Consider the following 115,343-nt stretch of genomic DNA (forward strand, 5'->3'; position numbering starts at 1 on the left):
CAACGCGGTCCCCGGCGTGGTCGTCACCGCCGACGCCGCCAAGCTGCGCGAAGTCGCGAAGCGGGCGGACGTCGTCGCGGTCCGCACCGTCGTGCCGAAGACCCGCACCAACGCCAGCGCCGCGCAGCTGACCAACACGCTCGCGGCGTGGCAGCAGACCGGCAAGTTCGGCGACGGCGTCCGCGTCGGCGTGATCGACGACGGCATCGACTACACCCACGCCGACTTCGGCGGCCCCGGCACGCAGGCCGCGTACAAGAGCGTCGACAGCACCAAGCCGACCCCGCTGTTCCCCAGCGCCAAGGTCGTCGGCGGCACGGACCTCGTCGGCGACGACTACGACGCCGCGACCGCGGGCAAGACCACCCCGAAGCCGGACCCGAACCCGCTCGCCTGCGGGGAGCACGGCACGCACGTCGCCGGCACCATCGGCGGCTTCGGCGTCACCGCCGACGGCAAGACCTTCAAGGGCGACTACAAGAAGCTGGACGCCAAGAAGGTCGACGCGATGCAGATCGGCCCGGGTACGGCGCCGAAGTCGCTCCTCTACGCCATCAAGGTGTTCGGCTGCGCGGGCTCGACCAACGTCACCTCGCAGGCGCTGGACTGGGCACTCGACCCGGACGGCGACGGCGACTTCACCGACCACCTCGACGTCGTCAACCTCTCGCTGGGCTCCGACTTCGGCGCCCCGGACGACCCGGACTCGCTGTTCGTGCGCAAGCTAGCCGCGAACAACGTCCTCCCGGTGATCTCGGCGGGCAACGGCGGCGACATCAACGACATCGCCGGTTCGCCGGGCAACACCCCGGAGGCGCTCACCGTCGCCAGCACGCGCGACGCGGGCATCCTGCGCGACGCCGCGGAAGTCAAGGCGCCCTCGACCGCCGCGGGCCAGAAGACCGGGCAGTACAGCCAGAACTACACCGGTTACGACACCCTCGACCTGACCGCCCCGGTCGTCGCGCTCTCGGCGGCGAACGCGGCGGGCTGCGCGCCGTACTCCGCCGAGGACAAGGCGAAGGCGGCGGGCAAGTTCGTCTTCCTGGAGTGGGACGACAACGACTCGACCCGTGCCTGCGGTTCGGCGGCCCGGGCGAACAACGCCCAGGCGGCCGGGGCGAAGGGCGCGCTGCTGTCGTCCACTTTGGAGCACTTCAGCGCCGGCATCGCGGGCAACGCGGCGATCCCGATGTTCCAGTTCACCGGGTCCGCGACCAAGACGCTGCGCGCGGCGCTGACCGCGGGCACGCTGCAGGTCCGGCTCTACGGCACGGGTCGCGCGTCGATCCAGACCTCCGACAAGACCATCGTGGACACCCCGAGCTCGTTCACCTCGCGCGGCACCCGCGGCCCGGCCGTCAAGCCGGACGTCGCCGCACCGGGTGACACGATCACCTCGGCGTTCCGCGGCAGCGGAAACGGCCGGACCGTGCTTTCGGGTACCTCGATGGCGGCCCCGCACACCGCGGGCATCACCGCGCTGGTCCGCCAGTCCCACCCGGACTGGTCGGTCGAGGAGGTCAAGGCGTCGGTCATCGACACCGCCGGCCACGACGTCTCCGACGGCGCCGGCCACACCTACGCGCCGCAGCGCGTCGGCAGCGGCCGCATCGACGCCAAGGCGGCGCTGGACAACCAGGTCCTCGCCTACGTCCAGGACGACCCGGGTGCGGTCAGCGTCAGCTTCGGCACGGTCGAGGCGTCCGGTCCGGTGACGCTGTCGAAGACGATCAAGCTGGTCAACAAGGGCGTCACGCCCGCCGAGTACTCGGTGGCCTACCAGGCGGTCAACGCGCTGCCCGGCGTCGAGTACACAGTGGACAAGCAGACGGTGAAGCTGACCCCGCGCGGCACCGCCAAGGTCAAGGTGACGCTGAAGATCACCGACCCGAAGGCGCTGCGCAAGGTCATGGACCCGACCATGCAGGCCACCCAGGCCGGCCTGGCCCGGCAGTTCGTCGCCGACGCCTCCGGCCGCGTCGCCTTCACGCCGAAGAGCGGTGCCAAGGTGCCGCTGCGGGTTTCGGTCTACGCCGCGCCGAAGCCGGTGTCGACGATTTCGACGCCGCAGTCGGTGAAGTTCGGCGCGGACGCGACCCAGGCCGTGCTGAACCTGACCGGCAAGGGCGTCGACCAGGGGGCAGGCGCGCAGCGCTACCGCTCGCTGATCAGCGTCCTGGAACTGCAGGCGGAGTCCCCGCAGCTGCCCGAGTGCGACGCGGACGTCGTCACCGACTGCACGCTGAACAAGACGGCCAAGGGCGGCGACCTCCGCTACATCGGCGCGGCTTCCACCGCTCCGCTGGCGAAGGCGCAGGGCGAGCCGGAGAACGCGGTGCTCGCGTTCGGCCTCTCCACGTGGGGCGACTGGGCGAACATCGGCAGCAACACCTCGCCGTTCGTCGACATCGACACCACCGGGGACGGGCAGCCGGACTTCGAGACCTACGTGACCAAGGCGACGTCCACGGACGTGCTGCTGGCCGTCACGGTCGCGCTGACCGCGGGCTTCCCGACCGTCGACGTCCAGGCGGTCAACGGCCAGCTCGGCGACGTCGACACCAACGTGTTCGACACGAACGTGATCACGCTGCCGGTTTCGCTGGCCGCGCTGGGCATCGACGTGAACGCCGACAGCCACCGCATTTCCTACACGGTGGGCACCAGCGGCTTCTACGTCGCGCCGGGCACGACGAACGGGCTGATCGACTACGCCGGCACGCCGCTTTCGTTCGACGCCCTCGCGCCGGGCTACTCGGTGCAGGGTGGCGGCGACGCCGCGCTGGGCTACGTCGCGAAGCCGGGCACGGCGCTGGTCGTCACCCGGAACGCGGCCTCGGCCGCGGCGGACAACGCGCTCGGGCTGCTCGCCATCGAGCACCACAACGCCGCGGGGAACCGGGCGAACGTGGTCAAGGTGGACGCGGCCCAGGGGGCGGGTGGCCGTCAGCCGATCGGGGCTGGTCGCCGCTAGTCCGTGGCAAGATCGATCTGTGCAGGAACAGGGGCGTCTCCGGCGGGTTCCCGCCGGGGGCGTCCCTGTCCGTATTCACCCGATTGGGTGTCTCACCCTGCGGGAGGATGCGGCATAAGGGTGGTGCGGCTACGGCCGTTTGTCTACGGCCGGTAACCTTCCGGCTGCTGGCGTTTTGTTGCGGTGGGCCATCGGTGCGGCCGGTGGTCCGGTCGACGGAGGTGTGTGGATGCGGCTCGCGGTGATCCCAGGAGACGGGATCGGGCCCGAGGTGGTCTCCGAGGCGCTGAAGGTGCTCGGCGAGGTAGTACCGACGGCGGAGATCACGAACTACGACCTCGGCGCGGCGCGATGGCACTCGACCGGTGAGCTGCTCCCGGAGTCGGTCCTCGGCGAGCTCCGCCAGCACGACGCGATCCTGCTGGGCGCGGTCGGCGACCCGACGGTGCCGAGCGGCATCCTCGAGCGCGGCCTGCTGCTGCGCCTGCGGTTCGAGATGGACCACCACGTCAACCTGCGCCCGGCGCGGCTGTACCCGGGCGTCCGTGGCCCGCTGGCCGACGCGGGCGACGTCGACATGGTGGTCGTGCGCGAAGGCACCGAAGGCCCGTACGCGGGAACCGGTGGCCTGCTGCGCAAGGACACCGAGCACGAGATCGCGACGGAGGTCAGCGTCAACACGGCGTTCGGCATCCGCCGCGTGGTCGCGGACGCGTTCAACCGCGCCGAGGCCCGGCCGCGCAAGCACCTGACGCTGGTGCACAAGACCAACGTGCTCGAGTACGCGGGCTCGCTGTGGTCGCGCATCGTCGAAGAGGTCTCGCTGGAGCACCCGGAGGTGACGGTCGCGTACTCCCACGTGGACGCGGCGACCATCCACCTGGTGACCGACCCGTCCCGGTTCGACGTGATCGTGACGGACAACCTGTTCGGCGACATCATCACGGACCTGGCGGCCGCGGTGACCGGCGGCATCGGTCTGGCGGCGAGCGGCAACCTGGACATCACGCGCCGGAACCCGAGCATGTTCGAGCCGGTGCACGGGTCGGCGCCGGACATCGCGGGGCAGGGTCTGGCGGACCCGACCGCCGCGGTGCTGTCGGTTTCGCTGCTGCTGGACCACCTGGGGCAGAAGGAGGCGGCTCGGCGGATCGAGGCTTCGGTGGCGTTCGATCTGGCTACTCGGGACCAGTCTTCGCCGGGGGCGACGCAGGCGATCGGGGATCGGCTGGCGGCGCTGGTGTCGTCGAATGTGCGGACGGCGGGCTGAGTTCTTTCGTTCGGGAGAGCCCCGCGCCTTTCGTGGCGCGGGGCTTTTTCGTGCCGGGGGTGGCTTTGGCTCGGCCGGCGTTGTCTCATTCACCTCATCCGGCGCTGGGGTCCCGGCGAAGTCGCGCCGGCGAGCGGGTGACCGGCCGCAGGCTGGCCGCGTGGCCTGCCCGGGGTCGCGCGGATGTCATGAAAGGGTCGTTCACCTCGCCAGACGACATGAACGACCCTTTCATGACATCGCGGCTGGGCGGATCGGCCGTGCTGCCCGACTTTGCCGGTGCCCTGCCGCTCGACGACATGAATGAGTCATTCAAGACGTCTGCGGAAGCTCTGGCGGGCCCTGCCCGGCGAGTTGCCCACAGGTCCGCCGTGATGTGGACAAACCGGCGCCCAGACCGCTTCCCGGCCGGTTCTGTCGGCAGCCGCCGATAGACTGGACCGGGGTCAGCCCCCAGGGACGGGCGGGGCTTGCTCTGTGGGGGTGTTCCCGGATCGTGGGAGCTTGACCCAGCTTGTGGACTTCCGCCGAATCCTTGTGGCATGATGCGACCGTGACCAGCTTCGCGATCATTATCGCCGAGCGCGCCGGACGGTAGCTCCACAAGAGCACCCGGCGCGCAACCTCTCGCACCCCTGCGGGAGGTTTTTTTGTTGCCTCGAAACGCTAGGAGAAGACCGTGACCCGCCAGGAGCCCGCCGATACGCCGCTGGGCGACGCCTTCCATCTCTATGACACCACGCTTCGCGACGGTGCCCAGCGGGAAGGCATCACCTACTCGGTCCAGGACAAGCTCGCCGTCGCGCGGTTGCTGGACGAGCTGGGCGTCGGGTTCATCGAGGGTGGCTGGCCCGGTGCGCTCCCCAAGGACACGGAGTTCTTCGCCCGGGCGGCGAAGGGCGAGCTCAAGCTGAACCACGCCGCCCTCGTCGCGTTCGGGGCCACGCGCAAGGCCGGCACCACCGCCGACGCCGATCCGCAGGTGCGGGCGCTGCTCGACAGTGAAGCGCCGGTCGTCACCCTCGTGGCGAAGTCCGATCTGCGGCACATCGAGCGCGCGCTCCGCGTCGACGTCGACGAAGCCTGCGCCATGGTCAAGGACACCGTCGAATTCCTGACCAAAGAAGGACGGCGAGTGTTCCTCGACGCCGAGCACTTCTTCGACGGCTACGCGTTTTCGCCCGAGACCTCGCTCAGGGTCCTCGACGCCGCCGCCCACGCGGGTGCCGACGTCCTCGTCCTGTGCGACACCAACGGCGGCCAGCTCCCGCTGGGCCTCGCCGAGACCGTGCGGACCATCAAGGAAAAGACCGGATTCCGCCTCGGGATCCACTGTCAGGACGACACTTCCTGCGCCGTGGCGAACTCCGTCGCCGCGGTGCAGGCCGGCGTGACGCACGTCCAGTGCACCGCCAACGGTTACGGGGAGCGGGCCGGCAACGCCGACCTCTTCGCCGTGACGGGGAACCTCGTGACCAAGCTCGGCATGGACGTCCTCCCGACCGGAGGAGCGGCCGAGCTGACCCGGGTCTCCCATGCCCTTGCCGAAATCGCGAACATCGCCCCCTACACCCACCAGGCTTACGTAGGGGCGTCGGCCTTTGCCCACAAGGCAGGGCTGCACGCGAGCGCGATCAAGGTGGATCCGTTGCTGTACAACCACATCGATCCGTCTTCCGTCGGCAACGACATGCGGGTGCTGGTCACCGAGATGGCCGGCAGGGCCAGCCTCGAGCTCAAGGGACGTGAGCTCGGGGTCGACCTTGCCGGCCGGCCCGAAGCGCTGACGAGCGCCATCACCAAGGTCAAGCGCCTCGAATCCGAAGGCTGGTCCTTCGAGGCCGCCGACGCCTCCCTGGAACTGCTGCTGCGCCAGGAAGCCGACGTGCCCGCCGAGGCGCCGTTCGAACTCGAGTCCTACCGGGTGGTCCTCGACCACCGCGCCGACGCCGAGGTCGTGTCGGAAGCGACGGTCAAGGTGCACGTCGGCGGGCAGCGCGTGATCGCCACCGCCGAGGGCATCGGCCCGGTGCACGCGCTCGACGCCGCCCTGCGGAAGGCGCTGTCGCCGCACCTGTCCTGGTTGGACAGTGTGGAGCTGGCCGACTACAAGGTCCGCATCCTCCAGGGCCACCCGGGCACCGACGCCGTCACGCGCGTGCTGGTCGAGAGCACCGACGGCGAACGCGAGTGGACCACGGTCGGCGTGCACGGCAACATCGTCGAGGCCAGCTGGCTCGCCCTGTGCGACGCGCTGGTCCACAAGAGCAGCACCGTGGCCCCGGTCACTGTGACATCCGGGCCTTCGGCCCGGGCCGGGGGCTCCGCCACCCGGAACCCCCGAAAGCCATCGGCCGAGCGGACGTAGACTGACGCCGTGCGCCTAGCCCGTATTGCTCATCCCGGTGGTGTCGCGTTCGCTTCGGTCGAAGGGGACGGTGACGACGCCCAGGTCCTGGAAATCGCCGAGCACCCGTTCGGCAACCCCAACTTCACCGGCAAGCGGTGGCCGCTGGCCGACGTCCGGCTGCTCGCGCCGATCCTGCCGTCGAAGGTGATCGCCGTCGGCCGGAACTACGCCAAGCACGCGGCCGAGTTCGGCAACGAGGTGCCCAGCGCCCCGATGCTGTTCCTCAAGCCGTCCACCACGGTCGTCGGCCCCAACGCGCCGATCCGCCGTCCCTCGGACGTGGGCCGCGTCGACTTCGAGGGCGAGCTGGCCATCGTCATCGGGCAGCCGGTGAAGAACGTGCCGGCCGCGCGCGCCGCGAGCGCGATCCTCGGCTACACGATCGCCAACGACGTCAGCGCGCGCGACCTGCAGAAGTCCGACGGCCAGTGGGGCCGCGCGAAGGGCTTCGACACGTTCTGCCCGCTCGGCCCGTGGATCGAGACGTCGCTCGACGCGTCCGACCTGTCCCTGAAGGCGGAGGTCGACGGCGAGCTGAAGCAGGACGGCCGCACGTCCGACCTGGTCCACAAGATCCCCGAGCTGGTCGAGTTCGTCTCCGGCGTGATGACGCTCCTGCCCGGCGACGTCATCCTGACCGGCACGCCCGAGGGCGTCGGCCCGATCGAGGGCGGTCAGAGCGTCTCGATCACCATCGAAGGCATCGGCACCCTGACCAACCCGGTCGAGAACGTCTAGACCTCGTGCCGTTAAGGCCACCTTACCGGCGTCAGACGCCCGTAAGGTGGCCTTAACGGCATCCGGACCTAGCGCTGCACCGGTTCCATCGGCCGCCGGGCGAACGCCGGGGCGTGCTCCGGCCGCAGCCCGAGGCCGAGGAGCCGGGCCGGGAAGTACGACAGCCGCGGGAACCGCGCGAACGCCTTGATCATCGGTTCCGGCGGGCCGTTGCGCCTGCCCGCCATCACGGCGCGCACGACACCGCGGTGCAGCAGCCGCTGCAGCCCCTGCACCAGCAGCGTCGGCGCGAGCCGCCGCGCGCGCACCTTCGCCAGGTCCGCCTCCGTCGGGCGGCCCCGGCGCAGCGGCTCGGCCAGCAGCGTCGCCGCCGCGACCGCGTCCTGCACCGCGAGGTTGATGCCCACGCCGCCGATCGGCGACATCGCGTGCGCCGCGTCACCGATGCAGAGCAGACCGTCGGTGTGCCACTTGCGCAGCAGGTTCAGCCGCACGTCCAGGAACTTGACGTCGTCCATCGTCTTCAGCTCGGCCACCCGGTCACTGAACTCGGGGCAGATCTGCGCCACGTTGTCCCGGAAGGCTTCGATGCCCTGCTTCCGCAGGTCGTCGCCCTTCGGCGCGAGGTAGGCGACCTGGTAGAAGTCCGGCCGGGGGAGCGGCACGGCGAAGCGGCGGTCCCGCATCTTCGGCAGCAGCATGCCGCCCTGTTCGTCGTCGTGCCGCGAGAGGCGGAACCACCAGACGTCGAACGGGCAGTCGTACTCGTGCGGCACCAGGCCGGCTTCGCGCCGCGCCAGCGACCAGCGGCCGTCGGCGGCGATGACCAGGTCCGCGCGGATTTCCCCGGTCTCACCGGCCGCCGTGCGGTAGGTGATGCCCGCGACGCGGCCGTGCTCGCGGACCAGCCCGGTGCATTCGGTCTCCATCCGCTGGACGAACGTCGGCTCCTTGCGGGCGCTCTCGGCGAGCAGGTCGAGGAAGTCCCACTGCGGCACCATCGCGATGTACGGGTGGGGGACCTTCAGCCGGGTGAAGTCGGCGAGCTTCATCATCTCGCCGTTCTCCTGCGGGAACCCGGCCGCGGTCAGCTCGCTGTGCGGCAGCGCGTGGAACTTCTCGCCGAGGCCCAGCTCGTCGAGCAGGGTCAGCGTCGACGGGTGCACCGTGTCGCCGCGGAAGTCGCGCAGGAAGTCCGCGTGCTTCTCCAGCACCGTCACCTCGACGCCGGCCCGGGCCAGCAACAGCCCCGTGACCATCCCGGCCGGCCCGCCACCGATGACGACGCAGCTCGTGCGCTCGGTCATCTCGACCATCTCCCCATCTATTCATCGCGTGTTGAATAACTTGAGGATGCACCCGCCGGGCCCCGGCGTCAAGGGGTGTGACCGGGGATACGCTGATCGGGCGAGCCCGGTTCGTTGCCGGAAACCGTCCAAACGCGACAGTTGGTCGGATCCGTGCGGGTGTGGCCGCGGGGTATCGCTCCGCGCTTGTGGACGGACCGGATCTTCCGGCACCGCAACGGTTTTCACGAGATGGGAACTTCCCGCACCGCAGGAGTCGACGTCGCCTGCCCGGGACGCCGGATAACCGAACGGCGACGGTTCGCCAACTGGGAGTAGAGCCCGTGCGCCGGAACAGGGGAGCGCCAATCACCTCTTTGGCAGCGTCGCGAACGCGGCGGTTGCCCTAGCCTCACTGGGTGGATTTCGCCTTGGCACCCCGGACCCCTTCGCGAACCGCCCCGCCCGCCGCGGGAGCGTCCGAGCCCTGGGCGCCGCCCGAGTTGCGGCTGGTGTGCCTGGACATCGACGACACCCTGATCGACTGCACCGCCGCGATCCGCCGCAGCCTCCACATCCTCACCGGCCGGGGCGACCTGTGGCCGTTGTGGGACTTGATCACCGAAGAGCACGTCGCACTGGTCGTCGCCGGCGAAATCGACTACGCGACCATGCACCAGCGGCGCACCGACTGCTTCCTCGCCGAAATCGGCATCCTCGCCGACGCCGAGCAGGTGCTCTCGTTCGAACGCCGCCGAAGAGAGCTGCTCGACCACTCGTGGCAGCTGTTCGACGACGTCCTCCCCTGCCTGGAGTGGCTCCGCGCCGCGGGCCTGGCGCTGGCCGCGGTGACGAACGCGTCGGGGGTGCACCAGCGGCGCAAGATCGCGGATCTGGGCCTGGCCCCGTTCTTCGACCACGTGGCCATCGCGGGCGAGCTCGGGGTGGCCAAACCCGATCCGGTGATGTTCCACACGGTCTGCCTCGGCATGGACTGCGCCCCCGCCCAGGCCGTCCACGTCGGCGACAAACTGGACACCGACGCCATCGGCGCCCGCGACGCGGGCCTGGGCGCGATCTGGCTCGACCGCGACGGCATCGGCGAGCGCGCCCCGGCGGGCGTCCACACGGTGGCCGGCCTCGCCGAGCTGCCTGAGCTGCTGGTTTCCGAGTACGCGACGATCGGCGTCCCCGCTCAGCGCCGCGGCGAGACCCCCGCGTTCACCGTCGGGAACGGCGTGCTCTAGTATTTCTCCTCGTGCGGTGCTGAACCGGCCAAGCCGGGAAAGTACCTCACTGGGGTATGGTGTAATTGGCAGCACGACTGGTTCTGGTCCAGTTAGTCTAGGTTCGAGTCCTGGTACCCCAGCTGCGGAGAGTGACCCCCCTGCGGAGCGAGAAATCGCCTCTGGTAAGTTCTCTCCAGCAAGAAAACCGAAAAGCCTTGGGAAACCAGGGAAGTTCCTAGCCCCCGTCGTCTAGCGGCCTAGGACGCCGGCCTCTCACGCCGGTAGCGTGGGTTCGAATCCCATCGGGGGTACAGACAGAAGCCGTGCTGACTGAGGTCAGCACGGCTTTTTGTTGTGGGTAGGTGCTCAACCGGTAGTTGAGCTGTGTTCGTCACCTCATCGCCCGGGCCGAGGCGAGGTAGCGGAGTGCCTCCGGCCGGTCGATGATCGCCAGAACGTCGTTCTTCCTCGAGGCTGGCGGGGCGCACGACCTCTCCTCGATCCGGATGTTGTGGCACACGGCGAGCTCTACGGCGGCGAAGAGCTCCCGCCGGGCGAAATCGGGGAGATCTGCCTGAAGGCGACCTGATCCAGCGCGTCCACGCCGTGGTGCAGGCCGAGCCCGGCGCGACGGCGCGGGAGATCCTCGACTTCCTCGCGGACCGGCTGGTCCGCTACAAGGTGCCGCGCTCGATCGAGTTCACCGACCACGCGGTGCGCGCCGACTCCGGCGATGAACACCCGTGCCTGAAACCACTTTCGAGCGGATCCGCTACGACGTCGCCGTCGAGCGGGTCGCGCGGATCACGCCGGCGCGCCCGGAACGGTCGACCCGGCCGGAGTCAGCTCGCCGGGGTGTCCAGGTCGGACATGTCCAGGACGAACCGGTAGCGGACGTCACCGGCGGCGAGCCGGTCGAGGGCCGTCCCGACCGCGCTGGAGGGCAGCACCTCGACGTCGGCCGCGATGCCGTGCTCCGCGCAGAACTCGAGCATCTCGACGGTGTGCCGCAAGCCTCCGGTGCCGGACGAGGTGAGCTTCTTCCGGCCGGCGCCGAGCGCCCACAGCTGCGGGCCCGCCTGGAGGGGATTGCCGAGGACGCACAGGGTGCCGTCCAGGCCGGTCATGCCGATCAGCGGGGTGAGGTCGTGCTCGCCGGGGATCGTGTCGATGACGAAGCCGAACCGGCCCCGGGCCGCGGCCACCTGGGTCTCGTCGGTGGTGACCAGCAGGGTGGCGCCGAGGTCCCGGACGTCCGCCTCCTTCGCGGCGCTGCGGCTGAGCACGGTGACCTCGGCGCCCAGCGCGCCGGCCAGCTTCACGGCGAGATGCCCGAGCCCGCCGAGCCCGGCGACGGCGACGCGCGTGCCGGGCCCGACGCCGGCGGCGCGCATCGGCTCCCAGACGCTGATCCCGGCGCACATCAGCGGCGCCGCGGCGGCCGGGTCGAGGCCGTCGGGCAGGCGGAACGCGAACTTCTCCCGCAGGACGTACTCGCGGCTGTAGGCGCCCATGGTCTGCGTGCCGTCGACGCGGTCCGTGCCGCCGTAGGTGGTGGTCGGCCGGTCGTAGCAGTAGTTCTCCTGCCCTGCCAGGCACATCGCGCACTCGCCGCACGAGTCGACGATCGTGCCGATCGCCACGCGGTCGCCGATCGCGAAGCCGGTGACCGCCGCCCCGACCGCGGTCACCGTGCCGGTGGCCTCGTGGCCCGGCACGAGGTCCCGCTCGCCGAGCAGCCCGTGGAGCCGGTGCAGATCGCTGTGGCAGACACCGCAGTAGTCGATGCGCACCGCGATGTCGTCTTGGCGCAGCTCGCGCCGCTCGATCGTGACGCGGGCGAGCGCGGTGCTGCCGGGGGTGACGCTCCGCCAGGCGGTGGTGGTGCTCATGGGTACTCCTCGAAGACGAAACGGAATCTGGATTCAAGATAACACGATTCGGAATCCGGATTCCGAATCGTTACACTGGTGCGGATGAACAGAGCACGGGCGCCGCGCCGGGACGCGCTGCGCAATGACGAGATCGTCCTGCGGGCGGCGCGCGAGGTCTTCGCCGCGCAGGGTCCGCAGGCGAGCATGGAGACCATCGCCGCGCGGGCCGGTGTCGGCGTCGGCACGATCTACCGGCGGTTCGCGGGCAAGGAAGCCCTCCTCGACGCGATCGCGCGAGTCTTCGTCGAAGAGGTCGACGAGGCCGCCGCCGCCGCGCTGGCCGACCCGGACCCCGGCGCCGGGCTGGAACGCTTCCTCGAGTTCATCGGGGTGTTCAACGCCGAGAAGAGGCGTTACGCCGCCGCCCTCACGGAGCGGCTTTCCGGCGACGAGGTCAGCGAGCGAACGGTGAACAGCCTCCGCGAGCTGACGCGCAAAGCGGTCGGCGCCGGGGTCCTCGCCGCGGACGTCACCGGCGACGACCTCAAGGCGCTCATCGTCGGGATCCGGGCCGTGGTCGCGAGTTCGCCGGACGGAGACGACACCCGCTGGCGCCGCTTCGTCCGCATCCACCTCGCCGGTCTGCGTGCCGGCCACTGACGGTGCCGGACTTCCGGCGGCTCAGGGGAGCGGCTGCGCTCCGATGACGGCCAGCACCTGCAGCTTTTCGTGGCTTTCGCTGCCGGGGGTGGCGGTGTAGACGAGCAGCTGGTGGGCCTGGTCCGGGTCGACCAGCCGCTGGCAGGTCAGCTCCAGCGCGCCGACCTCGGGGTGGTCGAAGTGCTTGACCTCGCGGGGCCGGATCCCGATCTCGTGGTCGTCCCACACGCGCCGGAACTCCTCGCTGCGCTCCAGGAGCAGTTCGGCCAGGTGCGCGGCGCGGGAACCGGGGCCGCGGAGGGTGACGATCTCGCGCAGCCCCGAGGCGTACATGCGCGTCAGGAACGCGTGTTCGGCCGGCGCGTGGATCCGCCGGGCGGCGGGGTCGGTGAACCACCGGTAGCCGCTGCTGCGGGCGGGTCCGGTGTAGTGCGTCGTGACGCCGGTGAGTGCGACGCCCATCGGGCTCTGCCGCAGGGTCTCGCCGAGCTCGGTGACGATCTCGGCGGGCGTGTCGCCGAGGCGGTCCAGGACGCGCAGGAGGCCGGGGCCGATGTGGTCGGTGGCGGCTCCCCTCGCCGGTGGGTTGTGCCCGGCGAGGCGGAAGAGGTGGTCGCGCTCGTCGAGGGACAGGTGCAGGCCCTGGGCGATCGAGGCGAGCATCATGGGGGAGGGCTGCGGGCCGCGCTCGCGTTCGAGCCGGGAGTAGTAGTCGGCCGACATGTGGCACAGGGCGGCGACTTCTTCGCGCCGCAGCCCGCTGGTCCTTCGGCGCGGTCCGCGGGGCAGGCCGACGTCCTCGGGCTGCAGGGCCGCCCGGCGGTTGCGGAGGAACTCCGCCAGCCCGGTGCGATCGATCACGACGTCGCCTCCTTCGCGTGCTGCCCCCTGTCTACCGGGCGCGGGACCCGGTTGCCACGGCCTGCCGATCCCCCTCTCGCGCACGAACAGGTGATCCGGTGAGCCGGGGATCGGCAAGTCCTGGATGAGCCCGCGGTGCCGTCCGATGATCGTTGCCGAGACCCGGCAACCCACGAAGGAGCGGAACCGATGCCACGCAAGCCGATCGACATCACCGTCCCCGACCTGTCCGGACGGCGTGCCGTCGTCACCGGCGCCAGCGACGGGATGGGCCTGGGCATCGCCACCCGGCTGGCCGCCGCGGGGGCGGAGGTGGTCATGCCGGTCCGCAGCACGCGCAAGGGCGAGGCCGCGCTCGCCGCGATCGAAAAGGCCGCGCCGGGCGCGAAAGCCTCGCTGCGCGACCTCGACCTGTCCTCATTGGACTCGGTCGCGGCGCTGGGGGAAACCCTGCGCGCGGAAGGCGACCCGATCCACATCCTGGTCGGCAACGCCGGCGTGATGACGCCACCGGACCGGCAGACCACGGCCGACGGGTTCGAGCTGCAGTTCGGCACCAACCACCTCGGCCACTTCGCGCTGGTCGCCCGGCTGCTCCCGCTGCTGCGCGCCGGCCGCGCCCGCGTGACGTCGCAGATCAGCGTCGCCGCCCGCAGCGGCCGCATCAACTGGGACGACCTGAACTGGGAGCGCTCGTACGACGGCATGCGCGCCTACCGCCAGTCCAAGATCGCGTTCGGCCTCTTCGGGCTGGAACTCGAACGCCGCAGCCGGGCACAGGGCTGGGGCATCACGAGCACCCTTTCGCACCCCGGAGTCGCGCCGACGAGTCTCCTGGCCGCCCGGCCCGAGCTGGGCCGTGGTCAGGACACCGTGCAGGTCCGCCTGATCCGGGCGTTGTCGGCACGCGGCATCCTGGTGGGCACCGTCGAGACGGCGAAGCTGCCCGCACTGATGGCCGCGACCGACCCGGCAGCCGGGCCCGACGTCCTCTACGGCCCCAGCGGGCCCGGCGGCCTCGGTGGGCCGCCCGCCGCGCAACGGCTGTACCGGCCGTTGCGCGACGAGGAGGAAGCGCGGCGCGTCTGGGCGGTCTCGGAGCGGCTCACCAGGACCGCTTTCGCCACGACGTGACGACTGTCCGACCCGGTTCGCATGGTCAGGCCGGGCAGAAAGTGTCGTGCGCCAAGAGGTTTCCGGTGGCGAGGTAGTCGCTCACGGCGTCGTTTCCGCACTGGTTCGTGCCGTTGAGGTAAGCCACGTGGCCGCCCTGGTCGGCCGTGACCAAGCGCGCGCGGTCGCCGAAAGCCACGCGCAGGCGGAGGGCTTCCGGCACGGGGGTGGCCGGGTCGCGGAGGTTCTGCAGCATCAGCACGTTCGCCGGGCCGTGGCCGGAGATCCGGACCCGAGGCTCGACCGGGGCCGGCCAGAACGCGCACGGCCGGATGTTGGCCGCATACGGGCCGTACATCGGGTAGCGGACGCGGTCGATCGCGACGTCGCGCTGATAGGTCCCCACCGCTTGCGGCCACCGCGAATCACCGCAGACCACGGCGAGGTAGCTCGCCGCGAAGTTGTCGGAGCCCGCGCGGGAGCCGGTCGCCGGGGACACCGGCTCGTTCACGTCGAGCTTGTGCCACAACTTCGCAAGAGCGGGCAGGGCGGCGTCCGAGCGGAGCAGGGCCGCGGTGATGGTGCGGAACGTCGTGCCGTCGTAGCCCTGCGCCGGTGCCCGGTCCAGGCGCTCGGCCAGTTCGAAGTACTTCGCGCGCACCGCCGCCGGAGTGGCGCCCAAGCCGTACTGCGCCGGGTCTGCCGCCGCGAACTCGGCGAAATCGGGGAAGCGGGTTTCGAAGCCCAGCCCTTGGCTTCGCAGCGCTTCGGCGTCGTAGCCTTCCGGTCCGAGGCTGCTGTCCAGGACGATGCGGTCGCTGCGCTGCGGGTACAGCGTCGTGTACACCGCACCGAGGTAGGTTCCGTAGGAATCGCCGTAGTACGACAGTTTCGGCTCGCCCAGTGCGGCCCGGATCCGGTCCATGTCGCGTGCGGTGTTGGCGGTGGTGATGAACGGCAGCACCGCGGCCGTCTCCGAGGTCGTGCACTGCCGGGCGACGGTCTTCGCGGCCTCGGCCGCTTTCGCCACGTCCGCCGGGCCGTGCGGGAAGGGCGGGTTCACACTCTCCACGGTCTGCGCGGGCGTCATGTCGCAGGTCATCGGGGTGCTGTGGCCGACCCCGCGCGGGTCGAACCCGATCACGTCGTAGGTGTCCCGCACCTTTTGCGGCAGCCCGGCGGCCACCAGCGACACCGGGAAGCCGAGGCCGGTCAGGCCCGGGCCGCCCTGGTTGACCAGCAGGACACCGCGGCGTTGCGCCGGCTTCGCGCTCGCCAGCCGCGACATCGCGACCGTGATCGTTCGCCCGTCCGGGTGGCGGTAGTCCAGCGGTAGTTCGAGGGTCGAGCACTGCAAGCCGGGCTTGGCGACGTCGGCCGGGCACGGCCCCCAGACCACCGGTGTTCCCTCGGCCGCGGACACCCCCGACACCACCGCGGCCGCGGTGAGCGCCACGGGCAAGATCTTCTTCATCGTCTCCATGGCTCCCACCGGACCACTGTCCGGTGCGAGCGCCCTGTGCCATCTGTCATGGGGCGGCCCGCGAACCCGGTGCTTAGGGTGGGCGGGTGAGCGAGCGCGATCTCAGCCGGTTCTCCGTCCGGCAGTGGCCGGACTGGAGCTTCTGGGCGGACCGGCGGCGCCGGGTGGCGCCCGTGGTCGTCAACGGCCTCGCGCTGCTGGTCCTGCTGCCTCGGGTCACCATGGTCGTTCAAGGGGGGCACGGTGCGCCGCGGACGATCTTCGCGCTCGTGGCCATCGCTCTTTACGGCGCCGGCTACCTCTTCGCGTTGTGGTTCGCGCCGTCGGCGGCCCGGCGGCAGCGGGCGGTCGTCGTCGCGGCGCTGTTCGCCTTCGGTGGCACGCCGGCCCTGCTCTTCGGCTCGCCGGACCACCTGACCGACCTGACCTTCGCCATCGCGATCGGCTTGATGCTGCTGCCGCTGCGCTACTCCCTCCCGCTCGGGTTCGCCACGGCGGCCGCCCAGCTCGTGTGGATGCTGGCGTCGTCCGGGCGGGTGGGCTGGTCCCAGGTGGCCACGCTCGGCGGTGTCACCGCGGCGGTGGGGACCGTTTTCGCGCTGACGTTCACGACCGGGCACCTGAAGGCCGCCCGCGAGCAGATCCGGCGGATGGCCGTGGCGTCCGAACGCGAACGGGTGGCCCGCGAGCTGCACGACATCCTCGGCCACAACCTGTCCACGATGGCCGTCAAGCTCGGGCTCGCCCGGCGCATCCTCGAGTCGGCCGCGGACACCGGCCTCGCGCTCGCCGAGGTCCGCGACCTCGAAACCCTTTGCCACCAATCCCTTGCCGACGTCCGCGCCACCGTCTCGGGGTACCGGGAGGTGTCGCTGGCCACCGAGCTTTCGGGGGCCCGGCTGGCGTTGCGCGCCGCGGGGGTGCAGGCCGAGCTGCCGGCTTCGGTGGACGAGGTCGAGCCGGAGCTTCGCGGAGTCTTCGGTTATGTCGTAAGGGAAGCGGTGACGAACGTGCTCCGGCACTCCGACGCGGGGCAGTGCCGGATCCGGGTCGGTCCCGGCTGGGTCGAGGTCACCGACGACGGCACGGTCACCACCGAACCGGTGGCCGGGCACGGTCTCACCGGGCTGACCGAGCGGCTGGCGGCGGTGTCGGGCCGTCTCGAGCACGGTCGTGGTTCCCGCGGCGGCTACCGCGTGTTCGCGCGCGCCGAGGTGGTCCCGGCGTGATCCGCGTCCTGCTGGCCGACGACCAGGCTCTCGTGCGCGGGGCGCTGGCGTCGATGCTGCGCCTCGAACCGGACATCGACGTCGTGGCCGAGGTCGGTTCGGGCCTCGACGTCGTCCCGGCGGCCCGCCGGACGAACCCGGACGTCGCGCTCCTCGACGTGCAGATGCCCGGGCGCGACGGGCTCGCGGTCGCCGCCGAGCTGCGGCACGCGATGCCGTCCTGCCGCGTGCTGATCTGCACGACGTTCAGCCGCCCCGGTTACCTCGCCCGCGCGATGTCCGCCGGCGCGGCCGGGTTCGTGGTCAAGGACTCCCGGCCCGAGCAGCTGCTCAACGCGATCCGCCGGGTCCACTCGGGACTCCGGTTCATCGACCCGGCCCTGGCGGCCGAATCCCTCGCCACCGGCACCAGCCCGCTGACCGGCCGCGAAGCCGACGTGCTCCGCGCGACCGCCGAAGGTGGCACGGTGGCCGACATCGCGAGGGCCCTCGGCCTCACCCCGGGAACGGTGCGCAACCACCTGTCCTCGGCCATCGGCAAGACCGAGGCCCGCACCCGAGCCGAAGCCGCCCGCCTCGCCGAAACCCGAGGCTGGCTCTGAGGGGCTCCGGACAAGGGGAAGGCCGGCTGGGCGAGCAGACCCGCTGCACCGTGTGGTCATGCCTGCTCGGCGAAACCGCCCGGCGGCACACCCGGCTGCGGCGGACCGCGTCCGAGCCGAACTCGGTGACGCCGGAGGATCTGGAAGCGGTGCTGGGGCAGCCGGTCCCGGTCGGCTCGACGAACCGGATCCGGGTGCCCCGTCGGCATCCGTCGCACTACGCGCCCCGCGCGCGTGGTTCTGGTCGCGCCGGAGGAGATCCCCGCGACCTTCAGCCGCAACGGCTCTGCGCTCGGCGCTGGGCTGTTCGAGTGCCGGTACTCGTTGGGCCGACAGGGTTTTCGGGCACCCAGGTCGAACAGGTGAGCGATCGGACCGGCTGTGTCCTCAATGGACCACGGCCGGACGTCGAGGTCGTCTGCGCAGGTCAGGCGCACATTCTTGCTGCGCGTGTGTGTCCAGGTGGGACTCGGCGGCCGAGCTGCTGCCGCTTTTTCCCCGGCGACACAAGAGAACTCGCCGTCACCCGCATTTGGTTTTGAGCCCACTTGGTAATACTCTGTGTGACGTCGGCCGTGATGGGCCGTGGCGAGTTCCACTATGGAGGACTGGAATGACGAACAAGGCCCAGCTGATCGAGGCGCTGTCGGAGCGTCTGGGCGATGACAAGAAGGTGGCTGCGCAGGCCGTGGACGGTCTGGTGGACATCATCATCCGGACGGTCAACAAGGGCGAGAAGGTCAACATCACCGGCTTCGGTGTGTTCGAGAAGCGCGCCCGCGCCGCTCGGACCGCGCGCAACCCGCGCACCGGTGAGGCCGTGAAGGTGAAGAAGACCAACGTGCCCGCCTTCCGCGCCGGCACGACGTTCAAGGAGGTCATCGGCGGCACCAAGAAGCTGCCGAAGGCCACCCCGGTCAAGCGCGCCACCGCGACCCGTGCGACGGCCACGAAGGCCGCGGCCGCGCCGGCCAAGGCGGCCACGACCCGCACGACGACCCGTGCCGCGGCCGCGAAGCCGGCCACGACGCGCGCGACGACCACGCGGACCCGCGCCACCGCGGCGAAGCCGGCCGCCAAGGCGACCGCCACCAAGGCGGCCCCGAAGACCGCGGCGAAGACCACCGCGGCCAAGGCGACCACCACGCGGGCGACCACCACGCGGGCGAAGGCCGCCGCCGCCAAGCCGGCCGCGACCAAGACCGCCGCGGCGAAGAAGCCCGCCGCCGCCAAGGCTCCGGCCAAGCGCACGTCGGCCGCCAAGAAGAAGTAACACAGCTTCACCGCTGGAGGGCCCCGCACCGAATCGGTGCGGGGCCCTTCCTTTTGGGCAGCTGGAAGTGCGGGGAGGAAGCCGGCGGCATCGGGCAAACGAGGACGGTCCCTTCCGCTTCGGCGTGACGGCCGAAGTCCTCGCTGCTAGCGTGGCCTTTCGGGACCGGAGCGGGGGTTGGGTGCGTGGTCGACGTGCTGGAGGTCGTGTCGAGCGAGGCGGCCAAGGTCGCCGCGGCCGCGCTGGTCGGGCGGGTCGACAAAGCCGTCAGCCGCGTCGTCGACCTGGTGCGCGGCAAGCTCGGCGGTGCGCCGCCGGACACCGGCCGGATCCTCGCCGCGGCGCGGGCCGACCCCGAGTTCGCCGACGACCTCGCGCGCCTGCTCACCACGGTCCACGCCGGCGCCGAGCAGGTGCACGGCCCGGCCGGGATCACCGGCTACCGCAACCACGTGCGGTACCTGGCGGATCCGCCGACGTCGGGGCTGCGGGTCATCGCCGGCCCGCCGGGTTCGGGCCGCACCGAGCTCGCCCGGCAGCTGGCCGACCGCGCGCGGGACCGGATTCCGGTTCGCCCCATCGAGATCGATCTGGCCGGGCTGCGGGTCGGCGGCGTCGTCGACATGGCCGTGGTGAAGCAGCGGGTACTTCGTGAGCTGGGCGTTCCCGACGCGGAACTCGTGGTCGACAACGCCGGTCTGGACCAGCAGTTCGGGTCCGCGCTGTCGACGCGGCTGTGCACGATCATCCTGGACAACGTCGTTCTCGCGGCCGAACTTCAGCCGTTTCTGCCGTTCCGGCTGAACCTGCTGCTGGTGACCACTTCCGTCATGACCCGCGAGCTCGCCGCACTGGACCGGGCACCGATCCTGTTGCGGGGCTTGGACGAGGACGGCGCGCTCGAGCTGCTGGCCGACTTCGCGTCGCCGGTCCGGCCGTCCGACGAACCCGTCGAGGCGCGCCGGCTGGTCGAGTTGTGCGGGCACATGCCCGCCGCGGTGCAGCAAGCCGGGCTGACCCTGGCGCGGCGGGCCGGTGAGCCCCAGCCGGTGGCGGGCCTGCTGGCCCACTACCGGACCACCGGCGTCGTCGATGCCGAAGGAGCCGTCCGCGACGCCTTCCAGCGGACGTTCGCCGAACTGTCGGCGGAAGCCGTCCTCGGGGCGGCTCAGCTGGCGACGTTCCCGGGCGGCTGGTTCACGCGCGCCACCGCCGCCGCGTACCTGGGCGGCCGCAACGGGGAGCGGGTGTTCGAGGAGGTCGTCGACGCTCAGCTGACCGAGCCGGCCCGGGGTGGCTGGCACCGCCTGACCACGCTGGCCGGGCAGTACGCGGCGACCTTGCCCGCCGATCGCGAGGCTGCGTTCGACCGGTTGCTCCGCTACGTGCGTGATCACGTTGTCGCGGCCGATCTCGCGGGCGACCAGCCGGGCAAGCCGGGACGGCTGCGGGAGTACGTGGTCCCGGCCGGTCTCACCTGGACGTTGCCCGAGGACCGGTTCGACTGGCTGGACCGGCATCTCGGGTTGATCGGTGAACTGGTGCGGGCGGGGTACTGGCGGCGGCGGCACAAAGAGGTTTGCCAGCTGGCCGGAGCGGTCGAAGTGCTCGTCAACCAGCGTGGGCGCTGGCGGGAGTTCGCCGACATCAGCGACACCGCCGTGCGTGCCGCCGAAGCGCTGGACGCCGAGCGCGCCGCCGGGGGCAAGGGAGCGCCGGCGCTCGTCGCGCGAGCGCTGTCGATGCGCGCCCGGGCGAGGTTCCTGGCTCGGTGGTTCCCGCCCGCGGCCGAGGACCTCGAGCGGGCGTGGCGGCTGGCCGGATCGGCGGAGATCCCGGACTGGCGCCGCCGCCGGTTGCTGTCGTCCGTGGCGGAATTCCGGGGCCGGTGCTGCGAAGAGCAGGCCGACGACGTCGTCGCGGTCACGGCGCCCTCCGAAGCGCAGCGGCAAGAGCGCGCGAGGCTGCTCGCGGAAGCCGAACAGTGGTTGAGCACCGCGGTGGCGGTCGACGGCGAGATCGGCCACGGCTACGCACTGGGTATCCACCTGCGCATGCACGCGTCGATCCTGGTGAAAGCGGGGCGCGCCGAAGAGGCGCTCGCGGTGGCGAATCAGGCCGCGGAACACGTGACCGGACGCAACGCCGCCCGGCTCGACATGGTGGCGGCCAAGGCGTACCTCGCGATCGGCGAGCCGTCGCGCGCCAGGGAGTGCTGGGAACGGGCGGCGCGGCTCCTGCAGCAGACCCGCGCCGAGCAGTACGAGTGGGAGCTGCGGGAGATCGGCGCCCGGATCCTCGCGGCCGAAGGGCGGCTCGAGGAAGCGTGGTTCGCCTGGCAGGAGCTGCTCGGCAAGGCGTTCACCTACGGCCATCCGCGCACCGACGAATACCTCAGTGAACTCGGATCGCTACCTTCGCCGTCCGGGCGCCCACGGTGATCAGCTCGGCCGGCGCGGTCCGCCCGAGGTAGGGCAGCGACGCCGCCAGCAGCGGGTCGAGCCCCGGATCGTCCGGCGTGAGCTCGCGGATCAGGCCGTCCCGCGAACGGACCAGGCAGCGGCCCGGCAGGCGCGCGGCCGCGAGGTGCGCGTCGGGCCACCGCCGGAGCGTGTCGGCGGCCCACTCGGCGAAGCGGCCGTGCTCGGCTTCCGGCAGGTCGGTGAAGACGATCGCGGCCGCGGAAAGCTGTCGCAGGCTCGCCCGCGTGCAGTGCGCCGACAGGTGCTGGTGGTCGACCTGGTGCGGCACGTCCGTCGCCGGGAATCGCAGGAGGGTGGTCGAATCCGCCTCGGCCACCGCGCCCGTGACGTAGGCGGCGATCGCCGTGCGCACCGGCCGCACCGGCTCGTGGCTGGTGAATTCGGCGTCGCCGGCGGGCTCCGGCAGCCCCATCAGTTCGTAGAACGCCGCGCGGAGCAGGGCGGCCGACCGGCCCGGAACGGCGACCGCTCGGCGCACGACTTCCTCGTGGCAGCCGGCCACGTGACCCTCGAGCACTTTCGCGAGCTGCGAAGGCAGTGGTTCCGCCCCGGTCAATCGCGGCGCCCGCGCGGCCAGTGCCGCAGCGGGCGAGCCGGGAACGAGCGTGGCGGGTTCCCCTTCCGCCAGCAGGACGGGAAGGTCTTGGGAGGCGGCGTAGAGCGCGACCGACCCGCTGTCGGTGATCACGCAGTTCGCGGCCGTGATCGCGGTTTGCCACCCCGAGTCGGGCGGGATCACCCGCAGCCCGGCCTGCCGCGCCTGGGCCAGCCAGGCTTCGACCTGCCACGGACCGTGCGCCGCGGTGATCCCCGGGTGCAGCACCAAGCAGACCGCGAACTCGTCGACCGGCAGCTCCGACACGAGCCGCAACGGCAGCCGTGGATGCGTTCCCAGCAGTGAGGCCGGTCCCCAGGTGGACGCGATCGTCACCAGTTTCCGGCCGGCGGCGCCCAATGCCTCCCGGTACTCCCCGGCGCGGTGCGTCCCGGCGTTGATCCGGTCGAGGCAGGGGTCGCCGACGACGCGTGCGCGGTCCGCCGCCGGGGGACTCACCCGGCGCAGCTGGTGGATCTGGTCTTCGTGGGTCACCGCGATGAGCGCCGGGACCACCTGCTCGTCACGGACCAGCCGGCGCGGATCCATCCCGGCGATCACCGTGCCGCCCGGGTAGTACTTCTGGAACCCGATGCCGTGCGGCAGCAGCACCACCGGCGAGCCGAGCAGGTGCAGGTCGTCGTTCTCGCTGGCCGCGATGACGAGGTCGAACCGCTCGCCGACGGCTCGCTCCCACGCGACGACGGCGACACCGAGCCGCTGGAGCAGCGCGGGCACCCCCGCGCCCAGGATGGCGGGCCGATGCTCGTTGTAGGTGAACACGACCTGGACGCGATGGTCGTTTTCGAACAGCGTCAACGCGTCGAGCAAGCGGTTCACCGTCGTGACGGTCCGCGCCACGACCAGCACGCGCCGCTCGAACCCGACCGTCAGCCAGGGTTCGAAGCCGGTCGCCACCTGGATGTTCCGCCGGAAAACGCCGGGGGGGGGGTACTTATTTCGCACGGTGCGCCGCCGGACCGATCACGTCGCGGCCGCGGTCGACCCGCGGCGGCGCGCCCACGGTGGGCAGAGTGATCAGCATGCCTTGAGACTACGTGGCGGTGCTGCCGCGCAAGATGTCGTGGCGGCCCGATGGGGAACTCCGGGGGAGTCGAAAGGGCAAGCCGCGGCGGTCTCGCGGCTCGTGTCCTGCCGGGTCACTAGGATCGGCCGAATGCTGATCTTGGGCGAGGGAGTCGGTTGCTGTGGGTAACCCGTTGGTCGCGCAGGCGCAGGATTCCACGAAGTCGTATTCCGGTGTGCCGCTGCTCGAAGACGCCATCGGCCTGAAGGACGCCATCGAGAGCGGGGACTGGGCCTCGGTCGCGATGGGCGCGGTGGGCACCGCGCTGGACGCGCTGACCGCGGTGATGGACCCCTTCGGCGCGATCTTCGCCGCCGGCGTCGGGTGGCTGATCGAGCACGTCGGGCCGCTCAAGGAAGCGCTCAACGCGCTCACCGGGAACGCCGACGAGATCGCGGCGCAGTCGCAGACCTGGAACAACATCGCCAAAGAGCTCGAGGACGTCTCGACCGAGCTGACGAACGCGGTCAAGGCCGACCTCAACGGCTGGCAGGGTCCCGCCGCCGACAACTACCGCAAGCGTGCCGAAGACACGTCCGGGCTGCTGGCCGCCGCGCAGAAGGGGTGCGAAGGCGCCGGAAGCGGCGTGAAGACCGCCGGTGAGGTCGTCGGCGCGGTCCGGACGCTGGTGCGCGACATCATCGCCGAACTCGTCGGGCACCTGATTTCGTGGGCGCTGCAGGTGGTGTTCACCCTCGGCATCGGGCTGACCTGGGTGGTGCCGCAGGTCGTCGCCGCCGTCGCGAAGACCGCGTCGAAGATCGCGAGCCTCACGACCAAGCTCGTCAAGGCACTCAAGGCATTGGTGCCGCTGCTGAAGAAGGCGGGCACCCTGTTCGAGGACGCCGCCAAGGGACTGAAGAACATCAAGGGCGGCAAGGTCGGCCCGCCGCCCAAGCCGGGGAAGATCGACGGCAACCCGAAGTCGCCCGACGTCAAGGACGGCAAGGGCGGCAAGGACGGCGACTCCACCACCACCTCCGGTGACCACTCGGGCGGGGGCAAGGGCGGCGGCTCGTCGTCCGGGGACCACGCCGGCGGCGGGGGCAAGGACGGCGGCGGGGGCAAGGACGACTCCACCTCGACCTCGGGCGACCACTCCGGCAACGGCAACAAGACCCCGGGCGACCCGCCGCCGGCAAAGGGCAAGACCGGCGACACCGGCGGCGGGGGCAAGGAAACCTGGGAGTGCAAGACCGACCCGGTGGACATCGCGCGCGGCAACGTCGTGATCGACCAGCTCGACCTGGAGCTGCCGTCGCCGCTGGTGCTGGAGCGGCTGCACGTCTCGTCCTACCGCGCCGGCCGGTGGTTCGGCCCCACCTGGGTGTCCACTGTGGACCAGCGGCTGGCGGTGGGCCGCGAGCACGTCCGGTGCTACGCCGCGGACGGCACCACTCTCGTCTACCCGCTCGCCGCGCCGGGCACGCCGGTGCTGCCCCTGGACGGGCCGCGGCGCCCGCTGACCCGGCACGCCGACGGCAGCTACACCCAGGCCGATCCGCTGCGGGGCCGGGAACTGCGGTTCGCCGCGTTGCCGGGACGCGGCGCCGCCGAACTCGTCGTGCAGTCGGTCACCGACGAAGACGGCGCCCGGGTCGACTTCGGCTACGACGCCCTCGGCGCGCCGCGGACCCTGCGGCACTCCGCCGGGTACCGGGTGGAGCTGGAGACCGAAAGCGGGCGGGTCACCGCCGTCCACGTGACCGACCCGGCCGGCCAGGCCCGGGTCCTGGTGCGGCGCTTCGGCTACGACGCGCTAGGACGCCTGACGAGTGAGTTCAACGCCTCCGGCCGTCCGCAGGTCTACGACTACGACGGCGCGGGCCGCGTCACCGGCTGGCAGGACCGCAACGGCACCTGGTTCCGCTACGTCTACGACACCGACGGCCGCTGCGTCCGCACCATCGGCGACCGCGGCTTCTACGACGCCGAGTTCGTGTATGACACCGAGCGCCGGATCACGACGTTCACCGATTCCCTCGGCCACTCCGGCGAGTACCACTTCAACGAAGCCAACCAGCTCGTCCGCGAGGTCGGCCCGCTGGGCCAGGTCACCACGTCCGAGTGGGACCGCGACGACCGCCTGCTGTCCCGCACCGACCCGCTCGGGCACACGACGTCGTTCGCCTACGACGAGCGGGGCGGGCTCCGGTCGGTGACCCGGCCGGACGGCTCGGTCCTGCGGGTCACCCAGGACGCCGCCGGGCTGACGATCGAGACGACCGCCGACGACGGCACCGTGCTTTCCCGCTTCTACCCGCGCGACGAGGCGCCGGACCCGTACACCGAGCCCCTCGGCATCGCGAAACCGCTGACCTCCGAGCAGGCCGCCTGGACGCGCGGGGACGAAGAGCCGCCGCCGGTCGAGCGGGACGTGTTCGGGCGGCCGAAGTCGGTGCTCAACCGGTCCGGGCAGCACGTCGTGCTCGGCTGGACCGCCGACGGGCACGAGCGGCTGCGCGTGCGGCCCTCCGGCGTGCGCGAGACGCGCGGCTACGACGCGGAGGGCAACGAGGTCGAGCACGTCAACGGCGCCGGGCTGGCCGAACGGACCGAGTACGGCCCGTTCGACCTGGTGACCGCGACGATCGACGCGTCGGGCGCGCGGACGACCTACACCTACGACACCGAGCTGCGGCCCAGCACGGTCACCAACCCGCTCGGGCAGACCTGGACCTACCGCTACGACCCGGCGGGCCGGGTGGTCGAGGAAACGGACTTCGACGGCCGCACGCTCAGCTTCGGCTACGACCGGGCGGGCCGGCTCGTCCGGGCGGTGAACGGCGCGGGCGAGCACACCGAATACGTCCGCGACGTGCTCGGCAACGTCGTCGAACGCCGTTCCCCGGCCGGCACGACGCGCTTCACCTACGACGCGGTCGGGCGGATGACGGCCGCGGTCATGGCCGACGTCGAGCTCCGCGTCACCTACGACGGCGAGGGCAACGTGCTCAGCGAGTCGGTCGACGGCCGGACGCTGACGCACGCCTACGAGGCCGACGGCACCGTGCGGCGGCGCACCCCGTCCGGAGTGGACAGTGTGTGGACCTTCGACGACGCCGGGCGGCCCGCGTCGCTCGTCGTCGCCGGGCACACCGTGCGCTTCGAGCACGACGCCGGTGGCCGCGAGGTCTCGCGCGCCGTCGAAGGCGGGGTCGCGGTCACGCAGGTCTTCGACGTCGACGACAACCTGGTCGGCCAGTCGGTGCTGGCCGCGGGGGCGCCGCCGCGGCACCGGCGGTTCAGCTACCGGCCGGACGGGCTGCTGACCGGCATCGACGACGACGCGGCCGGGCCGACCCGGCTCGTGCTCGACGCCACCGGGCGGGTGGCCGAGGTGCACGGCGCGGCCGGCAGCGAGGCCTACCGCTACGACCCCGCCGGGAACGTGGTGGAGACGAGGGAACCCGGCCCGGTGCCGACCGCGGGGCCGCGCCGGTACGCGAACAACCGGCTGGTCGCGGCCGGCGCCGTCACCTTCGACCACGACGTCCAGGGCCGGGTGATCGCGCGGAACGAGGGCGGCCGGGTCTGGCGGTACCTCTGGGACGGCCAGGACCGCCTGCTTTCGGTCACGACCCCCGAGGGCGACCAGTGGTGGTACCGGTACGACCCGATCGGCCGCCGGATCGCCAAGCAGCGCGTCGTCACGTCGGCCACCGGTGCCCGCGTCGTCGCCGAGTCCTACGAGTTCACCTGGAGCGGCGCGCTGCTGGTGGAGCAGGTGCACGTGGACGCGGCGCAGACCCGGCACGTCACCGTCTGGGAGTACCACCCCGGCGACGACCGCCCGGTCGTCCAGGTCGAGCGCGCGGCGACGCTGCGGGACCGGTTCTTCGCGATCGTCACCGACCTGGTCGGCAAGCCGACCGAGCTGCTCGACGCGGCGGGGGCGCCGGTCTGGCGCGGCAACGCGGGCCTCTGGGGCCGCGAGACCGGCCCGGCGGCCACCCCGCTCCGGTTCCCGGGCCAGTACGCCGACGCCGAGTCGGGGCTGCACTACAACGTCTTCCGCTACTACGACCCGTCGACCGGCCGGTACCTGAGCCAGGACCCGCTCGGGCTGGGCCCCGCGCCCAACCCGGCCGCCTACGTCGACAACCCGCTGGCCGACCGCGACCTGCTCGGCCTCGCCTGCGGCAAGGGCGGCAAGAACAAGACGAACGACCAGCCGGGCGGCGGCGACAACGCGGGCAACATCCCCCGCGGCGGCGGTGGCAAGAAGGGCAAGGGCAAGAACACCGACGACACGCAGGCCAGCAGCTCCGGCGGTGGCGGCAAGACCGACACCCACTCGCTGGGCAAGCACGACGGCACCGAGGTCCAGGTCGACTCCCACCAGGGCAAGCACCAGCAAGGCAACCAGAGCTTCGGCATGAAGTACACGGGCGGCTCGGGGACGAAGTTCCCGGACAGCGTCAACGACAAGTGGCACCAGGACTACTTCTCGAAGGAAGTCGCCAAGTACAGCAACGACCCCGCCTACGCCAAGCACGGCACGGAGGGCAAGAACCCCGGCTCGATCGACCAGAACGTGAACGCGAAGAAGGACACCCTCGACGCGCACCAGGAGAAGGTCGACGAGCTCGAGGCCGAGCTCAACGCGAAGAAGGCCGCGTACAAGAACGCCTCGCCGGACGACAAGCCGGCGATCATGGAAGAGGGCAAGAAGCTCAACCAGGAGTTCAAGGACGCGAAGGCCGACCGGGACAAGGCGGAAGCGGACTACAACGACGCCAAGGCGGAGCGCGAGAGCTACGACGGCAACCGCAAGTCCGTCCAGTACGACAAGGACGCGAAGGACGACGGCGTCCAGTACGACATGACGTCGTACTGGAAACCGGACGGCAACGGCGGCGGCAACTGGGTCACGACGTACCACTGCAACCCGGCGGTGCCGAAGGGCGGCAGTGTGGAGAAGGACTGGTGGCAGCCGCACGGGAAGGACATCGCCAAGCAGTACGGTCTGTGAGGTCCGGGCCCGAACCGGTCGAGCACACCGAGCCGGCCGGCGTCCGGTCTGTCACGGTCCTTTCCACGAGGACATGAGGCCGGTTGCCCGCGCGGTGCTGATCCAGGACTCGAGAGCCTGGCGGACGACGGAGCTGATCGCCACCGGCAGGGGCACATCGGCGCTGCCCTTGGTCAAGTAGAACATCACTGCGGCGTTGAACGCGTTGTTCCGGCCAGGGACGTCCCGGGACGGCGGCAGGCCGGGAGTGACCGAGACGGTCGGCAGCAGCTCGTTGTCCAGGATTATGTGCGCCGACGTTTCGTCCATGGCCGCATGGCCGCGTATCACGGTCACCCGCGGTAATTTTCCGCTGGCAGCGAACTTCTGCAGCGTTTCCTCGACCGTCGAATCGCCGTCGCTTTCGACGTCCGCGAGCACCATCAGGCGGCATAGTTCGGGAAAGGTACAGATGTACAGATCTATCAGTCTCTGGCTGAACGCTTCGAGAAGTGCGTCTGCGGAGCTCCTGTGGTCCTCCGGGAGGAAACGTCCGTGGTCGACGCAAACGAGGAGGTTCGGCGAGAGGTTGGCGAGGGAGTGGCAGAGTTCCTTGTGCAGTCCGGTCCGGAAGTAACCGGACACGTGGAGCACACCGCCGCGGCTGGTTTTCTTGACCAGCTTCTTCAGCAGCGGCCCCCAGTCCAAGCAGTCCAGCGCTCCCTTGTGAGTGAACGTCGTCCGGTAGCTGCTGTCCGCTTGGAGCAGGTGCAGGGAGACACCGGACTGCATGTGGGCGTCGCGTTGGTAGTGGGCCCGGCGTATCCACTCCTCGTCGTCCAGCTTGGTGCGGAGCTCACTGCTCAACGCGGTCTGTTCGCCCAGACGTGAGTAGAGGTAGCTCTTGTGGCGGAAGTTCTGGTACAGGTAGTGCCCGACGTAGCAGGCCGACCCACCACAGTCGTAGCGAACTCGGTCGAGGTTGCTGTATTCGTAGTTCTCGAGGCGCTTGAGGGTGACGGGCTGCACCATGAGATCGAGGTAGACGCCACCGAGGATGAAGAACCCGGGCCGCCACGAAGTCCGTACGGCTTTCAGTCTCCACTCCAGGGTGGTGTCGCGGCGGGACAAGCCGGCTCTGCTTCGCCAGCTGGGGTAGAGCTGATCCGCCCCGCGGCGCAGTAGTGCCTCGACGGTGTCGGGAAGCCGCTTGACCAGGTTCCTGGCGAGGTTCAACAGGGGGCCGCGGAACAACCGCACCAGCGCTGCCGCGATGACGAAGGCGGCGAGCTTCAAGGCGACATCGTTCAGCAGAACTGTCTTCGATAACTCCAGTACCCTGGTCATCGGCGACTCCGAGTTGTCGTTCCAACAGCAACTGGGTGTCGTTGGGAGTCGTGGGGAAAGAAATATCTGTTACGCGGGGGTGTATCAACCCGGCCACCGTGGGGTTACTTTGCCGCAGGTTTGCGGGACTCGGTCTTCGGGGTGAAATTCCTCCACTGTCGAGCTCTTGGTGTGGCCGTGGCAGGCCGGATTTGCCGGGTCGGCCTAGAAGGGGAGTCCGCTGGGCCGGCGCCGGGTCCCGGCAGCGGTCAACACCGCGCCCGAGGCGTTGTCGATGAATCGCGTCGGCTCCTGACGTCGCGCACGTCGCCCGACGTGGGTGCGGTTCCCGATGCGCCGATCGCCGCGGATGGTCGTCTGGGTGCAGGTCGGCCGGGAGGTGATCAATTCGCCGCCGTGGTCACCCAGCCGAGGTGGGCGGAAATGCCCGCCGCCGCCTTCGCCGTTTCGCGGCCCGCGGCTTCGAGACCGTCTCCCAGCCTCGAAGCCGGGGCTGAGACGTTCAACGCCGCGACCACGCGGCCGCGGAAGTCGCGGATCGGGGCGGACACCCCCACCAGCCCCGGCTCGAACTCCTCGCGAACCCGGGCGTAGCCGTCGCGACGGGCCTCCTGGATGCTCAGCCACAGCTCCGGCAGAGAAGGGACCCCGGCGAAGCGGATGTAGAGCTCGTCCGGGGTCGCGTCGAGCAGCAGGACGCGGCCCGCCGACGTGCTGCGGGCCGGGACGGTCCGGCCTTCCCAGTCGTGGGCGCGGAACGAATGGCCCGACACCGACAGCAGGGTCAGGACGTCCTGGTCGCGCAGGACGCAGAGGTGCGTGGTCTCCTCCAGCTCGGCCGCCAGGTCGCGCATCACCGGCTCGGCCGCGCGCGCCAGGCGGTCCTCGATCGTGCGGGCGACCAGGGAGAACAGGCGCCAGCCGAGGCGGTAGCCGAGGGTGTCCGGGTCGCGCTCGACGACTCCCTCCTCGGCCAGGGCCTTCAGCGCGCGGGACACCTGGCTCTTCTCGCGGCCCGTGAGCTGGGCGAGGCGGACGACGCCCAGCCCGCCCGCGCGCCGCGCCTCCGGGGACGCCAGGGCCTCCAGCAGGTCCAGGTCGCGGCGCAGGCCGCCTCGTCCGGGCGTGGGCATGGCACGGAACGTACCGGGAGTTGGCGTCAGCGCAACGGGCGTTGCGATGTCAGGCCGGGTCTTGCCCGCCGGTTTCGCCCGCTCCTACCGTCGGCGTACTGCCGGCCGGACCGGGGAGCGCCCATGAAGATCACCGCCATCGTGCTCGACCGGCTGCGGCTCGCGCTCGATCCGCCGCTGCGGGCGGCGTGGGATCCGGAGCCGCGGCGGCACTTCGACGCCACCATCGTGCGCGTGCACACCGACGAGGGCGTCACCGGCATCGGCTCCGGGGACACCATGGCCGGGTTCGCCGCCGTCGAGCACCTCTTCCTCGGCGCGGACCCGCTGGACATCGTCCGGCACGTCAAGGCGATCGAGACGGCCAACTTCCACGGCGGCCGCTTCTGGCCGCTGGAAGCCGCGCTCTGGGACGTCGTCGGGCAGGTCGCCGGGCTGCCCGTCGCGGCGCTGTTCGGGAACGCTGCCCGCGCGCTGCCCGCGTACGCCTCCTCCGCCGAGCTGAAGCCGCCGCCGGAGCGCGTCGAGACCGCGTTGCGGGCCCGGGAGGCCGGGTTCCGGGCGATGAAGATCCGCATCGACCGCGACCACGTCACCGAAGGGGTCGCCGCCGTCGCGGCCGTGCGGGACGCGCTCGGGCCGGACTTCGGGATCATGGTCGACCTCAACCAGTCCTGGCGGATGGCCGGGGACACGAGCGCCGCGGCCGACCTCGCGAAGACGCGGGACCTGGTGCGCCGGCTCGGTGAGCTGGACGTGCTCTGGGTCGAGGAACCGTTGCCCTACCACGACCTGGCCGGGTTCAAGACCCTCCGCGCGGAGAACCCGGGCGTCCGGATCGCGGCGGGCGAGATGCACCACTCGGTGCCGGAACTGCTGCGCTACCTGGAAGAGGACGTCCTGGACGTCTACCAGATGGACGTCGTGCTCGCGGTCGGCATGCACCGGGCCCGCACGCTCGCCGAGCTGGCGCTGCTCAAGCACCGCGCGTTCACGCCGCACAGCTGGACCAACGGCATCGGCGTGCTGGCCAACCTGCACGTCTCGGCAGGCGTCGGCGGCGGGCCGTACTTCGAGTTCCCCTGGGACCCGCCCGGGTGGACGCCGGAACGCCGCGACTTCATGCTGGCCGAGCCGGTGATGATCACCGCCGCGGGCGAGGTCGAGGTGCCGCGCCGGCCCGGGCTCGGCGTCGAACTGGACGAAGAGGCGGTGCGGCGGTGGCGGATCTGACCCGCGGGCGGCTGTCCGTCGAGCTGAGCGGCCGCACCGAATACGGCCCCGGCGTCGTCGCCGAACTGCCCGCCTTCGTCGAGCAGCTGGGTCACGCGCGGGTGTTCGTCGTCACCGACCGCGGGCTGCGGGCCACCGGGATCGTCGGCCGCGTGGAGAAGATCCTGGCGGGCATCGAGTACGCCGTCCACGAAGACGTCGGGCCGAACCCGTCGACGGCCGAGCTGGACCGCGGTGCCGCCCGCCTGCGCGCGTTCGGCGACGCCGTGGTGCTCGCGCTCGGCGGCGGATCGGCGCTGGACGCGGCGAAAGGCATCTCCCTGCTCGCGGGCAACCCGCAGGCGCTGGCCGCGGACGCCGACCGGCTGTGGGACGCCGCCGATGGCCTGCCCCTGATCGCCGTCCCGACGACGGCGGGCACGGGCGCGGAGACCAACGGCTTCGGTGTCACCGAGGACGTCCGCGCCTGCCGCAAGGTCTACATCGGACACCCGTCGGTGAAGCCGCGGATCGCCGTCCTGGACCCCGAACTCACGCTGGGCCTGCCCGCCGCGGTCACCGCCGCATCGGGCCTGGACGCCCTGGTCCACGGCATCGAGTCGCTGTCCTCACGCGGTTCGAGCCCGATCTCGGCCGCGTACGCCACGCAGGCCGTCAGCCTGGTCGGGCGCTGGCTGCCGGTGGCCTTCCGGGACGGGAGCGACCTCGAGGCGCGCTCACAGCTGATGCTGGGCGCCCACCTGGCGGGGCACGCCCTGACGTTGTCGGGACTCGGGCTGGTCCACGGCATCGGGCACGCGCTGACCGCGCACACCGGGACGCCGCACGGCGTCGCGCTGGCGGCGGTGCTGGAGGAGGTGATGGAGTTCAGCGCCGAGGCGGCCGCCGCGGCTCACGAGAGCACGGCGTGGGCGCTGCGGGTGCCGCCCGGCTCGGCGATCGGCGCGGTGCGGGAGATTTCCGGGGCGCTCGGGATCAAACGGCCGTTGCGGGAGCTGGGGGTGGAACGGGACCGGATCCCGGTCATCGCGGCGGACGCGGTCGCCGACGCTGTGACGAAGAACGCGCCGCGCCTGGCACGGGAAGCCGACGTCGTCTCGCTGCTCCGGTCGGTTTACTGACGGGCCGGCTAGCCAAAAGAATGCCGGCGGGGAATTCGGGCGGTGCCGGAAGTGACGAGCCGGTCGCTGCCCGTACCCGGGGGAAATGGCCTCCGTCGGCGGCGAGGGTGTTCAGTCCTTGCCGCCAACGGGCCGGGTCCCCAGTGATACCGGCCACCGCCTCACTTCTTCGCGGCGGCGACCTTCTTGCGCGGGGCACGCTTGCGCGGGGCGGCCGCGGGCGTTTCCGCTTCCTCGGCCTGGGCCTGCTCGTAAGCCGCGATCACCTCGGAGGAAAGGCGGCCGCGCTCGGACACCTCGTAGCCGTTCGCGTTGGCCCAGGCGCGGATCTGCTGGTTGCGCTCGCGGTCGGTCGTGCTGGTCGTGGTCGACTGGCCGGTGGCCACGCGGACCTTGCGGCCCCCGATGCGGCGGCCCGCGGAAACGTAGCGGGCCAGTTCGTCGCGCAGGGCGGTGGCGTTGTCGTCCGACAGGTCGATTTCGTAGGTGACGCCGTCGAGGCCGAACTGAACGGTCTGGGCGGCTTTGCTGCCGTCGATGTCGTCCAGGATCTCGACGAGGACTTTCTGGGCCACGGGAATGCTCCTCAGCTGGATGTGCGCTCGGCGAACGTGACGTGTGACAAGTTGCACAATGGTCGTCGTTCTTCGGTGGAGTGTATCCAGTCGGGGATCGCTACGGCAATTTCCCGGCCACTTACCCGACGTCCGGCGGGTTAATCGGCTCGCATTCCCGGATCGAAGCCCGCTTCGCCCGGCGCCTCGCCGTCGTCCGCGTCGGCCAGGTCGGCCTCTTCGGCGGCCTCCTTGGCCTCCTTGATGGACTGACGGCTGCGGGCGAGGTCCGCTTCGGGGTCCTGGGGCCGGTTCTCGTTCTCCGTCATCGCGACTCCTTTGCCGGGGCTGGTTCCCGGCGGCTACCCCGCAACCGGGAACCGCAACCACCGGCGTTTCACCCCAACGGGTGGGCCGGTGGGCGAGCCTCGGTAGCGGCAAGGTGGGCTGAAGGGGACTTTCCTGCGATGTGATGAGAGGAAAGTCCCCTTGAGCGCGTGGGATGAGAGCAACGTCCCCTTCAGCCCACCTCGGCCGACGCGACTTTGCCGAGCCCCCAACGGGGTGGGCCGGGACCGGTTTCGGGGCGCCGGGAACGCGGAAGGGCCCCGCACCTGACCTCGGTGCGGGGCCCTTCCGGCGGTAAAGCCGGTGTTACTTCTTCTTGGCGGCCGACGTGCGCTTGGCCGGGGCCTTGGCGGCGGCGGGCTTCTTCGCCGCGGCGGTCTTCGTGGCGGCCGGCTTGGCGGCGGCCTTGGCGCGGGTGGTGGTCGCCTTCGCCGTGGTGGCCTTGGCCGCGGTGGTCTTCGCCGCGGTCTTCGGGGCCGCCTTGGTGGCGGTGGCCTTGGCGGCCGGCTTCGCCGCGGTGGCGCGGGTCCGCGTGGTGGTCGAGCGCGTGGTGGCCGGCTTGGCGGCGGCCGCCCGCGTGGTGCGGGTCGTGGTGGCCTTGGCCGGGGCCGCGGCGGCCTTGGTGGCGGTCGCGCGGGTCGCCGTGGCGGTGGCGCGCTTGACCGGGGTGGCCTTCGGCAGCTTCTTGGTGCCGGAGATGACGTCCTTGAAGGTGGTGCCGGCGCGGAAGGCGGGCACGTTGGTCTTCTTGACGCGCACGGCCTCACCGGTGCGCGGGTTGCGCGCGGTCCGAGCGGCGCGGGCGCGCTTCTCGAACACCCCGAAGCCGGTGATGTTGACCTTCTCGCCCTTGTTGACCGTCCGGATGATGATGTCCACCAGACCGTCGACGGCCTGCGAAGCCACCTTCTTGTCGCCCAGGCGCTCCGACAGCGCCTCGATCAGCTGGGCCTTGTTCGTCATTCCAGTCCTCCATAGTGGAACTACTAGTCACGGCCCATCTCGGCCGACACTGCACACGGTATTACCAATACCGCACAAAATCCAACCGGGGGGTGAAATATTTCCTTGTACGGGGGCGGGTTCCGCCTCTCGGGCGGCTTCCGCCGGAACCAGGCCGAACGACGCATCGGACATCGACCACCGCTCTGAGCAGGGAAAACAGGGGTCCGCCGCCGTCCACTGTGGTCGTCCATATAGGACCCGAGGGCCTTTTGGAGAACTTTCGCCGCGACACGCCGGGAGTGGCGGGCCCCCGCCGTGTGGCGGGGGCCACGCGGGTCCCGGATCCCGCGCAGCGGCCCGGGTTCGGCGTCTCCGGAGCCCCGCGGTGACCGCGTCGCCGGCCGCGGGAAAGGGTTCTGCGGCGGCAAAAGGATCTTCCCCGAAGGGTGAACTCACTCGTTCGGCGCAGTCCGGCCCGGGCGTGACATCGCGGGTCAGCGCCGTGTTGGCCGCGGGACTGTCGGTGCCGCGGGCTAGTCTGCCGCGGGAGGAACACCCCGCGCGGACAGGGAGAACCGTGGACCAGGAGACGCTCACCACCGTGGTCGGACGGGTGGCAGGCACCGAAGACTCGACGCCGCTGCAGTTCTGCGTGGCCATCGACCCGGAAGCCTATCTGCAGCTCGACGACGTCGTCGTGACCCGGCGGGACCTGCCGGGGCTCGGGAAAGTCACCTCCTACGGCGTGGTCACGCAGGTGAGCGCGCGGCACGAGGGCGCCAGCTTCGGCAGCGACGTCTTCCTGATCTCCGACGGCGTCCTGCCCGCGCAGGTGCAGGAGATCGCCGAGATCGCCACCACCCGCGTCGAACCCGAGTGCTACGTGCCGCCCAAGCCGGGGTCGGTCGTCGAGCGCGCCAAGGGGGAAGATCGCGCGCAGGCGCTGTACTTCGACAACATGACCCGCCAGGTGGCGGTCGGCCTGGGCCGGGACGGCGAACCCGTCTACCTCAACATGGACTTCCTCGACGGCACGCGGGGCGCGCACGTCAGCATCAGCGGGGTCTCCGGCGTGGCCACCAAGACCTCGTTCGCGTTGTTCCTGCTGCACTCGATCTTCCGCGGCGGCGCCCTGCCCAACGCCCACAACGCCAAGGCCCTCGTCTTCTCCGTCAAGGGCGAGGACCTGCTGTTCCTCGACACCCCCAACGTCCACCTCGACGAGAACCTCAAGGCCGAGTACGCCAAGCTCGGCCTGCCCGCGGAGCCCTTCGCCTCCGTCGGGTTCTACGCGCCGCCGACGCCGTCGGACACCACCGGGAAGCCTTACGTCACCGGGCGCACGTCCGGCGTCGGCGCGTTCTGGTGGACCATCGCGGAGTTCTGCGCGAAGGACCTGCTGCCCTACGTCTTCGCCGACGCCGAGGACGAGCGCAACCAGTACACGATGGTCATCCACCAGGTCGCGAACCGGTTGCGGCTGGACAGCACCCCGGCGGGCAAGGACGGCGCCGCGAACGTCGACGGCGTGCTGTGCCGCACCTACGCCGAACTCGTCGACGTCATCTGCGACCGGGTCACCGACGAGGAAACCCGCGCGAGCTGGGCGGGCGCGGTCACCGGCGCGGGCACGGTCAACGCGTTCATCCGCCGCCTGCGCTCCAGCCAGCGCGCGTTGTCCGGCCTCATCCGCGGCGACCTCGCCGACCACCCCGCGCGCTCGCTGTCCACGGAGAACCAGCAGGTGACCGTGGTGGACATCCACAACCTCGTCGAGCGCGCGCAGCGGTTCGTCGTCGGCGTGACGCTGGCGGCGGAGACCGCGCGCAAGGAAGCCGCCGGGCCGGGCGGGCTGCTGTTCACCATGCTGGACGAGCTCAACAAGTACGCGCCCCGGGAAGGCAGCAGCCCCATCAAGGAGGTGCTGCTGGACATCGCCGAGCGCGGCCGGTCCCTCGGCGTCATCCTGATCGGCGCGCAGCAGACCGCCAGCGAGGTCGAGCGCCGGATCGTCAGCAACAGCTCGGTGCGCATCGTCGGGCGCCTCGACGCCGCCGAGGCGTCGCGGCCGGAGTACGGCTTCCTGCCGCAGAGCCAGCGGGTCCGCGCGACGCTCGCCACGCCCGGCACGATGTTCGTGAGCCAGCCGGAGATCCCGGTGCCGATCGCCGTCGGCTTCCCGTTCCCGGCCTGGGCCACGCGGCTTTCCGAGGCCGGCCAGGTGCCGGCGAAGACGGCGACGGCGAAGAAGGCCGACCCCTTCGCCGGCCTGCCGTCGGGGAGCGCCGACCCGTTCGGTGACGACCCGCCTCCCTTCTGAGCCCACCGCCCGCTACCCGAACGGAAGGACGAAGTGTGAAGTTCCTGCACACCTCCGACTGGCACGTCGGCAAGACGCTCAAGGGCCGCAACCGGCTCGACGAGCAGCGCGCGGTGCTCGGCGAAATCGTCCGGATCGCGCGGAAGGAGGAGTTCGACGCCGTCCTCGTCGCGGGCGACCTGTACGAGACGTCGGCGCCCTCGGCCGCCGCGCAGGAGCTGGTGGTGCAGGCGCTGATGGCGCTGCGCGACACCGGCGCCGAGGTGCTGGCCATCGCCGGGAACCACGACCACGCCGCGACGTTCGAGGCCTACCGGCCGCTGCTGCGCAAAGCGGGCATCCACCTCACCGGGAACCCGCGCCCGGCCGCCGACGGCGGGGTCGTGTCGTTCGACGCGCGTTCGACGGGCGAACGCGTCAACGTCGCCGTGCTGCCGTTCCTTTCCCAGCGCTACGCGGTCCGCGCCGCCGAGCTCATCACCGGGACGCCGGCGGACAACGTCGGCGAGTACGACCAGCGCGTGCGCGACATCCTGGAGCACCTCAAGGAAGGCTTCACGCCCGGCGCGGTGAACCTCGTCATGGCGCACCTGACGGTGACCGGCGGCGCCATGGGCGGCGGCGAGCGCGCGGCCCAGTCCATCTTCGAGTACCACGTGCCGGCCACGGCGTTCGGCGCCGATCCGCACTACGTCGCCCTCGGCCACCTGCACCGCCGCCAGTCGCTGCCCGCCGCGTGCCCGGTGCACTACAGCGGTTCGCCGTTCGCGGTCGACTTCGGCGAGCAGGACAACAAGAGCGTCGTGCTGTCGGTCGAGGTTTCGCCGGCGACACCGGCGAAGATCACCGACATCCCGCTGACCTCGGGGCGGCGGCTGCGGACCGTCCACGGCACGGTGGCCGAGCTGATCGGCCGCGCCGAGGAGTTCGGCGAGGACTACCTGCGCGTCTACGTCCGCGAAGCGACCAGGGCCGGGCTGCGCGAGGAGATCCAGGAAGCCCTGCCCCACGCCCTGGAAATCCGCATCGACCCGGAGTTCGCCGCGCCGGTGACGACCTCGGGCGGCGACCGCGCGATCGCGGACCGCTCACCGGGGGAGCTGTTCGCGTCCTACTGCGAAGAGCGCACCGTCGAGGACAAGCGCGTCCAGGCGCTGTTCGCGCGGCTGCACGACGAAGAGACGAGCGGGGTGTGAAATGCGGCCAGTGCTGCTGGAGATGACCGGGTTCGCGTCCTTCCGCGAGAAGACCGAAATCAGCTTCGCGGACACGGACTACTTCGCGCTCGTCGGGCCGACCGGCTCGGGCAAGAGCACGGTGATCGACGCGCTCACCTTCGCCCTCTACGGTTCCGTCGCCCGCTGGGACCACGAAGGCCTGGTCGCGCCCGCGCTCGCGCCGACGGCGAACCGCGCGACCGTGCGGCTGGTGTTCGACGCCGGGGGCACGCGCTACCACGTCGTGCGGGAAGTCCGGCGCAGCGGCGGGAAGAAACCCACGGTCAGCGTCAAGAACGTGCGCCTGGAACGGCTGATCGACCCCACCGCGCTCGGCGGGCCGGAAGACGACGCCGACCCGGTCGCCGCGGACTCCGAGGTCACCCCGGCGATCGAGCGCCTGCTCGGGTTGACGTTCAAGCACTTCTGCACCTGCGTGGCGCTGCCCCAGGGCGACTTCGCGGAGTTCCTGCACGCCAAGGCCGCCGATCGGCAGAAGATCCTCATCAAGCTGCTGGGACTGGAGGTCTACGAGCGGATCGGCCGCCGCGCCGGGGTCACCGCCGAACAGCAGAAGCAGCGGGCCGCCGTCCTGACCGAACAGCTGGGCAGCTACGCCGACGCCACGGAAGAAGCCGTCGAAGCGCTCGCCGCGCGGATGACCGCCCTCGCCGAGCTGGACGCGCGCGTGAGCGCCGCCCTGCCGGGGCTGAACGACGCGACCCGCACGCACGACGAAGCCCGGCAACGCGTCGCCACGCTGACCAAGGAACTCGGCGTCCTGGACGCGCTGGAGCGCCCGGACGGCGTCGAAGACCTCGAATCCCGGCGCCAGGCCGCGGCGGACGCCGTGACGGCCGCGCAGGCCGGGCTGGAAGCCGGGGAGACGGCGGACGAAGCGGCGCGGGCCGCGCTGGCCGCCGGGCCGGACCGGAGCGGGCTGGAGCGGATCCGCGCCGCCCGCGCGGAACTCGCCGAAGCGGAGCAGGCGCTCCCGGGACTGGAAGAAGCGGCGAAAGCGGCAACAGCGGCGAAGACGGCCGCGTCGGCGTCGGTCGCCGAAGCCGTGACGGCGGTCGAGGCGGCCCGCAAGACCCGGGACACCACCGCGCGGGCCGCCGAAGACGCCGCCGCGCGGGCGGACGTCGCCCGCCGGGAACGCGACCGGCTGGCCGGGGTGCGGCCGCCGGCGGATCTCGGGGACCTGTCGGAAGAGGCGGCGCGGGTCGCGAAGCGCACGGCCGAGGCCGACACCCGCCTGCGTGCCGCCGAAACCGCCGACGCCGAAGCCCGCGCGGCGCTGGCCGCGCAGCCCGACGTCGCTCCGCTCGCCGCCGCGCGTTCCGACGCCCGCACGCTCTACGCGGTCGCCGAAGCCCAGCGGAAGGCCGCGCCCGAGCAGGCCGCACGCCGCACCGAACTCGAAGCGGCGCGGACCGCGTTCGCCCGCGCTGACGCCGAAGTCACCGCGGCGAAGGCGGCGGTGACCGAAGCCGAACGGGCCGGGCAGGCGCTGGGCCTGCGGGCCGGGCTCGTGGTCGGGCACCCGTGCCCGGTGTGCGAGCAGGAAGTCGCGACCCTGCCCGACGCCGGCGGGCACGCCCACCTGGCCGAGGCGCGCGAACGGCTCGAGCGGGCCGAAGCCGGCCGCGCGACCGCGGAGTCCGCGCTGCGCAAGCTGGAGCGAGCCGTGGACCGTGACGCCGACTCGGCCGCGACGGCGGCCGCGCAGGCGGAAGAACTGCGTGTGGTGCTCGCGGAAGTGGCCGGACCACCGGAGTCGGCGGTCCTGCGCCGCCCGGTCGAAGCGGCGTTTTCCGAGCGGGACTACGCGGATCTGGTCACGGCCGTGCGCGAGCGCGGGGAGTGGCTGTCGAAGACGATCGACGCCCGCACCCGCGTCGCCGAGGCCGCGACCGCCGCCGACCAGGAACTGGCGGCGGCCCGCACCGGCCGCGCGGCCGCGCAGCGCGAGGCCGACGCCGTCGAGAAGTCGTTCGCCGCGGCCAAGGAAGCCCTGCGGGCGGCCCGCGATCCCCTGGTGGAGCTGGGCGCGCCCGCCGTCGACTCCGGCGACGTCCCGGCGGGCTGGCGGCTGTTGACGTCGTGGGCGGCGACGGCGCTCGAAGAACGGCGCACCTCGCTGGCCGCGCTGGAAGCGGCCGCCGAAGCCGCGGGCAAGGAAGCCGTCGTCGCGGCCGACGACCTCGCCTCCGCCGAGCGGACCGCCGAGCAGCGCCGGAAGCAGGCGGAAGAAGCGGCGCTGGCCGAGCAGTCGGCGAGCACCGCCGTGACGACCACCCGGCGCCGGCACGGCGAACTCGTCGAGACCCTGGCCGGGGCGCCGTCCGCCGACGCCGTCACCGAGCAGCTCGCGCGGGTCGCCGAACTCGAGCAGGCCGCGAAGAAAGCGGACGCCGACCTGCGGACCGCCCGCGCGGCCGCGAAACAGGCGGCGGAAGCGCAGGCCCGCGTCGCCGAGCAGGTCGCCGCCGAACGGCAGCGGCTGTCCCGCGCGCGTGACCCCCTGGTCGGGCTGGGCGCGCCGCCGATCGACGGCGAAAGCCTGCTCGGCGCCTGGACCGCGCTCACGGACTGGGCGGCCGGGCAGGCGGAGGAGCACCGCGCCCGGCTGGCCGCCGCCGGAAAGGCGGAAGGCGAAGCCGCCGAAGCGTTGCGGGCGGCCGAACGCGCGGTCGCCGACGACATCACCGCGCTCGACGTCGCGCTGCCCGAGGGCTCGGTGCGGGACCGGGCCCCGGTGGCCGTCGCGACCGCGCGGGCCCGCGCCGAAGCCGACCACACGGAAATGAAGCGGCGCGTGGCGCACGTGGCCGGCCTGCAGGGCGACATCGCGGCGGCCGAGTCCGACGCGCAGGTCGCGCGGCTGCTCGCGGACCTGCTGCGCTCGGACAAGTTCCCGCGCTGGCTCATCGCCGGCGCGCTCGACACGCTCGTCGCCGAGGCGTCGGCGTCGCTGCTCGAACTCTCCGGTGGCCAGTTCGAGCTCACCCACGACAAGGGCGACTTCCTGGTGGTGGACCACAACGAGGCCGACGCCCGCCGCCCGGTCAAGACGCTGTCCGGCGGCGAGACGTTCCAGGCGTCGCTCTCGCTGGCACTGGCGTTGTCGTCCCAGCTCGGCGCGATGGCCGCCGAGGGCGCGACCCGGCTCGAGTCCATCTTCCTCGACGAGGGCTTCGGGACCCTGGACGAAGCGACCCTCGACGTCGTGGCGTCCACGCTGGAGAACCTCGCCGCCACCGGCTCCCGGATGGTCGGGGTGATCACGCACGTGCCCGCGCTGGCCGAGCGCGTCCCGGTGCGGTTCCTGGTCACCCGCGACGGGTCCGGCTCGCACGTCGGCAGGGAGGGCGCGTGACCGCCGTGGCAGGCATGAACTTCAGCATCGACACCTGGGACCCGGGCTACGGCAGCTCGATGGAGGCCGAGGAACTGGCGCGGTCCGGTGCCGAGGTCGAACTCGAGGTCGAGGTTCCGACGGAGGAGTGGGCGCCGATCGACCCGTCGCCGGTGCCGGCGCCCGACGCGGTGTTGTTCGTCGACGGCGTCCGCCGGATCGACGCGCGGGTCTGGATCGACGACCCGGCCGGGACGAACTCGGCGTCCATCGGGCTCTGCGCGTCGTACGCGGCCGGAGTGGTGTGCTGCTGTTCGGGCCGGGCGCACGTCGTCGCGACCGACGTCCGGCGAGGCGTGTTCACCGTGGCGTCGGAAGCCGCCGACATCCCGACCCCCGCGGGGGTCTACCGGGCGTTCCGCGCCGCCGCCAAGGAGGACAAGCCGCTGGCGGTGGTGCTGTCCTCGGCGTTGCAGGAGCAGCTGGCCGAGGCCGAGCTGGACACCGCGACCGCGGCGCGGGCGGCGATCGCGGGGCACGTCGGCAGCGACCTGCTGGTGGTGGACGGCCCGCTGAGCGGACGCACGCACCTGCCCCGGGCGGTGGGGTTCATCAAGAGCCACCAGACGACGTACCTGCCGGGCGAGCTCAACGCGATGGTCGGCGCGCTCGGGCCGCACCAGCGCACCCCGGTGTTCCTGATGGGGACGACCTGGGTCCGGCACTCCTGGTACCTGCGCCTGCCGTCGGTGGGCGGGCCGCCGTGGTCCGGGGTGGTGCGGGTGGAGGCGGCACCGCACCTCGGGCGCGCCGAGGTGGCCGAGCTGGCGAACCTCACGCAGTCGGTGCTGGGGCGGTTCGCTTCGGTGGCTTACAAGGACTCGCGGGCGCCGCAGAACCTGTACCCGATCGCGGGGCTGGAGCGCGACCTGCGGCACCGGCTGGGGGACCAGCAGTTCGTCTACCGCGCGTTGCGGCTGGCCGCGACCCGCTGAGACCTGGACGGCGCGGCGACCGCTCCCAGGCCGGATGGCGACTTCCGCGTGGCCGGGACCTTGGTGCGGGCGGCGACTTCCGCGTGGCGGGCGGCGGGTGCGTGGCCGGGACCTTGGAGCGGCTGGCGTGGGTGCGTGACCGCGACCTCGGTGCGGTTGGCGACTTCCGCGTTGCGGGCGGTGGGTGCGTGATCGCGACCTTGGTGCGGTTGGCGACCTTCGTGCGGCCGGCGACCTTCCCCACGGCCGGTGGCGGTTGCCCAGCCGTGCTGGGCCCCGGGGCGGCGGGCCTGGGGAGCACGTGCCGCCCCGGGGTGTCCGGTGTGGAGGGTCAGCTCAGCGAGCCGTCTCCGGTCTGCGGCGCGCCGGCCGGCTTGACCGCGACCTGCGGCTTCGCCGGTTTCGGAGCCTTCGACGTCGCCGGCGGCTTCGGCGTCGTCGTGGGCGGCTTCGGGTGCCCCGAGCTGCTCGGCGGCGGCGTGCCGAGGATCGTGAAGCTGCCGGTGGCCACGCGCCCGTCCGAGCAGGTGAACCGCGCCGTGTACTTGCCCGGGGTCGTGATCGCCGTGGTGTGGCCGCCGGCCCGGCCCCAGTTGCCGCCCTCGGTGAACACCAGTGGTGCGGCGAAGCCCTTCGACGTGACCGCGGTCTTCGGGGAGCAGCCGCCCAGCGCCGCGTGGGTTTCCGCGTCGACCCGGCCGCCCGGCTCCACCTGCTGGGTCAGTCCCCAGCTGACTTCGGCCGCGCTCGCCGGGGCCGCCAGTGCGAGCGTCGCGGTGCTCGCCGCCATTAGGCCGATCAGGGTTTTCTTCACCATGGTTCGTCCCCTCTCCTCGTGCCCCTTCCACGCCTGAGCCGGGGAAATGGTTGAGTCCCCCGGAAATTTCACGTACGTGAACATCGTCGAGGCTGTGTTTCCTGCTCACGTATGGGGTTAGCTGGGCCCATGCGCACCGGTCGGCTCGTTCTCGCGGTGGTCCTGGGTTTGTCGCTGGCGACACCGGCGGCGGCGGACGCGCAGCCGTGGCGCGACGCCAGGCAGCCGCCGGATCGCCGCGCCGCCGAGCTGATCGCGGCGATGACCCTCGACGAGAAGATCTCCCAGCTGCACCTGCAGCCCGACGCGGAGCACCAGCGGTTCGTGCCGCCGATCCCGCGCCTGGGCGTGCCCGGGTTCCGCATCGCCAACGGCCCGGCGGGCATGGGCCCGGCCGACGACAAGCCGCAGAAACCGGCGACCGCGCTGCCGGCCACGATGGCGCTGGCGTCGACGTTCGACACCGGCCTGGCGCGCCGCTACGGCCGGCTGATCGGCGCCGAAACCCGCGCGCTCGCGCACAACGTGTCCGAGGCGCCCGACATCAACATCGCCCGCGTGCCGCGCAACGGCCGGACGTTCGAGGGGATGGGCGAGGACCCCGTGCTCGCCGGCGCGCTGGCCGCCGCCGACATCCGCGGCATCCAGGAGAACGGCACCATCGCCGAGGTCAAGCACTACGCGGCGAACAACCAGGAGACCCAGCGCTTCAGCATCGACGAGCACATCGACGAGCGCACGCTCAACGAGATCTACCTGCCGCACTTCGAGCAGTCGGTCGTCGAAGGCCGCGCCGGCTCGGTGATGTGCGCGTTCCCGAAGATCAACGGCGTCTTCACGTGCGAGAACCCGGCACTGCTGCAGGGCAAGCTGCGCGACGAGTGGGGGTTCGAGGGTTTCGTCCAGTCGGACTGGGGCGCCGCGCACAGCACCATCGGGTCGGCGGCCGCGGGCATGAACCTCGAGATGATCGACGGCACCTGGTACGGCGACCGGATGAAGCAGGCCGTGCTCGCCGGGCAGGTCACCGAGCAGCGCGTGGACGAGCTGCTGCGGCCGCGGTTCCGCACGATGTTCGCCTTCGGGCAGTTCGACCACCCGCCGGTGCTCTCCCCGCTGCCGACGGCCCGGCACGACGCCACCGCGAAGGAGTTCGCCGAACGCGGCATGGTGCTGCTGCGCAACGAACACGCCCAGCTCCCGCTCGATCCCGCGGTGCGGTCGATCGCGCTGATCGGGCCGTTCGCGACCCGGGCCAAGACCGGCGGCGGGGGCAGCTCGGCCGTCATCCCGACGTCCACAGTGGACCCGCTGGCCGGGCTGCGGCAGCGTGTTCCGGGCGCGGCCGTGACGCTCGACGACGGCAGCGACGTCGCGCGGGCGGCCGAGCTGGCCCGCGGCGCCGACGTCAGCGTGGTGATGGTCGGGGACAACGAGACCGAGGGCAAGGACCGCCCGAGCCTGGCGCTGGAGGGCACCCAGGACGCGCTGGTGGCCGCCGTCGCCGCGGCGAACCCGCGCACGGTGGTCGTGGTGAAGAGCGGCGGCCCGGTCCTGATGCCGTGGGCGGCTTCGGTGCCCGCGATCCTGCAGGCGTGGTACCCCGGCCAGCAGGACGGCGCGGCGGTGGCGAGCGTGCTCTTCGGCGACGTCAACCCGTCGGCGAAGCTCCCGATCACGTTCCCGGCCGCGGACGCGGACACCCCGGCGAACACTCCCGCGCGGTTCCCGGGCGTGGGCGGCGTCGCGACCTATTCGGAGGGCCTGCAGGTCGGCTACCGGTGGTTCGACGCGCAGGACCGGACACCGCTGTTCCCGTTCGGGTACGGCTTGTCGTACACGACGTTCGCGTTCTCGGGGTTGTCGGTGCGGAACACGGGTGACGGCGCGACGGCGACGTTCACGGTCCGGAACACCGGGCGGCGGGCGGGTGCCGAGGTCGCCCAGCTGTACCTGGGCTTCCCGGCGGCGGCCGGGGAACCACCGCGGCAGCTGAAGGGGTTCTCGCGGGTTTCGCTGGCACCGGGGGAGTCCCGGCGGGTGACGATCCGGCTGGCCGCGCGCGACTTCTCGGTGTGGGACCCGGCCGGTCACGGGTGGCAGCCGGTGCGCGGCGGGTTCACGGTGTCGGTCGGTGATTCCTCGCGGTCCTTGCCGCTGCGTGCGTCGTTGGTGCGGTGAGGCAGGCGCCCCGGCCAAAGCGCCCCAATGTGGCGTTCGGTGCGTCAGACGCACCCAATGTGGCGTTCGGTGCGTTGGACGCAACCAACGCCACATTGGGGCGCTTTCAGGACCGCTTCCTGCGCACCTCGGCGGCGTCAGCCCTTGCAACCCGGCGCGGTGGCTGCGGCCAGCATCAGCTCGGGGGACTCCGCCATCGGCGCGACCGGGTCGTAGGTGCCGTCGATGTCCTGCTGCGCGCGCTGGACGGCGTCCGCGGCCGGGCCCTGGGAGGCGCCGTCGCCCGGCTTGGCGTTGTCGAGGGCCTTCTTCGCCTCCGCCGCGCGGTCGCGGGCCGTCGTGTACTTGGTCACGAACGCCTGCCGGACCTTCTCGGCGACCGGGACGGGCGCCGGGGGCAGGGCGGTCAGCTTGTCGACCACCTCGCCGGTGCGGGCCGCGATACCGCCCAGGGTCGCGCTCAGCGCCTGCTGCGCTTCGGCCACCGAGCCCGGGTCGGGCTTCGGCGTCCCGGCTTCCGCGTTGGTGCGCTCGCGGTAGCCGTGGATCGCGGCGCAGAAGCCGTCCACCCAGCCGAGCACGGCCGGATCGGCGGCGGCGGTGGGCGCCGACGGCGTCGCGGGTGCCGTCACGGTCACCGTCGGCGGCGCCGCCGGGGGCGTGCCCGAGCAGGCGGTCAGCAGCAGGCAAGCGCCGAGCAGTCCCGGAACGGTCTTCATGGGTCCCCCTCGCGGTGTCCTCGGCGGGTACACGCGCGAGCCTGCCGGACGGTTGCTTCAGGCCGCGGCGAGGGTCCCGCCCAGCGCCCGCTGCCCGTCGTCGGTGAGCTCCGCCCGCGCCCACTGCCCGACGGCGACCGCCCGCGCCGGCCGGATCAGGCCCGCGCGTGCCAGCTCGTGCGCGGTCGCCTGGTCGCAGCACGGCAGGCCGTCGACCCGCAGATCCGGTTCGCAGCTGCAGGTCAGCTCGGCGCGGCCGGCGCCGACCGCCCGCAACATCGCCAGTGCCCGTCTGTTCAACATCGTGGTCCCCCTTCGTGGAGCTGCCGGAAAGGAGACGTGACCGCCGTCACCGAATACGCGGGATTCGCGAGGTTCCCCCGAACGGTGCACCATGAGCCCACGACGGATCCGATCGGTGACCGGACGCGACGATGTCCGACGACGGCACCGAGCGCGGAGTGGACCGAGGCCCTCGACCTGCTTCTGCCCGAGCCGGGCCCGGGCGGGAGTTCGTGGCGAACTACGCCAACTCGACGTGGGGCGCGATGCGCACCCGATGGGCCTTCACGGTTCGCGACGGCAAGGTGGCGCGCTTCGAAACCGGTCAGGCCTGAGTGCTGACGCGGTCCTAAAGCCGTTCCTGCAACGCGTCCGCGGCCGCGAGGAGGTCCGCCGCCCAGCGGGCGCCCGGTTTGCGGCCGATGCGCTCGATCGGGCCGGAGACCGAAACCGCCGCCACGACCGTGCCCGCCGAATCGCGCACCGGCGCCGAAATGCTGGCCACGCCGGGTTCGCGCTCGGCCACGCTCTGGGCCCACCCGCGCCGCCGCACCTCCAGGAGCGTGCGCTCGCCGAAGACCGCGTCGGCCAGGATCGTGCGCTGCGTGTGCGGGTCGGCCCACGCCGCGAGCACCTTCGCGCCCGAGCCGGCCGTCATCGGCAGGCGTGACCCGATCGGGACGGTGTCGCGCAGGCCGCTCGGCGGCTCGGCCGTGGCGACGCACACGCGCTGGACGCCGTCGCGCCGGTAGAGCTGCACGCTTTCGCCGGTGACGTCCCGCAGCTTCGGGAGCACCACGCCTGCCGCGTCGAGCAGGGGATCGGTCGAGCCGCCCGCCAGTTCGGCCAGCGCGGTACCGGGGCGCCAGCGCCCGTCCGGGCCGCGGCGCAGCAACCGGTGCACCTCGAGCCCGACCGCGAGCCGGTGCGCGGTGGCGCGCGGCAGACCGGTCCGCGTGCAGAGTTCCGCGAGGCCGCAGGGGTCGTCCGCGACCGCCTGCAGCACGGCCACTGCTTTGTCCAGTACTCCGATACCGCTATGCTGTCCCACGACCCGATACTAGCGTCCCGCACTTTGGGAAGTCCAGTATCTGGGAAAACCCTGAACTCGAGCTGCGCCCCTCCTTCGCGGCTCGCATTCGCCCCCGCGGTGCGCGCCCGAGTTCCGACGTCGAACCGTGGAAGGAGCCGGAGATGACCAGCCCGACCGGCAAGGCCCGCACACTGGCGGAGAAGGTGTGGGAAAGCCACCTCGTGCGCCGAGGGGAAGGCGCCGAACCGGACCTGCTCTACATCGACCTCCACTTGCTGCACGAAGTGACCAGCCCGCAGGCCTTCGACGGCCTCCGCCTGGCCGGGCGGCCGGTGCGCCGCCCCGACCTGACCATCGCGACCGAGGACCACAACGTCCCGACCGTCGACATCGAGCTCCCCATCGCCGATCCGGTCTCGCGCACCCAGGTCGACACCCTTCGCCGCAACTGCAAGGAGTTCGGTGTCCGGCTGCACCCGATGGGTGACGCCGAGCAGGGCATCGTGCACGTCATCGGCCCGCAGCTCGGCCTGACCCAGCCCGGCATGACCGTGGTCTGCGGCGACAGCCACACCTCCACGCACGGCGCGTTCGGCGCCATCGCCTTCGGCATCGGGACGTCCGAGGTCGAGCACGTCCTGGCCACCCAGACGCTGCCGCTGCGTCCATTCAAGACGATGGCGATCACCGTCGACGGGCAGCTGCGCCCCGGCGTCACGGCGAAGGACATCATCCTCGCGGTGATCGCCAAGATCGGCACCGGCGGCGGCCAGGGCTACGTCCTGGAGTACCGCGGCTCGGCCATCGAGGCGCTCTCGATGGAAGCCCGGATGACCGTCTGCAACATGTCGATCGAGGCCGGCGCCCGCGCCGGGATGATCGCCCCGGACGAGACGACGTTCGAGTACCTGAAGGGCCGCCCGCACGCGCCGAGCGGCGCCGACTGGGACGCGGCGGTCGAGAACTGGCGGCAGCTGCGCACCGACGAAGGCGCCGAGTTCGACGCCGAGGTGCACCTCGACGCCGGCGAGCTGACGCCGTTCGTGACCTGGGGCACCAACCCCGGCCAGGGTCTCCCGCTGGGCGCCGAGGTGCCCGACCCGGAGCAGATCCCGGACGAGAACGACCGCATCGCGGCCGAGAAGGCCTTGTCCTACATGGATCTCAAGCCCGGCACGCCGCTGCGGGAGATCGCGGTCGACACCGTCTTCCTCGGCTCCTGCACCAACGGCCGGATCGAGGACCTGCGGGCCGCGGCCGAGGTGCTGCGCGGCCGGAAGGTCGCCGACTCGGTCCGGATGCTGGTGGTCCCCGGCTCGATGCGGGTCCGCAAGGCCGCCGAAGCCGAGGGCCTCGACGCCGTGTTCACCGAGGCCGGCGCCGAATGGCGGCAGGCGGGCTGCTCGATGTGCCTGGGCATGAACCCGGACCAGCTGAAGCCGGGGGAGCGCAGCGCGTCGACGTCGAACCGCAACTTCGAGGGCAGGCAGGGCAAGGGCGGCCGGACGCACCTGGTGTCGCCGCTGGTGGCCGCCGCCACGGCCGTCCGGGGGACGCTTTCGTCGCCGGAAGACCTGCTGACCGCCGCCCGCTGACCCACCCGAGGAGCTACTCCCATGGAACCGTTCACCCAGCACACCGGCGTCGGCGTCCCGCTGCGCCGGTCCAACGTGGACACCGACCAGATCATCCCGGCGGTCTACCTCAAGCGGGTCACCCGGACCGGCTTCGAGGACGGCCTGTTCGCCGCCTGGCGCGGCAACGAGGACTTCATCCTCAACCAGGAGCCGTTCAAGAACGGCAGCGTGCTGGTCGCGGGACCGGACTTCGGAACCGGTTCCTCCCGCGAGCACGCCGTCTGGGCGCTGATGGACTACGGCTTCCGGGTCGTCATCTCCGCCCGGTTCGCCGACATCTTCCGGGGCAACTCCGGCAAGGGCGGCCTGGTCGCGGCGCAGTGCGAGCAGCACGACGTCGAACTGCTCTGGAAGCTGCTGGAGAACGAGCCCGGCACGGAGGTCACGGTCGACCTCGAGACCAAGACCGTGCGGGCCAAGGACTTCACCGCGCCCTTCCAGATCGACGACTACGTCCGCTGGCGGCTGCTGGAGGGCCTCGACGACATCGCTCTCACGTTGCGCCATGCCGGTGAGATCGATGCCTTCGAGAGCGCCCGCCCGTCCTGGAAGCCGACCACGACGCCGATCACCGCCGGCTAGTCCGGTTTCGAGCGGGATCCCTTGCCCGGCAAGGGATCCCGCTTCTTTTTTCGGCACGCCGAAACCGGGCCGGACGGCCCTCGCGAGGCCTTCTCCGTGAGGCGAAACCCGCCCCGGGGCAAGGGAAAGGGTCCGCGTACCGTTTGGAATTTGCGCTGCCTTGGTAATACCGTGTGCTGGTCGGCCGACCGGGCCGTGGACGGGTACTCCCTTCTTGGAGGACTGGTATGGCCAACAAGGCCCAGCTGATCGAGGCGCTGTCGGAGCGCCTGGGCGACAAGAAGGCCGCTTCCGAGGCGGTCGACGGTCTGGTCGACATCATCATCCGGACGGTCAACAAGGGCGAGAAGGTCACCATCACCGGCTTCGGGGTGTTCGAGAAGCGCGCCCGCGCGGCCCGGACGGCCCGGAACCCCCGCACCGGCGAGGCCGTGCGCGTCAAGAAGACGAACGTGCCCGCGTTCCGGGCAGGAACCACGTTCAAGGACGTCGTTTCCGGCGCGAAGAAGCTGGCCAAGGCGGCGCCGGTGAAGCGTGCGGCGGCGTCCCGCACGACCACGTCCCGTGCGGCGGCGGCGAAGCCGGCGACAACCACGCGGACCCGTGCGACGGCGGCGAAGCCGGCGACGACGACGCGGACCCGCGCGGCGGCGGCGAAGCCGGCTGCGGCGAAGACGACGACCACGCGCACGAGGGCGGCGGCCACGAAGACGGCCGCGGCGAAACCGGCGGCGGCCAAGACCACGGCGGCGAAGCCCGCGGCGAGGACGACCGCGGCCAAGACGACTGCCGCGAAGACGACGGCGGCGAAGACGACCACGGCCCGGAAGACCACCGCGGCCAAGGCACCGGCCAGGCGGACGTCGACAGCGGCGAAGAAGAGCTGACCGGCCAAAACTGTCGGACCCCTGCGGTAACGTGAAATCAGGGGGTCCCCAGGGGGCGACCTCTGGTCAGACGAGCGACTTTTCCGGCAGGGCCCCGCGCGAACCGCGCGGGGCCCTTTCGCGTGTCCGGGCCGGTGTGGCAGAAGCGAAGCCGGCCGCCCATCCGCCCCGATGCGGCCAAACCGATCCCCGCCCCCAAACTCCCGGCTCCCGAACCGAAAGTCACTCACCGCCAACTCCCGTGTCCCGCGCCCACCCGCCCGGCCCAACCCCGGCCCCGGTACCGGTTCCGCCCAATTTCGCAAAGTTGCTTGAGCGCCCGGCCGAGTGATGCCACGCTGCGTTCCTCGGGGCCCGTGCGCGGGCCCGGCGGCGTGCGACGGCTGATCTGGGGGCGACCACCATCGACATCCGGCTGCTCGGCCCGTTCCAGGTGCGCGTCGGCGGTTCCCCGGTCGTGCTGACCAGTTCCCGCCAGCGCGCGCTGCTCGCGACCCTCGCGCTCGCCGCGGGACGGCTGGTGTCGATCGACGCGCTCGCGCGCGGGGTGTGGGGCGAGACGCCGCCCGCGCACATCCGGGGCAGCCTGCAGACCTACGTCATGCGCCTGCGCCGGCTCTGCGGCGAAGACGTCGTCGTCACCGAACCGGACGGGTACCGGCTGGTCGTCGACCCGTCCCGGGTGGACGCGCTGCGGTTCCTGCGCGCCCTCGACCAGGCCGCCGCCACGAGCGATCCCGCGCAGCGGCGGGCGCTGCTCACCGCAGCGCTCGCCACCTGGGGCGGGACGCCGCTGGAAGGCGTCGGGTCGCCCGCGCTCGCCGCCGAATGGGAGCCGCTGCTCACCGAACGGCACCTCTTCGCCGTCGAACAGCGCATCGACCTCGACACCGGGCTCGTCCCCGACGCGCGGCTCGTCGCCGAGCTGACCGACCTCGTCGCCCAGCACCCGCTGCGGGAGTCGTTGTGGGAACGGCTGGTCCGCGCGCTCGCCCGGTCCGGGCGCCGTGCCGAAGCGCTCGCGCGGTACGCCGGGCTGCGGGCGCTGCTGGCCGACGAACTCGGGGTCGAACCCGGGGAAGACCTGCGGCGCCTGCACGCCGAACTGCTCGCCGCCGACGCCGGGCCCGCGGTGCACACCGTGCCGCGGCAGCTGCCCTTCGACGTCGCCGGCTTCACCGGACGCGGGCCCGAACTCGCCGAGCTGGACCGGCTGCCGCCCGGGGGCGCTTCCGGCATCGTCGTCATCGAAGGCACCGCCGGTGTCGGGAAGACGTCGCTGGCCGTGCACTGGTCGCACCGCGTCCGCGACCGCTTCCCCGGCGGGCAGCTGTTCCTCGACCTGCGCGGCCACTCCGCGGGCACCCCCGTCACGCCGGACGCCGCGCTCGCCGGGTTCCTCCGCGCGCTCGGCGTGCCGCCCGAGTCCGTGCCTGCCACCGTGGAGGAACGTTCGGCCCTGCTGCGCAGCCGGCTCGACGGCAGCCGCACGCTCATGCTGCTCGACAACGCCCGCGACGCCGACCAGGTCCGCCCGCTGCTGCCCGGCTCCGGCAACCTCGTGGTCGTGACCAGCCGAAACCAGTTGCGGGGCCTGGTCGCGCGCGACGGCGCCCGCCGCATCGCGCTGCGGTCCTTCGACGACGGGGACGCCGCCGCGCTGCTCGCCGGCAGCGTCGGCCCGCGGCGCCTGGCGGCCGAACCCGGCGCCGTCGCCGAGCTCGTCCAGCTCTGCGGGCGGCTGCCGCTCGCGCTCGCGCTGGCCGGGGAACGCGCTTCCCGCTTCCCCGGCGTTTCGCTCGCCGGGATCGTCGAAGAACTCCGTGACCAGCGGCTGCGCCTGGACACCCTGCGCGACCCCCAGGACGCCGGCACCGACCTGCGCGCCGCGTTCTCCTGGTCCTACAAGGCCCTCCGCCCGGCCGCCGCGCGGTTCTTCCGGCTGCTCGGCCTGCACCCCGGCCACGGCTTCAGCCTGTCCTCGGCCGCCGCGCTCGCCGGTGCCGACCTGCGCGAAGCCCGCGAACTCGCCGACCAGCTCGCCGCCGCGCACCTGCTGAACCAGCCCGGCACCGACCGCTACCAGTTCCACGACCTCCTGCGCGTCTACGCCGCCGAACTCGTCGAAACCGAAACTACGGCGGACGACCGCGCTTCCGCGCTGCGCCGGCTCCTCGACTGGTACCTCGCCACGGTCGCGGAGGCGAACAAGCTCGTCCGCCCCGACCTGCTCACCGAGGACATCACCCTCGGCCCGCCGCCGGTGCCCGCCGTCCACTTCACCCAGCACGAGCAGACGATCGCCTGGTACGCCACGGAACGCCCGGCCCTCACCGCGCTGGTCGGCATCGCCGCCGACCGGGGCTGGACCGCGCACGCCTGGAAGCTCGCGTGGCTCCTGCGCGGCTTCTTCGCCGAACGCCACGACCGCGACGACTGGATCACCACCGCGCGCGCGGCCGTCGCCGTGACCCGCGACGCCGGCGACAACACCGGCCTCCAGTACAGCGCCAACAACCTCGGCTCGGCCTACCTGCGCACGCTCCAGCCCGACCAGGCGCTGGAAGCGCTGGAGGAGGCCCGCGCCGCCTCGGAGTCCGGCGGCGGCACGGCGCTGGCCGTGGCGATCCTGTCGAACCTCGCCGGCGCTTACTACGTCCGCGCCGAGTACGCGGAAGCCGAGCGCTACGCCCTGCAAGCCGTCCACCTCGCGCGCGACCACGGGCAGCGCACTTTCGTCCCGCACGCGTTGCTGAACGTCAGCGCCAGCCGCATCGGCCTGCACGACTACGACCACGCGGCCGAAGCCGCCGAGGCCGCGCACGAAGCGTTCGCCGAGCTGGGCGACCGCTACCACGCGGCGCTCGCCCTCGGGAACGTCGCGGAAGCGCTCGCCGGCGCGGGCAGACACGACGAAGCGGAGAAGGCGGGCCTCGACGCGCTCGCCGAGCTGAAGGAGCTGAACGCCGACTACGGCACCATCGACGTCCAGATCACCCTGGGCCGCCTCAAGCAGCGCACCGGCCGCGGCCGCGAGGCGGCCGGCCACTGGACCGAGGCGCTGACCGTCAGCCAGCGCCTCGGCGATCCCCGGGTCACGGAGATCCAAGCCCTGCTGGCCACGGTGCCGACAGACGAGCCCTCGCCCGGGGATGCGCCGTACCCCTAGCCCGGCGCAGCCCAGCGGGACCCGGGACCAGTACACCAAGATCTACTGTCAGGACGCTGTCTCGCGGTTGTCCGGTCCGTCCGCGGATCAGGAGCGGGTGGGCGCCGGGGCGGGGAGCGCGCTCGGGTAGTAGTCCGCCGCCAGGAGCAGCGGGCCCTCCTCGGCCGTCGGCGGGCGGAACGACAGGACCCAGAACGAGCCCTTCTTGCTGGGCACGACCCCGCCGCGCGCGGCGGGAAGCTCCACGCCGTCGCGGTCGGCCAGCGCGCTCACCAGGTCCGGGATCACGCCGCCCTGGCTGGACACCACCGGTGTCCCGCCGTCGCCGGCCACGGCCAGCAGCCGCGCCACGCCGAGCACCGGGTCCGGCCAGTAGCCCTCTTCGGAGAACAGCGGTTCGTGCCGGACTTCGGCGCCGATGTCGTCCGCGATCCCGTGCACCGTCTGCACGCACCGCAGCCGCGGCGCGGACAGCACCCGGTCGGGCCCGAACAGCGCCAGCACGCGCCGGAGCGCGGCCGCCTGCCGCACGCCCGCTTCCGACAGCGGGCGCAGGTCGTCGTCGCCGGTCCACTCGTCGCGCTTGCCCGCCTTCGCGTGCCGCACCAGCAGCACCGTCGACAGGCCCACCGGCAGCTCGCAGAACGCCCGCAGCACGCGCACGTCCGCCGGCCGCGTCAGCAGCTTCTCCGCCGCCCGCGGCTCGAGCCAGCGCAGCTCGTCGACCTCGTCGTTGGCCGCGAACTCGCCGGACACCGCTTCCGCGGCGAAGTAGTCGACCGTCTTCGGCACCGTCCCGGACCCGGTGCGCGACGGCACCGCGTAGGTCGTGCGCGCCACGTAGCGGCCCAGGACCGCGGCGAACCCGGTCTCCTCGCGCACTTCGCGGACGGCGGCCTCGGCGCTCGTCTCGTCCGGGTCGAGCTTTCCCTTCGGCAGCGACCAGTCGTCGTACCGCGGGCGGTGGACCAGGGCGACCTCGGTCTCCCCGCCGGCGACGCGCCACAGCACCGCGCCGGCCGCCCGTACCTCGTGGGTCATCCGGCGGCCCCGTGCCGCTTCGCCAGCTCCAGCTGGTGGTCCCGCACCCGCGAGCCGTCCGCCGGGAACGGCGCCCATTCGCCGCTGTCGGTCAGCACCCAGCAGCGCGTCGCCGGGTCGAGCGCCGAGTCGAAGATGTCGTCGAGCTGCCGGGTCAGCTTCGGGTCCTTCACCCGCACCAGCGCCTCGATCCGCCGGTCCAGGTTGCGGTGCATCATGTCCGCGCTGCCGATCCAGTGCGTGCCGCCCGCGCGGAAGTGGAAGATCCGCGAGTGCTCCAGGAACCGGCCCAGGATCGACCGGACGTGGATGTTCTCCGACAGCCCTTCGACGCCGGGCTTCAGCGTGCAGATGCCGCGCACCACGATCTCGACCGGCACCCCGGCCTGCGACGCGTGGTAGAGCGCGTCGATGACCTGCTCGTCGACCAGCGAGTTGCACTTGATCCGGATCCCGGCCTGCTGCCCCGCCCGCGCCAGCTCGATCTCTTCGCCGATCGCGCGGACGATGCCCCGGCGGATGCCGTGCGGTGACGTCAGGATCGTCCGGTAGGTGTCCTGGCGGGAGTACCCGGTGAGCACGTTGAACAGGTCGGTGACGTCCGCGCCGATGCTCGGGTCGGCGGTGAACAGGCCGATGTCCTCGTAGAGCCGCGCGGTCTTCGGGTTGTAGTTGCCGGTGCCGATGTGGCAGTAGCGCCGGATCGTCGAACCCTCCTGGCGCACGATCATCGACACCTTGCAGTGCGTCTTCAGCCCGACCAGGCCGTACACGACGTGGACGCCCGCGCGTTCCAGCGTCCGCGCCCAGGTGATGTTGGCCTGCTCGTCGAACCGCGCCTTGATCTCGACCAGCGCGACGACCTGCTTGCCCGCCTCGGCGGCGTCGATCAGCGCGTCGACGATCGGGGAGTCGCCCGAGGTCCGGTACAGCGTCTGCTTGATCGCGAGCACCTTCGAGTCGGCCGCCGCCTGCTCGATGAACCGCTGGACGCTGGTGGAGAACGAGTCGTACGGGTGGTGCACCAGCACGTCGCCCTCGCGCAGCGTGGCGAAGACGCTCTTCGGCGTCTCGCGCTCGCCGAACGCCGGGTGCGTCGCCGGCACGAACGGCCGGTCCTTGAGCTCCTTGCGGTCCACTCCGGACAGCTGGTGCAGGCAGGTCAGGTCGAGCAGGCCGGGCACCTCGACGACGTCCGCGGGGTCGACGTCCAGCTCGCGCAGCAGCAGCTCGAGCATGTGCTCGCTCATGTCCTGCGCGACCTCGAGGCGGACCGGCGGGCCGAACCGGCGCTGCGCCAGCTCGCGCTCGAGGGCCTGGAGCAGGTCTTCGTCGCGGTCTTCGTCGACCTCGAAGTCGGCGTTGCGGGTGACGCGGAAGACGTGGTGCTCGGTGACGTCCATGCCGGTGAACAGCTCGCCGAGGTGCGCGGCGATGAGCTCTTCGAGCGGCAGGAAGGTGGCGGTGCGGCTGGCGCGGTCGGTTTCGACGCGCATCAGCCGCGGCACGTTGCTCGGCACCTTCACCCTGGCGAAGCGCTCGGTGCCGCCCTCCGGGTCGCGGACCGTGACCGCGAGGTTGAGGGACAGGCCCGAGATGTACGGGAACGGGTGCGCCGGGTCGACGGCCAGCGGCGTCAGCACCGGGAAGATCTGCTCGGAGAAGTAGCTGGACAGCCGCAGCTGGTCGGCGCCGGGCAGGTCGGCCCAGCCGACGATGTGGATGTCGTGCGCGGCCAGCTCCGGGCGCAGGTGCTTCTCGAAGGCGCCGGTCTGGCGCTCGACCAGGTCCTGGTTGCGCTTGGCGATGTAGCCCAGCTGCTCGCGCGGGGTGAGCCCGTCCGCGCTGCGCACCAGGAGACCGGTCTCGTCGCGGCGCTTCAGCCCGGCGACGCGGACCATGTAGAACTCGTCCAGATTGGACGCGAAGATGGCGAGGAACTTCGTCCGCTCCAGCAGCGGCTGCGACTCGTCCTCGGCCAGCGCGAGCACCCGCGCGTTGAAGTCCTGCCACGACAGCTCGCGGTTGAAGTACCGGTCGTCCGGCAGCGTCTCGACGGCGGCCGGCGCGGCGGTGACCGCCGGCGGCGCGGACGGGACCGAACGGAACTCCTCGGCGTTGCGCCCGTTGCCCTGCGAGGCGCTGCGGCGGCGGGTGGTCGCCGGGGTGGCCTTGCGGACCCGCGGCTTCCCGGCGGTGGCGCGGGCCGCGGTGTCGCGTGCGGTGGCCTTCGACGGGACCTTCTTGGCCGTGCCCGCCCGGCTGGTGGTTTTCTTCGCCGTCTCCGAAGATCCGCTTGCCGGGTTCCGTCGCCTCCGCGGTGCGGGCGTGCCGCCGTCGTCTGTGCTCACGGACCCCATTCTTCACCAAGCCACGCGGAATTGCGCAGGGCGCGGTGAAGGTCAGATGAACAGCTCAGCGCGGTCACGCGAGCGCTTCCGCCGTGTGTTTTCCGACACCCAGCGCGCGGACGTGGGCAAGATCGTCCGCGGTGTCGACGTCACTGCGGAGGGTGGCGAGCGGCGCTTGCAGCGGGACGGCCCCGGAGCGGCGGTGCGCGGCCGCCGAGCCCAGCCCGAACCGCGGGTCGAGGGCGGCGCCCGGCGCGGACAGCAAGAGCGTGGTGCCGGTGCCTTGCCGATCGGCGACGAAGGCCCGGCGGCCGTCCGCTTCCGCGATCGCCGCGGTCAGGTCGCCGGCGCGGAGGGCGGGGAGGTCGGCTTGGAGGGCGCCCACGACGGCCGCGGGGTCGTCCTTCCGGAGCTGGGCTTCGCCGTGGCGGAATGCTTCGTTGAGACCTCCGTGCGGGGGTTCGCGGATGATTTCGACGCCGAGCTCCGCGAGTTCTCCCACGGCGTCCGGGTCGGCGGCGACGAGCAGGACCCGCCGCACCCGCCCGGCCGAGACGACGGCGGCGAGCGTGTCGGCGGCGAGGGCCAGTACCAGGGCGGGGTGGTGGTCCGCGCCGACCGCGCCACGCAGCCGCGACTTGCCGTCGCGGGGGTGTTTCATCGGCACGACCAGGTCTACGTCCACGTGTCCATCTTTACCGGAAAGGCGGGGCGGGTGGTGGGCGGCGGGGTGGGTTGTCCACAGGTGACGGCGGTTGTGGACAACTTGGGGTGGCGGGCTCGGCGCGATGTCATGAAAGGGTCGTTCACCTCGCCAGACGACATGAACGACCCTTTCATGACATCCCCCGCGGCGCGCGAACGCACCCTCCCTGGACTGCCCCGGGCCCGGCGCGGCAGGATCAGCACCGGACGTGAGACGTGGAGGAGGAGATCGTGGCCCGGCGTGAAAAGGGTGGCTTCTGGGTGGGGCTCGCCGCCGTACTGTTCTACCCGATCACCGGGATCGCGCGGCGGGTCTACATCGGGGACGAGAAAGTTCCGCGGCAGGGGCCCGCGTTGCTCGTGCTGAACCACATCTCGCACCTCGACCCGGTCGTCGACGCCGTGTTCGTGCACCGGGCGAAGCGGGTGCCGCGGTTCCTCGGCAAGGAGAGCCTGACCCGGACGCCGATCTTCGGGAAGATCTTCGTCGGCTCCGGGCAGATCCCGGTCTCGCGCGGGTCGGCCGCCGCCGGGGACAGTCTCAAGGCCGCGCACGAGGCGCTGCAGGCGGGCAAGATCGTCGTGATCTACCCCGAGGGCACCATCACCAAGGACCCGGCCGGCTGGCCGAAGGAGTCCTTCACCGGCGCCGCGCGGCTCGCGATCCAGAACGACGTGCCCGTGATCCCCATCGCGCGCTGGGGCACCAGCCAGCTCTTCAACGGCTACACCAAGAAGTTCACGCCGTTCCCGCGCAAGACCATCACCCACCGCGTCGGCGACCCGCTCGACCTGTCGGCCTACCGCGAAGGCAGCGTCCGCAGCGCGTCGAAGCTGCGTGAGGTCACCAAGGTCATGATGGACGAGGTGACCCGGCTGCTCGCCGAGATCCGCGACGAAGAACCGCCGTCGGAGAAGCCGGGGGAATCCGCCTGATGCGCGCCGACGTGCAGCGGGTCACCGTGCTCGGGGCCGGGTCGTGGGGCACTGCCTTCGCGAAGGTGCTCGGGGACGCCGGCCGCGACGTCACGATGTGGGCGCGCCGGGACGAGGTCGCGGAGGACATCCGCGAGCGGCACGCCAACAGCGCGTACCTGCCCGGCGTCGAGCTGCCGGAGAACATCACCGCCACCAGCGACCCGGCGAAGGCGCTTGAAGGCGCCGAAGCCGTCGTGCTCGCCGTGCCCAGCCAGAGCTTGCGCGCCAACCTGACGTCGTGGCGCGGTCTGCTGCCGCCGGACGCGATCCTCGTGAGCCTCGCGAAGGGCGTCGAACTCGGCACGCTCAAGCGGATGAGCGAGGTGATCGGGGAGATCGTCGGGATCGACGCCGGCCAGGTGGTGGTGGTCACCGGGCCGAACCTGGCCAAGGAGATCGCCGCCGGGCAGCCGTCCGCTTCCGTGCTCGCCTGCGCCGACCACGAGCGGGCCGTCGCGGTCCAGCGCGCCTGCGCCAACTCCTACTTCCGCCCGTACACCAACACCGACGTCGTCGGCTGCGAGCTCGGCGGCGCCTGCAAGAACGTGATCGCGCTCAGCACCGGCATGGCCGCCGGGCTGGGCCTGGGCACCAACACGATGGCGACGCTCATCACGCGCGGCCTCGCCGAGATGGCCCGCCTCGGCGCGAAGCTGGGCGCGGACCCGCTGACGTTCGCCGGGCTCGCCGGCGTCGGCGACCTGGTCGCGACCTGCTCGTCGCCGCTTTCACGCAACCGGACGTTCGGCGAGCGCCTCGGCCGCGGCGAAACCCTCGAACAAGCGCAGGCGGCGGCCGGCGGGCAGGTCGCCGAGGGCGTCATGTCCTGCTCGTCGATCCGGGCGCTCGCGCGGAGCGTCGGGGTCGACATGCCGATCACCGACGCGATGCACCGCGTCTGCCACGAGGGCGTCGACCCGCGGCAGGCGGGCGCCGAGCTGCTCGGGCGGTCGCAGAAGCACGAGTGGTCCTGATCTCCCGGCAGGTGGGAGGCCTTGACCGGGCGGGGAGGGGCTGCGACTCTGGTCGCATGTTCGCGCACGAGATGACTGAGCCGCGGGGCCTCCTGGGCCGCCGCGCCGTCGTGTGCGCGTGTCGCTGTTGTCGGTGAACCCCAGCCCCGGCCCAGCTCGACACCCCTTTTCTTTCGTGAGGACCCCCATGTTCGCCGTTCCGGACAACACCCTGCTGCGTCCCGAAAACCCCGCGCTGCGCCACCCCGTGCGCGTCGCGCTGGAGGTCGCCGCCGACCGCGACCGCTGGAAGCACCTGCTGCGCTACGACCCCGACGAGCGCTTCGCCGCGCTCGTCGAGAAGGACGAGCGGCAGGAGATCTGGCTCATGAGCTGGCTGCCCGGCCAGCACACCGACCTGCACGACCACGCGTTCGCCAGCGGCGCGTTCACCGTGGTCAGCGGGCACCTGACGGAGGCGGTGGCGCGCCGGGCCCCGGGCGGCCGCGCGGTCACCGAGCTGCACGCGCTCGCGGCGGGGCAGTCGCGGGTGTTCGGCCCGGGGTACGTGCACGAGGTGCGCAACGACGGCCCGGACCCGGCGATCTCGGTCCACGTCTACCGCGACGCGGGCCGCGCGATGCGCCCGTACCACCTCGACCCGCTGGGCGGCCCGGTCCTGGACTGACCAGAGCGCCCCAATGTGGCGTTGGTTGCGTCAGACGCACCGAACGCCACATTGGGTGCGCTGGACGCACCGAACGCCACATTGGGGCGCTTGGGTCCGGGGTCAGTCCAGGTCGCCGCGCGAGCGGAACTCGCGCTCGATCTCGTCGCGGCCGGCGCCGGAAGCCAGCAGAGTGCGCAGCAGGATCCGGGACTTGCGCGCGTCCAGCCAGCCCGCCATCGTCGCGCCCATCGCGATCAGGCTGGACTCCGAACCGTGGAAGCCGTACGTCGAGCGCAGCGTCGGTCCCGCGCCCGTCCGCGAAGCGACCACCACCGGCAGCGATCCCACCAGCCGCGCCACCACGTCGGCGGTGCCCGAAGACACGTGGCCGACGCCGGTCGCCGCCAGCACGATCCCGCGCACGCCCGGCTGCGTGGCCGCGTGCGCGAGGACCGCGCCCGAGTCGTCGAGACCCGCTTCGACCACCGGGACCAGCCCGCCGAAGTCCTCGCCGGTGAGCGCCGGGGGCCGCGGCGGCGACGGGTGGAAGTAGTGCACCGCGTGCTCCACGACCATGCCCAGCGGCCCCGCCGGCGCCGACGTGAACGCCTCCAGGTGGCTCGAATGCGCTTTCCGCACCCAGCGCGCCGCGTGGACGTCGTCGTTCAGCGTGACCAGCGCGCCCCGGCCGCGGCTGCGGGGATCGGCCGCCACGGTCAGCGCGTTGCGGAGGTTGGCCGGGCCGTCCGGGCTGAGCAGGCCCGCGTTGCGCATCGCGCCGGTGACGACCACCGGGATCTCCGACGGCCAGCACAGGTCGAGGAAGTACGCGGTCTCCTCGAGGGTGTCGGTGCCCTGCACGACGACGAACCCGTCGGCGTCCTGCCGCAGGCCCCAGTCGCGGCACCGCAGCAGCGTCGCGAAGTCCATCGACGCGCTGCCGATCCCGGCCAGGGTTTCGGCGCGGACGTCCATCGGCAGCTCGCCGAGCGCGCCGACCAGTTCGGCCGCGCCGATCCGCGGGACGGCGCCGGTGCCGGGAACCGGGGCCATCGAGATGGTTCCGCCGAGGGTGGCGACCGCGATCAAGGGCATGCGGCCCACCCTATTCAGCCGTGCTTGACCGCCTGGAGCGTGTAGCTCGCCGCGAGCCGCGACGGCGTGTCCTTCAGCCGCCACTCGTCGGTGGCTTCGTCGTGCGCCATCTGGCCGGGGATCGCGTTCCACGGCACGCTGTCGTGCTCGGTGAACGCGGTCAGCGTCAGGCCGTTGTCCAGCAGCGCGGTGATGATCTCGCCCAGCGAGTGGTTCCACGAGTGGCTGACGCTGTTGGCCAGCGGCCGGTCGGTGGCGACGTAGGTCTCGGGCTCGTCGAACACCAGCGGCTCGGCGTGCTCGAAGTACGGGTACCGCGGCGCCGCCGGGTCGTTCTCGTCGAGCGACCACAGCATCGGGTGCCCTTCCCGGACGAACAGCCGCCCGCCCGGGCGCAGCAGGCCCGCGACGACCGACGCCCACCGCGCCACCGAAGGCAGCCAGCACAGCGCCCCGATCCCGGTGTAGACCAGGTCGAACCCGCCGGCGCCCAGCACTTCGACGGCGTCGTACACGTTGGCCTCGTGGAAGTCGATCGACGTGCGCGCCGCCGTGGCCAGCTTCCGCGCCTCCGCGAGCGCCGCGCCCGAGAAGTCCAGGCCGGTCACCGAAGCGCCGAGCCGCGCGAGCGACACCGTGTCCGTGCCGATGTGGCACTGCAGGTGCACCGCGCGCAGCCCGCCGATGTCACCCAGGCGCGGCCGGTCGAACCGGACGACGGCGCTCAGGTACGCGGGATCCGCGGCGAAGTCGGCGAAGTTGTAGTCCGGCGACGCCGCGTGCAGGACCGCGCGCTCGTCCCAGTTCGCCTTGTTGACGGCGAACGAGTCCGTCACGACGTCGCCGCGCGTTCGGCCGCGCTGCGCAGGACGCAGAACTCGTTGCCCTCGGGGTCGGCGAGCACCGCCCAGCCGGTGCCGTCGGGCTTGCGGAGGTCGTTCACCAGCGTCGCGCCCAGGCCGAGGATCCGCTCGACCTCGTCGTCGCGCGCGACGTCCGGCTGCAGGCACACGTGAAGGCGGTTCTTCACCGTCTTCGGCTCCGGGACGCGCAGGAACAGCAGGTCGATCCCGCCCTCGAGCGCGATGCCGCACTCGTCGTCGCCCGGCTGGTCCTCGTCCGGGATCGGCTTCCCGGTGACCTCGCTCCAGAACTGGCACAGCTTGTACGGGTCGGCGCAGTCGACGGACACGTGCAGGACGGACGAAGGCATGGCACTCCTCTGGTGACGGGTACGCCCGATTTTGGCCGAGCGCCCGTCCCGGAGCGAGCCGATTTCAGGAAGCCAGCGCCAGCCCCGCCGTCCGGTGCACGCGGCGGCTGTCGTCGACGATGAGGATCTCGCAGTCCGGCCGGTCGGCCGCCCACGTGATGCCCTCCTCGCCCATCGCGAACGCCGCCGTGGCGAGCGCATCCGCCGTGACCAGGTCGCCGGCCACGACGGTGACGCTCATCAGGCCGGTCGCGGGGGTGCCGGAGCGGCCGTCGAGGATGTGGGAGCCGCGCTCGTACGCCGCCGACGTCGCGATCGCGCCGTTGCGCGACTCCAGCACCGCGCACACCGCGAGGGGCTGCTCGGGGTGGCGGACCCCGACCCGCCACGGGCGGCCGGGTTCCGGCTCGCCCGCGGTGACGACGTCGCCGCCGGCGTTGAGGCAGAACGTCGTCGCGCCCTCGGCCTTCAGCATGTCGGCGGCGCGCTGCACCGCCCAGCCCTTCACCACCGCGCACGGGTCGAGGCCGCGCCCGGGCAGCCGCGCCCGGAACGCGCCGCCGGAAAGCTGCTCGTAGTACGCGCAGAGTTCGAGGACCTCCAGGAGGTCGTCGCTCAGCTCGGCGGCCGCGAGCTCGCCGCGGTCGTACCGGCTGACCTCGCTGTCCGCCTTGAACGGGCTGAACCGCGCGTCGACGTCGTGGAACCAGGCGAAGACGTCGTCGACCACCTCGCCGAAGTCCTCTTCGTCCCGCAGGTCGAGGGAGATCGGCAGGCCCATGATCTGCTCGACGCGGACGCTCATCGGTTCCCCCGCTGGTCGATCGCGGCCTGCAGCGAGGTCTTGTAGGACTCGCTGGTCTCGGTCGCGCCGGTGATCGTGTCGATGTCGGCGCTCTGGGCCTGCATCGCTTCGTCCTGCAGCTTCGGCAACGCAGTCAGCGCCCGGCCTTCGTTCGGTGCCTGCAGCAAGGTGATGGCGGTGAGCCGCGAACCGGTGAACGTCACCTGGACCTGCACGACGCCGTACTTGCTGGATTCGGCCGAGCCCTGCGTCGTCACCGTCGCGTTCGCACTGTCCGAAGTGGAGGGTGCGGTCGACGGCGCGGCCGGCGCGCTGGTGGCGGGCGGCGCCTGCGCGACCGCGGCGGTGTTGTGCACCGGCCCCGGCTCGAACCGCCAGACCGCGATGAAGCCGGCGATCGAGAGCGCGACGACGAAAATGGTCTTCTTCACGGTGAAAACTCCCCCTAGGCCGCGAGGCTGAAGCGTTCGGCGTGGACCTGGGTCTTCGGCACCTTCAGCTCGCGCAGGCTGCGCAGCACGGCCGACGTCATCCCCGGCGGGCCGCAGACGAACACGTCCCGGTCGTGCACGTCCGGCACCATCATGTGCAGGTTCGCCGGCCCGAGCACCGCCCCGCGCGGCCCGACCGCCTGGTCCGGTCCGGTGAGGACGCTGATCTCGGCGCCGCGGGCCTTGGCCAGCCCGTTCAGCTCCGGCAGCAGCACCGCGTCGGCCTGCGTGCGGACCCGGTACAGCACGACGACGTGCCCGTCGATGTCCTCCAGCAGCGCGCGGATCGGCGTGATCCCGACGCCGCCCGCCACGAGCAGCGCGTTGGGCCGCCGCTGGTGGATGGTGGTGAAGGCGCCGTACGGGCCTTCGGCGAACACCCGCGTCCCGACGCGCAGGTTGCGCAGCGACGCGCTGGCGTCGCCGAGCGCCTTCGCGGTCAGCCGCAGCGTGCGGCCGTCGGGCGCGGCGGACAGCGAGAACGGGTTGGCCTGCCACCAGCGGTCCTTCGTGAGGAACCGCCACAGGAAGAACTGGCCCGCGCGCGCCGGCATCTTGTCCAGGTGCTTGCCGGTCATGTAGACGGAAACCACGTCGGGGGCTTCGGAAACCACGGCGGTGACGCGCAGCTGGTGGCGCACGTTGCGCCACAGCGGGAGCAGGACGCGCCCGGCGAGCACGGCGGCGCCGGCGCCCAGCCACATCGTCCACCAGTACGCCTTCGCCGCCGGCGCGCTCGCGAACGACGTCCCGAGCGCGATCTGGTGCGTGAACGCCAGCACGATGGCGGCGTAGGTGTAGAGGTGGATGAAGTGCCACGTCTCGTACGCCAGCCGCTTGCGCGCGAACTTCGCCGAAGCCGCGCCCACGATCAGGATCACGGCGAACGCGACCAGCGCGCGCAGGATGCCCTCGAGGGTGTTGGCCATCTCGACCAGCTCGTCGACGACGCCCTTGTCGGTCACCTCCGCGTAGCCGAACGCGATGAACACCAGGTGCGCGAGCAGCGTCCACAGGATCGTGAAGCCGGTCCAGCGGTGCCACGTGGTGAGCCGGTCCATCCCGATCCGCCGGTCCAGCCACGGCAGCCGCGCCACGAGCAGCAGCTGGAACGCCATCGCCAGCGCGCCGTACATCCCGGCGAGCCGCCCGATGCCGATCAGCACGTTCTGCGACAGGCCGGCTTGGGCGAACAGCGCGGTGACGGCCACCACGTTGGCGCCCAGGAAGGTGAAGAGGCCGGATTTCGCGGCGATCCGGGGGCGGATCGCCGGGCGCGCGGCCTCGGCGGTCTGCGTCATGGTGGTCACACGGATCCCCCTCGCTTTCGGTTCACGAAGGCCAGCCTCGCCACGCAGCCTGTGGCGAGTCTGGGTGCGGGCTGTCGGATTCCTGTCGGCCCGCGCCACGGCTCGCCCGCGCCGCGCGCGCCGGGAGAAGATGGGGGAGTGCAGAGCCCCGAGACCGTGCGCCTGCTCGTCGTCGACGACGAGCCGCACATCGCCGACCTCGTCGCCACCGTCGCCCGGTACGAGGGCTGGCAGGCGGTCACCGCGGGGTCCGGCCGGGCCGCGCTGACCGAGGCGGCGGCGTTCGGCCCGGACATCGTCGTGCTCGACCTGATGCTGCCCGACCTCGACGGCTTCACGGTGCTCGACCGCCTGCGCGAGAACGGCAACGCGGTGCCCGTGGTGTTCCTCACGGCCAAGGACGCGACGTCCGACCGCATCGCCGGGCTCACCCGCGGGGGTGACGACTACCTCGTGAAACCGTTTTCCGTCGAGGAGCTGATGGCACGGCTGCGGGCGGTGCTGCGGCGCAGCCACGGCGGCGTCCAGGCCGCGGCGCGCGGGGCCGTGCTGCGGGTCGGGGACCTCACGCTGGACGAGGACACCCGCGAAGTCCGCCGCGGCGACCGCCCGGCCGAGCTGACGCCGACCGAGTACGAGCTGCTGCGCTACCTCATGCGCCGCTCGCCCGCGGTGCTGACGAAGGCCCAGATCCTCGACCACGTCTGGGAATACGACTTCGGCGGCCGGTCCAATGTGGTCGAACTGGTCATCTCGCACCTGCGGCGCAAGCTCGACGCGGGCGAGGGCGAACCGCTGATCCACACCGTGCGCGGCGTCGGCTACGTCGTGCGCCAGGTCAACCGGTGAGGCGCTGGTTCGCGAAGTGGTACGGGGCCTGGCAGCGCACGCGGCTGGGCACCCGGATCACGCTGGGGCTCGGCGCGCTCGCGCTGGTCGTGTTCGCCGCCGTCGGCGTCACGATGGTGGGGATCATGCACGGCTACCTCGACCGCCGGCTCGACGAGCAGCTGTCCAAGAGCCAGAACACCCAGCTCCCGCAGCTGCGCGAGACGCACGGCTCGCCGCAGTCGGTGTACTCCTGGTATTCGGCGCTGTACAAGGTGCGCGACGGCGTCGCGACGCCCGAACCCGGCGGCCGGCTGCCCGGCGATGCCCGGCAGCTGGCGAAGATCGCCGCGGACGCGGTCGGCGGTGACGTCACGCGCACCGTCTACCTGCGCGACGACGGGCCGTACCGGGTGCGCGCGTGCCCGGTCGACAACGGGTCGGTGCTGCTCTCGGCCGCGCCCCAGAAGGATCTCGACGGGACGGTCCAGCAGCTGATCTGGGTCGAGGTGGCCGCGTTCTCGCTCGCCCTCGGCGTCCTGGTGGTCGTGGGACGGCTGGTGCTGCGCCGCGGCCTGCGCCCGCTGGCCGACATGGCCGGGACCGCGCACGACATCGCCTCCCACGACCTCACCGCCAACCCCGCCCTGCCGGTGCGCGCGGCCGGCACCGGCGGCGGCGCCGAAGTCGAGGAGCTGCGGACGGCGTTCAACGTGATGCTGGCGCACATCGACACGTCGCTGGCGGCGAAGACCGAGGCGAACGAGCGGCTGCGGCGGTTCGTCGCGGACGCCTCGCACGAGCTGCGCACGCCGCTGACGTCGATCCGCGGTTACGCCGACCTCTTCCGCTACGCCGCGGCGAACGAGCCGGCCGAGCGGGAGGCGCACCTGGCCAAGATCCGCGAGGAGACCGCGCGGATGACGGTGCTGATCGACGACCTCCTGCTGCTGGCCCGCCTCGACGCGCGCGCGGCCGAGACGCCGTTGCGGCCCGAGCGCGTCGACCTGGCCGAGCTGGCGGGCGACGCCGCGGACGCGTTCGCCGCCGGACGGCCCGGCCACCCGCTGACGTCGTCGTTCGAACCGGCCTTCGTGGACGCCGATCCCGTGCGGCTGCGGCAGGTGCTCGACAACCTGCTGGCCAACGCCGCCGTGCACACGCCACCCGGGACGGCCGTGCACCTGTCGGTGGCGGTCGCGGACGGCGCGGCCGTCGTCGCGGTCACCGACGCCGGGCCGGGCATCGCGCCCGCCGACCGGGAGCGGATCTTCGACCGGTTCTTCCGCGTCGACGACTCGCGCACCCGTGGCAACGGCGGTACCGGGCTGGGGCTTTCGGTGGTCCAGTCCCTGGTGACGGCGCACGGCGGGACGGTCTCGGTGGCCTCGGAACCGGGCCGGACGACCTTCACGGTCAGGCTGCCGCTCGCCGGTCGTAGTGGGCGATGAGCACGCCCTTCGTGGTCGTGACGCTGCGGGTGAGCGTGAACTCGGTGAACGGCGCGGTTTCGTCGAAGAGGCGTGCGCCGGTGCCGAGCGTGAGCGGGTGGATCACCAGCGTGTAGCGGTCGACCAGGCCGGCCGCGTGCAGGGCGCGCACCAGCGAGGCGCTGCCGACGACCGACAGGTCGCCGCCGGGCCGCGCCTTCAGCTCGGCGACGGTCCGGGTGGCCTCTCCGCGCAGCAGCACCGAGTTCTGCCACGCGCTCGCGTCCTCGAGGGTGGTCGAGGCGACGTACTTGGTGACGGCGTTCAGGTGCGTGGTGAAGGGGTTGCCGTCCTCGCGCCGGCTCCACGCCTTCGTGAAGTCCTCCCAGGTGCGGCGGCCGAAGAGCATGTCGCCGGCCCGGCTCATGCCCCGGCCCATCTCCCCGGCCAGGACGGCGTCCTGGTACCGGGTGCCCCAGCCGCCGTGGCGGAAGCCGCCGCGGGTGTCCTCGTCCGGGCGGCCGAGGCCCTGGACGACGCCGTCGAGGGTGACGTTCATGGTGACGGTGAGCGAGCGCATCGCGCGTCCTTCCGCTTCGGTGGATCTGCCACTCGCTACACGAACGGAACCCGCGCGGATCGACACCGCCTCAGCGGCCGGCCACGTGCTCCGGGATCGTCCAGCCGGGGGAGAGGTCCTCGGACGGCTCGGGCGCGCCGAAGACCGTCCGCACCGGCAGCACCCCGGCCCAGGCGGCGTCCGCCTCGACGTCCTCGGGCTCGTCGCCGGGGCCCTCGGCGCGCATCTTCACCGACGCCTCGCCGAGGTCGAGCGCGAGCACGCTCACCGCGGCGAACTCCTTGGCGTTGACCTCGCGGGCGTGCTCCCACGAACCCGGCGCGAGGTGGTCGGTGAGCACCTTCAGGCCGTGCATCTTCGCTTCGGCGTCCAGGACCGGCTTCGCCTGGCCGAGGATGACCGCGCTGCGGTAGTTCATCGAGTGGTTGTTGACCGAGCGCGAGTAGACGATGCCGTCGAGGAGCGTCACCGTGACGCACACCTCGAGGTCCTTCGCCGCCGCGCGGAGGCTGGCCGCGCCGGTGGAACCGTGCAGGTAGAGCGTGTCGCCGTCGCGTCCGTAGCCGGTGGGCAGGACCAGCGGGACGCCGTCGCGGACGACGCCGAGGTGGCAGATGAGCCCTTCGTCGAGGACCGCGTACAGCGCCGAACGGTCGGTCACGGCGCGGTGCTTCTTGCGGCCTAGCGTGGTGCGGGGCGTCGTGGAGAGCATGCGACCAGCGTCTCCCAGCACAGTGGCATCGGAAAACGTCCACTTCTCGTACACTTGGGAAGTCCACTCGAGGAGGTCCCGTGTCCCACGCCGACACCGCGCTCCCGGTCAGCCTCGACCGCGCCGCCGTCACGCCGCTGGCCGTCCAGCTCGCCGACGCGCTGCGCGAAGCAGCCGCTTCCGGCCACCTCCGGGGCGGCGACCGGCTCCCGTCGACGCGCGCGCTGGCGGGGCGCCTCGGCGTCAGCCGCACGGTGACGTCGGCGGCCTACGAGCAGCTGCACGCCGAGGGCTGGATCGCCGGACGGCACGGCTCCGGGACGTACGTGACGACGCCGCCGTCGTTCTCGGCTTCGCAGGTCCCCGCGCCCGCGGTGCCGGCGCCGGAGACGGTGGCGCCTTCGCTGCTCGACCTGGGCCCCGGCACGCCGTGGGCGGACGGCCTGGACCGCGCGGCCTGGCGCCGCGCCTGGCGGGCGGCGGCCGACCCGGACCCGCTGGTCCGCGCCCACCGCGCGGGCCTCCCGGAGTACCGCGCGGCGGTGTCGGAGCACCTGCTGCGCCACCGCGGTCTCGCCGCGGGCTCGGTACTGGCGACCGGCGGCACGACGGCGGCGGTCGTCGAGCTGGCCGCGGCGGTGCTGGAACGCGGGGACGTCGTCGCCGTCGAGGAACCGGGCTACCAGCGCGCGGTGCAGGCGTTCCGGCGCGCGGGCATGCGGGTCGTCGGGGTGCCGGTCGACCTGGAGGGGCTGCGGCCGGAGGCGATCCCTGCGGACGCCAGGGCGGTGTACTGCTCGCCGGCGCACCAGTACCCGATGGGCAGCCGCCTGAGCGCGGCCCGGCGGGTGTCGCTGGTGGAGCGGGCGCGGGCGGCCTCGATGCTGGTCATCGAGGACGACTACGACGGCGAGCTGCGCTTCGACGTGGCGCCGCTGCCGATGCTGGCTTCGCTGGCGCCGGATGTGGTGGCGCACCTGGGGACGACGTCGAAGATCCTCACGCCGACGCTGGGCGCGGGGTGGATGGTGGCGCCGGAAGCGATCACTTCGGCGGTGCTGGCTTATCGCGATTCGACGGGGACGCGGCCGTCGCCGGCGGGGCAGCGGGTGTTGTACGAGTTCGCGCGGAACGGGGATCTGGGGCGGCATCTGCGGAAGTTGCGGCGCGAGATGGCGGAGCGGCGGACGTTGCTGGCGGGGGCGTTGGCGGCGGCGGGGATTCCGGTGCGGGGGGACGACGCCGGGGCGCATCTGGTGGTGCCGTTTTCTTCGGCTTCGGTGGAGGCTTCGGTGATCGCTTCGGCTGAGCGGCGGGGGATTCGGCTGGATGGGCTGGCGCGGCATTTCGCGGGGACGCCGAGCGCGCATGGGGTGGCGATCGGGTATGCGGGGTGTTCTCGGGAGGCTTTGGTGGCGGCTTTGCCGACGCTGGTGTCTTTGCTGCGGTGAGGGCCGGTGCGGCGGTCCGCGATGTCATGAAAGGGTCGTTCACCTCGCCAGACGCCATGAACGACCCTTTCATGACATCCCTGCGGCGCCGGGAGACCACGCGGCCAGGTGACTCTGCCGCCGGTTATCCGCTCGCCACCTTCGGGGACCTGAATGGGTCATTCAGGACGTTGGCTGCGGGGGTGGTGTTGGCCGGCTGCTGAGGCGGCGCCGGTTTCGGGTCTTGAATGAGTCATTCAGGACCTCCGGTGACGGGCCCCGGCGAAGTCGGGCCGGTGCGGCGATCCGGCCATCCGCGATGTCATGAAAGGGTCGTTCACCTCGCCAGACGACATGAACGACCCTTTCATGACATCCCTGCGGCGCCGGACAGACCACACGGCCACGTGACTCTGCCGCCGGGGTCACCCGCTCGCCACCTCCGGTGCCCTGAATGACTCATTCAAGACGTCGGGTGCGGGCGGGCGGCCTCGGCCGTGGCGCCGTTCCGGACTCCACCCGCAGCCGCGTCGGTAGCGCTGCCGGCGCGGGGCAGGCGTTGTCCACAGCCCATCCATGCTGTGGACAACTCCGGCTCGGCGACCACTTTCCCCGGTTTCTCGTCGGTGCCGCCCGATACGCTCACAAGTGGCGGTGAGCCCCCAGGGAGGGCGGGGCCCGGTCCCGGGCCCACGAGTCCCTCGACATACCGGACGTCCCACGCCCCTCACCGGTTGCGTTCGCCGCTCTCCCGGCGCCACCCGGCGTACGGGGCTGGGCTGTTCCGCGAGGTCACCGGGTACGGTGGCTCACCATGAGCGAGAAGATCCGGGTGGCGGTCGTGTTCGGTGGGCGCAGCAGTGAGCACACCATCTCCTGCCTGTCCGCCGGCAGCGTCCTGGGTCACCTCGACCCCGCGCGGTTCGAGGCCGTTCCGGTCGGGATCACCCGCGAAGGCCGGTGGGTGCTCGGCAGCGGGGACTCCGCGCAGCTCGCCATCCGCGGCCGTGAGCTGCCGTCGGTCGACGACGGCAAGGGGCTCGTGCTCGCCGGGGACCCCTCCAGCCAGGGGCTCGTCGCCGTCGAGGCCGGGCGGGAAAGCGAGCTGCTTTCGCAGGTGGACGTCGTCTTCCCGGTGCTGCACGGCGCCTTCGGCGAGGACGGCACCATCCAGGGCCTCCTCGAGCTCGCCGGTATCCCGTACGTCGGGCCCGGCGTGCTCGCCAGCGCCGCCGCCATGGACAAGGAAACCGCGAAGAAGCTCCTTGCCGCCGAAGGGCTTCCGGTCGGGACCTTCGTCGCGCTCAAGCGTGGTCAGTCCACTTTGGACGAAACCGAGCGGGCCAAGCTCGGCCTGCCCGTCTTCGTCAAGCCTTCCCGCGCCGGGTCGTCCGTCGGCATCAGCCGGGTGACCGCGTGGGACGACCTCGACGCCGCCATCGAGTTGGCCCGGGCCACCGATCCCAAGGTGCTCGTCGAAGCCGCGGTCGTCGGCCGTGAGGTCGAGTGCGGGGTGCTCGAGTTCCCGGACGGCCGCGTCGAAGCTTCGCTGCCCGCCGAGATCCGGGTGCTCTCCGAAGACGAAAACGCTTGGTACGACTTCGAAACCAAGTACCTCGGGGACGACGCCGAGCTGGACATCCCCGCCAAGCTCGACGACGCCCTCACCGAGAAGCTCCGCGCCATGGCCGTGGAAGCCTTCAAGGCGCTCGACTGCCAGGGCCTCGCCCGCGTCGACTTCTTCGTCGGGGAAGACGGCGAGCTGACCATCAACGAGGTCAACACCATGCCCGGCTTCACCACGAAGTCCGCCTACCCGAAGATGTGGGAGGTCACCGGCGTGGACTACGCGACGCTGCTGAGCACCCTCATCGACACCGCCGTCGCCCGCGGCACCGGCCTCCGCTAGGAGAACCGCAGCGGCCGCGGCGCGAGCTTCGCGGCGATCGTGTCCGAAATCTGCTGCAGCGGGCCCGTGCCGGCGCTGTCCGGCACCGTCAGCGCCGCGTAGACCTCGCGGTCCACCACGTACCACGTCGACGCGCCCTCGCCCGGCACCTGCAGCCACTGCACCTTGTTCACCAGGCGCAGCGCCGCGGTCGGGGTCAGCTCCGGGGGGCGGTTCAGGCCGCAGCGCAGCACCAGCGGGTCGTCCGTGCCCCACGCGACCGTCGCGGGCGGGGCCGGGTCGGCCAAGGTGCGCACCTTCAGAGACGTCCCGTTCGACGTCAGTTCCGTCGGCACCGCGGCCAGCAGCGTCGTGCAGCCCGGCGACGCCGCCGCGGGCGCCGGCACCGGGACCAAGGGCAGTGGCCCCGCGGTGTCGGAGGACGAGCGCTGGGTCAGCGCGAAGACGGCGACGGCGACCGCCAGCGCCACGGCGAGCGCGGCGGCGGTGACGAGGACCACCCTGGGCGGGGCTCCGGTGTCGGGATCAGGCACCGGACCACTACACCACTGCTCAGAGGTGCACGACCGGGCAGGTCAGCGTCCGCGTGATGCCTTCCACGTTCTGCACCTTCGCGACCACGAGCTGGCCCAGCTGGTCGACGCTGTCGGCGGCCGCGCGGACGATGACGTCGTACGGGCCGGTGACATCCTCCGAACTGGTGACGCCCGGGATGCTGGAGATCTCGGCCGCCACCGCGGCCGCCTTGCCGACCTCGGTCTGGATGAGGATGTATGCGTGGACCACGGCGCGCCCTTTCGTCGGGATCGGTCAGCTCAGGTAGGAACGTATCGCCAGCTCATCGAAAAACATAGGGCATCCGACTATCGGTGATCGACCTTTGTCCCGGTAGAGAAAGCAGAGGTGACCGGTGTCACCGAACGACGGAACGGTCGCCGAGACCGGGGAGTTCGCGCTCATCCGAGCCGTCACCGAAGGACGGCGCCAGCCGCCGGGCACGCTGCTCGGCCCCGGTGACGACGCCGCCGTCGTCGCCGCCCCCGACGGCCGCGTGGTCGCCAGCACCGACGTGCTCGTGCAGGGCGTGCACTTCCGGCTCGACTGGTCGCCGCCCGAGCACGTCGGGCGCAAGGCCGTCGCGGTCAACCTGGCCGACATCGCCGCCATGGGCGCGACGCCGACCACCGTCCTGGTCGGGATCGCCTGCCCGCCCGACACCCCGCGCGAGGTCGTCACCGGCCTCGCCGACGGCATGTGGGCCGAAGCCGAACGCGCCGGCATCGGCGTTTCCGGCGGCGACATGGTCCGCGCCGACCAGCTCGTGATCAGCGTCACGGCGCTGGGCGACCTCGGCGACCGCGAACCCGTGACGCGCTCGGGCGCCCGGCCTGGCGACGTCCTCGCGGTGTGCGGGCGGCTCGGCTGGGCCGCCGCCGGCCTGGCCGTGCTCGGCCGCGGGTTCCGGTCCCCGGTCGGCGTCGTCAACGCCCAGCGCTGCCCGGAACCGCCCTACGAAGCCGGGCCCCAGGCCGCCCTCGCGGGGGCCACGGCGATGATCGACGTCTCCGACGGCCTGCTCGCCGACCTCGGCCACATCGGCGAGGCCTCCGGGGTCGGCATCGACGTCCGCACCGCCGACCTCGACGTCCCGGGCCGGCTCACCGAAGTCGGCGCCGCGCTCGGCGCCGACCCCCTGGACTGGGTGCTCACGGGTGGGGAGGATCACGCGCTGGCGGCCACCTTCCCGCCCTTCACCGAGCTGCCCGCGGGCTGGCGCACCATCGGCGTCGTCACCATGGCGGACTCGGGGATCACCGTGGACGGGAAACCGTTTTCGCGAGAAGGCGGCTGGACGCACTGGCGCTGATCTAGGCTCGGCAAGCGTGAGAATCGTTCCGGTCCCCTACGACCACCCCGACGCGGCCAAGCTCATGGCCGCGGTGCAGCAGGTGTACGTCGAGCGCTACGGCGACGAGGACGTGACCCCGATGAGCCCGGCGGACTTCGACCCGCCGCAGGGCGTCTTCCTCGTCGGCTACCAAGGTGAGGAAGCGGTCGCGTGCGGTGCGTGGCGCGCCCACGACGGCCCCGCGCCGGACTTCCAGGACGGCGACGCCGAGTTCAAGCGGATGTACGTCGCCGACTCCGCGCGCGGCCGCGGGTTCGCGCGGATGATCCTGTCCGAGCTGGAGCGCACGGCGGCGCTCTGTGGCCGCAAGCGCGCGGTCTTGGAGACCGGGACCAAGCAGCCCGAGGCCATCGCGCTCTACACGTCGTCGGGCTACACCGAGATCCCGAACTTCGGCGTGTACAAGAACGAGCCCGAAAGCCGCTGCTACGGCAAGGACCTCACCTCGGTGTGAGCTTGAGGAAGGCCGCCGCGTGCGGCCGCAGCGTCGCGGAAACCCCGGTGCCGACGTCCTGGTGCGCCCACAGGTCCCGGACGGTCCACGTGCCGGGGACGTCGGCGGAGACGGTCGCGGTGGTGCTGCCGGTGTTGAGCAGCACCACCGCGAAACCGCCGCCGGACAACGGTTTCCCCCACACCTGGTAGCCGGGGCCCGCGTCGAGCCGCCGCCCCTGGCCGCCCGCGAAGTCCTGGTCGACCGCGATCGCCTCGGGGTTGGCGAGCGTCGCGAGGTCCGCGTCACCCAGCTTCGCCGGGTCGGTGCCGGCGAACAGCGGCGCGTTCAGCACCGCCCAAACGCTGAAGTGCGCGCGGGCCTCGTCGGCGGTGAGGCTGCCGTTGCCGACCTGCAGCATGTCCGGGTCGTTCCAGCCGCCGGGGGAGCCGCTGTGCACGGCGACGGCGGCCTGCTGGTCGATCGTCGCGAGCACCGAGTCCCAGGTCGCGACCAGGTCGTTGGTCGTCCGCCACAGGTTCGCCACCGGCCGCGCCCAGGTCCACGGGCTCGAGACGCCGTATTCGGAGATCGCGTAGACGATCGGGCGGGGCAGCGCGGCCAGCTCGTCGCGCATCTTCTCGAACGCCGCTTTCCGGTCGAGGCCGTCGACGGTGTCGGCGTTGCACCAGTCGTACTTGAGGTAGTCGACGCCCCAGCGGCCGAACGTCTCCGCGTCCTGGCGTTCGTGGCCCAGTGAGCCGATGCCGGACGCCGGGTAGGCGTCGTTGGCCATCGCGCACGTCCGGCTGCCGGGCACGGCGTAGATGCCGAAGAGCAGGCCGCGCGAGTGCACGTAGTCGGCGAGATCGGCGATGCCGTGCGGGAACCGCGTCGGATCGGCCCGCAGCGAGCCGTCGGCGGCGCGCGCGGGCGCTTGCCAGCAGTCGTCGACGACGACGTACTTGTAGCCCGCGTCACGCAGGCCCGTGTCCGCGAGCGCGTCGGCCGCCTTGCGCACGACGTCCTCGGTGAGGTCGTAGCAGCGGACCTGGTTCCAGCTGTTCCAGCCCATCGGCGGCGTCGCGGCCAGGCCGTTCGCGAGCGCCGGGGTCGCGACGGGCAGGCTGAGCAGCCACGTCAGCGCGACGAGGAGGAGCACGAGCGGGCTGCTTTTCGGCTTCACGGCGATGCCGTGATCCAATCGCAGGACACGTGAAACCGCAGTCACCCCGGAGGCGGCATGGCCATCTACGCACTCGGTTCGCTCGAGCCGACGATCCACCCCGACGCCTACGTCCACCCGGACGCCACGGTGATCGGCGACGTCCGGATCGGCGCGCACGCGTCCGTGTGGCCGCAGACGGTCCTGCGCGGCGACCACGGCTACATCGAGATCGGCGAGCGTTCGAACGTCCAGGACGGCTGCGTCCTGCACTGCACCGAGCGGCACCCGACGATCCTCGGGCCGTCGTCGGCGATCGGGCACGCGGTGCACGTCGAAGGCGCGACGATCGGCACCGGCTGCCTGATCGCGTCCGGTTCGGTGGTGCTGAACGGCTCGGTGATCGAGGACGGCGGCATGGTCGGCGCGGGCGCGGTGCTCTCCTACGGCTCGCACGTCAAGACCGGCGAGATCGCGCTGGGCGTGCCGGGCAAGACGCGGGAGAACAAGTCGTTCAGCGCGGAGAACATCGCGATGGTGGTGGAGTCCTACGTCCAGCGCGGCCGCAGGTTCAAGGCGGAGCTGCGGCGGCTCGACCCGCTCGGGTGACGTCGGCCACGCCCGGTAGGCTTGCGCGCCGTGACCGCACGACCGCTGCAGGAGATCGTCGAGGCAGGCTGGGCCGAGGCCCTGGAACCGGTGGCGCCGCAGGTCGCCGCGATGGGGGAGTTCCTCCGCGCGGAGATCGCCGCGGGCCGGACGTACCTGCCGGCGGGTGAGCACGTGCTGCGGGCGTTCAAGCAGCCGTTCCACGACGTGCGCGTGCTGATCGTCGGGCAGGACCCGTACCCGACGCCCGGGCACGCGGTCGGCTTGAGCTTCTCGGTGGCGCCGGACGTCCGGCCGATCCCGAAGAGCCTGGTCAACATCTACAAGGAGTACGCCGACGACCTCGGCCACCCGCTGCCGTCCAACGGCGACCTGACGCCGTGGGCCGAGCAGGGCGTCCTGCTGCTCAATCGGTCGCTGACCGTGCAGCCCGGGAAGTCGAACTCGCACCAGGGCAAGGGCTGGGAAGCGGTCACCGAGCAGGCGATCAAGGCCCTGGCGGCCCGGTCTGAGCCGATGGTGGCGATCCTGTGGGGCCGCAACGCGCGCAACCTGCGCCCGATGCTGGGCGACGTCCCGTGCATCGAGTCGGCGCACCCCAGCCCGCTCTCGGCGCACAACGGCTTCTTCGGGTCGCGGCCGTTCAGCCGGGCGAACCAGATGCTGGAGCAGCAGGGCGCGGCGCCCGTCGACTGGAAACTTCCCTGAGCACCGGTGTCCGGATCCGGGTGACGGCTCCGACCAGGGGTAAACGAACCTTGGAGGACACCCCATGAACGTCACATCGGCCGACGGCACGTCGATCTTCTTCGAGCAGCGCGGTTCGGGCGCGCCGGTGATCCTGGTGGGCGGCGCGTTCAACGACCGCACGACCGTCGCGGGCCTGGCGGACGTCTTGTCCGATGACTTCACCACGATCGTCTACGACCGCCGCGGGCGCGGCGATTCCGGAGACACCGCGCCGTACGCGATGGAGCGGGAGATCGAGGACCTCGCGGCGCTGATCGCCCACGTGGGCGGCACGGCGTCGGTGTTCGGCCACTCGTCGGGCGCGGTCCTGGCCCTGGAGGCGGCCGCGGCAGGGATCGGGATCGAGCGCGTGGTGGCGTACGAGCCGCCGTACGCCACGCCGGAGCACCCGCGCGGCGACGTCGTGGACGAGGTCCGCGCGCAGCTGGCGGCGGGCGACCGGGACGCCGCGGTGGCGACGTTCCTGCAGGTCGCGGGCACGCCGGCGGAGCTGGTCGAGGGGATGAAGCAGGCGCCGGTGTGGGGCTGGTTCACGGCGCTGGCACACACGCTCCCCTACGACCTGACGATCTGCGGCCCGGGCGCCCACCCGCGCGGCTCGCTGGCCCGGATTTCGATCCCGACCTTGGTGATCGGCGGCGGCGCGAGCGACGAAGCGCTCCAGTCAGGCGCCCGCGCGGCGGCCGAGGCGGTCCCGGGAGCCCGTCACGAAACCCTGGCGGGCCAGGACCACGGCGTGCTCCAGTACCCGGAGACGCTGAAGGACCTGCTGACCGGCTTCCTGAAGTAGACCCAAGCGCCCCAATGTGGCCTTCGGTGCGTCTGACGCACCCAAGGCGGCCTTCGGTGCGTCAGACGCAACCAAGGCCGCCTTGGGGCGCTTGAGGCCGGACATGAAAATGGCGGGTGCTCCGGAGAGCACCCGCCATCCCAAACTTCTCTTCGGCGTCAGCCTCGAACGACCTTGCCCGCCTTGATGCAGGAGGTGCACACGTTCAGGCGCTTGCGCTGGGACACACCCACCTTGGCGTGGACGGTCTGGATGTTCGGGTTCCACCGGCGGTTGGTACGGCGGTGGGAGTGCGAGACCGACTTGCCGAAGCCGGGTCCCTTGCCACAGACGTCGCACACGGCAGCCACGTCGAACTCCTTTGGATCTGGGTCATAGAAATGAGCCCAGATGCACTGGGCAACTCGACCATAGTAACTACTGCGGTCGAGGCCCCGAGCACCGGGTCGATACGCTGCCCGGGACCAGGTAGGAGGTTACGGGGTGCGGGTGCTGGACGCGGCGGCGGTGGCGGCCTGGGCGGCGGGCTGCGTGCACAGCCTCGCGACCCTGCGGCCGGCCATCGACGGCATCAACGTCTACCCCGTCGCCGACTCCGACACCGGCTCCAACATGCTCTTCACGATGACCGGCGCGGCCGCCGAACTGGCGGAAGCGAACCCGGGGGACGCCGCCGAAGCGCTGAAGGTCCTCGCGCGGGGCGCGGTCGCCTCCGCCAAGGGCAACTCCGGCGTCATCCTCTCCCAGGTCGTGCGCGGGCTCGCGGACCGTGCCGAGGGCGAACTGGACGGCGCGTGGCTGGCGAACGCGCTGGGCCACGCCGACGAGGTCGCCACGGGCGCCGTCAGCCGCCCGGTCGCCGGGACCATCCTCACCGTGCTGCACGCCGTCGCCCTCGCCGTGCGCGGGGACACGAGCACGCTCGGCGAAGTCGCGCGGAAGGCCGCGAAGGAAGCCGCGTACGCCCTCGAGAAGACGCCGGAGCAGCTGCCCGCGCTGGCCAGGGCCGGCGTGGTCGACGCCGGCGCGCGCGGGCTGGTCGCGGTGCTCGACGCGCTGGTCGGCGTGCTCACCGGCGCCCCCATCGAGCAGGAGCACGCCCTCGAGGTACACGCCGTCCCGCACGCCGAGGCGTACGCCTGGGAGGTCATGTACCTCCTCGACGGCGTCGACGAGGCGAGCCTGCCGACGCTGCGCAAGGAGCTGAGCGGCCTCGGCGACAGCGTCACCGTCGCCGGCGACGGCTCGGGCAGCCACGCCGTCCACGTCCACTGCGCGGACATCGGCGCCGCGATCGAGGCCGGGCTCGCGCTCGGCCGCCCGCGCAAGATCCGGGTCGAGCCGCTGCTCACGCCGACGCCGATCGAGCCCGGCGGCGGGATCGACCGGACGGTCGTCGCCGTCGTGCACGGCGGCGCGCTGGCCGAGCTGCTGCGCGCCGAAAGCATCCCGGTGCTCGCCGTGCCCGAGGGCGAGACGCCGAGCGTCGAAGACATGATCAGCCTGCTCAACGAGGCCGCCGGCCAGCACGTCACGGTGCTGCCGGGCAGCGTCGAGCTGACCGCGGCGGTCGACACCGCGGCCGGGCACGCCGTGGCCGCCGACCGGGACGTCGTCGTCATCCCCTGCGTGTCGCCGGTGCAGGTGCTGGCCGCCCTCGCCGTGCACGACGCCGGCCGCCGCACGAACGACGACGTCGTCGCGATGGCCGAAGCGGCCGCCGCGACCAGGCGTGGCGAACTGCGGATCGCGCAGGAGGAGTCGCTAACCTGGGTGGGCCGGGCCCAGTCCGGTGACGTCGTGGGCCTGGTCGACGACGAGGTGGTCCTGATCGAGCCGGCGCCCGCGTCGGAGACGAACCTGGTCGCCGCCGCGATGAACGTGCTGAACCGCATGCTGGCGCTCGGCGGGGAACTGGTGACGGTGCTGAGCGGGTCGGCGGCCCCGCCCGGGGTCGCCGAAGAGCTCGCGGAGCAGCTGCGGGTGGAGCACCCCGAGGTGGAGCTGACCAGCTACGCCAGCGGCCAGGCCGGCGCCGTGCTGCTGATGGGAGTCGAATAGCGAGATGGCCGGACTGCGCGACAAGCTGCCGTTGCTGCTGGGCGCCAAGACGGCGAAGGCGCTCGCCACGTCGCTGGAGATCGAGACGGTCAGCGACCTGCTGCGCCACTACCCGCGCCGCTACGCCGAGCGCGGCGAGCTCACCGACATCGCCGGCCTCGAGCTGGGCGAGCACGCCACCGTGCTGGCGCGCGTCGAAAAGGTGAGCAAGCGCCGGATGAAGGCCCGCAACGGCACCATCCTCGACATGGTGATCACCGACGGGAAACGGCGGCTGACCTGCGCGTTCTTCAACCAGGCGTGGCGGGAGAAGGACCTCGTCCCCGGCAAGACCGGCCTGTTCGCCGGCAAGGTGTCCGCCTTCCGCGACACCCTGCAGCTGACCAACCCCGAGTACGAGCTGTTCGACGCCGAGAACGAAGCCGAGGCGATGGACAACTTCCTCGCCGCGATCATCCCGGTCTACCCGGCGGCGCAGGGCATGCCGACGTGGTCGATCGCCAAGTGCGTGCGGCAGGTCCTCGACGTCCTCGAGGTCGGCGACGACCCGATGCCCGCCGAGCTGCGGCGGCTGCACCGCCTGTCCGACCTCGACACCGCGCTGCACGGCATCCACCGCCCGGAGAACTGGGCGCACCTGGAGGCCTCGCGCAAGCGGCTCAAGTGGGACGAGGCCATGGCCGTCCAGCTGATCTTCGCGCAGCGGCGGTATTCGGCCGTTTCGCGGCCGGCGAAGCCGAACCCGCACGTCAGCGGCGGCCTGATGGACGCCTTCGACAAGCGGCTGCCCTTCGACCTGACCGCGGGCCAGCGGGCCATCGGCGACGAGATCGCCGCCGACCTGGCCTCCGAGCACCCGATGAACCGGCTGCTGCAGGGCGAGGTCGGCTCCGGCAAGACCGTCGTCGCGCTGCGGGCGATGCTGCAGGTCGTCGACAACGGGCGGCAGGCCGCGATGCTGGCGCCGACCGAGGTCCTCGCCGCGCAGCACGCGCGCTCGCTGCGGGAGATGCTCGGCGACCTCGGCCAGGCGGGCGAGCTGGGCGCGGCGGAGAACGCCACGAAAGTCACGCTGCTGACCGGGTCGATGGGTGCCAAGGAGCGCAAGAAGTCGCTGCTGGAGATCGTCAGCGGCGAGGCCGGGATCGTCGTCGGCACGCACGCGCTGATCCAGGACCACGTCGAGTTCGCCGACCTCGGCCTCGCCGTGGTCGACGAGCAGCACCGCTTCGGCGTCGAGCAGCGGGACGCGCTGCGCACCCGCGGTGCCGGCGACACCAGCCCGCACGTGCTCGTCATGACGGCGACGCCGATCCCGCGCACGGTCGCGATGACCGTGTACGGCGACCTGGAAGTGTCGGCGCTGCGCGAGATGCCGGTCGGGCGTTCGCCGATCTCGACCACGGTCGTGCCGGTCGCGGAGAAGCCGGCCTGGTTCGACCGGATCTGGCAGCGCGTCCGCGAGGAGGTCGGCAAGGGCCACCAGGCGTACGTCGTGTGCCCGCGGATCGGCGACGAGCCGCCGTCGGACAAGAGCGACAAGCGGCCGCCGCTCGCGGTCCTCGACGTCGCGCCCGAGCTGGAGCACGGTCCGCTGCAGGGCCTGAAGATCGGCGTGCTGCACGGCCGGATGCCCCCGGACGACAAGGACGCGGTGATGCGCGCGTTCTCCGCCGCCAAGCTGGACGTCCTGGTGGCGACCACGGTCATCGAGGTCGGCGTGAACGTGCCGAACGCGACGGCGATGGTGATCATGGACGCCGACCGCTTCGGCGTCAGCCAGCTGCACCAGCTGCGCGGCCGCGTCGGCCGGGGCAGCGTCCCGGGCCTGTGCCTGCTGGTCACCGAGACCCTCGACGGCACGGCGACGCGCGAGCGCCTGGCGGCGGTCGAGTCGACCACCGACGGCTTCGAGCTGTCCCGCCTGGACCTGGAGCTGCGCCGCGAAGGCGACATCCTCGGCGCGGCGCAGTCGGGCAAGCGGTCGACGCTGAAGCTGCTGTCGCTGCTGCGCGACGAAGACGTCATCGCGGCGTCGCGGCAGAGCGCGCAGGAGATCGTCGAGCAGGACCCGGAGCTGAAGAAGTACCGCGGCCTGGCCCAGATGGTCGACGACGTCGTCGACGTCGACCGGGCGGAGTACCTGGAGAAGAGCTGATCCGCCGGGCCACGGTCGCCGACGCCCCGGCGATCGGGGAGGTCCACGTGGCGTCGTGGCGGGCCGCGTACGCGGGCCTGCTGCCGGACGGCTTCCTCGCGGGTCTCTCGGCCGGTGATCAGGCGGCCACCTGGGCGGAGCGCATCGCCGCCGGCGGGCGGCTGCTGGTCGTCGAAGAGGCGGGGACGGTCGTGGGGTTCGCCGCGTTCGCGCCGGACCAGCTCTACGCGCTCTACCTGCTGCCGCGGTGCTGGGGCCGCGGCCTGGGCCGGGCGCTGCACGACCGCGTGCTCGGGGAGCTGTCCGGCGACGCCGTCCTGTGGGTGCTGGCGACCAACGAGCGGGCGAAGGCGTTCTACGTCCGGCAGGGCTGGCGGCCCGACGGCGAGACCGCCACCGAGACGCTCGGAGACATCACGCTGGACGTGGTGCGGTTCCGCCGTCCGTGAAGACCCCGGCTTTCGCGGCCGCGGCGGCTGCGGCGGCGGCGACTCCGGCGTCCTTCGGCGTCACGCCTTCCCGCGAGACGAAGAGGCGGTAGAAGACCGGCCCGCAGGCCACGCGCACGACCTCGACCGGGTCGGTGCCCGCCGGGACTTCCCCGCGCTCGACGGCCCGCTCGACGATCGGGGCGGACCGGGCGTGGCGGTCGACGTAGAACTCGCGCAGGGCGTCCGCGGCGCGGGCGGAGAGGAACGCGGCCGAGATGGACGCGGTCGGCAGTTCGCGCTCGCCCGGCGAGGTGAAGTAGTGGACCAGCTCCAGGTTGACCTCGCGCAGGTCGCCCTCGAGCGACCCGGTGTCCGGCGCGGTCCACTCCTGCTCGGTGCCCATGAGCAGGGCGGCCGCGACCAGGCCTTCGGCGGACTCCCACCGCCGGTACAGCGTCGTCTTGTGCACGCCGGAGCGCTCGGCGACGGCCTCCACGGTCAGCTCGGCGTACCCGCGTTCCCCGAGCAGCTCCAGGGTGGCGTTCAGCGCGGCGAGGCGGGTCCGCTCGGTGCGGCCGCCCGGTCGTCGCGTTCCGGAAATCTCGGTTGCCAACTGCTACTCCTGTTGCGTTAGTGTGCTCAGTATGCCAGAAACCGAGTCCATCGCCGTTGCCTCCGTCGCCGATCTCATCGGTGACGCCGAGGTCGTCGCGATCGGTGAGAACAACCATCACATCCGCGAGTTCGGCGCGCTGCGCGACCGCCTGCTGCGCCACCTCGTCGAGGAGCGCGGGTTCACCGTCCTCGGGTTCGAAGGCGGCTTCCCGGAGGGGCACCTCGTCGACGAGTGGCTGCGCGGCGGTCCGGGTGACGTCGCCGACGTCGCGCGGGCGGGCTTCACGTTCGGCCTGGGCGACTCGGCCGAGGTGCACGAAATGCTGACCTGGCTGCGGGGCCGTGGCGTCAAGTTCTTCGGTGCCGACGTGCCGAGTTCCGCGGGGTCGCCGATGCCTTCGCTGACGGCGTTGCGCGAGCACGTCCTGCGCGTGGACCCGGCGAATGTGTCCCTTGTGGACGCGGCTATCTCGGCGTGCGAGCCCTACGCGTCGGTGAGCAGCGCCGTCGCACCGGGGCGGTACAAGGAAATGAGCGTCGAAGCGCGCGATGCGGCCACCTCGGCATTGACGGTCCTCTATGGACACGCGGTGGCGCAGGCTTACGGTGACGTCGCCGTGCACCACGCCGAGGGGGCGCTGCGAGTCGACCTCTACCTGCGGGAGCTGGACGCGCTGATGGCCGGCCGCGCGCCCGAGCCGCAGAGTTCGTCGCGGGACACGTACATGGCGGCCACCGTGCGGCTGGTGCGGCGGCTCCACCCGGGCGAGAAGATCGTCCTGATGCTCCACAACGGACACCTCCAGCGCGTACCGTTCTCGCCGATGCCCGGCATGACGGCGCCGTCGGCGGGCACGCACCTGGCCGCGGAACTGGGCGACCGGTACTTCGCGCTGGCGCTCACGGCCGTGTCGGGCACGACGACCGGCCTGGCACCCGATGACGCCGGGCGGCTCGGGTTCCGGATGTTCCCGCAGGACCTCGCGGAGCCCGCGGAAGGCAGCGTCGAGGCGCTGCTCGCGGACCAGGCGCCGTGCGTGGTCGCGCGGCCCGGCGGTTCGGGCATCCGGCACGCGCACACCACCGTTTCGGTGGACGTGGCGGCCGCGTTCGACGCCGTCGTCTGCCTGAAGGGGCAGGAAACGATTTTCGGGTCCGGCGCCGAATAGGTGTGCCCGTTCGGCTGCTTGCCGTAGCGGCGGAAGCGGGCGTCTCCTGGTGGTATGGCCGGGCGGAGGCGCGCGCTGATCGTCGCGAACGGCGAGTACGACAACGCGGGTCTGCAGCGCCTGGGCTCACCCGCGGCGGACGCCGACGCCCTCGCCGGGGTGCTGGCCGACCGGGCCATCAGCGACTTCGACGTCCGCGTGGTCCGCAACGAGACCGCGCACGTGGTCCAGGCGGAGATCGAGGACCTGTGCGCCGAGGGCCGCCCGGACGACGTCCTGCTGCTGCACTTTTCCTGCCACGGCTTGAAGGACGACTCGGGCGGCCTGTACTTCGCGGCCCGCAACACGCGGCCGGACCGCCTGCGTTCGACGGCGGTGCCCGCGCAGTTCGTCCAGCAGTGCATCCGCCAGAGCCGCTCGCGCAGCATCGTGCTGCTGCTGGACTGCTGCTACGGCGGCGCGTTCGGCCAAGGCGTGGCAGTCCGGTCGTCGGGCGACGCGAACGTCCTGGACAGCTTCCGCGGCGGCCGCGGGCGCGCGGTGATCACGGCGTCGAACTCGATCGAGTACGCGTTCGAGGGCGCCCGGCTGGCCTCGGACGAGCCGGCCCAGCCGTCGGTGTTCACGTCGGCGCTGGTCGAGGGCCTGCGCACGGGCGAGGCCGACCGCGACGAGGACGGCTGGATCGCGCTGGGCGAGCTGTACGAGTACCTGTTCGACCGCGTCCGCGAGCGCAACCCGAAGCAGACACCGAGCCGCGACATCGAGATGCAGGGCGAGCTGTACCTGGCGAAGAGCAGGCGCCGCCGCATCAAGCCGTCCCCCGTGCCGCCGGACCTGGCGGCGGCGATCGCGGCGGAGAACCCGTTCACCCGCCTGGGCGCGGTGGCGGAACTGCGCCGCCGCCTGTCGAGCGACAACCTCCCGGTGGCGATGGGCGCGTTCGAGGCCCTCCGGTCGATGGCGGCCACGGACATCGAGCACATCGCGGCGTCGGCCTCGGACGCATTGGGTGACGTGGCGGTGCGGGTCGATGTGGCGTCGGTGCGGTTGTCGGCTCCGGCGGGCTCGTCGGCGACGGCGTCGTTGCGGGCGTTGGGGCCGCCGGTGGCGCGGGAGGTGCGCTTCGAGGCTTCCCACCCGTGGATCGCGGTCGTGGAGTCGGAGGGCGCGGCGCAGCTGACGGCGACGGCGGGGGAGACGGGGACCCGGCGCGGGAAGGTCGTGGTGAGCGGGCCGACGGGGGATGTCGTGGTGGGGGTGGAGATCGAGGCGCTCCCCGAGCCGGAGCCGGAGCTGGACCCGGTACCCGCACCTGGGCCCGCACCGGAGGCTGTGCCCGCCCAACGGGCCGCGCCGGGCCCCGTGCAGGCACGCGCGGCCGAGCCCGCCGCCGCATCCGCGCCGGAGCCGGACGCCGCCGAACCCGATCTCCCACGCGAGGCGGAACCCGCGAACGGGACCGAGCCTGCACCGGAAGCGGTACCCGACCGACGGCCCGCACCGGGCCCCGCACCCGTGGCCGAGCCCGCCGCCGAATCGGCGCCTGCTGCGGGAGCTGAGTCGGCATCCGAGCCCGAGCCGACCGCCGAACCCGAGCCGGTCGCCGCCGAACCCGGCCCGGCCGAGCGCCCCAATGTGGCCTTCGGTGCGTCAGACGCACCGAAGGCCACCTTGGGTGCGTCAGACGCAACCAAGGCCACCTTGGGGCGCACTCCCGGACCCCAGCCGGACCCCGTCGATCCCGTCGGCGGCTCCGCCGGAATCGCCGCCATCACCGGCGCCGTCCTGGCCCTCATCGGGCTCGGGCTCGCCTACCGCTACGGCGAACCCCTCACCTACTTCCGCCCCGGCATGGAAACCTACGTCGCGATCGTGGCCGCCTGCGCCGTCCTCGCGGGGATCCTCACCCTGGCCCCGCGGACCCGGGCGCGCACCGGCCCCGCCCTCCTGCTCGGCACCGGCCTGGCCGCGCTCTTCGGCCTCCTCCGCTTGCTCGGCGACGTGATCACCTTCAACCAGGACGGCGACGCCGAACTCGGGACCGGCTTCACCTTCCTCCTCCTCGCGCACCTCGCCTGGGCGACCGCCCTCGTCTGCGGGCCGATCCTCCTGCGCCGCAACGCCGGGGGCCGCCGGGCGCGGGGCTGGCCGGCGTGGACCGCCGCCGGGCTCGGCGTGGTGGTCGCCGCCGCCTGGCTGACGCAGCTGGCCGAACTCGCGCAGCACAGCGATTCCGAGGCCGGGCGCGCCGCCGCCTACTTCGTGGCCGGTGCGCTGCTGGCCCTGCTCGTCCCCGGCGTCGCGCTGACGGTGCGCGGAGGCGGGTGGGCCGTGCTGGCCACCGGGACCGCCGGACTGGCCGGGGTGCTCGCGCCGACGTTCGTGGCCGTCGTGGAGCACTCGACCGTCGCCGGGCAGGTGATCGCGTCGAGTGCCGTGCTGCTGCTCGCCGTCGACGTCGTGGTCCTGGCCCGGCGGAATCAGCCGATCGAGGGACAGCCCTGAGTTGTCGCTCCGGCACCGCCGGGGTACCACGGCGATCATGAACACGCTGACAGCAGTGGCGGCGGCGGCCGTGCTCGCCGGGCAGACCGCGGCCGGCGGGGTGCAGCCCGATCCGCCCAGCTGGGGCCTCGACCGGATCGACCAGCGCGCCGGCCTCGACCACGCCTACCACTACGCGACCGACGCCTCGGGCGTCACCATCTACGTGATCGACAGCGGCGTCGACGCGCGCCACCCCGACTTCCAGGGCCGCGTCGCGCCCGGGCGGGACTTCCTGAACGGCGGCTCCGACACCTCGGACACCAACGGCCACGGCACCCGCCTCGCCGGGATCGCCGCGGGCAAGGACTACGGCGTCGCGAAGGGCGCGCAGATCGTTCCCGTGCGCGTGCTCGACAAGGACGGCGGCGGCTCGACCGAGCACATCATCGCCGGCATCGACTGGGTCGCGCAGAACGCCCAGCAGCCCGCGGTCGCCGTCCTCGGGATCGGCGGGGTGCCGAACGACCAGCTCGACGCCGCGGTGAAGCGGCTCGCCGAGGTCGTCCCGGTCGCCGTCCCGGCGGGCAGCGAGACCGCCGACGCGAGCGGGTTCTCCCCGGGCCGGGTCACCGAGGCGCTCACCGTCGGGGCCACCGACACCCAGGACCACCCCGACAAGGCGTCCAACTTCGGCCAGGACGTCGACCTCTACGCCCCGGGCGTCGACGTCCCCGGCCCGATCGCGGGCGGCACCGGCGCCGGACCGGAATCGGGCACGTCGATGGCAGCCGCGTTCGCCGCCGGCGTGGCCGCGCTCTACCGCGCCCAGCACCCGGAAACGGCCCCCGCGCAGGTGGACCAAGCGCTTGTTCAGGCCGCGACGACGGACGCGCTCAAGGGCGTCCCGGACGGTACGGCCAACCGGCTCCTTTACGCGCCGCCGGGAACCTGAGAGGCTGCCCAGCCGGCGCCCCGGCCAATCTTCAACGCCCATGATGTCCATCACCTGGTATGGAACTCCCGCAGAGCGGGAAGAACCGGGTAACGTGCGTTGACTTACCGATCCATACGGGAAGGACCGGGCAATGTTCCGCAAGGTGCTGGTGGCCAACCGCGGGGAGATCGCGATCCGAGCGTTCCGCGCCGGCTACGAACTGGGCGCGGGGACGGTCGCCGTGTTTCCGCACGAAGACCGCAACTCGCTGCACCGGCTGAAGGCCGACGAGGCGTACGAGATCGGCGAACCCGGTCACCCCGTGCGCGCCTACCTGTCGGTCGACGAGATCGTCGCCGCGGCCAAGAAGGCCGGGGCCGACGCCGTCTACCCCGGTTACGGCTTCCTCTCGGAGAACCCCGACCTCGCGCGCGCGTGCGAGGAAGCGGGCATCACCTTCGTCGGGCCGAGCGCCGAGATCCTCGAGCTGACCGGCAACAAGGCCCGCGCGGTCAAGGCCGCGCGCGAGGCCGGCGTGCCCGTGCTCGGGTCGTCCGCGCCATCCAGCGACGTCGACGCGCTGGTCGCGGCCGCCGACGAGCTGGGTTTCCCGGTGTTCGTCAAGGCCGTCGCCGGTGGTGGCGGGCGCGGCATGCGCCGCGTCGAGGACCCCGCCCTGCTGCGCGAGTCCATCGAGGCCGCCGCGCGCGAGGCCGAATCCGCCTTCGGCGACCCGACCGTCTTCCTGGAGAAGGCCGTCGTCGAGCCGCGGCACATCGAGGTGCAGATCCTCGCCGACGGCGCGGGCAACGTCATCCACCTCTTCGAGCGCGACTGCTCGGTGCAGCGGCGCCACCAGAAGGTCGTCGAGCTGGCCCCGGCGCCGAACCTCGACCCCGAGCTGCGCGACCGGATCTGCGCGGACGCGGTCAAGTTCGCGAAGCAGATCGGCTACCGCAACGCCGGCACCGTCGAGTTCCTGCTCGACAAGCAGGGCAACCACGTCTTCATCGAGATGAACCCGCGCATCCAGGTCGAGCACACGGTCACCGAAGAGGTCACCGACGTCGACCTCGTGCAGTCGCAGCTGCGGATCGCCTCCGGCGAGACCCTCGACGACCTCGGCCTGGCGCAGGACAAGATCTACCTGCGCGGCGCCGCCCTGCAGTGCCGCATCACCACCGAGGACCCGGCCAACGGCTTCCGCCCGGACACCGGGATGATCTCCGCCTACCGCTCGCCGGGCGGCTCGGGCATCCGGCTCGACGGCGGCACCGCCTTCTCCGGCACCGAGATCAGCGCGCACTTCGACTCGCTGCTGGTGAAGCTCACCTGTCGCGGCCGCGACTTCAAGACCGCCGTCGGCCGGGCGCGCCGCGCCGTCGCCGAGTTCCGCATCCGCGGCGTCGCGACGAACATCCCGTTCCTGCAGGCGGTCCTGGACGACGAGGACTTCCGCGCCGGGCGCGTCACGACGTCGTTCATCGAGGAGCGCCCGCAGCTGCTCACCGCGCGGCAGTCCGCCGACCGCGGCACGCGGCTGCTGACCTACCTCGCCGACCAGACGGTCAACAAGCCGCACGGCGAGCGCCCGAGGACGCCGGACGCCACGGTCAAGCTGCCGAAGCTGCCCAAGGACGCCCAGCCGGCGCCGGGGTCGAAGCAGAAGCTCGTCGAGCTGGGCCCGGCCGGGTTCGCGGAGTGGCTGCGCAAGTCGCCGCACATCGGCATCACCGACACGACGTTCCGCGACGCGCACCAGTCGCTGCTCGCCACCCGCGTCCGGTCGAAGGACCTCCTCGCGGTGGCGCCGGTCGTCGCGAACACGCTCCCCGAACTGCTGTCGCTCGAGTGCTGGGGCGGCGCGACCTACGACGTCGCGCTGCGGTTCCTCGCCGAGGACCCGTGGGAGCGCCTCGCCGCGCTGCGCGAGGCGGTGCCGAACATCTGCCTGCAGATGCTGCTGCGCGGGCGCAACACCGTCGGGTACACGCCGTACCCGACCGAGGTGACCACCGCCTTCGTCCAGGAGGCCACGAAGACCGGCATCGACATCTTCCGGATCTTCGACGCGCTCAACGACGTCGAGCAGATGCGCCCGGCCATCGAGGCCGTGCGCGAGACCGGGACGGCGGTCGCCGAGGTGGCGCTCTGCTACACCTCGGACCTGTCCGACCCGGGCGAGAAGCTCTACACGCTCGACTACTACCTCAAGCTGGCCGAGCAGATCGTCGGCGCCGGGGCGCACGTCCTGGCGATCAAGGACATGGCCGGGCTGCTGCGCGCGCCCGCGGCGACCAAGCTGGTCACCGCGCTGCGCAAGGAGTTCGACCTGCCGGTGCACATCCACACCCACGACACCGCGGGCGGCCAGCTGGCCACCTACCTCGCGGCGATCAACGCGGGCGCGGACGCGGTCGACGGCGCGGTGTCGTCGATGGCGGGCACGACGTCGCAGCCGTCGCTGTCGTCGATCGTGGCGGCCACCGACCACTCGGCCCGGACCACCGGGCTGGACCTGCGGGCGATCGGTGAGCTGGAGCCGTACTGGGAGAGCGTGCGCAAGATCTACGCGCCGTTCGAGGCCGGGCTGGCGTCGCCGACCGGGCGCGTCTACGACCACGAGATCCCCGGCGGTCAGCTGTCGAACCTGCGCACGCAGGCCATCGCACTCGGCCTGGGCGACCGGTTCGAGGACATCGAGGCGATGTACGCCGCGGCCGACAAGATCCTCGGCCACCTGGTGAAGGTGACGCCGTCGTCCAAGGTCGTCGGCGACCTCGCGCTGCACCTGGTCGGCGCGGGCGTCTCGCCGGCCGACTTCGAGGCGGAGCCGAACAAGTTCGACATCCCCGACTCGGTGATCGGCTTCCTGCGCGGCGAGCTGGGCGACCCGCCCGGCGGCTGGCCGGAACCGTTCCGCACCAAGGCCCTCGAGGGCCGCGCGGCGGCGAAGCCGGTCGTCGAACTGTCCGAAGAGGACCGTTCCGCGCTCGCCGCGGAACCGCGCCGGACGCTCAACCGGCTGCTGTTCCCCGGCCCCACGAAGGAGTTCGAGGCGCACCGCGAGGCCTACGGCGACACGTCCGTGCTGCCCAGCAAGGACTTCTTCTACGGCCTGCGCCCGGGCGAGGAGTACCCGGTCGACCTCGAGCCGGGCGTCCGGCTGCTCATCGAGCTGGAGGCGATCGGCGAGGCCGACGAGCGCGGCGTGCGCACGGTGATGTCGACGCTCAACGGCCAGCTGCGGCCGATCCAGATCCGCGACCGCTCGATCGCCTCGGACATCCCGGCGACCGAGAAGGCGGAGAAGGGCAACCCGAAGCAGGTCGCGGCGCCGTTCGCCGGCGTGGTGACGCTGCAGGTGGCCGAAGGCGACACGGTCGAGGCCGGTGCCACGGTCGCGACGATCGAGGCCATGAAGATGGAGGCGTCGATCACCGCGTCCACCGGCGGCAAGGTCGGCAGGCTGGCGATCACCTCCGTCCAGCAGGTCGAGGGCGGCGACCTCCTGCTCGTCCTGGAATGACGCTGATCACCGCGGTCCCGCAGCGCCAGGGCGCGGTGGGACCGCGTTCGGCGGAGCTGCCGGACGGCTGCCTCGCGCTGGCGGAGCTGGCCGGGCACGTGCTCGGCCGGCCCGTCCACCACGTCCGGCAGACCCGTGAAGTGTCCGAAGTGGACGGCGGGGTCTTTTCCCGTGCCGTGCTCACGGGACCGAACCGCGCGGCCCAGCTGGCCGCACTGGAAGCCCCGGGCGGCCCGGTCCTGACGATCGGCGGCGACTGCGGCGTCGAGCTGGTCCCGATCGGCGTCGCGCGGTTCCGGCACGGGCCGGGCCTGGGCGTGGCGTGGTTCGACGCCCACCCGGACCTGAACACGGCCGCGACGTCGCCGTCGGGCGCGTTCCACGGGATGGTGCTGCGGTCGCTGTTCGGCGAGGGCGATCCCGACTTCGCGGCGGATCCGGCGCTGACGCCGGGCAACGTCGCGCTGCTGGGGACGCGGGTGTTCGACCCCGAGGAACGCGCGGCGGTCGCCCGCGGCCTCGCGGTCACGTCGGTGGACGCGTTGGCGGTGGAGAAGCTCTACGTCCACGTGGACCTGGACGTGCTGGACCCGTCGGAATTCCCCGGCCTGAACTACCCGGAGCTGGACGGCTGGACGATCGACCGCCTGGTTTCCGAACTCGACGCCCTCTCCGGCTACGAGGTCATCGGCGCGGGCATCACCGAGTGCGTGGGCACCGCGCGCGAAGTCGAAGTCCTCGAGCCCGTCCTCGCCGCTCTCGGCCGCCTCCTGGACCACTGAAGTTCGTGAAGGCCACCTTGAGGAAGTACAAGTTCCTGAAGGTGGCCTTCACGAACCGTCGTGGGCCGCGCGGACGGCGTTCAGGGCCGTTTCCAGGTCGGCGCCGAGGTCGCGGGCCTGGGTGAGGTACGCCGTGGCCGCGGCGAGGAGCAGCTCCGCGGGGGCCGGACGGCCGAGCGGGAGCGTGACGACCGTGCCGCGGGCGCGGGCCGTCGTCACCCAGCCCGCCGCCTCCAGCTCGCGGTACGCGCGCGCCACCGTCCCCGACGCCAGGCCGAGGTCCCGCGCCAGCTGCCGGATCGGCGGCAGCCGCGCGCCCTCCGGCAGTGCGCCCGTCGTCACCGCGCGGACCACCTGGTCGTGCACCTGCCGCCAGGGAGCGAGCCCGTTTTCGGTGTCGACGACGATCTTCACGCCGCCGCCGGGAGCCGTTTCAGCGGGGCCGTCACCGCCAGGAACGCGGCCACGCCCGCCACGATCACCAGGAACGACACCACGGTGGGGCTCCACCAACCGAGCGACGTCACCACGCCGATGCCCAGGCCGATCGCCACCCGCGCGCTGCGGCAGCGCAGCGCGAAGTCGGCCCGCGCCGCGCCGGCCGCCGGGCGGCGGACCGCCAGCGCCGTGATCGCCGCGCAGACCACCGTCGTGCCGGCCGCGAGCGCGAGGAACTTCCACTGCGCCGTCACGACGAGGTGCGCGACCGATCCGGCGGCCGCCACGGCGCCGAGCACGAGCACCCAGACCGGCGCGATCGCCGTCAGCGGGCGCGGGGTCAGGTCGGCTTCCCGCCGCGGGCCGCGGGCGGGCCGCTGGGCCAGCAGCTCGGCGAGCAGGCCGCCGAGCAGCAGCGTGGCCACGACCGAGCCCGTCGTCGTGTCGCCGAACAGCGGCGGGAGCGCCAGGAAGAGCCACGGGTACCAGAGCCGGCGCCGCTTGAGGTAGCGGACGGCCAGCGCGACCTCGGCCGCGTCCGGCTCGGGGACGCCCCAGCGTTCGAGCAAGCGCTTTCCGTGCCGCTCGCCGGGCCACAGCACGATCAGGATCGCCAGCCCGATCAGCCCGGTGAAGAGCGCGACGGCCAGTACGTTGTTCCACGGCATGCCGGACCTCCCTCGCTTGTATCAACCACATGATACAAGAACGCCGGGTAACCGCAGCGCGGGCCGTTCCGCCGTTCGTATGCAGCGGACCATGCAGTCGGCGGGGTACCTGTCATCGTTTCGCAGGCACGTCCGGTGAACTTGTCACAAAGCTGACAAGAAATCGGTTTCCTCTCATTCGAGTGACACATTCGGCGTTAGTTTTTCGATGTGTTCGTTGTCACCCCGCTTCAGGTGTGGGGTGTCCGGTCGCGCGTGCGCGCGCCGGAGTCCGGGGGCGGAGCGAAGGAGCTGCGATGACGGTGGAGCGCGGATTCGAACACGCTGCGCCACCGGCCGCCCTGCCCCGTAAGCTCGCGGACATCCTCCGCCCCGAGCTCGCCAGCCTCGCCGCGGAGATCGTCGACGAGATCCGCGCGACCATCCCCGCCTACGCCCGTCCGCTCGACGGGCCCTACGGCAAGTCGATCCGCGCCGGCGTCGAGTACGCGATCACGTTGTTCGTCGCCCAGATCGCCGACCCGACGGTGTCGAAGGAGCAGTCCCACGAGGTGCACCACCGGCTGGGGCAGAACGAGATGCGCGAGGGCCGCAGCCTCGACACGCTGCAGTCGGCCTACCGGGTCGGCGCCCGGGTGTCGTGGCGCCGGATCATGCGCGTGGGACGGCGGAGCGGGCTCTCGTCGGCGGTGATGTCCCAGCTGGCCGACGCGATGCTGGCGTTCATGGACGAACTCGCCTCCGTCGCGCTCGACGGCTACCTGGAGGCGAAGGCCCGCACGGCGGGGGCGCTGGAAACGTGGCGCCGCAAGCTCCTCCACCTGATCCTCGAGACGCCGCCCGCGTCGCCCAAGGCGATCGCCGAGCTGGCCCAGCTGATCGGCTGGCCGGTCCCGGCCGACGCGACCCCGGTGGCGGTCTGCCCCGCCGGCGGCGTCGCCCCGGCCCGCCGTCACGCCGGGCTGGACGCGGACGTCCTCGCCGAACTCGACACCGCCGACCCGAAACTCGTTGTCCCCGGCGAACTGAGCGCCCCGCGCCTGGCGGCCCTGCAGGTGGCCCTGCCGGACTGCCGCCTGTCGATCGGCCCCTGCGTCCCGCTGACGTCGGTGGCCGATTCCCTGCGCTGGGCCCGGAACGCGCTCCAGCTGGCCGAACGCGGGGTACTGACCCCGCGCCCGGTGCTGCGTGCCGAGGAGCACCTGGCGACGCTGCTGGTCAACTCCGACGCCGGCCTGGTCGGCACACTGCGGCACCGCCTGTTCGCGCCGCTGGCGGACATGACGGGCAAGCAGCAGGAGCGCCTCCTGGAGACGCTGCGGGCGTGGCTCGACAGCCAGGGCAACGTCGTGGAGATCGCGGAACGCCTCGGCGTCCACCCCCAGACGGTCCGCTACCGCATGCGCCAGCTCCAGGCGACGTTCGGCGACAGCCTCCGCGACCCGGCGGCCCGCTTCGAGATGGAGCTGGCCCTGCGCGCGGGCGCGGCCCCGCTGCCGCTGCGGTACCCGGTGAGCGACCTGCTGCCCGCGCCGCGCACCGGGCACTCGCGTCCACAGTGGACGCCGAACTGAGCGTCAGTCCACCGGCAGGCTCGGGCTGAAGTACGGGTTCTGCGGCGGGCTGGTGACCCGCAGCGCGCAGTTCATCGTCCACGGCTTCCACGTGTTGTTGCCCTTGAAGTGGAATTCGATCGCCAGCGTGAACGGCGAGCCCCACCGGAAGGCGGCGGATCCCGGCGAGCCCGCGGTGAACGACGCCACCGGCCCGGGGCCCTGGAAGTAGAAAGACCGGTTCAGCGGGTCCCAGAACACCTCCGGGATCGTCACGCCGACGTTCGCGGTGCCCGGGAGGGCGTTCTCGGCCGTGGTCGGCAGCGTCCCGCTGCCCCGGACGCCGTCGTAGCCGAGGTACACGGCCATCAGCTTGTACAGGTCGGGCGAGACCGCCATGCCGCCGGAGAAGTTCTCGACGGCGATGGGGCCCCCGGCCGCGACCGCGTCCGGGCCGCTGAACCCGGCCACCGAGGTCACCGGCTGCACGCCGACCCCGGGGAAGGTGCAGTTGTAGGTGACCAGGCCGGTGCTGTAGTCGGTGGCCGCGGCCGCGGGGGCGGCGGTCCCGGCCAGGATGGCGGCCGTCACGACGGCGAGGGTCAACGTGCGGCGTGCTTTCACGGCTCCTCCGCGGTGAAGGTGACGTCGGCGGCACTCACGTGATCACGATGCTCGGGGAGAAGGCGGTGTTCTGCGCCGGGCTGGTCGGCTTGAGCGTGCAGCTCGACGCCCACGCGGTCCACGTCCCGGTCGACTTCTTGTGCAGCTCGAGGGACTGGGAGACGGCCGTGCCCATCGCGAAGCCGACGGAACCCGCCCCGCCGGGGGTGAACACCTGGGGCGTGCCGTCGATCGAAGCACTCGTGATCGGATTGGCCGGGAACGCGCCCGCGAGCACCCCGGTCGGCGGGGTCGCGTTGGCCACGCTGAACGTCGTGCTGAGCGAGCCCCGCACCTGGTCGTAGCCGAGCGCGTTCAGCAACGATTTCACCGATGCCGTGTACGTCACCGTGGCGTGCGGCGTGACCGTGAACGCCTGGCCGGGGTGGGGATCGGTGACGTCCAGCCGCGCCACCAGCGTCGTGGGCTGGGGCGTGATCCCCGGGAACGCGCAGTTGTAGGTCAGCGTGCCCGTGCTCGTGGTGGTCGTCGCGCTCGCCGTGCCCGTCGACAGGCCGGTGACGAGCAGCGCCGCCGCTATGGCCGGTGCGATCCTCATGCGATCCCCTCAGTTCGGTTTCCTGGCCGCCGCCTTCTTCGCCGCGGCGGAACCCTGCGGCGGCCCGGTGGAGCCGTCCGGGCACTGGGTGTGGTCCGGGTCGGTGCAGACGATCAGGTTGTAGGTGTCGACGAAGGCCTGGTTGCCCGTGCCGGAGCCCATCCCGGACAGCAGCGGGTTCAGGTCCTGGCCGGCGCCGCAGCCGGTGAACTCCGGGAGCTCGAAGCCCTTCTCCGGGTCGGTCCGGATGTGGCCGACGCCGAACGCCTCGTACGGCCCGTTCAGCGTCAGGGTCACCGTTTTCTTCGTCACGCAGCCGGGTCCGAGGTCGAGCGGGACGCCGTTGACCTTCGCGTTGCTCAGCCGCGCCATCACCTGCAGCGTCGTGTTCAGGAAGGTGGCCCCGGTGTCCGGGTCGGTGGTGATCTTGCCGGCGAACTCGATGATCTTGCTGTTCCGCCAGTCCACCGGCAGGAACTCGACGGTCGCGGTCACCGGCACGAACCCGAAGCCGAGGAATGTGGCGGTAGCCGGGTTGAACGTCGTCGAGCCGGTCACCCGCGAGCTGCCGTCGACCAGGTTGAGGATGAACAACCCGTTGAACAGGAACGCGGGGTCGGCGGTGACGGTCGCGCCGAGCTTGCGGACCGTCGACTTCGTCTGGATCGTGACCAGGCTCAGCGGGACGGCGAACTCGTCTTCGGTCGGCGGATCGCCCGGGGCGGGCTCGGCGGCGGCCGCGGCCTGCTGCTGCGCCTTCGCGCCCGGCGTCACCTTCGGCAGGACGAGCACCTTGCCCAGCGTCGTCTGCTGCTCGGGGTCCAGCGCGCACGCGACCGGCTTCGCGGCCTGCTCCGCGGGCGCCGGGACGGCGGCGAGCGCGAGCGACGGCGCGGTGACGTCGAAGGTGACGGCGCCGACGGTGTTCAGCGCGATCTCGGGCACGGTGCCGGTGGCCGCCAGGGTGACGTCGCCGGTCTCCGGCAGCGGGGTGGCCGGCACGGTGAGGGTGACCGGTACTTTGTCCGCGCGGTCGTCCTGGTGCACGTTGAGATCGAGCTTCACTTCGCCGGCCAGCGAGCCGGCGGTGGCGCCGGCCGGGAGGTACGACAGCGCGACGTCGCGGGGGAGCGTGAGCTTCGCGGAGAACGCGCCGAGGGCCAGCGAAGTCCCGGTCCGCGCCTGGGCGGGCAGCGTGGCCGCCGTCTCGACGGTGAGCGCGCGGGCGCCCGCCGGGTCGGGGAACGGGCACGTCACCGAAACCGACGTCGCCGCCTTCGTGTCCGGTGGGACGGCGGGCGCGGGCGCGGCCGAGCCGACTCCCGTCAGCGCGCCGCTCACCGCGGACAGCAGGCCGGCGCCTGCCAGCGCGGAGAGGGTGAGGGTGCGGGGCCGGACTCGACGTGGCATCGGTTTCCCTGGGTGCGTGCGGAAGGTGCGGGGTGGTCCCGGTGCGGGCGGGTGCCCGCACCGGGAAACCCGGTCAGGAAACGGTGATGCTCGGGCTGAACGCGATGTTCTGCGCCGGGCTGGTCACCTTGAGGGTGCAGTTCATCGTCCACGGGGACCAGGTGTTGGTCGACTTCTTGTGGAACTCCAGGTTCGCCGACAGCCCGCTCGTCAGCGACAGGGTCGCGGTGCCCGCGGCCGGCGGCGCGGTCCAGTTCGGGATGCTGGACCCCGAGTCCTGCGAAATGACCACCGTGATCGCCCCGCCGGTCGGGTAGATCACCTCCGGGATGTTCAGCCCGGTGGCCGACGACTGCGACAGCGTGCCCGCCGACGCCGTCACCGGCACCGTCGCCTTGCCCCGGATGCCGTCGTAGCCGACCGCGGTCAGCAGCGAGTGGACGGTGGAGCTGATCGTCGCGGTGCCGCCTACGTTGCTCGGCGTGACGGTGGTGCCGTGCACGACGGTGTCGGGCGCGTCGAGGTGCGCGGTGATCGCGACCGGCTGCGGCGAGATGCCGGGGAAGGTGCAGTTGTAGGTGATGCCCGCCGTGCCCCCGGCGGCGTAGGTGATGGTGGCGGCGGCCGCGGTACCCGCGGTGAGCACCGCGATGGCGCCGATGGCGGTCGCGGTCGTGGCGATACCGGCGGACAGCCTGCTGAGTCGGGACATGCCTGTCATCTCCTTTGATTCAGTTCAGTCTCGGCTTTGGCTGATCGATTGCCCGCTGCCGTTGATCCCCCATCGCTTCACCCGCCCCGATTGCCCCGGGCGGCGGGACGCGATTCACCGGCGTGCGAGGTGGAGGTCCATCTGCCGAAATCGAGGCTACTCGCCAGTTCACTACGGAACAAGGCTTCCGGCCCCGCACGGGTGAGCTGCCGGAGTGGTCCGCCGAATTCTTGTCCGAAGCCGCGCAGCGGTGCCGCCGGATTTGGCGGATCGTGACAAAGAACGCGCGGCACGGCGATCCGGCGGCGGCCACGGTCTACCATTTGTGATCTTGCGGGGGCAATCACAGATAACGAAACCGGAGAAATGAGGCTATCGTGCCGGGTTCTTCACGTTGTGGCCGGGTGTCATTCACGCGGGCCGCATTCGCGCTGACGGCGGCGCTGGCCGTCTCGTCGCTCGCCCAGCCCGCGTCCGCGGCCACGGTGGGCGGCGTGATCGCCTGGGGCAAACCGGATTACGACGTCACGATCCCGCCGCCGGACGCGCTGACCGGCGTCACCGCCGTGTCGGCGGGCAGCACGACGGCGCTGGCGCTCAAGGGCGGCGCGGTCCTCGCGTGGGGCGCGAACAACTGGGGCGCCAACGAAATCCCCGCGGCGGCGACCTCCGGCGTCAGCCAGATCGCGTCGGGCTGGGGCCACGAACTGGCGCTCAAGAGCGGAAAGGTCATCGCCTGGGGCAACAACTGGTACGGGCAAACCACCCTGCCCGCGTCGGTGTCGAGCGGGGTGATCGCGATCTCGGCTTCCAACATGCACAGCCTGGCGCTGAAGCAAGGCGGGCTGGTGGTGAGCTGGGGAACGCGGACCGACGTGCCGGCGTCGGCGCAGTCCGGCGTCACCGCGATTTCCGCGGGCGGCGACCACAACCTGGCGCTCAAGAACGGCGGCGTGCTGGCCTGGGGCAGCAACACCTACGGCCAGACGACCGTGCCCGCCGGGCTTTCTTCCGGTGTCACCGCGGTTTCCGCCGGGTTCAACCACAGCCTGGCGCTGAAGGCGGGCCGCGTGTACGCGTGGGGCCGCGACAACTTCCACCAGACCGAGGTGCCGCCGGAGGCGCTGTCCGACGTCGCGGGCATCGACGCCGGGTTCAACCACAACGTGGCCTACAAGACCAACGGGGACATCGTCGTCTGGGGCTCGAACTTCGTCGGGGAGACGGCGCCGCTCTCGTGCGGGCCGGTGTTCGCCGTTTCGGCGGGGGACAACGACAGCTTCGCGCTGAAGGAAGACCCGGCCGCGCCCTGCTGAGCCGGCGGGTGGCGGGCTTCGCGGCCCGCCACCCACGTCCTGCTCAAGCGCTGTCGGCTCAGGCGGCGTCGCTGGCGAGGTCGAGCGAAATCGTGTTGCCCGGCCCCGAAACCAGGGCGCCGAGCGCGATGTCGGCGATGAAGCAGTTGGAGAACTCGGGGATGGTGTAGGTCCCGGTCACGGTGATGGCCGGCGCGGTGATGTCGATGTCCTGCGCGGACAGCGTCAGGTCGAGCGGGGTCTTCGTCTTGCAGCTGCCCGGCACGGTCGGCAGCGGGATGACCGGCACGATCGGGCCGGCCCAGATGTCGTAGATCTCCATGTTGGCCTTGGCCTTCGTGACCAGGTTGCCGTCGGCGATGGTGCCGGTGGCCGGCCCGAGCGGGATGACCTTGACCTTCGCCTTGATCCGGAAGATGCCCGCCAGCAGCGAGATGTCGGCCTGCGACGGCGGCAGCGCCAGGTCCGCGCTGAGCCCGACCGAGCCGGTCTGGTCGTCGATGAGCAGGTTCCCCTTGAGCGTGCCGGGGCCGAGCTTCATGGCGCTGCCGGTCTTCTTCACCGTGGTGCTGCCGGTCACCTTGTAGGACACGGGGATCGGGATGACGTCGGCCGACGCCGGGGTCACGGCGACCCCGGTGAGCACGAGAGCCGCCGTCGAGGTGAGGACGGCCAGTCTCCTCAACTGCGTTGCCACGGACATAGTTGTTCTCCCTTTGCGTTTTCCCGTCCGTCCCGGGTGCTCCCGGAAACGGTGAAGTGCTCGGTGTTTCAGCGCGGTTCGAGCGCGGTGATCACCCAGGTGCCATCGGTGCGTTCCGCGGTCACGGAAAGCTGCGCCGCGGCGTTGTCGGTCGCATTGTTGTCGGCCCGTACGGCTGATTGATCGAGAAAGACGAGTAACCGCGCGTGATTGCCCCGGAGTTCCTGCACGGCGATCGCCGAAACGCGCGAAGTGAGGACGAGTTTTTGTTCGGGAGCTTTCTGGCGGACCTGGGCGAAGAGCTTGTCGTACGAATCCTTGGCGGCACCACGCAGGACCGCCGCGGCGGCCTTTTCGGTGACGTCGGTCCGATCGTAGGAATAGGAGAAGATCCGGTTCACGGCGAGGGTGATCGCGGAGGTGACGTCGGCGGTGGCGCCGACGTCGGTGAGGGCGAGGTTGGCCGCGGCGGAGGTCTCGGCGGCGGAGCGGGCTTCGAGGGTGAACCAGGTACCGGCGCCGGTGAGGACGACGGCGGCGGTGAGGAGGAGGGCGGGGAGGCGGAGCCAGACCGGACGCGGTTTGGCGGGAGCGGGCTCGGCTTCGGTTTCGGACTCGCTGGGTTCCGGCTCGCCCTCGGCTGCCGGGTCGCCCAGCTCATCAACGGCAGCGGGCGCGTGCTCGCCTTCGGTCGCGGGTTCGGCCACCAGGCCGCTCGGCTCGCCGCCGGTCGTGGTGGTGCGGGCGCTGGCCTCGTCCGCGGCTGCCGGGCCGCCTGGCTCGCCGCCACCGGCGGCCGCTGGTTCGCTCGGCTCGCTCGGCTCGGCGCCGGTCGTGGTGGCACGGGTGCGAGCCTCGCCCGCGGCTGCCGGGCCGCCCAGCTTGCCGCCACCGGCGGCCGCGGGGGCGCCCGCTTCATTGCCGCTGGCGGGCGGTTCGTCGGCGGCCGCTGGTTCGCTCGGCTCGGCGCCGGTCGTGGTGGTGCGGGCGATGGCCTCGCCCGCGGCTGCCGGGCCGCCCAGCTCGCCGCGACCGGCGGGAGCGGGCGGTTCGCCAGCAGGCGCGTGCTCGGCCTCAACCACCTCGTCCACCGTCTTCGCGCGGTTCATCGGCTCCCCACCGCCAGCTGGTCGAGCGCGCTCAGCTTCCACCCATCGGCAGTCCTCGCCAGCGCCGCCGCGAAGCGGTTGCGCTTCACCGCCGGCGCCACGCCCTGCTTCGCCATCGTGATCTCCACCGAAGCCAGCATCTTCGCCGTCCCCGCGTGCTCGTCCAGCTCGCTCAGCGCCGCGTCCAGCACCCGCCCCGTCGACACCGTCGAGTTCGCCGCCAGCGCCTGCTTCGTCTGCGCGTCCGTCCGGGCCAGCTGGTCGTGCAGCGGCCCCGTCGACGCCGACAGCCAGCGCGCCAGGCCGCCGTCGACGTCGTGGTAGTCGAGGCTGTTCAGCTCCGCCACCAACGTCCGGCCGCTCGCGAGTGCTTCGTCGCGAGCGGCGCCGTAGGTCACCGCCGGTTCGTGGGCCGCCGCGTACCAGGACCAGCCCGACCAGCCCGCGAACACCGCCGCGGCCAGGGAGACCGCCGCCGCTCCGTGCTTCAGCGCAGCCACAGCATCTCCTCCAGGCTCGTCTTCGTCGCCTGCGTGCCGATCGTCAGCGGGCCCACCGGCACCGCGTCCGGGACCGGCGGGTGCGGCGCGTTCTGCGTGCCGCGCACCGAGCTCTCGTTGCCGTACGGCAGCGTGCACGCCGCGTCGGTGTTCAGCGGCAGTGGCGAAAGGTCGCGGCTCGACCGGTGCGGGGTGTCCTCGTAGCCCTGCAGACACGAAGGCGGGTTGTCGAAGTTCAGCACCAGGCCCATCCGCAGCTCGTGGCGGTCGTCGTCGATGGCCGAGCCGACCGCCGCCACCGCGCGGGGGACGTTCGCCAGCAGCGTCTCCTCCGCCGCCGTGCGGGTGCCGAACACCCGGGCCGTCGTCAGCAGGTTGGCCAGCACGATCGGCAGGCCCGGATCGTTCTCCTTGAGCAACGACGAAAGCTCGGTCGCCGCCGGGGGCGCGGTCGCGATCAGGCGCCGCAGGTCGCCGTCGGACTTGGCCAGCTGCTGGGCGAACACGCGGGCGTTGCCGCTGAACGAGCGCCACTCCGCCGACGAATCGACCTGGGTGCGCAGCACCGTCGCGCCGTCGCCGATCAGCTTCGACGTCTGCGGCAAGTGGGCGCTCGCCTGCTGGGTGAACGACGTCGCCGAGTCCATCAGGGTCTGCAGGTCCGGGCCCGCGCCGCGCAGGGCGTCGTCGAGCTCGTCCACCACCGTGCGCAGGTCCTGCGTCGGCACCGACGCGGTGAACGAGTCCAGGTCGGTCAGCAGGCTGTTCACCGGCAGCGGCAGCGTGGTCGACTCGCGCCGGATCACCGAACCCCCGGCCAGGAACGGCCCGCCCGCCGTGCGTGGCTGCAGGTCGACGTACTGCTCGCCGACCGCCGACCGGTTCGCCACCACCGCCGCCGAATCCGCCGGGATGGGCGGGGCGCCGTCGTCGATCAGCAGGTCGGCTTCGGTCCCGGTGAGGGTGAGCCGCAGCTCGCCGACGCGGCCGACGGCGACGCCGCGGTAGGTCACCTCGCCGTTGGTGAACAGCCCGCCGCCTTCGGCCAGTTCGAGCTTGACCGTGTAGGCGCCGGAGCCGAACAGCCGGCCGAGACCGGCGTAGTTCGCGCCGACGAACGCCGTCGTGGCCAGCGCGATCACGACGAACAGGACCACCTGGATCCGGACTCTGCGGGTCAGCATCACTGGCCTCCCGAGGGGAGCGGGAGCGGCGGCAGCCCCGGCGGCACGCCTTCGCCGGGCGGGGGCAGCGGCACGCCGGGCGCCGGGATCATCGAGGCGAACGTGTTGATGTAGTCGCCCTTCACCGCGGGGAGCACCGAGTCCGGGAACGGGAACGTCGGCAGCAGCTGCAGCGACTGCGGCAGGTCCTCGCCCGCCTTGGCCAGCTGGCCCAGGATCGGCGCGAGCGCCCGCAGGTCCGCGACCAGGTCGTCGCGGCTGCGGTCGACGACGTCGGTGGCCACGGTCGAGAGCCGGTCGAGCGCCTGCAGCATCGAGACGAGCTGCGTGCGCTGGTCGCTGAGCGACCGCAGGCCCGGCGTCAGATCGGTCAGCGCGCCGGACACCTGGTCGTGGCGGTTCGCCAGCGTCGCCGACAGCCGGTTCATGCCGTCGAGGGCCTCGGTGATGTCCGAGCGGTGCGCGTCCAGGTCGGTCATCAGGGTGTTCACCCCGGACAGGAACGAGCGGATCTGCTCCTCGTTGCCGTCCATCACCTTCGACAGCTCGCGGTTGATCGTCTGCAGCTGCCCGATGCCGCCGCCGTTGAGCAGCAGGGAAAGCGCGCCGAAGATCTCCTCGAATTCGGGGTTGCGGTTGGTGCGGTCCACGGTGATCGTGGCCTTGTCCGCCAGCCGCGCGACGCCGGCGCCGGACGGCGGACCGTCCGGGGCGGCCAGCTCGACGAACTTCTCGCCGAGCAGGCTGGACTGGCGCAGCCGCGCGATCGCGTTGGCGGGCAGCACGACGTCGCCGTTGACCTCCAGCACGGTTTCGGCCGTCCAGCCGTCGCCGCCGAGCCGGATCTCGCGCACCCGCCCGACCGGGACGTCGCCGACCTTCACCGCGGCCTGCGGCACCAGGTCGAGCACGTCGGCGAACTGCACGGTCACCGAGTACGGGTGGTCGCCGACGTCGGCGCCGCCGGGCAACGGCAGGTCGTAGACGCCCTTGAACTCCCCCGAAGAACAGCCCGCGAGCAGCAGGCACCCGACGGCCGCGGTGGCGAGGACCCGTTTCACCGCCCACCCCCGTTGGTGTAGACGTCGCCGGTGACCGGCAGCGGCAGCGGCTCGAGGTAGTAGTCGGGGTTCTCGCGCCCGAGCAGCCGCCCGGTGGCCGGGTCGACCGCGTTGAGCACGTTCGTCACCGCCAGCGGGACGGCGTCGATCGTGCCGGCCAGCGAAGCACGCTGTTCCACGAGCGTCCGGGTGGTCGTCACCAGATTGTCCACATTGGACTTGAGGGCTCCGCGGTTGTCCCGGATGAACGCCTGGACGTCGGCGAGCGCGTGGCCGAGGCCGTCGAGGGCCTTCGCCAGCTCGCCGCTGTTGGCGGCCAGGGTGCCCGAAATCTGCGACAGCTGCTGGTTGACGTTGCCGACCTGCTGGTCGTTGGTGGCCAGCATGGTGGTGAACTGCTGGAGCTCGTCGACCGTGCCGAACAGGTCGCCCGAGTTCCCGGCCAGCGTGCGCGCCAGCTGCGCGAAGTTGCGCACGCTGTCGTTGAACGCGCGGCCGTTGCCCTGCAGGTTCTGCGCGCCCGTCTTGAGCAGGTCCGACAGCGCGCCCTGCGAGTTCGCGCCGTTCGGGCCGAGCGCCTTGGACAGCGAATCGAGGCTGGCGTAGAGCTGGTCCAGCTCCACCGGGGTCGCGGTGCGCTGCACCGGGATCGACGCCCCGTTCGGCAGCCGCGGCCCGCCGCGCGCCGGCTTGGCGAACTGGACGTACCGGTCGGCGACGACGCTGGGCGCGATCACCAGGACCGTGGTGTCCTCGGCGACGCCGACCGAGCCGTCGACCGTCATGTCCACCTGCACCTGCTCGCCGCGCGGGGTGACCGCGTCGACCTGGCCGATCCGGACGCCGAGCACCCGGACGTCGGAGCCGGGGTAGACGCCGACCGCGCGGGTGAAGAATGCGGTCACGTGGTGCTGTCCGCTGCCGGAGAACACCCACCACAGCGCCGCCGTCACGACGAGGGCGAGCAGCAGGGCGGCGGCGATGAACCGGGTCGTCAGGACACCGGCGCGGGTGGTGGTCAGCGCGCTCACTTCGTCCCTCCCGGGTTCTTCGGCACGGTGCACGGGTCGTGGTTCTCCGGGATCAGCCCGCACAGGTAGGCGTCGATCCAGCGGCCGTTGCCGGTGGTGTTGGTGACCACCCGGAAGTACGGGCCGGCCAGCTGCAGGCCCTTGGTCAGGTTGTCGTTCTGCCGCTTGAGCAGGTCGGTCACCTGGCTCAGCGACTGCAGCGCGGGCCGGAGCTGATCGTTGTTGTCCTTCACCAGCCCCCGGAGCTGCTCGGCCAGGCGCGCCGAGCCGGTCAGCAGGTCGTGGATCGCGTCGCGGCGCCGGTTGAGCTCGGTGAGCAAGAGGTTCCCGTCGTCGATGAGCTTCTCGAAGTCGTCGTTCGAGTTCGCCAGCGTCGTGGTCAGCTGCCGCGCGTTCGCGAGCAGTTCGGCGATCTGGCTGTCCCGGCTGGACACCGTCTGCGACAGCTGCGACAGCCCGTCGAGCGCGCTGCGGACGTGCTCGGGGGAGTTGCGGAAGGTGTCCGACAGCGTGGTGAAGCTGTCCGCGAGCTGCCGGGTGTCGATCGCGCCGACGGTGTCGGCCAGCCCGTTGAAGGCGTCGGTGACGTCGTAGGGCGTGACGGTCCGGGTGCGCGGGATCGGCCGGTCCGGGTCCTGGACGTCGTCGCCGGTCGGGTTCAGCGCGAGGAACTTGCGGCCCAGCAACGTCTTGATCTTGATCTCGGCGGAGGTCCGGTCGCCGATCCAGGCGTTCTTGACCCGGAAGGTGACGAGGACGTGGTCGTCGGCGAGCGCAACGTCGCGGACCTCGCCGACCTTGATGCCGGCGACCCGGACCTCGTCGTCCGCCTGCAGGCCGGCGGCTTCGGAGAACTCGGCCTCGTAGGTCGTGCCGCCGCCGACGACCGGGAGGTTGTCGTAGTTGAACGTGACGGTCAGCAGCGCGGCCAGCGCGAAGCTGCCGATCACGCCGAGGACGATCGGATTGCGCTCCTTGAAGGACTTCACGGCTCGCACCTCGGCGTCGGGACGATCACGCCGCGCGGGGGCGTGGTGGCCAGGGTGGCGCGGCAGAGGAAGAAGTTCATCCACGAGCCGTAGGAGGCCACCCGGCCGATCTCGTTGAACTTCACCGGCAGGTTGGTCAGGAAGCTGTCCACATCGGACTGGTTCTGGACCAGGCCGCCGGCGAGGCCCTTCAGCCCGGCGATGCTGTCCTTCAGCGGCGGCCGGGCCTGCTCGAACAGCCCGGCGGTGGACTGCGTGAGGTCGCCGATGCCGCTGATCGCGTCGCCGATCGCGGCGCGGTCGCCGGCCAGCCCGGACACCAGCTGCCGCAGCGTGGACACGAGGTTCGCCAGCGCGTCGCCCTTGCCGTTGACCGTCTTCAGCACCGAGTTGAGGTTCCCGATCACCTCGCCGATCACCTTGTCGCGCCCGGCGAGGGTGGTGGTCAGCGAACCGGTGTGGGCGAGCAGGCTTTCGACGGTGCCGCCTTCGCCCTGCAGCACCTGGACGATCTCGCCGGACAGCTCGTTGACGTCGTTCGGCGACAGCGCCTGGAACAGCGGCTTGAAGCCGTTGAACAGGTCGGTGAGGTCCAGTGCCGGGGTCGTGCGCTCCAGCGGGATCTCCCCGCCCTCGGGCAGCTGCTCCCGGGTCGCGGTGCTCCCGCGCTCCAGCGCGATGTAGCGCTGGCCGACCATGTTGCGGTACTTGATGACCGCCTTGACGTCGGCGGGCAGCCGCCGTCCCCGGTCGAGGGAGAACGTCACCAGCGCGCGGTTGTGGTCGCTGATGTCGAGGGACTCGACCTGGCCGACGCGGACGCCGGAGATGCGGACGTCGTCGCCGACGTTGAGCGAGGTCGCGTCGAGGAACTTCGCGGTGTAGCGCTCGGTGGCGCCGACGCCGGTGTTCGTGATGGACACGGCCAGCAGCGTCGTCGCGATCGCCGTGACGGCGATGAAGATGATGCTCTTGATCAGCGGGGCGACGATGTTCCTCACTTGAGCTTCACCTCCGTGCCGCGGTAGAGCGGCCCGACCAGCACGCTGCTCCACGCCGGGACGTCGGCGGCGGGCACCCCGATCGACGGCGCGACCAGGGTGGCCAGCAGCTGCTGCTCCTGCGGCGAGTTGGCGACGCCGAGGTCGCCCTGCCCGCCGGTCAGCAGCGGGTGCCCGGTGCTGCCGGGCGCCGCGGCGGCGGTGCCGATCGTCGGGGCCACGCCGGAGGGGTAGCAGCGCGGCTCGCCGCCGGCGGTGTAGCGCGGGTCGTCCTTGCCGGGCAAGTACTTCCCGCTGTCCGCGGTGACGGCGACGTCGGCGTGCAGGCCCGGCTCACCGGTGCCGGCGCCGAGCACCTGGTCCATGGATTTCCTCAGTGCGTTGAGCGAAGCGAGGGTGCAGGCGAAGCTGGGGGAGTACTTCGCGGCGACCTCCAGCGGCGCGCGGCTGTCGGCGGCCAGGGAGATGAGGTTGTCGCGGTTGTTGGCCAGGAAAGCGGTGACCTCCTGCGAAGACGAGGTCACCTGCTGGTAGACCCCGGTCAGCTCGCTCTGCTTCTCCTTGACGGTGTTGAGCGTGACGGCGGACGCGGTGAGCGCGTCCAGGAGGTCGGGGGCGATGTCGCCGTAGAGGTTCGAGACGGTGGCGAGGTCGTGGATGTCCGACGTCAGCTGCGGGAGGTCGGGGTTGAAGTTCTTCAGGTAGGCGTCCGCGGTGCCGATCGTCTGCCCGAGCTGCTCGCCGCGGCCCTGCAGCGCCGTCGAAACCGCGGTCAGCGTGGTCGCGAGCTTCTGCGGCTGGACGGCCTGGAGCACCGGCAGCAGGTTGTCGAAGACGCGTTCCAGCTCGATCGCGTTGGCCGAGCGGTCCTGTTCGATCGTGTCGCCCGCGGTCAGGTGCGGGGCGCGGGCGCCGTCCGGGATGGACAGCTGGACGTACCGCTCGCCGAACAACGTCTTCGGCACGAGCAACGCGGAAACGTTGCGCGGCAGCATGTCCACCTTGCCGGGCTCGAGAGCAAGCGCTATCTCGGCGCCCTGCGGCGTCGCCCGGACGTCGCGGATCTCGCCGACGAGCACGCCGCGGGCCTTGACCTGCCCGCCCGCGGACAGCTGGTTGCCGATGCGGCTCGTCTTGAGCGTCACCGGGACGGTGCTGACGAAGTCCTTGTCGTACACCTTGATCGAGAGCGTCACGAGCACGCCCATCACCACCAGGAACAGCACGCCCGCGGTGCGGATCCCGGCCTTGCGGCGGGTGTCCCGGCTCATCCGGCCACCTGCACGGTCGTCGTCGCGCCCCAGATGGCCAGCGACAGGAAGAAGTCGAGCACGCTGATCGCGACGATCGCGGTGCGGACCGCGCGGCCCACCGCGACGCCGACGCCGGCCGGGCCGCCGCTCGCGCGGAAGCCGTAGTAGCAGTGCGCCAGCACCACCACGACGCTGAACACCAGCACCTTCCCGAACGACCACAGGACGTCGCCTGGTGGCAGGAACAGCAGGAAGTAGTGGTCGTAGGTGCCCGCGGACTGGCCGAAGAACCACACGGTGATCTGCCGCGAGGCGAGGTAGCTCGACAGCAGCCCGATGGCGTAGAGCGGGATGACGGCCAGGAAACCGGCGATCACCCGGGTCGTCACCAGGTACGGGACGCTGGGGATGCCCATGACCTCGAGGGCGTCGATCTCCTCGGAGATCCGCATCGCGCCGAGCTGCGCGGTGAACCCGCAGCCGACGGTGGCGGACAGGGCGAGGCCGGAGACGAGCGGCGCGATCTCGCGGGTGTTGAAGTAGGCGGAGACGAACCCGGCGAACGCCGACGTCCCGACTTGGTTGAGCGCGGAGTAGCCCTGCAGGCCGACGACCGTGCCGGTGGCGACGGTCATCCCGATCATCACGCCGATCGTGCCGCCGATGACGGCCAGCGCCCCGCTGCCGAAGCTGACTTCGGCCAGCAGGCGCACGATTTCGCGCAGGTAGCGGTGCACGGCCCGCGGGATCCAGGCGATCGCGCGGAGGAAGAAGAGGATCTGGTCGCCGAGGGTGTCGAGGAAGCCGAACCGGCGGTCGACGGCTTCGCGCACGCGCGCGGCTCTCGGGAGGTCCGTGGTCGTCACGCTCAGCTCCCCTTGGGCGGCACGAGTTGCAGGTACACGGTGGTGAGCACGAGGTTCAGCACGAACAGCAGCAGGAACGTGATGACCACGGACTGGTTCACGGCGTCGCCGACGCCCTTCGGCCCGCCCTTGGGGTTCAGCCCCCGGTAGGCGGCGACCACGCCGGCGACGAAGCCGAAGATCAGGGCCTTGATCTCGCTGATCCACAGGTCGGGCAGCTGGGCGAGCGCGGAGAAGCTCGCCAGGTACGCGCCCGGCGTCCCGTGCTGCATGATCACGTTGAAGAAGTAGCCGCCGAGCACGCCGACGACGCTGACCATGCCGTTGAGGAAGATGGCGACGCCCATCGCGGCCAGCACCCGCGGCACGATCAAGCGTTGCACGGGCGAGACGCCGAGGACCTCCATGGCGTCGATCTCTTCGCGGATGGTCCGGGACCCCAGGTCGGCGCACATGGCGCTGCCGCCGGCGCCGGCGATGAGCAGCGCGGTGACGATCGGGCTGGCCTGCTGGATGATCGCGAGCACGCTCGCCGCGCCGGTGAACGACTGCGCGCCGATCTGCGTGGTCAGCGACCCGATGTGCAGCGCGATCACCGCGCCGAACGGGATGGAGACCAGCGCCGTCGGCAGGATCGAGACGCTCGCGATGAACCAGAACTGCTGGATCAGCTCACGCGCCTGGAACGGGCGGCGGAACGTCAGCCGGACGACGTCCAGGCCCAGCCCGTAGAGCCGTCCGGTCTGCCGCAGCGCGGCGGCCCCGGGGAACGACGCCGTCGTCGTCCGTTCGGCCATTCGTGTGCCTCCCCAGCGGTTTCGGCGGCACGCCGAATACACCCGAGGTGAGCAAGGGGAAATGGTCCGAACGGGGTAACAATTGTCGGCCATTCACGGTCTCGGGGGACACCGTGCCGTTTCCTACTGGTCGGTACGCTAACGACGGCCCTGCTGGGAGACAAGAACTTGAGCAGGATCACGCGGTCACGGGCTGGTAACCGCGCATTTCTTGTCGAGTACTGACAAACGGGCCGGATCTTGTTGTCAGTGGAGGAAAAGAAAATCGCCCGCGGCGCGTGGTGAGCGGCGGCGACCTGCGCGGTCGTGACCATTCCCGCTCACCGGAACGGCGGGCTTGGCCCCGCGCGGGGGAGGGTAGGTCCCCGAGCGCCGCACGTCCAGAGTTGCGCCGGTGAGCGCCGCGCGGATGTCATGAAAGGGTCGTTCACCTCGCCAGACGACATGAACGACCCTTTCATGACATCGCGGACCGCCGGACCGGCCCGGTGTCAGGACTTGAGGCCGGCCACCAGCTCGTACGACCGGACCCGGTCCGCGTGCCCGTGCACCATCGTCGTGATCATCAGCTCGTCCGCGCCGGTGTCCGCGAGCAGCTGCTCGAACCCCTTCTGCACCGTCTCCGGCGAGCCGATGATGCTCGACCCGAACCGGTCGGCCAGGAACGCCCGGTCGATCTCGGTGTACGGGTACTCCGCGGCCTCCTCCGGCGTCGGCAGCGCGATCGGCCGTCCGCGGCGCAGGCTCAGGAACGTCAGGCCCGACGGCCCCGCCAGGAACCGCGCGCGCTCGTCCGTCTCGGCCGCGACCACCGAAACGCCCAGCATCACGTACGGCTCGGACAACACCGAGGACGGCTGGAAGTTCTCCCGGTACAGCTGCACCGCCGGGATCGTGTTCTCGGCCGCGAAGTGGTGGGCGAAGGAGAACGGCAGCCCCAGGCGTCCCGCGAGCTGGGCGCTGAAGCCGCTGGAACCGAGCAGCCACACCGGGGGCTGGTTGCCCTCCGCGACCACCGCGTTGACGCCGCGGGCCTCCGAATGGGTGAAGTAGCCGATCAGTTCCTGCAGGTGCTCGGGGAAGTTGTCCGCCGACAGCCCGCCGGGGCCGCGCAGGGCAAGGGCCGTGCGCTGGTCGGTGCCCGGGGCGCGGCCGATGCCGAGGTCGATGCGGCCCGGGTGGAACGCTTCCAGGGTGCCGAACTGCTCGGCGACCACCAGCGGCGCGTGGTTGGGCAGCATCACGCCGCCCGAGCCGACGCGGATGCGTTCGGTGGCGTCGGCGACGTGGCCGATCAGCACCGACGTCGCCGAGCTGGCGATGCCGGGCATGTTGTGGTGCTCGGCCAGCCAGTAGCGGTTGAAGCCCAGCCGTTCCGCGGCGCGGGCGAGGTCCAGGGTGTTGCGCAGCGTCTCGCCGACGGTGTTCCCCTCCGACACGGGGGACAGGTCGAGCACGGACAGCGGCACGTCAGGCAGTGAGCTCACAACCGGGGTCAACGCCCCGGTGCCCGCATTGCTTCCCGGACGGCGGTGACGATCTTCACGCCGTTCGCGTGGATCGGCCCCGGAACGGGCCGCAATGGCGATACGGTGTCCGAACCGGAAAAGGAGAAAACAGGAGGACGGGTGCCGCGTCCGGAGCGACCCCTGGATCCCGGGGACGATCTGCTGACCGAATTCGCCGCCGATCTCCGGCGTTTGCGCGAGAGCGCCGGGAACCCCACTTATCGCGAGCTCGGCCGCCGGGCGCACTACTCGGCGGGCACGCTGTCCGAAGCCGCGGGCGGGCGGAAACTCCCCAGCCTGGCGGTGACTCTGGCCTACGTCCGGGCCTGCGGCGGGGAACCCGGTGAATGGGAAGAGCGGTGGCACGCCGTCGCCGAAGAGTCCCGCCGGGACGGTGCCGATTCACCGCCCGAGCCCGATTCCGGCGAAATTCCGCCTTACGTCGGGCTCTCCGCATTCACCTCAGCTGATGCGCGGCGATTCTTCGGCCGGGACAAGCTGATCGAAAAGCTCGACGCGCGACTGGCGAGACAACGTTTTCTCGCCGTCCTCGGCGCGTCCGGATCGGGCAAGTCCTCCCTGCTGCGCGCCGGTCTGCTACCCGCCGTCAAGGGGCCGGTCGTGCTGCTCACCCCCGGCGCCCGGCCGCTGCAGGAGTGCGCGGTCAGGTTCGCCGCGGCGCTCGGCGTCCCGGCCGGCGCCCTGCTCGACGACTTCACCGCGCACCCGCGCAACCTGGGCCTGGCCGCCCGCCAGCTGACCGACGACGGGGCCGACGACGTCGTGCTGGTCGTCGACCAGTTCGAAGAGGTCTTCACGCTCTGCCAGGACGACGGCGAACGCGCCCGCTTCCTCGACGCGCTGGTCGCCGCCACCACCGGCCCGGAGAGCCGGACGAGGGTGGTGCTCGGCATCCGCACCGACTTCTACACCCACTGCGCGAGCCACGCGGTGCTCGCCGAGGCGATGCAGGACGCCCAGGTCCTGGTCGGCCCGATGACCACCGAGGAGCTCCGGCAGGCCATCTCACGGCCCGCCGTGGACGCCGGCTACCGCGTCGAGAACGCGCTGGTCTCGCGGCTCGTCGCGGACGCCACCGGCCAGCCCGGCGTGCTGCCGCTGCTCTCCCACGCGCTGCTGGAGACGTGGCGGCGCCGCCGCGGCACCACGCTCACCCTCGCCGGCTACGAGTCGACCGGCGGGATCGAGCGGGCCATCGCCCAGACGTCGGAAGGCACCTTCGGGAAGTTCTCGGGCCGCCAGCAGCGGCTGGCCCGGCAGATCTTCCTCCGGATGACCGCGCTCGGCGAAGGCACCGAAGACACCAAGCGCCGGATCGGCCGCGCCGAGCTCGACACCGACGACGAAGACACCGCCGTCGTGCTCGGCGAACTGGCCGCGGCCCGGCTGGTCGCCCTCGACGACACCGGCATCGAGATCACCCACGAAGCCCTCATCCGGGGCTGGCCGCGGCTGCGCGAGTGGCTCACCCAGGACCGCGAAGGCCTGCGCGTGCACCGGCAGCTCACCGAGGCGACCGGGGCCTGGGAATCCGTCGGCGAAGACCCCGGCTGGCTCTACCGCGGCACCCGGCTGGCCATCGCGCGGGAGTGGGCCGCGCGCCAGGACTCCGCGCTGTCCCGGCGGGAACGGCGGTTCCTCGACGCGAGCCTCGCCGTCGAGCACGCCGAGCAGGAGCGCGACCGCCGCCGCACCCGCCGGCTGCGGCAGCTGGTCGCGCTGCTCGCGGTGCTGCTCGTCTTCGCGGTGGGCGCGACCGTCTACGCCGTGCGCGCCGAGTCGACGGCCACCGAGCAGCGCAACAGCGCGCTCGCCCAGAAGGTCGCGGGCCAGGCGCTGGCCATGCGCGCCACCAACCCCGCGCTGGCCGCGCAGCTCGCGCTGGCCGCGTACCGGCTCGATCCCGGCGCCGACGAGCGCAGCAGCGTGCTCGGCGTGTTCGCGACGCCGTACTCGACCCGGATCACCGGGCACACCGGCCGGGTCAACACCGTCGCCCTCCGCCCCGACGGCCGGGTGATGGCCACCGCGAGCTGGGACAACACGGCCCGGCTCTGGGACATCGCCGACCCGCGCCACCCGGTGCCGCTGGGCACCCTCGGCGGGCACACCGCCAACGTCAACAACGTCGCGTTCGCCGCCGACGGCCGGACCGCCGCCACCGCGAGCTTCGACGGCACCGTCCGCGTCTGGGACGTATCCGATCCGGCGCGCCCGGGCCCCGGCACCGTGGTCGAAAAGCACGAGGGCAAGTCCTACGCCGTCGCGTTCAGCCCGGCCGGGCCGCTGCTGGCCACGGCCGACGTCACCGGCAGGCTGCGGCTCTACGACACCGCCGACCCGGCCCGCCCGCGCCCGCTGGGCGAGCTGACCGGGCACACCTCCTACGTCAACAACCTCGCCTTCAGCGCCGACGGCAAGCTGCTCGCCTCCGCGTCGGCCGACAAGACCGCACGGGTCTGGGACGTCGCTTCGCGGACGCAGCTCGGCGTCGCGACCGGCCACACCGACGTCGTGCACTCGGTGGCGTTCAGCCCGGACGGGCACACCCTCGCCACGGCGAGCCAGGACCAGACGGCGCGGCTGTGGGACGTCACCGACCCGGCCCGCCCGGCGCAGCTGGCGTCGCTCACCGCGCACAAGGCGACCGTGCGCTCGGTCGCGTTCACCGCCGACGGGCGCACGCTCGCCACCACCGGCTTCGACCGCACGGCCCGGCTGTGGGACGTCACCGACCCGAAGCAGCCCCGCGAGCGGCTGTCCCTGCCCGGGCACATCGGCGCGGTCGGCTCCGCGGTGTTCACCCGCGACGGCCGCACGCTCGCCACGGCCAGCGACGACCAGACCGCCCGGCTCTGGGACCTGCCGGGCCCCGGCATCCCGGCGCACACGGCCCAGGCGTGCCACGTCGCGTTCGGGCCGGACGGCAGGCTGCTCGCCACCGGCGGCTACGACGAGGCCGTCCGGCTGCACGACCGCACCGACCCGGCCGCGCCCCGCGTCCTCGCCACGATCGGCGGCTTCGGCAACGCGGTCTGCGGCGTCGCGATCAGCCCGGACGGCCGCACCCTGGCCACCGGCAGCTGGGACCACACGATGACGGTCCGGGACATCACCGATCCGGCGCGCCCGGGCCCGCCGACGGTGTTCAACCGCTACCACGACGACATCGACGCGGTCGCCTTCAGCCCCGACGGCAAGCTGCTGGCCACGGCGGGCGACGGCCACACCGCGCGGCTGTGGGACCTCGCCGACCGCCTCCACCCGGTGGAGATCGCCACGCTGGCGGGGCACGAGGACGACGTCCACACGCTCGCGTTCAGCCCCGACGGCCGGACCCTCGCGACCGCGGGCTGGGACCACACCGCGCGGCTCTGGGACGTCTCGGCGCCTCGGGCCCCGCGAGCGCTCGCGAAGCTCGAAGGGCACACGGACACGATCTTCTCGGTCGCGTTCAGCCCCGACGGCGAGCGCGTCGCGACCGCGAGCGCCGACCGCACGATCCGGCTCTGGGACGTCGCGAACCCCGGCTCCACGGTGCTGGCCGGCCACACGGACATCGTCATGTCGGTGTCCTTCAGCGGCGACGGCCGCACGCTCGCCTCCGGCAGCTACGACCGCACGATCCGGCTGTGGGACGTCGCGACCGCGTCGCCCCGCGCCGTCCTGC

General features: G+C 72.1%; 95 protein-coding genes and 2 tRNA genes (2 of these 97 running past the window's edge). 48 read left to right on the forward strand and 49 right to left on the reverse strand.

The features are described from left to right. From EIY87_RS04420 to EIY87_RS04435, 4 genes are all read left to right on the forward strand, one after another. A protein-coding gene (locus tag EIY87_RS04420; RefSeq protein ID WP_191983947.1) for a S8 family serine peptidase crosses the window boundary here: on the forward strand, positions 1-2,977 show its 3' portion. Its footprint begins 377 nt before the window's first position; 2,977 of the gene's 3,354 nt are visible here — the last part of the coding sequence; its start codon lies off the left edge, out of view; its stop codon occupies positions 2,975-2,977. A 229-nt stretch (positions 2,978-3,206) separates the two neighbouring features. Then, positions 3,207-4,247 carry a 3-isopropylmalate dehydrogenase gene (locus EIY87_RS04425; RefSeq protein ID WP_125306359.1) on the forward strand — a complete coding sequence of 347 codons (1,041 nt, stop codon included), beginning with the start codon at positions 3,207-3,209 and terminating at the stop codon, positions 4,245-4,247. A 679-nt stretch (positions 4,248-4,926) separates the two neighbouring features. After that, positions 4,927-6,615 (forward strand): citramalate synthase, encoded by a 1,689-nt coding sequence (gene cimA, locus EIY87_RS04430; RefSeq protein ID WP_225439699.1) that lies wholly within the window; start codon positions 4,927-4,929, stop codon positions 6,613-6,615. A gap of 9 nt (positions 6,616-6,624) precedes the next feature. Continuing rightward, positions 6,625-7,395: a fumarylacetoacetate hydrolase family protein gene (locus EIY87_RS04435; protein ID WP_125306360.1), complete on the forward strand. Its 771-nt coding sequence runs from the start codon at positions 6,625-6,627 to the stop codon at positions 7,393-7,395. 68 nt (positions 7,396-7,463) lie between these two features. Here the strand turns inward: EIY87_RS04435 and EIY87_RS04440 are convergent, their stop codons facing one another. After that, positions 7,464-8,711: an FAD-dependent oxidoreductase gene (locus EIY87_RS04440; RefSeq protein WP_125306361.1), complete on the reverse strand. Its 1,248-nt coding sequence runs from the start codon at positions 8,709-8,711 to the stop codon at positions 7,464-7,466. A gap of 482 nt (positions 8,712-9,193) precedes the next feature. Here EIY87_RS04440 and EIY87_RS04445 point away from each other — a divergent pair, with 482 nt between their 5' ends. The 3 genes from EIY87_RS04445 to EIY87_RS04455 all read left to right on the forward strand — a co-directional run bounded on the left by EIY87_RS04445 (position 9,194) and on the right by EIY87_RS04455 (position 10,221). Continuing rightward, positions 9,194-9,928 carry an HAD family hydrolase gene (locus EIY87_RS04445; RefSeq protein ID WP_191983974.1) on the forward strand — a complete coding sequence of 245 codons (735 nt, stop codon included), beginning with the start codon at positions 9,194-9,196 and terminating at the stop codon, positions 9,926-9,928. A 50-nt stretch (positions 9,929-9,978) separates the two neighbouring features. Then, positions 9,979-10,050 (forward strand) — tRNA-Gln (locus EIY87_RS04450). A gap of 98 nt (positions 10,051-10,148) precedes the next feature. Beyond that, positions 10,149-10,221: transfer RNA gene (locus tag EIY87_RS04455), tRNA-Glu, on the forward strand. A gap of 217 nt (positions 10,222-10,438) precedes the next feature. Here the strand turns inward: EIY87_RS04455 and EIY87_RS04460 are convergent. Then, on the reverse strand, positions 10,439-10,651 hold the full coding sequence (locus tag EIY87_RS04460; RefSeq protein WP_125306363.1) for a hypothetical protein: 213 nt from the start codon (positions 10,649-10,651) through the stop codon (positions 10,439-10,441). 101 nt (positions 10,652-10,752) lie between these two features. Then, complete coding sequence (locus EIY87_RS04465; RefSeq protein WP_125306364.1) at positions 10,753-11,802, reverse strand: NAD(P)-dependent alcohol dehydrogenase; 1,050 nt, start codon at positions 11,800-11,802, stop codon at positions 10,753-10,755. An 84-nt stretch (positions 11,803-11,886) separates the two neighbouring features. Between EIY87_RS04465 and EIY87_RS04470 the strand changes: the two genes are divergently transcribed. Beyond that, positions 11,887-12,444 carry a TetR/AcrR family transcriptional regulator gene (locus EIY87_RS04470; protein ID WP_125306365.1) on the forward strand — a complete coding sequence of 186 codons (558 nt, stop codon included), beginning with the start codon at positions 11,887-11,889 and terminating at the stop codon, positions 12,442-12,444. A gap of 21 nt (positions 12,445-12,465) precedes the next feature. On the opposite strand, the gene EIY87_RS04475 is transcribed toward EIY87_RS04470, so the two are convergent. After that, complete coding sequence (locus tag EIY87_RS04475; protein WP_125306366.1) at positions 12,466-13,305, reverse strand: helix-turn-helix transcriptional regulator; 840 nt, start codon at positions 13,303-13,305, stop codon at positions 12,466-12,468. Positions 13,306-13,494: 189 nt separating this feature from the next. Between EIY87_RS04475 and EIY87_RS04480 the strand changes: the two genes are divergently transcribed. Next, on the forward strand, positions 13,495-14,439 hold the full coding sequence (locus EIY87_RS04480) for an SDR family oxidoreductase (RefSeq protein WP_125306367.1): 945 nt from the start codon (positions 13,495-13,497) through the stop codon (positions 14,437-14,439). A 25-nt stretch (positions 14,440-14,464) separates the two neighbouring features. On the opposite strand, the gene EIY87_RS04485 is transcribed toward EIY87_RS04480, so the two are convergent. Beyond that, a complete protein-coding gene (locus tag EIY87_RS04485; RefSeq protein WP_225439745.1) occupies positions 14,465-15,901 on the reverse strand; it encodes an alpha/beta hydrolase in 1,437 nt (478 codons plus the stop codon). Positions 15,902-15,987: 86 nt separating this feature from the next. Between EIY87_RS04485 and EIY87_RS04490 the strand changes: the two genes are divergently transcribed. The 4 genes from EIY87_RS04490 (at position 15,988) to EIY87_RS04510 (ending at position 21,446) form a co-directional block, all read left to right on the forward strand. Further along, positions 15,988-17,130: a sensor histidine kinase gene (locus EIY87_RS04490; RefSeq protein WP_225439701.1), complete on the forward strand. Its 1,143-nt coding sequence runs from the start codon at positions 15,988-15,990 to the stop codon at positions 17,128-17,130. After that, positions 17,127-17,732, forward strand: coding sequence for a response regulator transcription factor (locus tag EIY87_RS04495; protein ID WP_125306368.1), 606 nt, complete (start codon positions 17,127-17,129; stop codon positions 17,730-17,732). The genes EIY87_RS04490 and EIY87_RS04495 overlap by 4 nt, the downstream gene beginning before the upstream one ends. Before the next feature lie 613 nt (positions 17,733-18,345). Further along, entirely contained in the window at positions 18,346-19,005 is a 660-nt protein-coding gene (locus EIY87_RS04505) for an HU family DNA-binding protein (protein ID WP_125306369.1), read from the forward strand. Positions 19,006-19,190: 185 nt separating this feature from the next. After that, positions 19,191-21,446 carry a hypothetical protein gene (locus tag EIY87_RS04510; RefSeq protein WP_125306370.1) on the forward strand — a complete coding sequence of 752 codons (2,256 nt, stop codon included), beginning with the start codon at positions 19,191-19,193 and terminating at the stop codon, positions 21,444-21,446. On the opposite strand, the gene EIY87_RS04515 is transcribed toward EIY87_RS04510, so the two are convergent. After that, entirely contained in the window at positions 21,400-23,001 is a 1,602-nt protein-coding gene (locus EIY87_RS04515; protein ID WP_225439703.1) for a hypothetical protein, read from the reverse strand. The genes EIY87_RS04510 and EIY87_RS04515 overlap by 47 nt on opposite strands. Positions 23,002-23,291: 290 nt before the next feature. On the opposite strand from EIY87_RS04515, the gene EIY87_RS04520 reads away from it, so the two are divergent. After that, positions 23,292-28,145 carry an RHS repeat-associated core domain-containing protein gene (locus EIY87_RS04520; RefSeq protein WP_125306371.1) on the forward strand — a complete coding sequence of 1,618 codons (4,854 nt, stop codon included), beginning with the start codon at positions 23,292-23,294 and terminating at the stop codon, positions 28,143-28,145. 51 nt (positions 28,146-28,196) lie between these two features. On the opposite strand, the gene EIY87_RS04525 is transcribed toward EIY87_RS04520, so the two are convergent. Together EIY87_RS04525 and EIY87_RS04530 are read right to left on the reverse strand one after the other, a co-directional pair. Next, a complete protein-coding gene (locus EIY87_RS04525) occupies positions 28,197-29,471 on the reverse strand; it encodes a hypothetical protein (RefSeq protein ID WP_125306372.1) in 1,275 nt (424 codons plus the stop codon). Positions 29,472-29,854: 383 nt separating this feature from the next. Continuing rightward, entirely contained in the window at positions 29,855-30,604 is a 750-nt protein-coding gene (locus EIY87_RS04530; RefSeq protein ID WP_125306373.1) for an IclR family transcriptional regulator, read from the reverse strand. 123 nt (positions 30,605-30,727) lie between these two features. On the opposite strand from EIY87_RS04530, the gene EIY87_RS04535 reads away from it, so the two are divergent. Together EIY87_RS04535 and EIY87_RS04540 are read left to right on the forward strand one after the other, a co-directional pair. After that, the gene (locus tag EIY87_RS04535; protein ID WP_125306374.1) at positions 30,728-31,837 is read left to right on the forward strand and encodes a mandelate racemase/muconate lactonizing enzyme family protein; all 1,110 of its coding nucleotides are present in this window, start codon (positions 30,728-30,730) and stop codon (positions 31,835-31,837) included. Further along, positions 31,825-32,958, forward strand: coding sequence for an iron-containing alcohol dehydrogenase family protein (locus EIY87_RS04540; RefSeq protein WP_225439704.1), 1,134 nt, complete (start codon positions 31,825-31,827; stop codon positions 32,956-32,958). The genes EIY87_RS04535 and EIY87_RS04540 overlap by 13 nt, the downstream gene beginning before the upstream one ends. A 161-nt stretch (positions 32,959-33,119) precedes the next feature. Here the strand turns inward: EIY87_RS04540 and EIY87_RS04545 are convergent, their stop codons facing one another. The 3 genes from EIY87_RS04545 to EIY87_RS04550 form a co-directional block, all read right to left on the reverse strand. Then, positions 33,120-33,533, reverse strand: coding sequence for a histone-like nucleoid-structuring protein Lsr2 (locus tag EIY87_RS04545; RefSeq protein ID WP_125306375.1), 414 nt, complete (start codon positions 33,531-33,533; stop codon positions 33,120-33,122). Between the two features lie 140 nt (positions 33,534-33,673). Next, positions 33,674-33,841, reverse strand: coding sequence for a hypothetical protein (locus EIY87_RS47975; RefSeq protein ID WP_191983948.1), 168 nt, complete (start codon positions 33,839-33,841; stop codon positions 33,674-33,676). 325 nt (positions 33,842-34,166) lie between these two features. Beyond that, the gene (locus tag EIY87_RS04550) at positions 34,167-34,823 is read right to left on the reverse strand and encodes an HU family DNA-binding protein (RefSeq protein ID WP_125306376.1); all 657 of its coding nucleotides are present in this window, start codon (positions 34,821-34,823) and stop codon (positions 34,167-34,169) included. 559 nt (positions 34,824-35,382) lie between these two features. Here EIY87_RS04550 and EIY87_RS04555 point away from each other — a divergent pair. From EIY87_RS04555 to EIY87_RS04570, 4 genes are read left to right on the forward strand one after another with little or no spacing between them, the layout of a single operon-like run. Next, positions 35,383-37,125, forward strand: a complete 1,743-nt coding sequence (locus EIY87_RS04555; protein WP_125306377.1) for an ATP-binding protein — start codon at positions 35,383-35,385, stop codon at positions 37,123-37,125. 35 nt (positions 37,126-37,160) lie between these two features. After that, a complete protein-coding gene (locus EIY87_RS04560) occupies positions 37,161-38,321 on the forward strand; it encodes an exonuclease SbcCD subunit D (protein ID WP_125306378.1) in 1,161 nt (386 codons plus the stop codon). A 1-nt stretch (position 38,322) separates the two neighbouring features. Beyond that, positions 38,323-41,724, forward strand: coding sequence for an AAA family ATPase (locus EIY87_RS04565; protein WP_191983949.1), 3,402 nt, complete (start codon positions 38,323-38,325; stop codon positions 41,722-41,724). Then, positions 41,721-42,698, forward strand: coding sequence for a hypothetical protein (locus EIY87_RS04570; protein ID WP_125306379.1), 978 nt, complete (start codon positions 41,721-41,723; stop codon positions 42,696-42,698). Before EIY87_RS04565 ends, EIY87_RS04570 begins: the two co-directional genes overlap by 4 nt. A 331-nt stretch (positions 42,699-43,029) precedes the next feature. On the opposite strand, the gene EIY87_RS04575 is transcribed toward EIY87_RS04570, so the two are convergent. Further along, entirely contained in the window at positions 43,030-43,515 is a 486-nt protein-coding gene (locus tag EIY87_RS04575; RefSeq protein WP_125306380.1) for a hypothetical protein, read from the reverse strand. A 129-nt stretch (positions 43,516-43,644) separates the two neighbouring features. Here EIY87_RS04575 and EIY87_RS04580 point away from each other — a divergent pair, with 129 nt between their 5' ends. Continuing rightward, complete coding sequence (locus EIY87_RS04580) at positions 43,645-45,696, forward strand: glycoside hydrolase family 3 C-terminal domain-containing protein (RefSeq protein ID WP_125306381.1); 2,052 nt, start codon at positions 43,645-43,647, stop codon at positions 45,694-45,696. Between the two features lie 137 nt (positions 45,697-45,833). Here EIY87_RS04580 and EIY87_RS04585 read toward each other — a convergent pair whose 3' ends face one another. From EIY87_RS04585 to EIY87_RS04600, 3 genes are all read right to left on the reverse strand, one after another. Further along, positions 45,834-46,415, reverse strand: a complete 582-nt coding sequence (locus EIY87_RS04585) for a hypothetical protein (RefSeq protein ID WP_125306382.1) — start codon at positions 46,413-46,415, stop codon at positions 45,834-45,836. Positions 46,416-46,472: 57 nt separating this feature from the next. Further along, positions 46,473-46,718 (reverse strand): hypothetical protein, encoded by a 246-nt coding sequence (locus EIY87_RS04590; protein ID WP_125306383.1) that lies wholly within the window; start codon positions 46,716-46,718, stop codon positions 46,473-46,475. A gap of 328 nt (positions 46,719-47,046) precedes the next feature. Next, complete coding sequence (locus tag EIY87_RS04600; protein WP_163046815.1) at positions 47,047-47,748, reverse strand: IclR family transcriptional regulator; 702 nt, start codon at positions 47,746-47,748, stop codon at positions 47,047-47,049. 143 nt (positions 47,749-47,891) lie between these two features. On the opposite strand from EIY87_RS04600, the gene leuC reads away from it, so the two are divergent. The 4 genes from leuC to EIY87_RS04620 all read left to right on the forward strand — a co-directional run bounded on the left by leuC (position 47,892) and on the right by EIY87_RS04620 (position 54,005). After that, positions 47,892-49,325 carry a 3-isopropylmalate dehydratase large subunit gene (leuC, locus tag EIY87_RS04605; RefSeq protein WP_125306384.1) on the forward strand — a complete coding sequence of 478 codons (1,434 nt, stop codon included), beginning with the start codon at positions 47,892-47,894 and terminating at the stop codon, positions 49,323-49,325. 21 nt (positions 49,326-49,346) lie between these two features. Further along, entirely contained in the window at positions 49,347-49,949 is a 603-nt protein-coding gene (leuD, locus tag EIY87_RS04610) for a 3-isopropylmalate dehydratase small subunit (protein ID WP_125306385.1), read from the forward strand. 227 nt (positions 49,950-50,176) lie between these two features. Further along, complete coding sequence (locus EIY87_RS04615) at positions 50,177-50,836, forward strand: HU family DNA-binding protein (protein ID WP_125306386.1); 660 nt, start codon at positions 50,177-50,179, stop codon at positions 50,834-50,836. A 457-nt stretch (positions 50,837-51,293) separates the two neighbouring features. After that, positions 51,294-54,005, forward strand: coding sequence for an AfsR/SARP family transcriptional regulator (locus tag EIY87_RS04620; protein WP_225439706.1), 2,712 nt, complete (start codon positions 51,294-51,296; stop codon positions 54,003-54,005). 87 nt (positions 54,006-54,092) lie between these two features. On the opposite strand, the gene EIY87_RS04625 is transcribed toward EIY87_RS04620, so the two are convergent. The 3 genes from EIY87_RS04625 to cofC form a co-directional block, all read right to left on the reverse strand. After that, a complete protein-coding gene (locus EIY87_RS04625; protein WP_125306388.1) occupies positions 54,093-55,046 on the reverse strand; it encodes an NUDIX hydrolase in 954 nt (317 codons plus the stop codon). Further along, positions 55,043-57,406 (reverse strand): RNA degradosome polyphosphate kinase, encoded by a 2,364-nt coding sequence (locus EIY87_RS04630; RefSeq protein ID WP_191983950.1) that lies wholly within the window; start codon positions 57,404-57,406, stop codon positions 55,043-55,045. The genes EIY87_RS04625 and EIY87_RS04630 overlap by 4 nt, the downstream gene beginning before the upstream one ends. A gap of 64 nt (positions 57,407-57,470) precedes the next feature. Continuing rightward, on the reverse strand, positions 57,471-58,082 hold the full coding sequence (gene cofC / locus EIY87_RS04635; protein ID WP_125306390.1) for a 2-phospho-L-lactate guanylyltransferase: 612 nt from the start codon (positions 58,080-58,082) through the stop codon (positions 57,471-57,473). Between the two features lie 236 nt (positions 58,083-58,318). Here cofC and EIY87_RS04640 point away from each other — a divergent pair, with 236 nt between their 5' ends. From EIY87_RS04640 to EIY87_RS04650, 3 genes are all read left to right on the forward strand, one after another. Next, positions 58,319-59,038: a lysophospholipid acyltransferase family protein gene (locus tag EIY87_RS04640; RefSeq protein WP_125306391.1), complete on the forward strand. Its 720-nt coding sequence runs from the start codon at positions 58,319-58,321 to the stop codon at positions 59,036-59,038. Next, entirely contained in the window at positions 59,038-60,054 is a 1,017-nt protein-coding gene (locus EIY87_RS04645; RefSeq protein WP_125306392.1) for an NAD(P)H-dependent glycerol-3-phosphate dehydrogenase, read from the forward strand. The genes EIY87_RS04640 and EIY87_RS04645 overlap by 1 nt, the downstream gene beginning before the upstream one ends. A gap of 187 nt (positions 60,055-60,241) precedes the next feature. Further along, complete coding sequence (locus tag EIY87_RS04650; RefSeq protein ID WP_125306393.1) at positions 60,242-60,721, forward strand: cysteine dioxygenase; 480 nt, start codon at positions 60,242-60,244, stop codon at positions 60,719-60,721. Positions 60,722-60,823: 102 nt separating this feature from the next. Here the strand turns inward: EIY87_RS04650 and EIY87_RS04655 are convergent, their stop codons facing one another. From EIY87_RS04655 to EIY87_RS04680, 6 genes are all read right to left on the reverse strand, one after another. Beyond that, the gene (locus tag EIY87_RS04655) at positions 60,824-61,798 is read right to left on the reverse strand and encodes an asparaginase (RefSeq protein ID WP_125306394.1); all 975 of its coding nucleotides are present in this window, start codon (positions 61,796-61,798) and stop codon (positions 60,824-60,826) included. Positions 61,799-61,812: 14 nt separating this feature from the next. Then, positions 61,813-62,634: a class I SAM-dependent methyltransferase gene (locus EIY87_RS04660; RefSeq protein ID WP_125306395.1), complete on the reverse strand. Its 822-nt coding sequence runs from the start codon at positions 62,632-62,634 to the stop codon at positions 61,813-61,815. Then, the gene (locus EIY87_RS04665) at positions 62,631-63,011 is read right to left on the reverse strand and encodes a VOC family protein (RefSeq protein ID WP_125306396.1); all 381 of its coding nucleotides are present in this window, start codon (positions 63,009-63,011) and stop codon (positions 62,631-62,633) included. Before EIY87_RS04665 ends, EIY87_RS04660 begins: the two co-directional genes overlap by 4 nt. 64 nt (positions 63,012-63,075) lie before the next feature. Continuing rightward, positions 63,076-63,816, reverse strand: coding sequence for an FAD:protein FMN transferase (locus EIY87_RS04670; RefSeq protein ID WP_125306397.1), 741 nt, complete (start codon positions 63,814-63,816; stop codon positions 63,076-63,078). Next, on the reverse strand, positions 63,813-64,247 hold the full coding sequence (locus EIY87_RS04675; RefSeq protein ID WP_125306398.1) for an FMN-binding protein: 435 nt from the start codon (positions 64,245-64,247) through the stop codon (positions 63,813-63,815). The genes EIY87_RS04670 and EIY87_RS04675 overlap by 4 nt, the downstream gene beginning before the upstream one ends. Positions 64,248-64,261: 14 nt before the next feature. Further along, positions 64,262-65,608: a ferredoxin reductase family protein gene (locus EIY87_RS04680; RefSeq protein ID WP_125306664.1), complete on the reverse strand. Its 1,347-nt coding sequence runs from the start codon at positions 65,606-65,608 to the stop codon at positions 64,262-64,264. 147 nt (positions 65,609-65,755) lie between these two features. Here EIY87_RS04680 and EIY87_RS04685 point away from each other — a divergent pair, with 147 nt between their 5' ends. After that, positions 65,756-66,466 carry a response regulator transcription factor gene (locus tag EIY87_RS04685; protein ID WP_125306399.1) on the forward strand — a complete coding sequence of 237 codons (711 nt, stop codon included), beginning with the start codon at positions 65,756-65,758 and terminating at the stop codon, positions 66,464-66,466. Further along, positions 66,463-67,896: a sensor histidine kinase gene (locus EIY87_RS04690; protein ID WP_125306400.1), complete on the forward strand. Its 1,434-nt coding sequence runs from the start codon at positions 66,463-66,465 to the stop codon at positions 67,894-67,896. Before EIY87_RS04685 ends, EIY87_RS04690 begins: the two co-directional genes overlap by 4 nt. Here EIY87_RS04690 and EIY87_RS04695 read toward each other — a convergent pair. Beyond that, positions 67,862-68,455 (reverse strand): dihydrofolate reductase family protein, encoded by a 594-nt coding sequence (locus EIY87_RS04695; protein ID WP_125306401.1) that lies wholly within the window; start codon positions 68,453-68,455, stop codon positions 67,862-67,864. The genes EIY87_RS04690 and EIY87_RS04695 overlap by 35 nt on opposite strands. A 70-nt stretch (positions 68,456-68,525) precedes the next feature. Then, positions 68,526-69,167: a pyridoxamine 5'-phosphate oxidase family protein gene (locus EIY87_RS04700; protein WP_125306402.1), complete on the reverse strand. Its 642-nt coding sequence runs from the start codon at positions 69,165-69,167 to the stop codon at positions 68,526-68,528. Positions 69,168-69,247: 80 nt separating this feature from the next. Between EIY87_RS04700 and pdxR the strand changes: the two genes are divergently transcribed. Together pdxR and EIY87_RS04710 are read left to right on the forward strand one after the other, a co-directional pair. Continuing rightward, complete coding sequence (pdxR, locus tag EIY87_RS04705; protein ID WP_125306403.1) at positions 69,248-70,618, forward strand: MocR-like pyridoxine biosynthesis transcription factor PdxR; 1,371 nt, start codon at positions 69,248-69,250, stop codon at positions 70,616-70,618. A gap of 793 nt (positions 70,619-71,411) precedes the next feature. Further along, positions 71,412-72,506 carry a D-alanine--D-alanine ligase family protein gene (locus tag EIY87_RS04710; RefSeq protein ID WP_125306404.1) on the forward strand — a complete coding sequence of 365 codons (1,095 nt, stop codon included), beginning with the start codon at positions 71,412-71,414 and terminating at the stop codon, positions 72,504-72,506. Here the strand turns inward: EIY87_RS04710 and EIY87_RS04715 are convergent. Together EIY87_RS04715 and EIY87_RS04720 are read right to left on the reverse strand one after the other, a co-directional pair. Next, on the reverse strand, positions 72,503-73,039 hold the full coding sequence (locus tag EIY87_RS04715; RefSeq protein ID WP_191983951.1) for a DUF3515 domain-containing protein: 537 nt from the start codon (positions 73,037-73,039) through the stop codon (positions 72,503-72,505). The two genes, EIY87_RS04710 and EIY87_RS04715, sit on opposite strands and share 4 nt — an antisense overlap. Before the next feature lie 19 nt (positions 73,040-73,058). Continuing rightward, positions 73,059-73,292 (reverse strand): Lrp/AsnC family transcriptional regulator, encoded by a 234-nt coding sequence (locus EIY87_RS04720; RefSeq protein ID WP_125306405.1) that lies wholly within the window; start codon positions 73,290-73,292, stop codon positions 73,059-73,061. A 124-nt stretch (positions 73,293-73,416) separates the two neighbouring features. On the opposite strand from EIY87_RS04720, the gene EIY87_RS04725 reads away from it, so the two are divergent. Together EIY87_RS04725 and EIY87_RS04730 are read left to right on the forward strand one after the other, a co-directional pair. After that, positions 73,417-74,373, forward strand: coding sequence for a thiamine-phosphate kinase (locus tag EIY87_RS04725; protein WP_125306406.1), 957 nt, complete (start codon positions 73,417-73,419; stop codon positions 74,371-74,373). Positions 74,374-74,389: 16 nt separating this feature from the next. Continuing rightward, positions 74,390-74,869, forward strand: coding sequence for a GNAT family N-acetyltransferase (locus EIY87_RS04730; RefSeq protein WP_125306407.1), 480 nt, complete (start codon positions 74,390-74,392; stop codon positions 74,867-74,869). Here the strand turns inward: EIY87_RS04730 and EIY87_RS04735 are convergent. Further along, positions 74,856-76,010: a glycoside hydrolase family 27 protein gene (locus tag EIY87_RS04735; protein WP_225439708.1), complete on the reverse strand. Its 1,155-nt coding sequence runs from the start codon at positions 76,008-76,010 to the stop codon at positions 74,856-74,858. The two genes, EIY87_RS04730 and EIY87_RS04735, sit on opposite strands and share 14 nt — an antisense overlap. 81 nt (positions 76,011-76,091) lie before the next feature. On the opposite strand from EIY87_RS04735, the gene EIY87_RS04740 reads away from it, so the two are divergent. The 3 genes from EIY87_RS04740 to EIY87_RS04750 all read left to right on the forward strand — a co-directional run bounded on the left by EIY87_RS04740 (position 76,092) and on the right by EIY87_RS04750 (position 78,162). Further along, positions 76,092-76,622, forward strand: a complete 531-nt coding sequence (locus tag EIY87_RS04740) for a gamma carbonic anhydrase family protein (protein WP_125306408.1) — start codon at positions 76,092-76,094, stop codon at positions 76,620-76,622. Between the two features lie 30 nt (positions 76,623-76,652). Next, positions 76,653-77,330, forward strand: a complete 678-nt coding sequence (locus EIY87_RS04745) for a uracil-DNA glycosylase (RefSeq protein ID WP_125306409.1) — start codon at positions 76,653-76,655, stop codon at positions 77,328-77,330. Between the two features lie 64 nt (positions 77,331-77,394). Then, positions 77,395-78,162 carry an alpha/beta fold hydrolase gene (locus tag EIY87_RS04750; protein WP_125306410.1) on the forward strand — a complete coding sequence of 256 codons (768 nt, stop codon included), beginning with the start codon at positions 77,395-77,397 and terminating at the stop codon, positions 78,160-78,162. Positions 78,163-78,320: 158 nt separating this feature from the next. Here EIY87_RS04750 and rpmB read toward each other — a convergent pair whose 3' ends face one another. Then, positions 78,321-78,512 carry a 50S ribosomal protein L28 gene (rpmB, locus tag EIY87_RS04755; RefSeq protein WP_003091970.1) on the reverse strand — a complete coding sequence of 64 codons (192 nt, stop codon included), beginning with the start codon at positions 78,510-78,512 and terminating at the stop codon, positions 78,321-78,323. A gap of 133 nt (positions 78,513-78,645) precedes the next feature. On the opposite strand from rpmB, the gene EIY87_RS04760 reads away from it, so the two are divergent. The 3 genes from EIY87_RS04760 to EIY87_RS04770 are packed head-to-tail and all read left to right on the forward strand — an operon-like array spanning position 78,646 to position 82,830. Then, positions 78,646-80,223: a DAK2 domain-containing protein gene (locus EIY87_RS04760; protein ID WP_125306411.1), complete on the forward strand. Its 1,578-nt coding sequence runs from the start codon at positions 78,646-78,648 to the stop codon at positions 80,221-80,223. 4 nt (positions 80,224-80,227) lie between these two features. Beyond that, the gene (gene recG / locus EIY87_RS04765; protein WP_125306412.1) at positions 80,228-82,381 is read left to right on the forward strand and encodes an ATP-dependent DNA helicase RecG; all 2,154 of its coding nucleotides are present in this window, start codon (positions 80,228-80,230) and stop codon (positions 82,379-82,381) included. 47 nt (positions 82,382-82,428) lie between these two features. Beyond that, positions 82,429-82,830 (forward strand): GNAT family N-acetyltransferase, encoded by a 402-nt coding sequence (locus tag EIY87_RS04770; RefSeq protein WP_225439710.1) that lies wholly within the window; start codon positions 82,429-82,431, stop codon positions 82,828-82,830. Here the strand turns inward: EIY87_RS04770 and EIY87_RS04775 are convergent. Further along, the gene (locus EIY87_RS04775; RefSeq protein ID WP_125306413.1) at positions 82,796-83,425 is read right to left on the reverse strand and encodes a TetR/AcrR family transcriptional regulator; all 630 of its coding nucleotides are present in this window, start codon (positions 83,423-83,425) and stop codon (positions 82,796-82,798) included. The two genes, EIY87_RS04770 and EIY87_RS04775, sit on opposite strands and share 35 nt — an antisense overlap. Positions 83,426-83,456: 31 nt before the next feature. On the opposite strand from EIY87_RS04775, the gene EIY87_RS04780 reads away from it, so the two are divergent. The 5 genes from EIY87_RS04780 (at position 83,457) to EIY87_RS04800 (ending at position 92,331) form a co-directional block, all read left to right on the forward strand. Further along, positions 83,457-84,596 (forward strand): erythromycin esterase family protein, encoded by a 1,140-nt coding sequence (locus EIY87_RS04780; RefSeq protein WP_125306414.1) that lies wholly within the window; start codon positions 83,457-83,459, stop codon positions 84,594-84,596. A gap of 54 nt (positions 84,597-84,650) precedes the next feature. Continuing rightward, positions 84,651-87,104 (forward strand): caspase, EACC1-associated type, encoded by a 2,454-nt coding sequence (locus tag EIY87_RS04785; RefSeq protein WP_125306415.1) that lies wholly within the window; start codon positions 84,651-84,653, stop codon positions 87,102-87,104. A gap of 37 nt (positions 87,105-87,141) precedes the next feature. Continuing rightward, complete coding sequence (locus EIY87_RS04790; protein ID WP_125306416.1) at positions 87,142-88,038, forward strand: S8 family peptidase; 897 nt, start codon at positions 87,142-87,144, stop codon at positions 88,036-88,038. 133 nt (positions 88,039-88,171) lie between these two features. Beyond that, the gene (locus tag EIY87_RS04795; RefSeq protein WP_125306417.1) at positions 88,172-91,549 is read left to right on the forward strand and encodes a pyruvate carboxylase; all 3,378 of its coding nucleotides are present in this window, start codon (positions 88,172-88,174) and stop codon (positions 91,547-91,549) included. Beyond that, positions 91,546-92,331: an arginase family protein gene (locus tag EIY87_RS04800; protein WP_125306418.1), complete on the forward strand. Its 786-nt coding sequence runs from the start codon at positions 91,546-91,548 to the stop codon at positions 92,329-92,331. Before EIY87_RS04795 ends, EIY87_RS04800 begins: the two co-directional genes overlap by 4 nt. Before the next feature lie 48 nt (positions 92,332-92,379). Here EIY87_RS04800 and EIY87_RS04805 read toward each other — a convergent pair whose 3' ends face one another. After that, the gene (locus EIY87_RS04805) at positions 92,380-92,745 is read right to left on the reverse strand and encodes a GntR family transcriptional regulator (RefSeq protein WP_125306419.1); all 366 of its coding nucleotides are present in this window, start codon (positions 92,743-92,745) and stop codon (positions 92,380-92,382) included. Next, on the reverse strand, positions 92,742-93,437 hold the full coding sequence (locus EIY87_RS04810) for a hypothetical protein (protein ID WP_125306420.1): 696 nt from the start codon (positions 93,435-93,437) through the stop codon (positions 92,742-92,744). The genes EIY87_RS04805 and EIY87_RS04810 overlap by 4 nt, the downstream gene beginning before the upstream one ends. A gap of 296 nt (positions 93,438-93,733) precedes the next feature. On the opposite strand from EIY87_RS04810, the gene EIY87_RS04815 reads away from it, so the two are divergent. Then, entirely contained in the window at positions 93,734-95,011 is a 1,278-nt protein-coding gene (locus EIY87_RS04815; protein ID WP_125306421.1) for a PucR family transcriptional regulator, read from the forward strand. A gap of 3 nt (positions 95,012-95,014) precedes the next feature. Here the strand turns inward: EIY87_RS04815 and EIY87_RS04820 are convergent, their stop codons facing one another. From EIY87_RS04820 to EIY87_RS04835, 4 genes are all read right to left on the reverse strand, one after another. Continuing rightward, positions 95,015-95,614, reverse strand: coding sequence for a DUF6801 domain-containing protein (locus tag EIY87_RS04820; RefSeq protein ID WP_125306422.1), 600 nt, complete (start codon positions 95,612-95,614; stop codon positions 95,015-95,017). Between the two features lie 34 nt (positions 95,615-95,648). After that, positions 95,649-96,212, reverse strand: a complete 564-nt coding sequence (locus EIY87_RS04825; protein ID WP_225439712.1) for a hypothetical protein — start codon at positions 96,210-96,212, stop codon at positions 95,649-95,651. A 9-nt stretch (positions 96,213-96,221) separates the two neighbouring features. Next, positions 96,222-97,622 carry a DUF6801 domain-containing protein gene (locus EIY87_RS04830; protein WP_125306423.1) on the reverse strand — a complete coding sequence of 467 codons (1,401 nt, stop codon included), beginning with the start codon at positions 97,620-97,622 and terminating at the stop codon, positions 96,222-96,224. Between the two features lie 73 nt (positions 97,623-97,695). Continuing rightward, positions 97,696-98,334: a DUF6801 domain-containing protein gene (locus EIY87_RS04835; RefSeq protein ID WP_125306424.1), complete on the reverse strand. Its 639-nt coding sequence runs from the start codon at positions 98,332-98,334 to the stop codon at positions 97,696-97,698. Between the two features lie 404 nt (positions 98,335-98,738). On the opposite strand from EIY87_RS04835, the gene EIY87_RS04840 reads away from it, so the two are divergent. Next, entirely contained in the window at positions 98,739-99,650 is a 912-nt protein-coding gene (locus EIY87_RS04840; protein ID WP_225439714.1) for an RCC1 domain-containing protein, read from the forward strand. 58 nt (positions 99,651-99,708) lie between these two features. Here the strand turns inward: EIY87_RS04840 and EIY87_RS04845 are convergent, their stop codons facing one another. The 12 genes from EIY87_RS04845 to EIY87_RS04900 all read right to left on the reverse strand — a co-directional run bounded on the left by EIY87_RS04845 (position 99,709) and on the right by EIY87_RS04900 (position 111,631). Next, on the reverse strand, positions 99,709-100,353 hold the full coding sequence (locus EIY87_RS04845) for a hypothetical protein (protein WP_125306425.1): 645 nt from the start codon (positions 100,351-100,353) through the stop codon (positions 99,709-99,711). A 68-nt stretch (positions 100,354-100,421) separates the two neighbouring features. After that, positions 100,422-101,462 carry a hypothetical protein gene (locus tag EIY87_RS48250; protein WP_225439716.1) on the reverse strand — a complete coding sequence of 347 codons (1,041 nt, stop codon included), beginning with the start codon at positions 101,460-101,462 and terminating at the stop codon, positions 100,422-100,424. Further along, the gene (locus EIY87_RS04855; RefSeq protein ID WP_125306426.1) at positions 101,459-101,962 is read right to left on the reverse strand and encodes a hypothetical protein; all 504 of its coding nucleotides are present in this window, start codon (positions 101,960-101,962) and stop codon (positions 101,459-101,461) included. Before EIY87_RS04855 ends, EIY87_RS48250 begins: the two co-directional genes overlap by 4 nt. Beyond that, entirely contained in the window at positions 101,950-103,146 is a 1,197-nt protein-coding gene (locus EIY87_RS04860) for an MCE family protein (RefSeq protein WP_125306427.1), read from the reverse strand. The genes EIY87_RS04855 and EIY87_RS04860 overlap by 13 nt, the downstream gene beginning before the upstream one ends. Continuing rightward, positions 103,146-104,207, reverse strand: a complete 1,062-nt coding sequence (locus EIY87_RS04865) for an MCE family protein (protein ID WP_125306428.1) — start codon at positions 104,205-104,207, stop codon at positions 103,146-103,148. Before EIY87_RS04865 ends, EIY87_RS04860 begins: the two co-directional genes overlap by 1 nt. Next, positions 104,204-105,238 carry an MCE family protein gene (locus EIY87_RS04870; protein WP_125306429.1) on the reverse strand — a complete coding sequence of 345 codons (1,035 nt, stop codon included), beginning with the start codon at positions 105,236-105,238 and terminating at the stop codon, positions 104,204-104,206. The genes EIY87_RS04865 and EIY87_RS04870 overlap by 4 nt, the downstream gene beginning before the upstream one ends. Then, positions 105,235-106,227 carry an MCE family protein gene (locus EIY87_RS04875; protein WP_125306430.1) on the reverse strand — a complete coding sequence of 331 codons (993 nt, stop codon included), beginning with the start codon at positions 106,225-106,227 and terminating at the stop codon, positions 105,235-105,237. The genes EIY87_RS04870 and EIY87_RS04875 overlap by 4 nt, the downstream gene beginning before the upstream one ends. Continuing rightward, positions 106,224-107,228: an MCE family protein gene (locus EIY87_RS04880; protein ID WP_125306431.1), complete on the reverse strand. Its 1,005-nt coding sequence runs from the start codon at positions 107,226-107,228 to the stop codon at positions 106,224-106,226. The genes EIY87_RS04875 and EIY87_RS04880 overlap by 4 nt, the downstream gene beginning before the upstream one ends. Continuing rightward, positions 107,225-108,499, reverse strand: a complete 1,275-nt coding sequence (locus tag EIY87_RS04885) for an MCE family protein (RefSeq protein WP_125306432.1) — start codon at positions 108,497-108,499, stop codon at positions 107,225-107,227. Before EIY87_RS04885 ends, EIY87_RS04880 begins: the two co-directional genes overlap by 4 nt. Beyond that, positions 108,496-109,347, reverse strand: a complete 852-nt coding sequence (locus EIY87_RS04890) for an MlaE family ABC transporter permease (protein WP_125306433.1) — start codon at positions 109,345-109,347, stop codon at positions 108,496-108,498. Before EIY87_RS04890 ends, EIY87_RS04885 begins: the two co-directional genes overlap by 4 nt. Positions 109,348-109,349: 2 nt before the next feature. Further along, positions 109,350-110,144, reverse strand: coding sequence for an MlaE family ABC transporter permease (locus tag EIY87_RS04895; protein WP_125306434.1), 795 nt, complete (start codon positions 110,142-110,144; stop codon positions 109,350-109,352). A gap of 491 nt (positions 110,145-110,635) precedes the next feature. After that, entirely contained in the window at positions 110,636-111,631 is a 996-nt protein-coding gene (locus EIY87_RS04900) for an LLM class flavin-dependent oxidoreductase (RefSeq protein ID WP_225439718.1), read from the reverse strand. 141 nt (positions 111,632-111,772) lie between these two features. On the opposite strand from EIY87_RS04900, the gene EIY87_RS04905 reads away from it, so the two are divergent. Beyond that, positions 111,773-115,343, forward strand: partial view of an nSTAND1 domain-containing NTPase gene (locus tag EIY87_RS04905; RefSeq protein WP_449657930.1) — the 5' portion only. The gene runs 209 nt beyond the window's last position; 3,571 of the gene's 3,780 nt are visible here — the first part of the coding sequence; the start codon lies at positions 111,773-111,775; its stop codon lies off the right edge, out of view.

It is taken from the genome of Amycolatopsis eburnea (assembly GCF_003937945.1).
In the GTDB taxonomy this organism is placed as follows: domain Bacteria; phylum Actinomycetota; class Actinomycetes; order Mycobacteriales; family Pseudonocardiaceae; genus Amycolatopsis; species Amycolatopsis eburnea.

Coding starts and splice junctions, on each gene's coding strand:
- EIY87_RS04780 (WP_125306414.1), top strand. CDS start 83,457: ATGCCAGAAACCGAGTCCATCGCCGTTGCCTCCGTCGCCGATCTCATC.
- EIY87_RS04830 (WP_125306423.1), bottom strand. CDS start 97,622: ATGCCACGTCGAGTCCGGCCCCGCACCCTCACCCTCTCCGCGCTGGCA.
- EIY87_RS04700 (WP_125306402.1), bottom strand. CDS start 69,167: ATGCTCTCCACGACGCCCCGCACCACGCTAGGCCGCAAGAAGCACCGC.
- EIY87_RS04575 (WP_125306380.1), bottom strand. CDS start 43,515: ATGGTGAAGAAAACCCTGATCGGCCTAATGGCGGCGAGCACCGCGACG.
- EIY87_RS04525 (WP_125306372.1), bottom strand. CDS start 29,471: ATGACCAGGGTACTGGAGTTATCGAAGACAGTTCTGCTGAACGATGTC.
- EIY87_RS04710 (WP_125306404.1), top strand. CDS start 71,412: ATGAGCGAGAAGATCCGGGTGGCGGTCGTGTTCGGTGGGCGCAGCAGT.
- EIY87_RS04650 (WP_125306393.1), top strand. CDS start 60,242: ATGTTCGCCGTTCCGGACAACACCCTGCTGCGTCCCGAAAACCCCGCG.
- EIY87_RS04470 (WP_125306365.1), top strand. CDS start 11,887: ATGAACAGAGCACGGGCGCCGCGCCGGGACGCGCTGCGCAATGACGAG.
- EIY87_RS04835 (WP_125306424.1), bottom strand. CDS start 98,334: ATGTCCCGACTCAGCAGGCTGTCCGCCGGTATCGCCACGACCGCGACC.
- EIY87_RS04630 (WP_191983950.1), bottom strand. CDS start 57,406: ATGGGGTCCGTGAGCACAGACGACGGCGGCACGCCCGCACCGCGGAGG.
- EIY87_RS04530 (WP_125306373.1), bottom strand. CDS start 30,604: ATGCCCACGCCCGGACGAGGCGGCCTGCGCCGCGACCTGGACCTGCTG.
- EIY87_RS04810 (WP_125306420.1), bottom strand. CDS start 93,437: ATGCCGTGGAACAACGTACTGGCCGTCGCGCTCTTCACCGGGCTGATC.
- recG (WP_125306412.1), top strand. CDS start 80,228: ATGGCCGGACTGCGCGACAAGCTGCCGTTGCTGCTGGGCGCCAAGACG.
- EIY87_RS04670 (WP_125306397.1), bottom strand. CDS start 63,816: ATGAGCGTCCGCGTCGAGCAGATCATGGGCCTGCCGATCTCCCTCGAC.
- EIY87_RS04465 (WP_125306364.1), bottom strand. CDS start 11,802: ATGAGCACCACCACCGCCTGGCGGAGCGTCACCCCCGGCAGCACCGCG.
- EIY87_RS04425 (WP_125306359.1), top strand. CDS start 3,207: ATGCGGCTCGCGGTGATCCCAGGAGACGGGATCGGGCCCGAGGTGGTC.
- EIY87_RS04645 (WP_125306392.1), top strand. CDS start 59,038: ATGCGCGCCGACGTGCAGCGGGTCACCGTGCTCGGGGCCGGGTCGTGG.
- EIY87_RS04790 (WP_125306416.1), top strand. CDS start 87,142: ATGAACACGCTGACAGCAGTGGCGGCGGCGGCCGTGCTCGCCGGGCAG.
- EIY87_RS04860 (WP_125306427.1), bottom strand. CDS start 103,146: ATGCTGACCCGCAGAGTCCGGATCCAGGTGGTCCTGTTCGTCGTGATC.
- EIY87_RS04825 (WP_225439712.1), bottom strand. CDS start 96,212: ATGAGGATCGCACCGGCCATAGCGGCGGCGCTGCTCGTCACCGGCCTG.
- EIY87_RS47975 (WP_191983948.1), bottom strand. CDS start 33,841: ATGACGGAGAACGAGAACCGGCCCCAGGACCCCGAAGCGGACCTCGCC.
- EIY87_RS04795 (WP_125306417.1), top strand. CDS start 88,172: ATGTTCCGCAAGGTGCTGGTGGCCAACCGCGGGGAGATCGCGATCCGA.
- EIY87_RS04580 (WP_125306381.1), top strand. CDS start 43,645: ATGCGCACCGGTCGGCTCGTTCTCGCGGTGGTCCTGGGTTTGTCGCTG.
- EIY87_RS04680 (WP_125306664.1), bottom strand. CDS start 65,608: ATGACGCAGACCGCCGAGGCCGCGCGCCCGGCGATCCGCCCCCGGATC.
- EIY87_RS04585 (WP_125306382.1), bottom strand. CDS start 46,415: ATGAAGACCGTTCCGGGACTGCTCGGCGCTTGCCTGCTGCTGACCGCC.
- EIY87_RS04885 (WP_125306432.1), bottom strand. CDS start 108,499: ATGAGCCGGGACACCCGCCGCAAGGCCGGGATCCGCACCGCGGGCGTG.
- EIY87_RS04655 (WP_125306394.1), bottom strand. CDS start 61,798: ATGCCCTTGATCGCGGTCGCCACCCTCGGCGGAACCATCTCGATGGCC.
- EIY87_RS04505 (WP_125306369.1), top strand. CDS start 18,346: ATGACGAACAAGGCCCAGCTGATCGAGGCGCTGTCGGAGCGTCTGGGC.
- EIY87_RS04845 (WP_125306425.1), bottom strand. CDS start 100,353: ATGTCCGTGGCAACGCAGTTGAGGAGACTGGCCGTCCTCACCTCGACG.
- EIY87_RS04615 (WP_125306386.1), top strand. CDS start 50,177: ATGGCCAACAAGGCCCAGCTGATCGAGGCGCTGTCGGAGCGCCTGGGC.
- EIY87_RS04550 (WP_125306376.1), bottom strand. CDS start 34,823: ATGACGAACAAGGCCCAGCTGATCGAGGCGCTGTCGGAGCGCCTGGGC.
- EIY87_RS04800 (WP_125306418.1), top strand. CDS start 91,546: ATGACGCTGATCACCGCGGTCCCGCAGCGCCAGGGCGCGGTGGGACCG.
- EIY87_RS04815 (WP_125306421.1), top strand. CDS start 93,734: ATGACGGTGGAGCGCGGATTCGAACACGCTGCGCCACCGGCCGCCCTG.
- EIY87_RS04665 (WP_125306396.1), bottom strand. CDS start 63,011: ATGCCTTCGTCCGTCCTGCACGTGTCCGTCGACTGCGCCGACCCGTAC.
- EIY87_RS04785 (WP_125306415.1), top strand. CDS start 84,651: ATGGCCGGGCGGAGGCGCGCGCTGATCGTCGCGAACGGCGAGTACGAC.
- EIY87_RS04740 (WP_125306408.1), top strand. CDS start 76,092: ATGGCCATCTACGCACTCGGTTCGCTCGAGCCGACGATCCACCCCGAC.
- EIY87_RS04895 (WP_125306434.1), bottom strand. CDS start 110,144: ATGGCCGAACGGACGACGACGGCGTCGTTCCCCGGGGCCGCCGCGCTG.
- leuC (WP_125306384.1), top strand. CDS start 47,892: ATGACCAGCCCGACCGGCAAGGCCCGCACACTGGCGGAGAAGGTGTGG.
- EIY87_RS04535 (WP_125306374.1), top strand. CDS start 30,728: ATGAAGATCACCGCCATCGTGCTCGACCGGCTGCGGCTCGCGCTCGAT.
- EIY87_RS04565 (WP_191983949.1), top strand. CDS start 38,323: ATGCGGCCAGTGCTGCTGGAGATGACCGGGTTCGCGTCCTTCCGCGAG.
- EIY87_RS04695 (WP_125306401.1), bottom strand. CDS start 68,455: ATGCGCTCGCTCACCGTCACCATGAACGTCACCCTCGACGGCGTCGTC.
- EIY87_RS04480 (WP_125306367.1), top strand. CDS start 13,495: ATGCCACGCAAGCCGATCGACATCACCGTCCCCGACCTGTCCGGACGG.
- EIY87_RS04440 (WP_125306361.1), bottom strand. CDS start 8,711: ATGGTCGAGATGACCGAGCGCACGAGCTGCGTCGTCATCGGTGGCGGG.
- EIY87_RS04590 (WP_125306383.1), bottom strand. CDS start 46,718: ATGTTGAACAGACGGGCACTGGCGATGTTGCGGGCGGTCGGCGCCGGC.
- EIY87_RS48250 (WP_225439716.1), bottom strand. CDS start 101,462: ATGAACCGCGCGAAGACGGTGGACGAGGTGGTTGAGGCCGAGCACGCG.
- EIY87_RS04485 (WP_225439745.1), bottom strand. CDS start 15,901: ATGGAGACGATGAAGAAGATCTTGCCCGTGGCGCTCACCGCGGCCGCG.
- EIY87_RS04625 (WP_125306388.1), bottom strand. CDS start 55,046: ATGACCCACGAGGTACGGGCGGCCGGCGCGGTGCTGTGGCGCGTCGCC.
- EIY87_RS04750 (WP_125306410.1), top strand. CDS start 77,395: ATGAACGTCACATCGGCCGACGGCACGTCGATCTTCTTCGAGCAGCGC.
- leuD (WP_125306385.1), top strand. CDS start 49,347: ATGGAACCGTTCACCCAGCACACCGGCGTCGGCGTCCCGCTGCGCCGG.